General features: G+C 45.1%; 108 protein-coding genes and 3 tRNA genes (1 of these 111 running past the window's edge). 51 read left to right on the forward strand and 60 right to left on the reverse strand.

What is annotated here, in order from left to right:
- Positions 1-374: 374 nt before the first annotated feature.
- The 4 genes from LDX50_RS00945 to LDX50_RS00960 all read right to left on the reverse strand — a co-directional run bounded on the left by LDX50_RS00945 (position 375) and on the right by LDX50_RS00960 (position 7,823).
- Positions 375-4,694: a T9SS type A sorting domain-containing protein gene (locus LDX50_RS00945; protein WP_225696529.1), complete on the reverse strand. Its 4,320-nt coding sequence runs from the start codon at positions 4,692-4,694 to the stop codon at positions 375-377.
- A 399-nt stretch (positions 4,695-5,093) separates the two neighbouring features.
- Positions 5,094-5,705 carry a sugar transferase gene (locus LDX50_RS00950; RefSeq protein ID WP_255647309.1) on the reverse strand — a complete coding sequence of 204 codons (612 nt, stop codon included), beginning with the start codon at positions 5,703-5,705 and terminating at the stop codon, positions 5,094-5,096.
- Positions 5,702-6,859 carry a glycosyltransferase family 4 protein gene (locus tag LDX50_RS00955; protein WP_225696530.1) on the reverse strand — a complete coding sequence of 386 codons (1,158 nt, stop codon included), beginning with the start codon at positions 6,857-6,859 and terminating at the stop codon, positions 5,702-5,704. Before LDX50_RS00955 ends, LDX50_RS00950 begins: the two co-directional genes overlap by 4 nt.
- A complete protein-coding gene (locus LDX50_RS00960; RefSeq protein WP_225696531.1) occupies positions 6,846-7,823 on the reverse strand; it encodes a polysaccharide deacetylase family protein in 978 nt (325 codons plus the stop codon). Before LDX50_RS00960 ends, LDX50_RS00955 begins: the two co-directional genes overlap by 14 nt.
- A gap of 86 nt (positions 7,824-7,909) precedes the next feature.
- Between LDX50_RS00960 and LDX50_RS00965 the strand changes: the two genes are divergently transcribed.
- The gene (locus LDX50_RS00965; RefSeq protein ID WP_225696532.1) at positions 7,910-8,977 is read left to right on the forward strand and encodes a right-handed parallel beta-helix repeat-containing protein; all 1,068 of its coding nucleotides are present in this window, start codon (positions 7,910-7,912) and stop codon (positions 8,975-8,977) included.
- A 1-nt stretch (position 8,978) separates the two neighbouring features.
- Here LDX50_RS00965 and LDX50_RS00970 read toward each other — a convergent pair whose 3' ends face one another.
- The 23 genes from LDX50_RS00970 to LDX50_RS01080 all read right to left on the reverse strand — a co-directional run bounded on the left by LDX50_RS00970 (position 8,979) and on the right by LDX50_RS01080 (position 33,186).
- A complete protein-coding gene (locus LDX50_RS00970) occupies positions 8,979-10,061 on the reverse strand; it encodes a hypothetical protein (protein ID WP_225696533.1) in 1,083 nt (360 codons plus the stop codon).
- A gap of 118 nt (positions 10,062-10,179) precedes the next feature.
- Entirely contained in the window at positions 10,180-11,172 is a 993-nt protein-coding gene (locus tag LDX50_RS00975; protein ID WP_225696534.1) for a GNAT family N-acetyltransferase, read from the reverse strand.
- Between the two features lie 38 nt (positions 11,173-11,210).
- Positions 11,211-12,326 (reverse strand): glycosyltransferase, encoded by a 1,116-nt coding sequence (locus LDX50_RS00980; RefSeq protein WP_225696535.1) that lies wholly within the window; start codon positions 12,324-12,326, stop codon positions 11,211-11,213.
- Positions 12,316-13,353, reverse strand: coding sequence for a hypothetical protein (locus tag LDX50_RS00985; protein ID WP_225696536.1), 1,038 nt, complete (start codon positions 13,351-13,353; stop codon positions 12,316-12,318). The genes LDX50_RS00980 and LDX50_RS00985 overlap by 11 nt, the downstream gene beginning before the upstream one ends.
- Before the next feature lie 52 nt (positions 13,354-13,405).
- A complete protein-coding gene (locus LDX50_RS00990; protein WP_225696537.1) occupies positions 13,406-14,842 on the reverse strand; it encodes an MBOAT family O-acyltransferase in 1,437 nt (478 codons plus the stop codon).
- A gap of 22 nt (positions 14,843-14,864) precedes the next feature.
- Positions 14,865-15,953 (reverse strand): glycosyltransferase family 4 protein, encoded by a 1,089-nt coding sequence (locus tag LDX50_RS00995; RefSeq protein WP_225696538.1) that lies wholly within the window; start codon positions 15,951-15,953, stop codon positions 14,865-14,867.
- Between the two features lie 3 nt (positions 15,954-15,956).
- Positions 15,957-16,607, reverse strand: a complete 651-nt coding sequence (locus LDX50_RS01000) for a class I SAM-dependent methyltransferase (protein WP_225696539.1) — start codon at positions 16,605-16,607, stop codon at positions 15,957-15,959.
- Between the two features lie 66 nt (positions 16,608-16,673).
- Entirely contained in the window at positions 16,674-17,912 is a 1,239-nt protein-coding gene (locus tag LDX50_RS01005; RefSeq protein ID WP_225696540.1) for a glycosyltransferase, read from the reverse strand.
- Positions 17,909-18,655, reverse strand: coding sequence for a glycosyltransferase family 29 protein (locus LDX50_RS01010; protein ID WP_225696541.1), 747 nt, complete (start codon positions 18,653-18,655; stop codon positions 17,909-17,911). Before LDX50_RS01010 ends, LDX50_RS01005 begins: the two co-directional genes overlap by 4 nt.
- Positions 18,652-19,272: an HAD family hydrolase gene (locus tag LDX50_RS01015; RefSeq protein WP_225696542.1), complete on the reverse strand. Its 621-nt coding sequence runs from the start codon at positions 19,270-19,272 to the stop codon at positions 18,652-18,654. Before LDX50_RS01015 ends, LDX50_RS01010 begins: the two co-directional genes overlap by 4 nt.
- Positions 19,253-19,945: an acylneuraminate cytidylyltransferase family protein gene (locus tag LDX50_RS01020; RefSeq protein ID WP_225696543.1), complete on the reverse strand. Its 693-nt coding sequence runs from the start codon at positions 19,943-19,945 to the stop codon at positions 19,253-19,255. Before LDX50_RS01020 ends, LDX50_RS01015 begins: the two co-directional genes overlap by 20 nt.
- The gene (locus LDX50_RS01025) at positions 19,942-21,474 is read right to left on the reverse strand and encodes an aldolase catalytic domain-containing protein (protein ID WP_225696544.1); all 1,533 of its coding nucleotides are present in this window, start codon (positions 21,472-21,474) and stop codon (positions 19,942-19,944) included. Before LDX50_RS01025 ends, LDX50_RS01020 begins: the two co-directional genes overlap by 4 nt.
- Positions 21,471-22,403: a glycosyltransferase family 2 protein gene (locus tag LDX50_RS01030; protein ID WP_255647310.1), complete on the reverse strand. Its 933-nt coding sequence runs from the start codon at positions 22,401-22,403 to the stop codon at positions 21,471-21,473. Before LDX50_RS01030 ends, LDX50_RS01025 begins: the two co-directional genes overlap by 4 nt.
- 33 nt (positions 22,404-22,436) lie before the next feature.
- Entirely contained in the window at positions 22,437-23,411 is a 975-nt protein-coding gene (locus LDX50_RS01035; protein ID WP_225696546.1) for a sulfotransferase, read from the reverse strand.
- Positions 23,401-24,381: an aspartate aminotransferase family protein gene (locus LDX50_RS01040; protein ID WP_225696547.1), complete on the reverse strand. Its 981-nt coding sequence runs from the start codon at positions 24,379-24,381 to the stop codon at positions 23,401-23,403. The genes LDX50_RS01035 and LDX50_RS01040 overlap by 11 nt, the downstream gene beginning before the upstream one ends.
- Positions 24,378-25,085: a WbqC family protein gene (locus tag LDX50_RS01045; protein ID WP_225696548.1), complete on the reverse strand. Its 708-nt coding sequence runs from the start codon at positions 25,083-25,085 to the stop codon at positions 24,378-24,380. Before LDX50_RS01045 ends, LDX50_RS01040 begins: the two co-directional genes overlap by 4 nt.
- A gap of 1 nt (position 25,086) precedes the next feature.
- Entirely contained in the window at positions 25,087-26,166 is a 1,080-nt protein-coding gene (locus LDX50_RS01050; RefSeq protein ID WP_225696549.1) for a DegT/DnrJ/EryC1/StrS family aminotransferase, read from the reverse strand.
- The gene (locus tag LDX50_RS01055) at positions 26,132-27,166 is read right to left on the reverse strand and encodes a sulfotransferase family protein (protein ID WP_225696550.1); all 1,035 of its coding nucleotides are present in this window, start codon (positions 27,164-27,166) and stop codon (positions 26,132-26,134) included. The genes LDX50_RS01050 and LDX50_RS01055 overlap by 35 nt, the downstream gene beginning before the upstream one ends.
- On the reverse strand, positions 27,153-28,586 hold the full coding sequence (locus LDX50_RS01060; protein ID WP_225696551.1) for a lipopolysaccharide biosynthesis protein: 1,434 nt from the start codon (positions 28,584-28,586) through the stop codon (positions 27,153-27,155). The genes LDX50_RS01055 and LDX50_RS01060 overlap by 14 nt, the downstream gene beginning before the upstream one ends.
- A gap of 10 nt (positions 28,587-28,596) precedes the next feature.
- Entirely contained in the window at positions 28,597-30,975 is a 2,379-nt protein-coding gene (locus LDX50_RS01065; protein ID WP_225696552.1) for a GumC family protein, read from the reverse strand.
- A 1-nt stretch (position 30,976) separates the two neighbouring features.
- Positions 30,977-31,789, reverse strand: a complete 813-nt coding sequence (locus LDX50_RS01070) for a polysaccharide biosynthesis/export family protein (protein WP_225696553.1) — start codon at positions 31,787-31,789, stop codon at positions 30,977-30,979.
- 12 nt (positions 31,790-31,801) lie between these two features.
- On the reverse strand, positions 31,802-32,635 hold the full coding sequence (gene kdsA / locus LDX50_RS01075; RefSeq protein ID WP_225696554.1) for a 3-deoxy-8-phosphooctulonate synthase: 834 nt from the start codon (positions 32,633-32,635) through the stop codon (positions 31,802-31,804).
- On the reverse strand, positions 32,632-33,186 hold the full coding sequence (locus LDX50_RS01080) for a KdsC family phosphatase (protein ID WP_225696555.1): 555 nt from the start codon (positions 33,184-33,186) through the stop codon (positions 32,632-32,634). The genes kdsA and LDX50_RS01080 overlap by 4 nt, the downstream gene beginning before the upstream one ends.
- A gap of 207 nt (positions 33,187-33,393) precedes the next feature.
- On the opposite strand from LDX50_RS01080, the gene LDX50_RS01085 reads away from it, so the two are divergent.
- From LDX50_RS01085 to LDX50_RS01095, 3 genes are all read left to right on the forward strand, one after another.
- On the forward strand, positions 33,394-35,844 hold the full coding sequence (locus tag LDX50_RS01085; protein ID WP_225696556.1) for a penicillin acylase family protein: 2,451 nt from the start codon (positions 33,394-33,396) through the stop codon (positions 35,842-35,844).
- Complete coding sequence (locus LDX50_RS01090; protein ID WP_225696557.1) at positions 35,844-36,185, forward strand: hypothetical protein; 342 nt, start codon at positions 35,844-35,846, stop codon at positions 36,183-36,185. Before LDX50_RS01085 ends, LDX50_RS01090 begins: the two co-directional genes overlap by 1 nt.
- Before the next feature lie 378 nt (positions 36,186-36,563).
- A complete protein-coding gene (locus tag LDX50_RS01095) occupies positions 36,564-37,076 on the forward strand; it encodes a DUF4920 domain-containing protein (protein WP_225696558.1) in 513 nt (170 codons plus the stop codon).
- A 2-nt stretch (positions 37,077-37,078) separates the two neighbouring features.
- Here LDX50_RS01095 and LDX50_RS01100 read toward each other — a convergent pair whose 3' ends face one another.
- Positions 37,079-37,327, reverse strand: a complete 249-nt coding sequence (locus LDX50_RS01100; protein ID WP_225696559.1) for a LysM peptidoglycan-binding domain-containing protein — start codon at positions 37,325-37,327, stop codon at positions 37,079-37,081.
- Positions 37,328-37,484: 157 nt separating this feature from the next.
- Here LDX50_RS01100 and LDX50_RS01105 point away from each other — a divergent pair, with 157 nt between their 5' ends.
- Entirely contained in the window at positions 37,485-39,317 is a 1,833-nt protein-coding gene (locus LDX50_RS01105) for a pyruvate kinase (RefSeq protein ID WP_338029997.1), read from the forward strand.
- A gap of 284 nt (positions 39,318-39,601) precedes the next feature.
- Here the strand turns inward: LDX50_RS01105 and LDX50_RS01110 are convergent, their stop codons facing one another.
- Entirely contained in the window at positions 39,602-39,991 is a 390-nt protein-coding gene (locus LDX50_RS01110) for a DUF4923 family protein (RefSeq protein WP_225696561.1), read from the reverse strand.
- A 205-nt stretch (positions 39,992-40,196) separates the two neighbouring features.
- Here LDX50_RS01110 and LDX50_RS01115 point away from each other — a divergent pair, with 205 nt between their 5' ends.
- From LDX50_RS01115 to LDX50_RS01145, 7 genes are read left to right on the forward strand one after another with little or no spacing between them, the layout of a single operon-like run.
- Positions 40,197-40,442 carry a PqqD family protein gene (locus LDX50_RS01115; RefSeq protein WP_225696562.1) on the forward strand — a complete coding sequence of 82 codons (246 nt, stop codon included), beginning with the start codon at positions 40,197-40,199 and terminating at the stop codon, positions 40,440-40,442.
- A complete protein-coding gene (locus LDX50_RS01120) occupies positions 40,435-41,481 on the forward strand; it encodes an ATP-grasp domain-containing protein (protein WP_225696563.1) in 1,047 nt (348 codons plus the stop codon). The genes LDX50_RS01115 and LDX50_RS01120 overlap by 8 nt, the downstream gene beginning before the upstream one ends.
- Positions 41,468-42,847: an alanine racemase gene (locus LDX50_RS01125; RefSeq protein WP_225696564.1), complete on the forward strand. Its 1,380-nt coding sequence runs from the start codon at positions 41,468-41,470 to the stop codon at positions 42,845-42,847. Before LDX50_RS01120 ends, LDX50_RS01125 begins: the two co-directional genes overlap by 14 nt.
- A gap of 3 nt (positions 42,848-42,850) precedes the next feature.
- Positions 42,851-44,998, forward strand: a complete 2,148-nt coding sequence (locus tag LDX50_RS01130; RefSeq protein WP_225696565.1) for an urea transporter — start codon at positions 42,851-42,853, stop codon at positions 44,996-44,998.
- Positions 44,995-46,200, forward strand: a complete 1,206-nt coding sequence (locus LDX50_RS01135; RefSeq protein ID WP_225696566.1) for a hypothetical protein — start codon at positions 44,995-44,997, stop codon at positions 46,198-46,200. Before LDX50_RS01130 ends, LDX50_RS01135 begins: the two co-directional genes overlap by 4 nt.
- Positions 46,197-46,811 (forward strand): tetratricopeptide repeat protein, encoded by a 615-nt coding sequence (locus LDX50_RS01140; protein WP_225696567.1) that lies wholly within the window; start codon positions 46,197-46,199, stop codon positions 46,809-46,811. Before LDX50_RS01135 ends, LDX50_RS01140 begins: the two co-directional genes overlap by 4 nt.
- A gap of 50 nt (positions 46,812-46,861) precedes the next feature.
- Complete coding sequence (locus tag LDX50_RS01145; protein ID WP_225696568.1) at positions 46,862-47,464, forward strand: short chain dehydrogenase; 603 nt, start codon at positions 46,862-46,864, stop codon at positions 47,462-47,464.
- Here the strand turns inward: LDX50_RS01145 and LDX50_RS01150 are convergent, their stop codons facing one another.
- Positions 47,465-47,953: a gluconokinase gene (locus tag LDX50_RS01150; protein ID WP_225696569.1), complete on the reverse strand. Its 489-nt coding sequence runs from the start codon at positions 47,951-47,953 to the stop codon at positions 47,465-47,467. It abuts the gene before it with no gap.
- Between the two features lie 32 nt (positions 47,954-47,985).
- On the opposite strand from LDX50_RS01150, the gene LDX50_RS01155 reads away from it, so the two are divergent.
- Positions 47,986-48,528, forward strand: coding sequence for a DsrE family protein (locus LDX50_RS01155; protein ID WP_225696570.1), 543 nt, complete (start codon positions 47,986-47,988; stop codon positions 48,526-48,528).
- On the opposite strand, the gene LDX50_RS01160 is transcribed toward LDX50_RS01155, so the two are convergent.
- The gene (locus LDX50_RS01160; RefSeq protein WP_225696571.1) at positions 48,519-50,012 is read right to left on the reverse strand and encodes a M28 family peptidase; all 1,494 of its coding nucleotides are present in this window, start codon (positions 50,010-50,012) and stop codon (positions 48,519-48,521) included. The two genes, LDX50_RS01155 and LDX50_RS01160, sit on opposite strands and share 10 nt — an antisense overlap.
- An 80-nt stretch (positions 50,013-50,092) precedes the next feature.
- Here LDX50_RS01160 and LDX50_RS01165 point away from each other — a divergent pair, with 80 nt between their 5' ends.
- A complete protein-coding gene (locus LDX50_RS01165) occupies positions 50,093-50,335 on the forward strand; it encodes a DUF202 domain-containing protein (RefSeq protein ID WP_225696572.1) in 243 nt (80 codons plus the stop codon).
- A gap of 5 nt (positions 50,336-50,340) precedes the next feature.
- Here LDX50_RS01165 and LDX50_RS01170 read toward each other — a convergent pair whose 3' ends face one another.
- Entirely contained in the window at positions 50,341-51,852 is a 1,512-nt protein-coding gene (locus LDX50_RS01170) for a glycosyltransferase family 39 protein (RefSeq protein ID WP_225696573.1), read from the reverse strand.
- 132 nt (positions 51,853-51,984) lie between these two features.
- Here LDX50_RS01170 and LDX50_RS01175 point away from each other — a divergent pair, with 132 nt between their 5' ends.
- The 3 genes from LDX50_RS01175 to LDX50_RS01185 all read left to right on the forward strand — a co-directional run bounded on the left by LDX50_RS01175 (position 51,985) and on the right by LDX50_RS01185 (position 54,232).
- Positions 51,985-52,827, forward strand: a complete 843-nt coding sequence (locus tag LDX50_RS01175; protein WP_225696574.1) for a histidinol-phosphatase — start codon at positions 51,985-51,987, stop codon at positions 52,825-52,827.
- Positions 52,828-52,919: 92 nt separating this feature from the next.
- The gene (locus LDX50_RS01180; RefSeq protein ID WP_225696575.1) at positions 52,920-53,591 is read left to right on the forward strand and encodes a hypothetical protein; all 672 of its coding nucleotides are present in this window, start codon (positions 52,920-52,922) and stop codon (positions 53,589-53,591) included.
- A gap of 71 nt (positions 53,592-53,662) precedes the next feature.
- On the forward strand, positions 53,663-54,232 hold the full coding sequence (locus LDX50_RS01185) for a DUF502 domain-containing protein (protein ID WP_225696576.1): 570 nt from the start codon (positions 53,663-53,665) through the stop codon (positions 54,230-54,232).
- A gap of 65 nt (positions 54,233-54,297) precedes the next feature.
- On the opposite strand, the gene LDX50_RS01195 is transcribed toward LDX50_RS01185, so the two are convergent.
- Positions 54,298-55,377, reverse strand: a complete 1,080-nt coding sequence (locus tag LDX50_RS01195; RefSeq protein ID WP_275951752.1) for a bifunctional transcriptional activator/DNA repair enzyme AdaA — start codon at positions 55,375-55,377, stop codon at positions 54,298-54,300.
- A gap of 239 nt (positions 55,378-55,616) precedes the next feature.
- Here LDX50_RS01195 and LDX50_RS01200 point away from each other — a divergent pair, with 239 nt between their 5' ends.
- Both LDX50_RS01200 and LDX50_RS01205 read left to right on the forward strand, forming a co-directional pair.
- Positions 55,617-56,630 (forward strand): fasciclin domain-containing protein, encoded by a 1,014-nt coding sequence (locus LDX50_RS01200; protein WP_225696577.1) that lies wholly within the window; start codon positions 55,617-55,619, stop codon positions 56,628-56,630.
- Positions 56,631-56,807: 177 nt separating this feature from the next.
- On the forward strand, positions 56,808-57,506 hold the full coding sequence (locus LDX50_RS01205; protein ID WP_225696578.1) for a hypothetical protein: 699 nt from the start codon (positions 56,808-56,810) through the stop codon (positions 57,504-57,506).
- Here LDX50_RS01205 and LDX50_RS01210 read toward each other — a convergent pair.
- From LDX50_RS01210 to LDX50_RS01225, 4 genes are read right to left on the reverse strand one after another with little or no spacing between them, the layout of a single operon-like run.
- On the reverse strand, positions 57,503-58,099 hold the full coding sequence (locus tag LDX50_RS01210) for an HD domain-containing protein (protein ID WP_225696579.1): 597 nt from the start codon (positions 58,097-58,099) through the stop codon (positions 57,503-57,505). The two genes, LDX50_RS01205 and LDX50_RS01210, sit on opposite strands and share 4 nt — an antisense overlap.
- A gap of 20 nt (positions 58,100-58,119) precedes the next feature.
- Positions 58,120-58,671 carry a Pycsar system effector family protein gene (locus tag LDX50_RS01215; RefSeq protein ID WP_225696580.1) on the reverse strand — a complete coding sequence of 184 codons (552 nt, stop codon included), beginning with the start codon at positions 58,669-58,671 and terminating at the stop codon, positions 58,120-58,122.
- A gap of 32 nt (positions 58,672-58,703) precedes the next feature.
- Positions 58,704-60,698, reverse strand: a complete 1,995-nt coding sequence (locus LDX50_RS01220) for an adenylate/guanylate cyclase domain-containing protein (RefSeq protein ID WP_225696581.1) — start codon at positions 60,696-60,698, stop codon at positions 58,704-58,706.
- Positions 60,699-60,703: 5 nt separating this feature from the next.
- Positions 60,704-65,095 carry a S8 family serine peptidase gene (locus LDX50_RS01225; protein ID WP_225696582.1) on the reverse strand — a complete coding sequence of 1,464 codons (4,392 nt, stop codon included), beginning with the start codon at positions 65,093-65,095 and terminating at the stop codon, positions 60,704-60,706.
- A 407-nt stretch (positions 65,096-65,502) separates the two neighbouring features.
- Here LDX50_RS01225 and LDX50_RS01230 point away from each other — a divergent pair, with 407 nt between their 5' ends.
- Complete coding sequence (locus LDX50_RS01230; RefSeq protein ID WP_225696583.1) at positions 65,503-66,750, forward strand: DcaP family trimeric outer membrane transporter; 1,248 nt, start codon at positions 65,503-65,505, stop codon at positions 66,748-66,750.
- Here the strand turns inward: LDX50_RS01230 and LDX50_RS01235 are convergent.
- Positions 66,722-68,026, reverse strand: coding sequence for a threonine/serine exporter family protein (locus tag LDX50_RS01235; RefSeq protein WP_225696584.1), 1,305 nt, complete (start codon positions 68,024-68,026; stop codon positions 66,722-66,724). The two genes, LDX50_RS01230 and LDX50_RS01235, sit on opposite strands and share 29 nt — an antisense overlap.
- Positions 68,027-68,209: 183 nt before the next feature.
- Between LDX50_RS01235 and LDX50_RS01240 the strand changes: the two genes are divergently transcribed.
- Genes LDX50_RS01240 through cls form a run of 3 tightly spaced genes read left to right on the forward strand, consistent with a single transcriptional unit; the run spans position 68,210 to position 71,576 of the window.
- Entirely contained in the window at positions 68,210-68,971 is a 762-nt protein-coding gene (locus LDX50_RS01240; protein WP_225696585.1) for a hypothetical protein, read from the forward strand.
- Positions 68,972-68,987: 16 nt separating this feature from the next.
- Complete coding sequence (locus LDX50_RS01245) at positions 68,988-70,064, forward strand: PCMD domain-containing protein (protein WP_225696586.1); 1,077 nt, start codon at positions 68,988-68,990, stop codon at positions 70,062-70,064.
- 48 nt (positions 70,065-70,112) lie between these two features.
- The gene (cls, locus tag LDX50_RS01250) at positions 70,113-71,576 is read left to right on the forward strand and encodes a cardiolipin synthase (RefSeq protein ID WP_225696587.1); all 1,464 of its coding nucleotides are present in this window, start codon (positions 70,113-70,115) and stop codon (positions 71,574-71,576) included.
- A gap of 281 nt (positions 71,577-71,857) precedes the next feature.
- Here cls and LDX50_RS01255 read toward each other — a convergent pair whose 3' ends face one another.
- Complete coding sequence (locus LDX50_RS01255) at positions 71,858-73,426, reverse strand: arylsulfatase (protein ID WP_225696588.1); 1,569 nt, start codon at positions 73,424-73,426, stop codon at positions 71,858-71,860.
- A gap of 249 nt (positions 73,427-73,675) precedes the next feature.
- On the opposite strand from LDX50_RS01255, the gene LDX50_RS01260 reads away from it, so the two are divergent.
- Positions 73,676-74,344 carry a GAP family protein gene (locus LDX50_RS01260; protein WP_225696589.1) on the forward strand — a complete coding sequence of 223 codons (669 nt, stop codon included), beginning with the start codon at positions 73,676-73,678 and terminating at the stop codon, positions 74,342-74,344.
- Positions 74,345-74,774: 430 nt separating this feature from the next.
- On the opposite strand, the gene LDX50_RS01265 is transcribed toward LDX50_RS01260, so the two are convergent.
- From LDX50_RS01265 to LDX50_RS01280, 4 genes are all read right to left on the reverse strand, one after another.
- Positions 74,775-74,849 (reverse strand) — tRNA-Pro (locus LDX50_RS01265).
- Positions 74,850-74,875: 26 nt separating this feature from the next.
- Positions 74,876-74,949, reverse strand: a tRNA-Arg gene (locus tag LDX50_RS01270).
- Entirely contained in the window at positions 74,927-75,178 is a 252-nt protein-coding gene (locus tag LDX50_RS01275; RefSeq protein WP_225696590.1) for a GIY-YIG nuclease family protein, read from the reverse strand. The genes LDX50_RS01270 and LDX50_RS01275 overlap by 23 nt, the downstream gene beginning before the upstream one ends.
- A 205-nt stretch (positions 75,179-75,383) precedes the next feature.
- Positions 75,384-75,472, reverse strand: a tRNA-Ser gene (locus LDX50_RS01280).
- A 107-nt stretch (positions 75,473-75,579) separates the two neighbouring features.
- Here LDX50_RS01280 and LDX50_RS01285 point away from each other — a divergent pair.
- The 5 genes from LDX50_RS01285 (at position 75,580) to LDX50_RS01310 (ending at position 80,887) form a co-directional block, all read left to right on the forward strand.
- Entirely contained in the window at positions 75,580-76,206 is a 627-nt protein-coding gene (locus tag LDX50_RS01285; RefSeq protein ID WP_225696591.1) for a copper homeostasis protein CutC, read from the forward strand.
- Positions 76,207-76,258: 52 nt separating this feature from the next.
- Complete coding sequence (locus tag LDX50_RS30970) at positions 76,259-77,338, forward strand: glycosyltransferase (RefSeq protein WP_338029987.1); 1,080 nt, start codon at positions 76,259-76,261, stop codon at positions 77,336-77,338.
- Between the two features lie 138 nt (positions 77,339-77,476).
- Entirely contained in the window at positions 77,477-79,837 is a 2,361-nt protein-coding gene (locus tag LDX50_RS01300) for an MG2 domain-containing protein (protein ID WP_225696592.1), read from the forward strand.
- Between the two features lie 65 nt (positions 79,838-79,902).
- Positions 79,903-80,412 (forward strand): hypothetical protein, encoded by a 510-nt coding sequence (locus LDX50_RS01305; protein ID WP_225696593.1) that lies wholly within the window; start codon positions 79,903-79,905, stop codon positions 80,410-80,412.
- Positions 80,413-80,500: 88 nt separating this feature from the next.
- Positions 80,501-80,887: a four helix bundle protein gene (locus LDX50_RS01310; RefSeq protein ID WP_225696594.1), complete on the forward strand. Its 387-nt coding sequence runs from the start codon at positions 80,501-80,503 to the stop codon at positions 80,885-80,887.
- 57 nt (positions 80,888-80,944) lie between these two features.
- Here LDX50_RS01310 and LDX50_RS01315 read toward each other — a convergent pair whose 3' ends face one another.
- Positions 80,945-82,606: a DUF6909 family protein gene (locus tag LDX50_RS01315; protein WP_225696595.1), complete on the reverse strand. Its 1,662-nt coding sequence runs from the start codon at positions 82,604-82,606 to the stop codon at positions 80,945-80,947.
- Between the two features lie 143 nt (positions 82,607-82,749).
- On the opposite strand from LDX50_RS01315, the gene LDX50_RS01320 reads away from it, so the two are divergent.
- Genes LDX50_RS01320 through creD form a run of 3 tightly spaced genes read left to right on the forward strand, consistent with a single transcriptional unit; the run spans position 82,750 to position 85,059 of the window.
- Entirely contained in the window at positions 82,750-83,367 is a 618-nt protein-coding gene (locus LDX50_RS01320) for a hypothetical protein (RefSeq protein WP_225696596.1), read from the forward strand.
- Positions 83,364-83,654 (forward strand): winged helix-turn-helix domain-containing protein, encoded by a 291-nt coding sequence (locus tag LDX50_RS01325; RefSeq protein ID WP_225696597.1) that lies wholly within the window; start codon positions 83,364-83,366, stop codon positions 83,652-83,654. The genes LDX50_RS01320 and LDX50_RS01325 overlap by 4 nt, the downstream gene beginning before the upstream one ends.
- Before the next feature lie 52 nt (positions 83,655-83,706).
- Positions 83,707-85,059, forward strand: a complete 1,353-nt coding sequence (gene creD / locus LDX50_RS01330) for a cell envelope integrity protein CreD (RefSeq protein ID WP_225696598.1) — start codon at positions 83,707-83,709, stop codon at positions 85,057-85,059.
- A gap of 153 nt (positions 85,060-85,212) precedes the next feature.
- On the opposite strand, the gene LDX50_RS01335 is transcribed toward creD, so the two are convergent.
- Genes LDX50_RS01335 through LDX50_RS01350 form a run of 4 tightly spaced genes read right to left on the reverse strand, consistent with a single transcriptional unit; the run spans position 85,213 to position 87,496 of the window.
- The gene (locus LDX50_RS01335) at positions 85,213-85,629 is read right to left on the reverse strand and encodes a molybdenum cofactor biosynthesis protein MoaE (protein WP_225696599.1); all 417 of its coding nucleotides are present in this window, start codon (positions 85,627-85,629) and stop codon (positions 85,213-85,215) included.
- Between the two features lie 3 nt (positions 85,630-85,632).
- On the reverse strand, positions 85,633-85,875 hold the full coding sequence (locus LDX50_RS01340) for a MoaD/ThiS family protein (RefSeq protein ID WP_225696600.1): 243 nt from the start codon (positions 85,873-85,875) through the stop codon (positions 85,633-85,635).
- Entirely contained in the window at positions 85,872-86,294 is a 423-nt protein-coding gene (locus tag LDX50_RS01345; protein WP_225696601.1) for an iron-sulfur cluster assembly scaffold protein, read from the reverse strand. Before LDX50_RS01345 ends, LDX50_RS01340 begins: the two co-directional genes overlap by 4 nt.
- Positions 86,291-87,496: an aminotransferase class V-fold PLP-dependent enzyme gene (locus tag LDX50_RS01350; RefSeq protein WP_225696602.1), complete on the reverse strand. Its 1,206-nt coding sequence runs from the start codon at positions 87,494-87,496 to the stop codon at positions 86,291-86,293. The genes LDX50_RS01345 and LDX50_RS01350 overlap by 4 nt, the downstream gene beginning before the upstream one ends.
- A gap of 88 nt (positions 87,497-87,584) precedes the next feature.
- On the opposite strand from LDX50_RS01350, the gene moaA reads away from it, so the two are divergent.
- Entirely contained in the window at positions 87,585-88,568 is a 984-nt protein-coding gene (gene moaA, locus LDX50_RS01355; RefSeq protein WP_225696603.1) for a GTP 3',8-cyclase MoaA, read from the forward strand.
- A 92-nt stretch (positions 88,569-88,660) separates the two neighbouring features.
- The gene (locus tag LDX50_RS01360; protein WP_225696604.1) at positions 88,661-89,044 is read left to right on the forward strand and encodes a four helix bundle protein; all 384 of its coding nucleotides are present in this window, start codon (positions 88,661-88,663) and stop codon (positions 89,042-89,044) included.
- 56 nt (positions 89,045-89,100) lie between these two features.
- Here the strand turns inward: LDX50_RS01360 and LDX50_RS01365 are convergent, their stop codons facing one another.
- The 3 genes from LDX50_RS01365 to moaC are packed head-to-tail and all read right to left on the reverse strand — an operon-like array spanning position 89,101 to position 91,268.
- Positions 89,101-89,685, reverse strand: a complete 585-nt coding sequence (locus LDX50_RS01365) for a nucleotidyltransferase family protein (RefSeq protein WP_225696605.1) — start codon at positions 89,683-89,685, stop codon at positions 89,101-89,103.
- Positions 89,678-90,808, reverse strand: coding sequence for an NTP transferase domain-containing protein (locus LDX50_RS01370; protein WP_225696606.1), 1,131 nt, complete (start codon positions 90,806-90,808; stop codon positions 89,678-89,680). The genes LDX50_RS01365 and LDX50_RS01370 overlap by 8 nt, the downstream gene beginning before the upstream one ends.
- Entirely contained in the window at positions 90,789-91,268 is a 480-nt protein-coding gene (moaC, locus tag LDX50_RS01375) for a cyclic pyranopterin monophosphate synthase MoaC (protein WP_225696607.1), read from the reverse strand. The genes LDX50_RS01370 and moaC overlap by 20 nt, the downstream gene beginning before the upstream one ends.
- A gap of 91 nt (positions 91,269-91,359) precedes the next feature.
- On the opposite strand from moaC, the gene moeB reads away from it, so the two are divergent.
- Positions 91,360-92,496, forward strand: a complete 1,137-nt coding sequence (gene moeB / locus LDX50_RS01380) for a molybdopterin-synthase adenylyltransferase MoeB (protein WP_225696608.1) — start codon at positions 91,360-91,362, stop codon at positions 92,494-92,496.
- Between the two features lies 1 nt (position 92,497).
- On the opposite strand, the gene LDX50_RS01385 is transcribed toward moeB, so the two are convergent.
- Positions 92,498-93,214 carry a DUF2490 domain-containing protein gene (locus LDX50_RS01385; RefSeq protein WP_225696609.1) on the reverse strand — a complete coding sequence of 239 codons (717 nt, stop codon included), beginning with the start codon at positions 93,212-93,214 and terminating at the stop codon, positions 92,498-92,500.
- A 73-nt stretch (positions 93,215-93,287) separates the two neighbouring features.
- Here LDX50_RS01385 and modA point away from each other — a divergent pair, with 73 nt between their 5' ends.
- From modA to LDX50_RS01405, 4 genes are read left to right on the forward strand one after another with little or no spacing between them, the layout of a single operon-like run.
- Positions 93,288-94,046 (forward strand): molybdate ABC transporter substrate-binding protein, encoded by a 759-nt coding sequence (gene modA, locus LDX50_RS01390; protein ID WP_225696610.1) that lies wholly within the window; start codon positions 93,288-93,290, stop codon positions 94,044-94,046.
- On the forward strand, positions 94,043-94,441 hold the full coding sequence (locus LDX50_RS01395; RefSeq protein ID WP_225696611.1) for a TOBE domain-containing protein: 399 nt from the start codon (positions 94,043-94,045) through the stop codon (positions 94,439-94,441). Before modA ends, LDX50_RS01395 begins: the two co-directional genes overlap by 4 nt.
- Complete coding sequence (modB, locus tag LDX50_RS01400; protein WP_225696612.1) at positions 94,438-95,112, forward strand: molybdate ABC transporter permease subunit; 675 nt, start codon at positions 94,438-94,440, stop codon at positions 95,110-95,112. Before LDX50_RS01395 ends, modB begins: the two co-directional genes overlap by 4 nt.
- Positions 95,109-95,984 carry an ATP-binding cassette domain-containing protein gene (locus tag LDX50_RS01405; RefSeq protein WP_225696613.1) on the forward strand — a complete coding sequence of 292 codons (876 nt, stop codon included), beginning with the start codon at positions 95,109-95,111 and terminating at the stop codon, positions 95,982-95,984. Before modB ends, LDX50_RS01405 begins: the two co-directional genes overlap by 4 nt.
- Here LDX50_RS01405 and LDX50_RS01410 read toward each other — a convergent pair.
- The 4 genes from LDX50_RS01410 to LDX50_RS01425 form a co-directional block, all read right to left on the reverse strand.
- On the reverse strand, positions 95,981-97,303 hold the full coding sequence (locus tag LDX50_RS01410; RefSeq protein WP_225696614.1) for a sugar porter family MFS transporter: 1,323 nt from the start codon (positions 97,301-97,303) through the stop codon (positions 95,981-95,983). The two genes, LDX50_RS01405 and LDX50_RS01410, sit on opposite strands and share 4 nt — an antisense overlap.
- A 119-nt stretch (positions 97,304-97,422) precedes the next feature.
- Positions 97,423-98,574 carry a lycopene cyclase family protein gene (locus tag LDX50_RS01415; RefSeq protein WP_225696615.1) on the reverse strand — a complete coding sequence of 384 codons (1,152 nt, stop codon included), beginning with the start codon at positions 98,572-98,574 and terminating at the stop codon, positions 97,423-97,425.
- Positions 98,575-98,653: 79 nt separating this feature from the next.
- Entirely contained in the window at positions 98,654-99,061 is a 408-nt protein-coding gene (locus LDX50_RS01420; RefSeq protein ID WP_225696616.1) for a hypothetical protein, read from the reverse strand.
- Positions 99,062-99,064: 3 nt separating this feature from the next.
- Positions 99,065-100,249 (reverse strand): pyridoxal phosphate-dependent aminotransferase, encoded by a 1,185-nt coding sequence (locus LDX50_RS01425; RefSeq protein WP_225696617.1) that lies wholly within the window; start codon positions 100,247-100,249, stop codon positions 99,065-99,067.
- Positions 100,250-100,293: 44 nt separating this feature from the next.
- Between LDX50_RS01425 and LDX50_RS01430 the strand changes: the two genes are divergently transcribed.
- Together LDX50_RS01430 and LDX50_RS01435 are read left to right on the forward strand one after the other, a co-directional pair.
- Positions 100,294-100,806, forward strand: coding sequence for a GNAT family N-acetyltransferase (locus tag LDX50_RS01430; protein ID WP_225696618.1), 513 nt, complete (start codon positions 100,294-100,296; stop codon positions 100,804-100,806).
- 7 nt (positions 100,807-100,813) lie between these two features.
- Positions 100,814-101,191: a rhodanese-like domain-containing protein gene (locus LDX50_RS01435; protein WP_225696619.1), complete on the forward strand. Its 378-nt coding sequence runs from the start codon at positions 100,814-100,816 to the stop codon at positions 101,189-101,191.
- A gap of 45 nt (positions 101,192-101,236) precedes the next feature.
- On the opposite strand, the gene LDX50_RS01440 is transcribed toward LDX50_RS01435, so the two are convergent.
- The 4 genes from LDX50_RS01440 to LDX50_RS01455 all read right to left on the reverse strand — a co-directional run bounded on the left by LDX50_RS01440 (position 101,237) and on the right by LDX50_RS01455 (position 106,723).
- On the reverse strand, positions 101,237-101,770 hold the full coding sequence (locus LDX50_RS01440; protein ID WP_225696620.1) for a hypothetical protein: 534 nt from the start codon (positions 101,768-101,770) through the stop codon (positions 101,237-101,239).
- A gap of 175 nt (positions 101,771-101,945) precedes the next feature.
- Positions 101,946-103,898, reverse strand: a complete 1,953-nt coding sequence (locus LDX50_RS01445; RefSeq protein ID WP_225696621.1) for a c-type cytochrome — start codon at positions 103,896-103,898, stop codon at positions 101,946-101,948.
- A gap of 5 nt (positions 103,899-103,903) precedes the next feature.
- Positions 103,904-105,667, reverse strand: coding sequence for a 3-keto-alpha-glucoside-1,2-lyase-like domain-containing protein (locus LDX50_RS01450; protein ID WP_225696622.1), 1,764 nt, complete (start codon positions 105,665-105,667; stop codon positions 103,904-103,906).
- A 3-nt stretch (positions 105,668-105,670) separates the two neighbouring features.
- The gene (locus LDX50_RS01455; RefSeq protein ID WP_225696623.1) at positions 105,671-106,723 is read right to left on the reverse strand and encodes a sugar phosphate isomerase/epimerase family protein; all 1,053 of its coding nucleotides are present in this window, start codon (positions 106,721-106,723) and stop codon (positions 105,671-105,673) included.
- 88 nt (positions 106,724-106,811) lie between these two features.
- On the opposite strand from LDX50_RS01455, the gene LDX50_RS01460 reads away from it, so the two are divergent.
- The 10 genes from LDX50_RS01460 to LDX50_RS01505 all read left to right on the forward strand — a co-directional run.
- A complete protein-coding gene (locus tag LDX50_RS01460) occupies positions 106,812-107,516 on the forward strand; it encodes an SDR family oxidoreductase (RefSeq protein WP_225696624.1) in 705 nt (234 codons plus the stop codon).
- Between the two features lie 49 nt (positions 107,517-107,565).
- Positions 107,566-108,534: a vWA domain-containing protein gene (locus LDX50_RS01465; protein ID WP_225696625.1), complete on the forward strand. Its 969-nt coding sequence runs from the start codon at positions 107,566-107,568 to the stop codon at positions 108,532-108,534.
- On the forward strand, positions 108,531-109,430 hold the full coding sequence (locus LDX50_RS01470) for a tetratricopeptide repeat protein (protein ID WP_225696626.1): 900 nt from the start codon (positions 108,531-108,533) through the stop codon (positions 109,428-109,430). The genes LDX50_RS01465 and LDX50_RS01470 overlap by 4 nt, the downstream gene beginning before the upstream one ends.
- 63 nt (positions 109,431-109,493) lie before the next feature.
- Positions 109,494-110,672, forward strand: a complete 1,179-nt coding sequence (locus tag LDX50_RS01475; RefSeq protein ID WP_225696627.1) for an acetyl-CoA C-acyltransferase — start codon at positions 109,494-109,496, stop codon at positions 110,670-110,672.
- Positions 110,673-110,734: 62 nt separating this feature from the next.
- Positions 110,735-112,051 (forward strand): toxin-antitoxin system YwqK family antitoxin, encoded by a 1,317-nt coding sequence (locus LDX50_RS01480; RefSeq protein ID WP_225696628.1) that lies wholly within the window; start codon positions 110,735-110,737, stop codon positions 112,049-112,051.
- Between the two features lie 29 nt (positions 112,052-112,080).
- Positions 112,081-113,031, forward strand: a complete 951-nt coding sequence (locus LDX50_RS01485; protein ID WP_225696629.1) for a phosphoribosylaminoimidazolesuccinocarboxamide synthase — start codon at positions 112,081-112,083, stop codon at positions 113,029-113,031.
- A 14-nt stretch (positions 113,032-113,045) separates the two neighbouring features.
- On the forward strand, positions 113,046-113,435 hold the full coding sequence (locus LDX50_RS01490; protein WP_225696630.1) for an STAS domain-containing protein: 390 nt from the start codon (positions 113,046-113,048) through the stop codon (positions 113,433-113,435).
- Complete coding sequence (locus LDX50_RS01495; RefSeq protein WP_225696631.1) at positions 113,432-114,349, forward strand: ribonuclease Z; 918 nt, start codon at positions 113,432-113,434, stop codon at positions 114,347-114,349. The genes LDX50_RS01490 and LDX50_RS01495 overlap by 4 nt, the downstream gene beginning before the upstream one ends.
- Positions 114,349-115,152 carry a queuosine precursor transporter gene (locus LDX50_RS01500; protein WP_225696632.1) on the forward strand — a complete coding sequence of 268 codons (804 nt, stop codon included), beginning with the start codon at positions 114,349-114,351 and terminating at the stop codon, positions 115,150-115,152. Before LDX50_RS01495 ends, LDX50_RS01500 begins: the two co-directional genes overlap by 1 nt.
- 72 nt (positions 115,153-115,224) lie before the next feature.
- Positions 115,225-115,343 carry the start of a CocE/NonD family hydrolase gene (locus tag LDX50_RS01505; protein WP_225696633.1) on the forward strand. The gene runs 1,786 nt beyond the window's last position, so only the first 119 of its 1,905 coding nucleotides appear in the window; the start codon lies at positions 115,225-115,227; its stop codon lies beyond the right edge, outside the window.

Here is a 115,343-nt window from a genome sequence, read left to right on the forward strand (position 1 = left end):
ACACCCTATTCCCTATTCCCTATTTCCTATTGCCTATTCCTTATTATCAATTATCTGCCAACAACAGATCCCGGCCCGACTCCCTGATTGTCCCTATTGGGACCTCAGGGAGTACCGCCGGAATGACGATCTGGAAGGAGCAGCCTACACCCTATTCCCTATTTCCTATTCTCTTTTCCCTGCTTATTATGATCTATTCATACGCAACACGGCATCGGTAAATAACACCGTTTGCTACCAATACGCCGTCCCGATGGGACGGAACATCCTATTCCCTATTTCCAGTACCTGTCAACTACCACTACTGACTACCTGCCTGCCCTCCGGGAGGCGGGCTGACCACTGACTACTGACTACTGACCACTGACTACTGACTACTGACTAACAAGAACCCGTTTCACTCCGGTTCTTTCACGGGTAACGATGCGCAGAATGTATACGCCTACCTGAACGTTGGACAGATCAATTACAGGATCTGACAGGGAGATTTGTCCGGACTTAACCAGGCTTCCGGTAAGGGTGATAAATTCATACTGAACATCAGATCCTGCTTCATCCGGGAGATAGACTTTTATATGGTCTGTTGCCGGATTTGGCGCGATAGCGATCGCATTAGAGAATTCCTCATCCACACTTGCCACGATGTTAAAATCAAGAGTCGTGGATGCCTGGCAACCGTTCTGGGTTACTGTAAGGGTATAGATTCCTTCCTCAGTAGGAGTAATCCTGTCTGCAGTGGATATAACAGTACCGCCAAATGACCATTCATTACCAACCGGGTAGTTTGAAATCAGTTCATTATTGGACTGTACAATCTGTGGTGTAACAACTGTTCGCGTAATGGTAATTGTTTCCAGTAAATCAATTTCAGCACCGCAGGCAGGTGCCGTTGCCGAAATTTTAAATGTATTGGTCGCCTGCAGATCCGCAGAAGGAATATCAATGATATTGGTTTGCCCAGTTCCGGTAAACGTACTTCCATATGGCTGACCGTTCAGATATGCCTGATAGGTGATGCCCGGCTGTGTGGTGTTCATAATAACGGTTGCATCTGTATCCGGACAAACAAAATCATTGGACTGAAGATCGATTGCTGTATTTACCAGCACCGCCAGATCAATACTAAAAATGAGTTGAAAACGATCGGTAAAGGTTGCTGCATTCAATTCATCCACGGTGAAATCGTATGAATTCTGTGAACGAACATCAATATCTGTACTTAGAAAATTATCCCGCAGCGTGATATCATAGGGATATGTGAAGCTTGTAAGCTCGGAAAAGCTAATTGTGTAGGTTCCATTCACCATGTCATTCAGCTGAATGTCAATTTGCGCCTGGCATCCAAACGGTTCAATATAATTCAGTGCCAACGGAGTACCATCATCGGCCTTTGTTGAAAGATCAAATCCCTGGTTATCCAGTTTAACTGCGTCCAGACCGGCATCAAAACCATTTGTAGCATCCGGCCAGACAGCCACGACGGTTTCATCAAATTCAGCTCCGTTTTCGAGTGTGATGATCAACTGATCAGATGGATCTGCAAAAACGGGAGGTGAAGCAGGATCTATTTTAGCGGATTCTTCAATAATCAGATTTCCCGACTGGGATGCCTGAACCCAAAAAGTATGTCCGGCAGGTATGACCCCATTTGTGATCACTGTACGGCTCGAATTACCGGCTCCCGTTCCATTCCAATACAGAAAACGGCCATCCATTTCAAGCACAATCATATTATTCACACTGGCTTTGTCCCATCCGCCGAGCTGATCCCATCCAATGGGTGCCGGATAGGGATTCGCTACCAGGTTCCAGCCATCTGCACCTGGCATGCCAGTGTCGGTTAATGATACAGGTATGGCAATCTGTCCCTGATTAAGGGTACCTGTTACATCTATTACCATATCTCCATTGCCTTTCACCAAAGCCTTGTAACCGGTTCCAACATTCAATAATTCTGCATTTGATGTTGTCGGATAGGCTGTAAAACCGGTGAACTGGTCACCTGATTGGGTTTCATCATAAAAAAAGAGAGACGGTGTTGACGGACCTGGAGACGCGCCGGTGAACGTTCCATACACATCAAAATCATCCTGGAGCTGGGCAATATCGGCATCTGAAACAGCCGAACCCAGGTATACATCAATTCCCGTGGGTGTTGTTCCGCCCTGGAATCGTTCAACTGTAACAGATCCATTTATCGATGATCCGGGAGGAATGATCTGTATACTTCCGCCATTGAGCGCATCGGTACCTGCCTTTACAATCAGATTGTCATTGGTGTTGATCACCGCAGCAAAAATGAAGGACATTTTACCGGTTAGGTTCAGTACGGAAGTAATATTCACCTCGCCACCTGTTTTATTCAGAAGAATGTCTTTGATCGAAGCGCCCTGAACATTTAAATTCTGTATCGCAGTTCCGGAAAGCTGGAGTGCGTTGTTGAATTGAACTGCAGCTGCAGCATTAATGTCAAGATCACCCGACAAACGGATATTATCAAACGTCACATCCGATCCCGCGGTAAGGAGTACGTTGTTAAATGTCGCCGCATCAGTCGCAGTTACGGCAGTAACAGATTCAAATGTCACCTGTCCGTTATCATTCGAAAAGGTTCCCAGATCCTGATCCCAGGATGCGCCTCTCATGATGAAATTCACCCCTGGAGCGAAAATACCACCCGAAACGAGTGAAACATCACCATTGATAATCAGGTCATTCGCAATAGTCACCGGTCCGCCCTCGATGGTCAGATCACCGAGCTCATCGATTCCTGCACCCGGCAATTCAGGTCCGGCCGTAATAGATCCGCCCCTGTAAGTGAGGTTATAATTACCTGAAAATAATCGCGGATGTACGCCCGTTAAGAGGGCATTGGAGTGACGGATAACATCGCTTTGATTCAGTAACAATATACGATCCGAAGCATTATCGAAGGTTCCATTCCGAAGTTCCAGTAACTCAAAAATCACAAGGTCAGCCCCCGGAGCGTAGGTCGCCCCACTTCGGGCCAGCGTAAATGACTTTAACTGATTCGTGGCATCTGCAAAAGGGATGCCGCCAAATGCACCGCTTCCGGTAATGATAATATCTGAAAGTAAATTAGTTCTGATGTCCCCGGAACCGGAAATAATATCTCCTTCAATTTCAAGTGCATAACCGCTTATATCAAGAGTACCATCGCCGAGCGTAAGATTACCCTTAACCGTGAGATCCGTTACAAGATCTACCCCGCCAGGGCCCGTGCGGTCTAGTTCAAAATTATTGATGGTCTGGGGAGTAGGCGGAAATGGAAAATTTCCCATATCTCCATTTCCGGTGAGGTAAATGGATGCGTTGGCGGTTGGATAAATATAAAATCCGCCAGCAGCAGAAAGCGTGCCCGACAGACTGAGGGAGTTGGAATTAAGGTAGAGTGCACCCCCGGATAATGAAAGTGCGTTATCCAGCGTTACATCGGATACCAGTTCTACGCCTTGCGGATTTTCAATGATCATGGGCACTGCGGCAGGATGCCCGTCACCGACATACTGACGAACCGACCCTGCATAAATTATTTGAGTACCATTTCCATACGTTCTGCTTGCTCCGGGAACCTGGATATTTCCGCCGCTGCCCAGCTGCAGGGCTCCATTGGCATCAAGACTACCAAGATAAAGATCAACATTGGTTCCTGTCGTAAAAGACCCAATGCCGGAGAGTATGCTTTCATTGAGATAAAGAGCTGTACCGTCGGCAACCTGATAGTTGATCTCGCCACTGGTTGTTGTAATATCCGCTACCTGATCCGTTCCCTCAAACTCCAGGATTGATGAGGTGGCACTGGTAAGAACTCCGGTAGAGGTGATATCTCCGCTCACATGCAGCGATGCATTACCTGTGGGTCCGCTAATGTTCAGCGTACCTTCGTTTAACAGCATTCCTGATAACGTCACATCGAATGATGCATTCGAACTGATGATCACCGAAGTACCTGGTTTGGTGATGAAATCATTTCCGATACCCAGGGTTAGAGCGGTGCCGCCGCCGTATAATTCCAGGATCTGACCGTTTGTATTTTCGATGATCAGATCATGTGAAATAACTGAAATGTTTTCGGTAAGGGTGATGTCTGAAGCCTGTGAAGCATTATCCCAGATAAAATTATAAAAGGGGCCGGTTACATTGGCAGGAGCATTATTCTGAATTCCGGTGAATTTCAGTGTGGATCCGGATGACCAGCCGATTTCGGGGACTGAGCCCCCATCCTGTGCATGTTCATATTCGCCCTGAACTGAAAAATTAAGGCTTGAACTAATAACGGATCCCTGGTTAACCATCTTCGCACCTGGTTCTATGCTAAAAAATCCGTCGAAAATCGTTGTTCCATTCCCGATGGTAACTTCGAGGTCAGTTCCTGCCCCATCTGCAAGTGTGACGGTAATTCCGGCTGCAACAATGAGCGATGCATCTTCTCCAACGAGCAGTTCATCGAGGGTAATATCTGCATTGATCGTTACTGTGGTGAATGACTCAATGAGAATATTGCCTGCAGCGACGTCCGGCACATTGGCAGTATTCTGCCAGGAAGTACCATTGAACTCTTCCCAGGTATTGCTGTCTTCCCAGTCGCCGTCCTGCCGGCTTCGGAAGTTATTTTGCGCTACTGCTGAAAATGAAATTAAGCCTGCTGCGACTATAAGTAAAAAATGCTTCATATCGATAAAAATTAGCCGATATGCCGTTTTTTCAAATCAAAATAGGCATACCTCTCCCCTATAATATTCTAAGGTAAACCATTAAACAGTTAATTGTGAGGTGATTTGGGGGCAGATATTACATGGATAAGATTGGATTGCAGTCAGCGCCGAAGGGGTCCGCCTCTGGCGGATAGTCAGTAGTCAGTAGTCAGTAGTCAGTAGTTGTATTCATCTTAAATACATGATCCCCTCCAAGATTTACAGCCAAGACGAATCCTGCGATGGTAATTGCCTACTATAGAATTAAGTATCGCATTCAATCATAAGCAAAAAAATAGCTTTATTGTATTCCATATTCTTGAGGATCCCGAAATAAATTCGGGATGACGGGACTAACTACTGACTACTGACTACTGACTATAATTCGCTGCCTTTAAACTTTTCCATCGTAGCACTCGTCCCGCTGCTGATACCTTCCCGCTTAAGTACGTTAGCCACGGTCATAAAGAGAATTCTCATATCCAGCCAAAACGACTGATGGTCAACATAATACACGTCGTATTTGAATTTCTGTTCCCAGCTGATGGCATTCCGCCCATTTACCTGCGCCCAGCCGGTAATGCCACCCTTGACCTCATGGCGGCGCGCCTGTTCTTCATTGTAAAGTGGCAGGTATTCCACAAGCAACGGGCGTGGGCCTACCAGCGACATGTTGCCCATCAGGATGTTGAATAGCTGGGGTAGCTCATCTATGGATGATTTTCGCACAAACGTGCCGACTTTTGTAAGCCTGTCCTCATCGGGCAGCAACTCCCCATTCGCGTCCCGCTCGTCGGTCATGGTCTTGAATTTAACCAGCCGGAATATCCGGCCGTTCTTCCCGGGACGCGGTTGCACAAAAAATGCACTGCCCCGATTGGCAATGGTGAGCGCAATAGCGGTAAGTATCCAGACGGGAGAAGTGATGGCCAGTCCGAACAGCGCGGCAAATAAATCGCCAAGGGGCTTTATGAAGTTACGGTAGATCATTGAACAAGCTCCCGGTATTCTTTGAGGAGCGCCTGCCAGATGGCGCTCTGACTGTAATTATCAACCACACTGGCTCGTGCTGCCAGTCCGAACAGCCCACGCAGATCCGCATTTGAGGCATAGCGATTCATGGCTTCCAGCAACGCTTGCGAATCCTTTGCCGGTACGATGATCCCATTTTCACCATCCGCTATAATCTCATTGCAGCCATTGATATCCGTTACAATTACCGGCAGCTGAAAGCTTGCGGCCTGCAGGACCACATTTGGAAATCCTTCGCGGTAAGACGGGAATACAAATACATCCGTCATAGAAAGATAAGGACGGATGTCGGACTGAAACCCTACGCTGTGGATCCGCGGATGCTCCGTTATGGCTTTTCTTGTATCTGCAGACACAGGATCAAGATGATCCTCAAAGGGACCGACCAAAACAAGATGGGAGTCATTTCGGATTTCTGAAAGTTTTAAAAAAGCGGTTATAAGCTCATTGATGCCTTTGTCTTTTACAATTCGACCGACGAAGGTAAACACAAGCTCTTTCTCACCGATACCCAGTGAATTCCGAAGGTTACTGCCTTGAGCGGACAAAGCCGGGGTGTTCTGAAAAAAATCGGTATCGATACCGTTGGAGCTGCCCTTGCCGATTACTTTCAGCTTCTGTTTATCCACCGGAATGGATGACTCGATGAATGACTTCAGATTCATGGAATTTGGATAAACCGCTGTGGCACATGAGTATGTAACTCGTTCTGCAGCTTCCAGAATTTTTCTTTTTGTACCGGTTGCCTCCATCAGGGGCATTCCTGCTACTGTATGGAGTCTGTGAGGAACGCCCGCCCATAATGCAGCCATCATTCCAATCAGTCCGGCCTTAGGGGTGTGCGTATGAACGATGTCGGGTTTTATTTCCTTCAGCCAGTTGCGCAATTCAACAACGGCTTTCATGTCTATGAAGGGCGTAATCTTTCTGGTCAACGGGAAAATTTTATGAGGGACTCCCTCCCTTTCAGAAAACCTCGTGATCTCCGGACCGTCTGCGCTTGCTGTGAACACCTCGATATTCTGTTCGCGCATAAATTTCAGCTGTCCGCGTAACAACAGGTCCAGCGAAATGGGTACGGTAGTAATTCTGACCAGCTTAATTGGCTTCATGCAACAATTTTTCTGTAAATCCGGCCATGGATATGCTTTGAAAATTATGGCGTTCTGAAAGCTTTTGGTAATGCTGAAGGATCAGTTCCAGGTCAGCAAGGTTCTTCTCCGGGTGATTACCGAAGTTATGCGGATGCCACCAGAGGTGATAGTGTTCGCCTGATTTTGCTGCCTCTTCCATCTCACTGAAAATACGTTTCAGTTTTAGCCGTCCAAGACGTGCTTCTTTTTCGGTCCAGGGCCGGAGTAGCCGGCTGGCAGGGATCAGGAGCGGATCTGTGGGTTTCGGATCCGGGAAGCTTGATTTTTTCCCGATGGGCAGGAAGGCATCTGCGCCACGCACCAGGCGTTTGTAGCGTGATTCATCCTGGGTACTGTCGATATGCCAGAACCAGTCCTTCGGGTTGGAACGGACCGAGGTAATTCCCTCCTCCCTGCACACCATGAGATACTGTTCATTAAACTGGTTGCGTGGGAAGACAAGCGATTTCAAAGTAACACCAAACTTATCCCGGGCGATCTTTTGTGCGGCCTGAAGGTCGGCACGAAACTGTTCCGGGGTTTGGCCTTCTTCATTGCAATAGTAATGGCTGTAGCTATGGGTGGCCAGCTCCTGGTAGGGCGTATCAAGGATCTTCCGGATCAATGAAGGCGCGTAATGAAAGGGATCTTCCTCCTCATCGGCACCTATGCCATCATTTTGGATGTAGTCATAGGCGGCAATGGGCAATTTATACGTAGGCCGATCAGGCCGGTATTGTTCAAGTTCCTGCCGGGATTCATGGAAGAGAAGCCCGACCGTAGCCCAGGTGACATGCGTCTGATATTTCTTAAACAGGGTCAGCAGATCGGGGATCATTTTACGCGTGCGCATGAAGTAGGGTTTCATGGGCTCCAGCGGCCATTTTTCACTGCCTCCCCAGTGCAGTTCGAAATCGAGCGATATGATAAAATGGCCGGGCATGGGGCAAATTTAGTATTTAGAAATTTAAAGTGGCATCTAAATTGATTCTAACATCACTAATGGCTTAATTTTAAAAAAATTTAACTATGCGTTCAATATTAATCTACATACTGCTTCTGAGTTCTTTTGCCTTGCATGCCCAGGATCGGAAGACCATTGTTTATGATGGATCGGATCTAAAGACTTTTTTTAATGAGTTGAAAGATAATTCTATTGTCATTTTTAAAAATGAAGAGATCATTTACGAGGAAACTCTCATCGTTGAAGGCAAGACTAATATCGAATTTCAATTTAACGGATTCACAATTAAATCGGTTACCAATGGGGAAAATGCGACACCTTCAGATCCTGTATATAAAAACAGGTGGCCCAGAAACAGGGCACATTTTGTAATTAAGAATTCTGATTCCATCATCGTCCGTGATCTGCGGATAGTAGGACCAAATATCAACGGTGGCGTCAAAGAAGAGGCTTATGTTAAAGAGTTGGAGGCACAGCACGCTCTGGAGCTAAGAAACACATCATATATACAAATAACAGACTGTGCATTCAGTCAGATTTATGGAGATGGAATTTACATAACAGGCACGAGTGAAAATATCGATATAACAAAATCGATCATTGAAAAGAATGGCAGACAGGGTATTGCGATAACAAACGGTTCTAATATTTCAATCAGGGAAAACCAAATTTCTATGATCAGAAGGTCTCATATTGATCTGGAACCGAACAATGACGGTGAAATTGTTTCGAATGTTTTAATTGAAAATAATGAATTTGGAAGGCAGCGCCTAAATTGGGTTGCAGCTGCCAGCAGCAAGGGAGTAGTGAGAAATGTGACCGTAAAAAATAACATGGTTAATTCGGCCGGAAACATTTGGATTGGGAATAAATCAAATAAACACATGCAGGGGCCGTATATATTTGATACTAATACATCGACAAAAATATATGGCACAAATAATGGCGGAATCTGGAGACTGATACGCGTAGATGGATTCAAAGCTGTAGCAAATAATATCATGGCGCAGGCAAACCGTAGAATGTTTTTAATATATGCGACCGATAGTGAAAATATTGAATTAGGCGAAAATGAAGTACCTAACGGCCGAAATCAATATAAAACCTATTTCGGAAAAGGAGCCAACAAATGAATCACGATTGATTTACCACTTTAGAAGTCTTCTTGGCTCGTCTCCTGAACTCAAGGTATCGGACCATTTTTTGCTGATCGAGGAATGCAATCACGAAGAAAAGAAAAAGAAACATTACCTGAGATTTCTGTCTTATTGCAATTCCCAAATTCCCACTAATCTGTGCCAGGGCAATTGAAACAAAAATGAAGCTGAAGAAAGCTGCCTTAACCAGATAGTTCCCCTTTACAATAAAACTAAACCCTTTTATGTTCAAAATAATAAGGAGCATGCCCAGATAAAAGACATTCTCAAAACTTACTATCAATCCGAGCAGTCCAGGTGCATCAATGAACAACGGCCTGAAAAGGAAAGTAAACACCTGCATGGGCAAACTGTAACTGGTAATATCCACACCTGAGGTTGCCTTTGTTAACTCCTCCGCCCTGTGGGTTAAATCCAGCCCCTGGGCAAATTCTTCGCCCTGTTCAATTCCTACAAGGGTGAGAACATCTTCATAAATAAAATAGAAACTAATAATTGAAACCAGTATCAACGCCACCCGAAGAGAGGTATTTAATCCCTTTGATGAAAAAGTAAAAGCAAGGATTGAGGAAATAATCATTACCAACATGATATGCGGCCGCACATGATAAATAATGAATGAACCTATCAGCAATGGCACGAATCTTTCTTTTGGAGAGGATAAGGAAAAGAAAAAGAGTCCCATTCCCAGTAAGATAATCGAACCTTTCCCAAAGGATGCACTCCAGAAATGCAGGTTAGGAAGCAGGAATATTATCGGCAGAAGTTCAATGCCAAAGACTTTATGCCTGAATTTAACATGTTCCTTAAAAAAAATATAAAAGTAAATGAATCCAAGAAAACCCATAAATGAGAAAAGTACCATCATTGCTTCATAGGAAAATCCAAAATACCGAATGAAAGGATAGCCTACCCATTCAATAAATGTTGTGCTGGTTCCATAAAAATCGATCCAGGACGGACCGCGGTAATCCAGCATGACTTTTTCATAGTAAAAGTGAGAATCTGACGGGTTGAATGCGGCATAAAGAAAATACACCACCGACATAAACAGATGCATAAAATAAATATTTTGCATCAGTGATACGTTGAGGAAAGGGAATCTGGTGCCATATTTTGCAATTATTCTGAAAGATGCAATCCCCGTGATAATAAGAACAATAATTCCAACTATCATATCAGAATAATTCTAAATCCCCCAATGTCGCATCCCACGGGTCGATCTCCTTTAAGTCGACCGGCAGATTATCCTGCAGATAACGGACAGTTAGGACAGGCCCTATACGCCTGGCTTTTCCAAATCCGGCCTCTTTTATAGCCTGGGTAAGTATCCCGTCACCAGCATTTGCGACTGACCAGTAGGCTGGCTTGAAGGTCTGACCGATGATTCTCATAGCCCTCTTTAGCTTATGTAGTGCCAACGGACTGTTGCTCTGAACCTCACAAATCCGTAGTTCAACGCCGTATTTCTGGACCTTTGGGTAAAAGATCATCAGCATCTGTTCCTGGTCATACCCATCAAGGTACCCGTAATAATGCTGAATCGGGCAATCCACATACCGCCATTTGAGATATTTTTTATTCTTAATGGTATTGATCCCGGTGGGTCGTGGATAACGCGCCATACTGTCATCAAAATTCTTCAGGGCAGTCGGTAAATGATAGATTGGTAAAACGGGATCCACATCGGGAGAATTAACCTTTCCGGTGATATAAGCCCTCACCATTTTTATTAAGCTGGCGATACGTATCCTTACTGGTAATTTACCCACTTCTACCCAACCCATTTTCAGATAGCCCGGACGGCTTTGGGTGTTGGGCGTATTGAAGATGAAATGATCACCTTCTTGAGCACATTTTTCAAGCAGCTGCATTGTGAGCTTCTTGAATATCCCCTTCCCCTGGTAATCGGGATCGGTTGCTGTATCCACAGCCCTTAGTGCATTATATTTCTTTCCCGACCAGCGCCAGGACCAGCGCATAAAGGCTCTTACGCCAATAATTTTACCATTGTCCTCTGCGATGAGTACAGGTGACGGGCCAAAAGGGTTATCGACATGTTTCCAGTTCCAGTATGAAAGCGTCTTGGGAGATGATGTTTCACCAAGACTGCGCTTCAGGCAAGCAATTATACCTTCGAGATCTGCAGGATTGGCGGGTCGGAATTCCATATAGGATACTTATTGAACTACGAATATAAACATTCTGTTCAAGCCTTCGATGCATATTCCTGATAGATTCCCTCGAGGTTCCTGACCATCTGCTCCATGCTGAAAGCGTCAACAATCCGTTGCCGTCCTGCAGATCCCATGATTCTGCGTTTATCGGAATCCTCTATCAGGTCAGTAATATAATTAGCAAGGGTTTTCCATTGATCTACCGATGCCATCAGTCCATGTTGATTATGAGTAATAATCTCGCCGATCCCACCTGCATCGGTTGTAACAACAGCACACTCCATACTCAATGCTTCGAGTAGAGCAATAGGAAGACCTTCGAATGACGACGACATCAGGTAAATATCCATGGCCGACAGGTATGGCCTTACTTCTGTTTGTAAACCAGCCATATGCACAACCTCCTCCAGTTCCAGTCGTTTACGTTCTGCGAGGATCTCCTCCTTCAAGGGACCATCTCCCACAATGATGCCCCGCACTTCGGGATGTCGTTGATGCACCGCTTTAAAAATCTGCAGCCATTCAACAATTCTTTTTTGAAAACGAAATACAGCGATGGTTCCAATAACGACGGTACCTTCATCATAACCCAGCTCATTTCTCAGGCTTATCCCGGACAGCCGGTCGCGCTGAAAATTAACTGTATTTACACCATTGAGAATGGTTCTTACCGGTATTGAGGGGTTTATGTTTTTAATGATGGAATCACGTACATCTTCTGATACAGCAATCGCAGCTGTCTGGCTGTTAAAGGTCCACCTGTTAATGTTAAAAGTTACGCGATGATAACGCTCCTGTTTATTATGTTCGGTATAAACCATCGGGATCCCCGTCTTACGATGAACAAGGCGCCCGAGGAATCCAGCCCAGGGTAAATGACAGTGAATGAGTTGAATATTGTTATTACGACAATAATCCACAACTTCATTCCTTTTTCGCATAATGGCTATATTATTGTTTGCCTCCATGCATGTTACCTTCCCTCCGTTTTCTTCAATAGAGCTGACCATCTGGTCTTTCCAGGGGAGGAAGTAGACATAGTGAAATTCAAATTTGTTCTGGTTGTGAAGTTTAAGTGATTCCGGCAATAATGTTTCAGCGCCGCCCCGCCCAAGAGATTTGATGATATGAAGGATTTTAATTGCCATGAATCCGGTTTTTCAATATTTGAGCAATAAGTCTGTTTCCGTGGCTGTTCCAATGTTCATCACATGGTAGAAATATATCCATGGAATCAGTGTCCTGCAATGAATCCCTGATTGAAATGAAGTTGATATTCTCAACACCAGGGTATTCTTTAATTTGATTAAAATATTCTTCAAATATCCACCCTTCCTTGTCTAAAACCTCGCGGTTAGGCAAAAGGAGACAGTAAACCTTTTTATTCTTACCCGCCAAGCTATCAATTTGTATAAGATTATAGGCAATTCGGTCAATTAGCGCTTTATCAAATTTTTCACCATAGTTTCTTATATGAACCGGGTCACTTGCCATTTTAACTCCCTTCAGATTTAAAAGAGCGTGATAAATAAATGAATACTCATTCAAAATAACTTTCATACTTTGCGAAGTATTTTTCGATCTTGAGTAAACAGAATTATCGAGAGCTACGGTGCCGTATTCAATTTCAAAATCAGGAAAATCACCAACAAGATAGGGCCGGTATCGTCGACGGTTACGCCATTTATCGATATCTTCATCCGATATGTCTGTTGGCAGGTTCAGGCCGATTATTACCTCATCATGCGGGAGCATTTTGTAAAGTTTTTCATAAATGAGTCGATATTGTGTAGGTCCGAAATGTCCGGAAATAGCGAGATTATAGGTTTCCCGGTTAGTCATAAGTCCGTACAGGTCGGAAACCCTGCTCTTTGTATTGATTCCATATCCTTCAATATATGAATCCCCGAGAAAAACCGTACCGTTCTCGGATGTGGACAGATCCCATTCGATATCACGGGCACCGAATGAATTGGAACTGTATTGGATATCAAAGCAATTGCCTGTTATTCGTGTATCCATATTCGGCTGCCGCCAAATCCCCACGACGCTGTCGATATCTGCCAGGATATTGTCTTTTGTAATTAGTGTCTGATCATATGTGGGAGCAGAAAAAGGCCAGAATCCAGCTTTATTCAAAAGCAATGCACCACCTTCAACAAGAACCAGAAGCAAGACAATGCAAATTAAAATTTGAGCAAGTCGCCTCCCGAAGTAGCGTATACGTTTAAAACTGGAAATATATGAATGTTTGTTCATCATTCAGGTAAAGGGCCACAAGGATAAAAATAACGGTAACTGAATAAGCCAGGGACCTGCCCCATTGATTAGGCATGGAATAGAAAACAGGATATCTCTGGCGTCTGGAAATAAATTCCGTCAGTATAAAAAGAATAATAATACCAGAAATATAACCGGGAATACCGGATATACTGTTCGTTTTCCAATTTATCGGAATATTACTAAGATAGGTCCATGCTTCAGAAATACTTGATGCACGGAAAAATATCCATGCAATGCATACTATAGCAAATGTGATTATAACCGAAGAAGTTTTTAGGAACCAGTGTTCGCTCGTTGGTGCCCTGAAAATACTGGATTTAAACATTCTAACCCGCAGCAATAACCCCGGCATAAAGAGCAATGCATGAATTAATCCCCAAAATACAAAGGTCCAGTTTGCTCCGTGCCAAAGCCCGCTTACCAAAAACACGATAAAGACATTACGAACCCTGTTCACAAAAGTGCCACGGCTTCCCCCCAATGGAATATATAGGTAATCCCTGAACCAGGTAGATAGTGAAATATGCCATCTTCTCCAGAATTCAGGAATTGATCGGCTGAAATATGGATAGTTAAAATTGTCCATAAGCTTAAAACCAAGCAGTCGTGAAGTACCGATTGCGATATCACTGTAACCGCTAAAATCTCCATAAATCTGAAATGCAAAGAGTATGGATCCGGCGATAAGCATTCCGGAGGAATAAGAATCAGGCGATTGAAATATTTGATTAACAATGGGAGCGCAGGAATCTGCAATGACAATTTTTTTAAAAAATCCCCACAACATCTGTTTCAGGCCAATTCTGATCTCCCATCTTTTTACCCTTGCAGGAAGAGCAAATTGTGGCAGTAAATGGGAGGCCCGTTCAATCGGGCCGGCAACAAGCTGGGGGAAAAAGCAGACATAGGCTGCGAATTGAAAAATATCCTCACAGGGAGGAATTTTCTTTCTATAAACATCAATCGTATAGCTTAGGGTCTGAAAGGTATAAAAGGAAATCCCTACAGGCAGTGCCACGTTCAGAAATAGCGGGTCCCAGCTTATGCCAAAGGAGCTGAATAATTCCTCCCACGAGGCAACGAAGAAGTTATAGTATTTGAAAAACCCAAGTATACCAAGGTTTGAAAAAAGACTTAGAAGAAGCCATGACTTTCTTGTTCGGGGGTTTTCAGTTTTGGCCAGTTGTGTCCCAATCGAGTAGTCTATCAGCGTACTGATTATAATCAACGAAAGAAAACGGTAATCCCACCATCCATAAAAGATATAACTGGCAGCGATTATAAATAAAGCACGTGGCCTGATCTTAACTGCAAAAAACTTCCAGTACAGAAAAAAGACAATCGGATAGAAAACAAGAAATTCAATGGAATTGAATAACATTATTGAAAGCGTCCGAAGACTGTTATTTTACTAGTGAGCTATACGTTCTCAAAAATTCTTCGGCAATATTGGGCAATAGAAATCTCTCATCCACCAATTCCCTTGCATTTTTTACAATCAGCTGCCTGAAATTAATATCGTCGAGAATTTTATGAATTGCTTTCTCAAAGGACTCCGATTTCCAGTCTTCGATCAGGATACCTGTTTTCCGGTCCAGAACTACCTCGCCTATTCCTCCTACATCTGTAGCAATTACCGGGATCCCACAACTCATCGCTTCTAGTATGACGCCTGGGAGTCCTTCAATCAGCGAAGGCATGATCATAACATCAGATGCCTTTAGAAGTGAAATGGCATCCTTTCTGTTACCCCATAATTTAACGTATTGTTCAAGGGACAATGCCGCAATGTGTTCCTCAATTGCCTTTCTTTGTTTACCATCTCCAACAAGCCACAACCTGGCGTTCGGATAATCAGATCGGATTGCATTGAACACGTCGATGAGATACAAGTGATTTTTTTCAGGAACCAACCCTCCGATATTTATAAAAATTGTATTCTCATCATTTCTTTGCAAGGCATCAATATGTTCAAAGTGGTAAGTGCCAATTGTTATCGTTTTTGACTTTTCCCTTGCCTTTTCATACAGACCGATCAGATCAATCCGACAATTTTCACTTACCGAGATGTAGTAATCGCATTGGGAAAGAAACCATCGGTTCAATCTGTAATGAAACTGACCTCTGATAAAGGCACTCATTTTATTTGCATTCCTGAAAATCAACGGAGTTTTCCACTTATGGATTTTTTTTGAAAGAACCGCATATTTCAGGGTATCACCGGCATTGGCCTGAACTACATCATATCTTCCTTTCCGGATGATATCTGCAAGCTGTCGGTACTTAACAAAATCCCAAAAACGCCGATTCTCATGCGCATTCAGACCAATGAAATTCAGGTCGAATTTTAACTGATTTTCAGGGGCATCGAATAAATAGAGAACGTCAACCTCATGCCCAAGCTGAATAAGTTCCATTGAAAGCTGACAAGCAAAAATTTCTGCTCCCCTTCGCTGCGGCCGTTGAATAATCTGAAGAATTCTCAATTTCAATTGCTAGTTCGTCCCATTCTTCAATCGGGCATAAACATAAATCGTATTCCATTTATTGTCTTCCGAAAGGATTGATCGAATCACTTTAGACATCACCTTACGCGGCACTGAATAGGTTTCATGCTTTAAATATCCCATTTCAACGATTTCCAATCCGTTGCGATCAAACAGCGTTTTGAGTGTTGTCTTGCAGAACCAGCAGGTATGCTCATCATTAACCTTCAGACCTCCAGTCATTGAATAAATAAAATTACCCACGCGCAATGCATTCGGTGTTGTTACCAGCATACGACTGTCGGCGTTCATATGCTTTTTCGCAGAAGTAAGAAATCCATTGAAATTATCAAGATGTTCTATCAATTCACCAGCATGAACCAATTCAAAGGTTTTACCAAGATCAAAATTCTGTGCATCTCCGAATTGTACATTATAACCCGCTTCCCTGATTTTATCAATCTTGCCACGGTCAATGTCAATTCCCTGAACACTTCGGGCAACTTTCTGAATATTGCCATGCATCCAGTCAGGTTTATTGAACCCTACAACGCAACCAATATCCAATACGTCCTTTCCTTCAAAGAAGTGTCTTACCTGATCAAACCTTGTTGACTTAGTGCTTTTTACCCAACTTGGCTGAAGAATTGATTTTCCCATAATTATAAATTCTGAACTTGAACGGTGTCATAAAAGAAGTAATTATCACGATAATATTAACACCTTTTAGGAATTTTTCAACCCAAGGAATGACATTGATCTTGATAACTCATTTTTCCAGGTTCCGTTTTCCTGGATATATTCCCTGCCATAAGCTCCAAGTTCCTGCTTGTATTTTTTATCTTCAATAAGTTCCAACATCCCGCCGATCAATGATTGATCATTCGAGAGGTCGAACAAATGAACTGATTTTCTGTCCTGAAAATATACAGGTATTTCACCAACTGAAGGTGCAAGGGTCGCTACGCCGGCGGCCAGGTACTCCCGTAACTTCAACGGCGAATAATGGAAGTTTGTGTTTTTATCGGCACTAACGATGGCTGCGTCGAACACAGAGACAAACCTGGGTATATCAGCAAATGACTGTCGGCCTGCAAATTTTACTTTACTCTCAATTCCCAGCTGCCTCACCAGTTCCTCGATATGCGCCCGTTCCTTTCCGTCACCCACCAGCAATAACATCGTATCTCTGTAAACCGACGCGACTGCAGAAAATGCATGGATCAGATCAGGCAAGCCATGAAACCCGCGAAAACTGCCTGTCCAGCCGAAAACAAATGAATCTCCCATACCCAGCGTGGACCGCAACGAACTTTTCTCTTCTTCTGAAATTTCAAATCGCTCCGGAGCAACACTCATTGGGGAAACCATCACTTTTGCTTCATCAAGTCCCATTCCAATTAATTTGCGCTTAACCTCTTCCGAAACGCAGGCAATCAGGTCTGATTTTCTCAAATTCTCTGCCTCCTTCTTTTCCAGAAAATTACCAGTAAGGGTACGCCTCACTCCCCATTTGCGTGCCTCCCAGACGGTGGGTGCATGAACATACGTAATCAGGGGTACTCTATGATGGTCTGCCAATTTTCTTCCAAAACCTGTGAACAGGTCATGTTGCTCCCATACAAATTCAACATCGAAGTTTACATCCGGAATAGCCTGTTTTTGAAAAGATCTTGACGTCCTGTAAAGTCTTATGTCCTTCATAGTGGTCACCATCGATTCAGGAAAATAACGACTGATGCCACGTGTGCCCGACCCGGTACTATCAGTTTTTCCCCTGGGAAAGTCCCAAACTTCCGCCGGCATCCAGATTCCATCAGTTGTTAACACCCGTGCATTTCCCAAAATCTGCTCTGCGGCACTCGCCCATCCGGCAGCAGTAATCCATAGTGCTTCAGAGCCGCGCCAGGCAGTGCTGGAGCGGGGCATGATGAAAATACCTCCCTTCTTCATATCTGACTTCATTCCGCTATTTTTTGTGACACCAATTCTCTGAGCGCTTCATCGAGTACAACATTTTTATTCCTGTTTTCTACATATATGCGCACGAACTCAGTGAATTCAATATCAGGATTATGAATCTGCATCTTGTTAATATACTGCTGTGTAGCTTCTTTAGATTTCATTTCATCCCTGTATCCATCACCGTAAGCGGTTTGGAAAAATGTAAATCCCCCGATATATAGCTCCTTAAAGTCAGATTCCAATAAATATTTCAAAGCGCAAAATCCAGTTGTCGGCCGAAATTTACCAAATTGTTTTACCTCCCTCAGGTAGGGCGGCAACGGAAGGGTGTAAACCGGATATGAGCGAAGATATTTTTTATAGAAGTTAAAGGAAACCCGGTGCCCGAAGTAAGTCGGAATAGGATTTACAAGATACTTTATTCCAAGACGTTCATACAACTCAAGATCCAGCGGGCCTCCTCCGCTGTATTCATTTTCAAAGAAGGAATGAAACAGGATATCCGTTTTGGTTCCAATATCCTCCGGACTTCTTTTGTCACGCATCAGCAATGCTGCCTTATTGATCCTTACTACAAGGTCGAACCCATCGATATAATCTCCCTTGCCCGTTCCATAAGCACTTGAGGCAGGACCCACAATGGCGATTCTTTTGTTTGTAAGTACTGATGCAGGAAACATTTTCACATTTGCCAATGTGAGAAACAATCCCTTTACAGCATTTACGTATATTTTAAAACTCACAATATTGCAGCGAAACTATTAATGTATCCGGAACCTACACCGGCTAAGTCAGTATTGTTATAACCAAAAAAGTCCACGCCGTTGCTTTTTGCAGCATCAAAATCATTCATACTATCCCCTATCAGGGCGAACCTCTCACTTCTCCGCTCCACCAATGCAGAAACCAGTTCGGTCTTAGGCGTTGGCGATCCGTTAATGGAACTGAAAAACTCTGACAGCCCAAGCTCCTTGCAAAGGTAACGCAGTTCTTCCTGATCTGAACCGGAAACGACGTGCATTTCAACAGAAGAAGAATATTTGCGGATAAAACTAACAGAATCGTGAATTAGATTGTCAGGGTTTATGAGCATTTTCCGCATGACATCCGAGAACGACCCGGCCAGATACTTTATCTGATCTTCAGATACTGCCTCGTTTCGAATCTCTTCGAAGAAGTATCTGAACTTTACATACCTGGAAAGACCGCCATTGCGGCGATGATAATTCAGAAGTTCATTAAGTTGTTCAGGGGGATATTCTGAGAGGACCTTTTCAAAACCCAGGTCTCTGATATGCATGGAATCGAGGATAACACCGTCGAAATCCCACAACAGTACGTCATAATCCGTTAATGGCATTATAAATTCTTTCAGCTAAAACAAAATCCTCCTCCCAGTCAATATCGAAGGACTGCAAAGAATCAATCTCCTTCATGCTGACTTTTGCACCGATCCGATCTGAAAACTTTCTGTAGTTTGAAATTGAACTAAGAAAATAACCACTATTGGCTTCGAAATACGGATCAATCGTCTGAGTCCTTGGCCATTTTTCCTTGTCACGATTGAAATTTACAGCGTTACCGGATTCATCAAACAAGAATTTCTGAACCCTTGTGACGCTCATCAAACTGTCAAAGCCATCCTCCAAACTTTTTTCATAGGACTCAATCGCATTATCATAATCTTTCGCACTAATAAAGGGAGAAGTAACATGTGTCCACAGGACATGACCTTCAGGGATGATCTCCGGGACATAGTTGATCAACTCGTCAGTAGAGGTTGAACTCAAACATAATTCTTCCCTCCGCCTGTCGAGGATTATTCTATCCGATCCGAGATTCCCGGCATATTGTAGTATCTCCTCATCGTTTGTTGAAAGAACAATTTGCTTGATTCGTCTGATATCGAGCAACTGACGGAGTTTAATTTCCAGCAAACCATGCTCATAAATGGAAAAGCGCCTAATGTTCTTATTCTTAACGCGTTCACTTCCCTTTCGGCAGGGCAGAAATACTATCAAAGGATCATTCATGAAAGCAGTGCGTATAATGACCTGACGGGCAGATTTGAATAGGCAGTCGGTGCGAGAGCGCTGACCGATTTGCCCATAGTGCGGCAGAAATCCAGAATATACTGGTTCTCTTTTGCCAATGCAAACTGGACCGGATTGGTGCCCGAACCATATCCGTCGAAGCCGATCAGGAATATTTCACTTGCACCCAGGTCATCTGCCAGCTGAAGTGAAACAGCCAGGGGAGAATCAAAATATTTGTCAGTGATGCCAATTCTCCGCAATTCATAGGAACGATCTTTTACCTCTTCCGGGATAATCGTTCCCATTTCGCGCGGATAAGGAGGGAATATAAAAGTACCCTCATAATTTTTCAGATCTGCAGAGCGATCCAGGAGTTTATTCCCCTCGTTACCAATCAAACAGAGGTAGGACCTTTTTGAATGGTCAGACAAAAGTGAAAAATTCCGGCTGCTACTGAAAATTACGGCGATGTCGTCATTCTCCGAAATAAGTTGGATCAGTCCTTCATGGTTGTTCTGCACCGACGTACCACCGCCAACAATCAAAACCTTGCTGGTCCCGCCGGTGACATCCAGCTCCGGGAGTTTAACATTGTCGGATATATTATTCTTCTGGTTGTGAAGCGCATTTACTATCGTGTCCAGACCGTATCTGTTTTTACCCATCCATGACATGACATCTTTCTGAGGAAGAGAATTTGCGCCGGACACCATATATGGTAGGTTGGTGCCCCATTCGTAGTCCTTTTGCATTTTCGCAAACGGCTCGACGGCTTTGCTTAATGAATTGTAATTTACGGATACTTTCTCCTGTGCCGACAGCGCGGTCAGTAATAATTCCGTTTTCAGGTTTCCGGCACCTCTTCCCATTCCGGTGATGGTAGCATCCACAATTTCTACACCATGTTCCAGGGCTGTGAGTGTGTTGATCAAGCCTAATTCAAGATTATTATGTCCATGAAACCCAAGTGGCACATGAGTCTTGGATCTTACCAGGGCAATGGTCTCCGCCACATCTTTGGGGTATACACCACCATAGGAGTCAACCATGTAAAAATAGGTTGCCAGTCCATCCATGTTTACCAGTTCTTCGATGAATTCCGGTGTGTCCTTCCAGGAAGACATGTACATTACATTGAAGGCAACGGGGAAACCGGCCGACTTGATTGCTTCAGCCAGCTGAATAGCTCTGCCAATATTTTTTGGATCAACAGCAATTCTGATCAGATCAATCAGGCCGTCAAGCGGACCAAGTAAACCAGGGACATCTTCAGCCCTGACATCCTTTTCATTCAGAATGATGGTGAGTTTTTTTGTCGATTTCTCACGAATTCGTCGTAACAGATATAACGGACAATAAAAATATTCACCCAGGTAGTTTTTCATGGGCTTACTTCTGTAACCCACTTCTATATAATCTACCGGCAGATCATTCATAGCCAGGATATACTGGTCTACAAGTTCCTGGTCAAAGTCCCAGTTGGTGTAATATCCTCCATCCCTAAGTGTGCAATCCAGCAGCTTCATAAGTCTTTTATTATTTCAGAAATAAACCGTCTCTTGAAATGAAACAGAATGAACCATTTAAGATGTTTTCTACCAGAAAGCGATAACATCAAAGCCTTTACGTAAGCGCGTAGAAAATCACTAATTTTTCCTGATTTAACCGATTCAATGGTCAAATCTAGGTAAAAATTCATCAAAATAAATCTGTACTCAGGCATATTCACTGAATTAATGTGTGGTTCCATCAACTCATAAGAGCGTATCCGGTTTTGAAGTTTTTTAATTCCAGCATCTTTACTCCAAACACCTCCTGGATGAATCCGGTATCGGCTGGGTTCAATTTCCTGAAGAAACTTGGCCATTCCGTAATTTGCCAGGATTGAATATAAAAAGACGTCTCCCAGCCTTGCTTTCAGAAAGTTTTCAGGAAAACGAAATCCGTCCAGGAAAATATTTCTGAACATAACGGTGGCAGGATGCATATTACCCCATAAAATTTCACCTGCTTCGCGATCACGATCATAGAATTTCTGAGCCAAAGGATCCTTGATGGGACTTCCCTTGATGTCAATTTTTGCAATCCGGTGAAAACACATTACGTAATCCGGATGATCTTCAAGGAACTCAAATTCACGCTGAAGCTTGTAAGGATCACCAAAATAGTCATCCCCATCAAGCAAGCAAATATATCTCCCTCTTGCGTTGTAGAGATTTTGAATAAAATTAAAACGACCGGTTGGTGTCTTGTCAATATAAATCACATCTTTCCTTTCACGAAGAAAGAGCCGTATCAATTCCGGATATCTTTCAGCATATTCAATGCAAATTTCCCGAGTCCCATCTTTGGATGCGTCCTCTCCGAGTAAAATCTCAAATTCAAAGGATGTCTCTTGTTCAAGAACACTATCTAAACTACGTTTTAAAAAATCAGCATGTTGGTAGGTTTGCAAACATACTGATACTAAGGGAGATGGTTGATCCATTTATCTTTCCTTTAAATACTTCTGAATGGACGTCATGTAGCCAGACTCCGATTTTGAGGCGAAAAATTTATCAGGTAAATGGCTGAGTTGCTCATTTGAATACTGTACTCCAAAATGATTAAACATCTCGCCAAGTATCTGTTGAGGCCGCGCTATGAATTCGTCATACCTTATGATACTGTATCTTGCGCTGTCTAATTTTTTAAGTTGCTCAGCAATAATTTCATTGTTAGCAATTACCTGTTCTACTACCTGCTCATGTGGAGCTAATTTACATATATCATCAAATGTTGGAGGCTTAAAGGAGTACCACTCATTGATGTCGCCAAAATATTTGATTCTGGCATTTAACAATGACGTTGCATTGTCAGCAATATTTCTTTCAAGAAAAATAAACCGGAATTTCTCCGAAGCATTCGCCAGAAAATCAATATGCCAATTAAGATTCATGGCTTTAAGTACCAATGGCTTATTGAAAACATTTTGCAACCCCGCCAATTCTTTATTCAGCAGCGAAATATCAACCTTTTCCAACTCCGCATTCAGCAGCTTCTGAACGCCAGAAAATTCAAAAAATCTGTTCCAAAAATACCAAAATTCATGAGGCTGCAGCGCACCCCTAGTCTTTCCAAGCTCTGAATTAAACTGAATACTCAAATCTTTACCCAGAATTTCATTTCTCATATCAAAGTCCGTCAAGAGCTGTTGAACTCTTGCGCCAATGTAGGGTGCGTAATAAAATCTTGAAATAAGATTTGAAGGATACCCGCAAATTCCGCTGGCAGCCATGTACTGATATAGTAATGTAGAACCACTTCGTGCACAACCCACGATCAAAAGAACTGGGTGTTTTGGTTCAGTAAGTTCTTCGATTGCTTTCATCTCGGAAGGGCCCAGTAACCTGATCATTTCCGGAAAAATATTCTCTAACTCTTTTATTTTTTTATGATCAAGACTTCTCTTTTTATCTTCCATGAATTGATCTGATTATCTCTGCCAATAAAGATATCTCGATTTTCCCAATACGATGATCAATTGGTACAGGTATTATCCTTTCTGCAAGTGATAATGTATTTGGAAATGAATCTGAAAATTTCCTCCTTAAAATCTCAGGCCATAATATGGGGGCGTAAACCTGCTTGGCCCATAATTCCTGATGGCTGATGTCACTCTTTGGTAGAAGAGGATAATAAATAGGTACTGAATACTCCATTTCAGGTATTTTAAGTTTATTCAAAATCCCAATTTCATCATGCAAGTGCATAAAATTACTCCTTCGCAAATCATTCAGTTTGTCCACCGAGATATTTTGATAAATTCTATTTGTGAGCTCACTTGCCCGACGAAGACTTACCCTCTGCTTTTGTTCGTTAATTTTATAAAACTCATAGCCTTCCTGAACCTTGCCTTCATTTCTTAATTGGAGATGGTCAATCAGATAATCCGTAGAATTTGCCAGGGCCGCAATTCTTTCTAAAATGCCATGCTTTTGGGATGGAATATGAATTTCAGCACCATCAGGGACGCCGAAATATTTCCTTAAGCTGTTGAACTGAAAAACATCTAAAGAGGCATCAAAATTAAAGGATTGGGTAGCGTCCAGGATTAACTTTCCATTGAGTAATTCATTCAAATACCTTGAATAGTTCTCTTTAATTCCGAAATAGTTAACATATAATAACATTTCGGTTTCACGCAGTGAGGGAATTTCTTTTAACTCAAATTGCTCATTTATCTCATAAAACGAAATAGGAACCCGGGCTTCATGGAAGCTGTCTATTACCGAGTCACAAATGTAGAATGGAATATATACTTTGGTTGGTTTGACTATTTTTAAAATCAAAAACAGAGCAGATCTGCCGTTTACCATTAAAAAATGGTCTTTAATAACATTAGATTCTCTTACATCATTTTCAAACCCAAAATAGCCGCCATAGCTTATCATGTGATAGAATAATTTTCTATTTGCTCTGTTAGTTGATCCATGTCACAATTCATCAGGACATCTATAACGGATAATCCGGGAAGGAACGAAGATTTTCCATTCTGTTCATACTCGCTCAAATTAGGACTGATAAAATGGAGATCAATTCCCTCTTTCCTGAAATCCTCCAGGTTATATAATGACCTTCCGCCTGGAACATTAATATACTCTGTCGCCTTCAATCTTTTGCATATGTCAAGAACCCGTTCCTGTCCCGACAAATGTTCATTGTTGAACCCCGAAGAAGTCAAAAGAATATGCCTGCATATCCCCAGATAGTCAAGAACAGCAATGATGCTTCCTTTCGCGAGTTCACCCACTGAAGAATGTTGTTGATTAAAAACACCCGCAATTAAATCAAATACAGGGGTGAAATTCGGTGCCTTCGCATAAGATAGTGAGAGCGTTTTTAAAAATTTCTTTTTCCATTTTTGATATTCAACCGGATGAATTTCAGTTTCAGCTATTTTTTCAAACGAGCTGATTTTTTTAACCGGCACTGAGAACATTAACTCATTTCCGTTATGCAAAATTCGGTTTCGGTTAACCCAACCTTGTTTGATAAAATTTACATCATCATAAAATACGAACGTGTCACATGAATGAATCAACTGAAAATATCCCAGGTACGGAAAAACATATGGCTGCATTATTGCCAACCTCATCTTAATAATTTTGCGTTCTTAAAAGAATTCGAATGATCATATCCTGCTCTTCTTTTGAAAGGGTATGATATAATGGTAAACACAGTATTCTTGAAGCAATAGAATCGCTGATTGGTGTTGTCTGATGCTCTACATAATCTAATGAAGACAGACTTGGGTAGAAATATCTTCTGGGGAAGACTCTTCTATCTTCAAGGCCATCTTTCATTTTTATACAAATTTCCTCCGACTCAAAAATTATGGGGTAGTAGGCAAAGTTGAACTCTGCGCTATCACCTATGATTGGTTTGGCAATCTTTAGTTTACCTAATTTGGAATCGTAGTAGTCACATTGCTGCCTCCTTCTTAATAGAATTTCTTCTATATCATCGAGATTTGCGAGGCCCATCGCTGCATGAAACTCCGAATTTTTACCATTGACACCTACACCATTAAACTTCTCCGGACCATCATGGCCAAAATTCCTTAAATACGCCATACGCTTCAAAAGATCAGGTGCTTTAGTAATCACAGCACCGCCCTCAACTGTATGAAATAGCTTAGTAGCGTGAAAGCTCGTTGTTGATATATCTCCAAACTCAAAAACACTTCTTCCTTTATACTTTGTTCCAAAACAATGAGCAGCATCATAAATTACCTTCAGGTCATGCTTACTGGCAATTTTTTGAATAGCATCTATGTCGCAAGGATTACCAAAGCAATGTGTTGCGAGTATTGCACAGGTATCATCCTGGATGGATGCTTCAATTTTGGAAGGATCAATATTACAGGTTGATTCATCAATGTCAACAAATATCGGTTTCAGTCCTTCCCAAACAATGGATGATGTGGTCGCAACATAACTGAATGGCGTGGTGATAATAGTCCCTTTGAGATCCAACGCCTTGATTGCCATTTGGATAGCTATTGTTCCATTAGATGTATAAAGTAGATGTTTTAAACCAAGGTATTCCTTGAGTTTAAGTTCCAATTCATTAACTAAAGGACCATTGTTGGTTAACCAGTTTCTTTCAAAGATCTGGTCGATATAACGAATATACTTTGACTTATCGGGTAAATATGGCTTTGTTACGAGAATCATCGTCAAACTTATCAAATAAAGAATTTAGATAGGAATGTTTGTCAAATAGAATTTTCATTTCCTTTTCTAGAAAATCTTTATTTTTCCGTCTAGATAGCCTTGATTTAATCTTTTCATTAAGTCTAAAGAGATAGTAATTTGGCTTCTTCCAATCGGCATTCGACACAAGTGAATAATTCAATTGATTCATTTCCCATTTTGCAATGGTTTCAATCAAGTTCACGTCCCCTTCCGTCAAGACATCCCGATATTTTCCATAATTTTTTGACTTAATTGGTTTATTTATATTCTTCCAGAATGGATGTTTCGATGCCTCTTTGTTCTTCGGATCAGTGTTGAAGCAATTTTCATCAATTGGCAAATTAAGAAATTTTAAAATTGATGTCATGGTAGCCCTTGAATCATCAACTAAGTCTTCATATTTCACTAATTTCATATCCACCCCATAAAAAGAAGATAACCGTATGATATCATTTTGTTCTTGTTTCCATTTCAAAACCGCAGCATGAGGAGTGTGAAGATAAATTGGGGTTCTCATCCATGATGCTATCTGGTCTCTTGGATCCCTGACAAGGTATATGAATTTTACATTAGTCAAGTTTTGCAAATAACCTAGAGCATATCTATGATTATGATTGTCTTTAGAAAAATAATGGTCTTTATTTTCTTGTCCCGCTTTAATTCTATGAACCAAATCCTGAAATTGAATAAAATTATTGAGATGAGAACTAGAGATTAGAGCATCCAAATCAAATGTCCTTTCAATTTTCCAATCATTAAAAGGATGATTTAGGTATTCAATGAGATCTAAGAGCAATTCTCTTTTTGATTCATTTGAGAGCGGTAGATAATAATGGAAACGACCATAAAAAACATCGGATAAATGTCCAGCAATTGGGGCAGAAATATTTTTATGTCTACCTAACAGGCTCCGTAATAGGTTACTTCCTGAACGTTCAGATCCTAAAAGGAAGATTTTAGTACTTTCATTTGTTGACATCCCTATGAATTATTTGATTTAATAAAAACTCAAATCCTTTTATCCGCATTATTTTCACATACCCTAAAAAAACAATGAAATAGCCAAGTACCATAAATACTTTGGATACTAAATTGATATTATCAATAAAAGGAAATAACAGCAAACATAGCAACAAAGGAGGAATTGCCTCAAAAACTGCTACAAAATGCTCCTTCAAGTTGAGACCCAGGAACGAACTTATGAAGTATATGTTTATCAGCGTTAATACATAACTTATTATGACAATCGCCCATAGCAGTTCGTTTAGACCATATAATAATCCAAATATAAGCGGAATTAGCCTCCCTAATCTTCTCACAAGGCCAAGTTTAAAATTAGCCTTCACTTTACCCTTAGCAAGAAGTGCATTTACCATCATGCTGTTAAGTGGAAAACTGAAACTTTTGAACACAAGTATCTGAAAAATAAGAACAGAGGGTTTCCATTTAACACCAAAAAGCCCAATGATAATTTCATCTCCAAGAATAAAAAGAACCCCAGAGAGGAAAAACGAAAGAATACAAATCACACTTACAACCTTATAATAGATATCTTCAAATTTTCCTGGATCATCCTGAACTTTGCTAAGGACCGGAAAAAAGACCTGAGTTATACTTTTTGAAGAATATGTGGTAACCAAATTATTGGTGCTGTCTGCACGAGAATAATATCCTAAGGTTTCTGGCGAAAAGACTTTTCCAACAAAAAGAACATCCAACCTCTGGGAAATTGTCGCTAATAATCGATCTAGGAAAAAAAAAGATCCGAAACCCGCCAAACGCTTAATCTCATTAATGGAAAATTCAAATTTTGGATACCAATTTGAAATTTTCCATAGCACGATGGTATTAATTACTGAAGTCCCTAAATATTGAATAACCAATGAATAAACCCCCAAACCATAGAATGCAGCAACCACACCTAAAAGTCCACCAATTAATTGAGAAATAATCTGCCTTATTGATAGTTTCTTGAAATCTACCTCTCTTCTCAGTATTGTTTGCTGAACAAGGCTTAAACCAGAAAGTATGAAATTAAATGACAGCCACTTAATGATATCACCCGTCATTGGATTTTCATAAAAATCACCCAAAAAGGGAGCAAATAATTGAAAAAGAACAAAAAGAATTAAACCAAAAGCAAGGTTCAGAAAGAAAATTGAGGAATAGGTTTTTGAAGTATTCTCTTTACTTTGAATCAATGCGGAAGCGAAACCAAAATCAGCAAAAACCTGTGTAATACTGATGAAAACTAAGGACAAGCCAACGATACCGAAATCCTCAGGAGTTAGTAGTCTGGCCAAGATTATTGAAATCACAAAACCAATTCCTTGTGAGGAGAAAGTTCCCAGCAAACTCCAAATTACACCGGAAATGGACTTTTTCTTAAGAGAGGACATAGATAATCATCTACTTAGATGAATAATATCCATAACCCACTTCACCGCCTTTACCAAGCCCATACCCATATCCATACCCATATCCGTATCCATACCCATATCCCGGTCCGGTCTTTTTGATATCATTAAAAAGAAGAGATACATTTTGAATTTTTCGGGACAAATACATTTCCTCCGCCGTACTCAGCACTTTCCTGGGGGTATAGTTTTGTCGGACCAGGAAAATACTGTGATCTACATACTTCGACAGGACAAACGCATCCGTAACCAAAGCGACGGGCGGTGTATCCAGGATCACATAATCATAACGATCACGGAGTGATTTGAGCAGCTGATCCATCTTTTCGGACATCAGCAGTTCACTCGGATTGGGAGGAATAGGTCCTCCACTCAACAAATCCAGGTTCTCAACCCTCGTTTGCTGAACCGCTTCCTCAAATGTGGTGAGTCCCGCAAGCACCTGGCTTAACCCGCGATCATTCCTAAGTCCAAAATCGTCAAAGAGCTTTGGCTTTCGAAGATCTGCTCCAATAATGACGGTCTTCTTTCCTGATATAGCCAGTACAGATCCCAGGTTAATCGTGGTAAAGCTTTTTCCCTCACCGGCGATGGAGGAAGTTACCATGAACACCTTGTGGTCCTTACCTTCCGTGTAGTAATTCAGGTTTGAACGCAATGAACGGAATGCCTCTGAGACGGGCGACCGGGGCTTATCCTGCACGATCAGGTTGGTTTCCTGTCCGTTATGACCGATCCCCCCAATTAATGGAATGCTGGAATGCTGTTCGATATCCTCGCGCGACTGGATGCGATTGTTGGTAAGCTCCATCACAAGGAATATAAGGAAGGGAAACACCAGTCCGACACCCACCGCAATACCATAATTCTCGATCGGCTGTGCCGAGATCATCTCCCTGATGGATGGCGGGTTCACGAGCTCCACATCAGATGTTGTTGAGGCTTCGCTAATCCCGGCTTCCGCACGCTTTTGCAATAAGAAGTTAAAAAGGTTCTCTCGCAGTGTGTAGTTCCGCTGAATATCGACCAGTTCCTGCTCCACACCAGGTAATCGCATCAGGTCCGATTCAAGCGTGCTTATCTGGTTGTTAACGTAGCGTCGCGTGATCTTCTGTGCCTCCTGGTAATTGTTGATGGCCTCAATAATATCCTCCTTAAGACGGGGAACGATCTTTCGCTGCTCATTATATAACGGGTTCTCTCCCAACGCAGCATCGCCGCCGGCCGATATCAGTTTCGATTGAAGTTCAATCAACTGGTTCACCAATCCTACGATCACCGGGTCCTCCAAGCCCACACTTGCCGGGGTTATCAATTGACCATTCAGACCTTCCTCACGCAGGGATTCCTTCAAATATTTGAAATACTCATCCTGGAGATTCATTTCAACCTTTTGGAGCTCCAGCTCCTGGAGCTTTTCATACAACCGGTTTGTCTCCACCTGGATGTCACCGATCTTATTATTTTGACGGAATGCTAAAATCTTGTTTTCATAAAATTTCAGTGAATCCCCAATTTTATCCAGTTGATTATCAAGGAATGCAATCGACTTGCTGGCCACTTCCTTCTTCTTGTCACCATCGAGTTCCTGGTACTTATCGATAAAGGCGGAAAGGAAATCCATTTCCTTCTGCGGACTGTTACCCGCAACACTCAGGTTAACCACCGAGGATCCCGATTGCGCCCAATTAATGGTCATCCGGTTCACATAGGACCGGGCAATATTTTCAGGATTCGAAAGCGTGATCAGGTACTCCTTTCCCGCCTGACCTGCCCGAAATTCATGCTTGAGCTTCGTATAGATGGTATAGTCGTCAAACGTAATGGTATCACCCAGTTCATATACAACAGGCGAAGATTCGGTATCACCCTTTATATGAATGAGTTCAAAGGACGAATTGTTCTTGATCGTTGCCTTGAAGGTACCAGTAAGTGGGCCATCAACCCGGTAAAAGCAAAACGGATGCGGATATTCCTCCAGCGTAAGGATCTCCCCTTCTGTAAAAAAAGATACACCATAGTTCAGTGAATCTACCACACTGAGCATCAGCGGAACAGATTTCATGATATACTCTTCGTTGTAATAGTTCCTGTACTGATTCAGAAGGGCGTTATTGTAGAGCAACTTCGCACCCACGTTATCCTCCGTTTCACGAATATTGATGGATGCTCCAATACGGTAAACAGGCACCGTATATCTGTTCACCAGGTAGGCAACGGAAAGAGCGATCAGGATTGAGATTACAATGATATACCAGTACTTCAGTGCTCGCCCCAGTACACGCATGTAATTCAGGTTGAATCCGCCCTTCTTTTGAGCATTTCCTCCTTCAAAACTATCAAGCTCGCTATATAGGTCGTTCGATTGCACGTTAACGTGTAAAAAGGGATACGGCTAAAAGAACAGCCGTAACAGTTGCTGTCCAGATACCCAGGTTTGATGTAAAATATTTTCTGAATGTCCGCTGTTTGAGCGGCGGCACGACGATAATATCATTCTGATGCACATAGTAGAAATCAGATTCAATGAAATCCTCCTCCAACAGGTTTACATAATGCACTTCGGATTGATCACCTTTCTGCCGTATAATTTTCACGATGCTTCGATCCGCCAGCTCGCCAAAATCCCCGGCCATGGCTACTGCCTCCATCATCGTCACTCGTGTATTCTGTGAAGTCACAACCTGAGGCCGGTTCACCTCACCCACTACCGAAAAACGAAAGTTCAGTGGACGCACCCTGGCCACATTATCTGGTAAAAATGGCTGGGCCTTATCCTGAAGGACTTTCTGTGCCTCGAACATGGTCAATCCGGAGAGTTTTATCCTCCCTAGCACCGGGTATTCGATGTATCCTTCCGCATCCACTACGATACCATTATTGATCTGATTCTGTTGATTTCCACCACCAGCACCCTGCTGCGGATCAATTCTTTTGAAAAAATCGTATTCCTCCTGGGTGATCGTCTCAAACCGGATGAGAAGAATGTCAAGGGGCTGAATCTTATATTCCTGGATAACCATTGGATGTGTACGAACCACCTGATCGGTAACAATATCCTCGCGCTCCTTCAATTCTTCACCCTGTTGCAAATAGGTGATCTTTCTGTTCGGCACGCAGGCGGCCGCCATCAATAAAACGATCAAAAGACCAAAGATGTATTTGCTGTGGTTCCGGTTTCCCATAATCCTCTGCGATTATACGTATTTCTTTCCAACCTCCCATGCCTCTTTCAGCATTTTGAGGAATTCTTCCATCTCTTCAAGGGGAATCATATTCGGACCGTCACTCAGGGCTACCGATGGATTGGGGTGTGTTTCAATGAAAAAGCCGTCAACTCCTGCCGCTCCCGCAGCACGTGCCAGGAAAGGCGCAAACTGACGCTGTCCGCCGCTGCTGCCCCCCATTCCACCCGGCTGTTGAACGCTGTGGGTGATATCAAAAACGACTGGCGCGAACTGACGCATCGTCGGTAACGCCCGCATATCCACCACCAGGTTGTGATATCCGAAAGAAGCTCCCCGCTCAGTCAGAAAAACTTTTTCATTCCCGGTCTGGCGAATTTTATCCACCGCATACTGCATGTCCTCGGGGGCCATGAACTGTCCCCGCTTGATCTTTACCGGCTTGCCGGTTTCACCCGCTGCTATCAGAAGATCAGTCTGCCGGCACAGGAATGCGGGTATCTGCAGAACATCCACCACCTCGGCAACAGGTGCTGCCTGGTCGCTTTCATGGATATCTGTTACGACCGGCACGTTGAGTTCCTTTTTTACCGCAGCAAGTATTTCAAGCCCTTCTTCCATACCTTTCCCGCGATAGCTACCCTTTGAGGTACGGTTTGCCTTATCATAGGATGCCTTGAAGACGTAATCGATGTCCAGCTCACGGCAGAGTTTCTGCACATGACGTCCGACTGTCAGGCAAATCTCCACGGTTTCCGCGGCGCACGGACCAGCAAAAAGCACCATGCGGTTGGTGCCTATTGAAATGGAGTCGGTAATTTGTACGGGTTTATCGAATGTTTTCATTTTCTGGATGTAAAGCTCTCTAATACTTTTTGCATTTTCCCCTGTGCAGCCAGAACGAAGTCGGCTACCTCACGTAAAACTCCCTCGCCACCTTTGGCCTTCGTTATTAAATCTGCCACATCGGCCACATAGTTCGGAGTATCTGCCGGTACCGCGCCAAGGCCTACGGCTTCCAGCGAAGCCATATCAATCATGTCATCACCGATATAACAGATCTCGTCCAGCTCCAGTGAATGCCGTTCGGCGATTTCCCGGATTTTGCTGAATTTATTCTTCACCGCCTGGAAACAAAAATCAACTTTCAGCTCATTCATGCGATACTCCACGAGTTCGGAAGATCGACCCGTGATGGCACCCGTAATGAAACCTTCCTCTTTCAGGGGGCGAATGATCGCTCCGTCGCGCACATGGAATCGCTTGGCCTCGTCACCGCTATTAGAATAGATGATACCCCCATCGGTAAGAACACCATCGACATCAAACACGATGGCACGGATGCGGGCGGCCTTGCGGCGAAGATCTTCGGGATAATGCAGGAGAATGTTTTCCATAAAACCGAACAAAGATAGGGAATATATAAGTTGCAGGGAATAGAGATCGGGGAATAGGGAGTAGATAATAGGGAATAGGATGTCCCGTCCTGTAGGGACGGCGTATTGGTAGCAAACGGTGTTTTTTACAAACCCGTGCCGTAGGTACGGCGGATGGGTGGGCCGGGGGGTGAGGAACAAAACAAAAAAAATCCTAATTTCACCACCATGAAATGGATCAAACTCACACTCATCACAGTCATCACCGTGGCCTGGTGCTATCTGCTTTCCACACGCCTGATCATTGGCGGTTCAGGCGTCCCGCCAATGGGCAAATTTATGAGCCCGTATGAAGGGTTCTGGGCAAACGCCCAGTCGGAAGCGTTCCCCTACCCCGAGAACGTTTCCATTCCCGGACTGGAAGCGCCCGTGAAAGTGTATTACGATTCAATCGGGGTACCACATATCTTCGCCGAAAACCGGCATGACATGTTCATGGCACAGGGCTATATCGTTGCGCAGTACCGGTTATGGCAAATGGAATTTCAGACCCATGCGGCTGCCGGAAGGGTTTCAGAGATCATCGGCGGTGGCGCCATTAATTTCGACAAATTGCAGCGCCGTAAAGGAATGGTTCTGGGTGCCTCTAAAACACTCGATGTCATGTCTCAATCTCCGGAGACACTCGAAGCTATGACCGCCTACAAGGACGGTGTAAACAACTACATCGAATCCCTCTCCTATGCCGATCTCCCCATCGAATACAAACTTCTCGATTATCGTCCGGAGCCGTGGCATGAAATTAAAACGGCCCTGATCCTGCAGTATATGATCGATAATCTTACCGGCTACGATGAAGATCTCCAGAATACCAATGCCCTGGAAATGCTGGGGCCCGAAATGTTCAACTTCCTCTTTCCTGAGCGTATGGCCGGTATTTCACCTGTGATACCTACAGGTTCCGATAATGGCTGGGATTTTACTCCGGCCACCCCCGATACCACCCGATATATGAGCGCTATCACTGAAGTCACGGAACATATCCTGCCCATGCCGGATCCCGATAACGGAAGTAACAACTGGGCCATATCGGGCAGCCGCACAGCATCGGGTGTTCCGATCCTCGCCAACGATACGCACCTCGGCCTCAACCTCCCCTCGCTTTGGATCATGCTGCAACTGCATGCGCCCGATTATAACGTGTACGGATTTACGTTCACCGGCGCCCCGGGCATTACCATCGGATTCAATGAAAACAACGCATGGGGCTTTACCAACGGTCCGCGTGATCACAAGGACTGGTACAAAATCGAATTCAAAGATGATTCCCGCGAGGAATATATGTATGATGGCAAATGGACCCCGGTACAATCGAAGGTTGAGACCTTCCTGATTCGCGACGGCGAGCCCGTGCAGGATGTGATCCTGAGTACCCATCACGGACCGGTTGTTTACGACAAGAACTTCGGTGACAGCAATCCGCGAAAGAATTATGCGCTCCACTGGATCGGCCATGATGTATCGGCGGTACTGAAAGCGCTGATCGCACTGAATTCCAGCAAGAATTATGATGATTACCTGGCAGCGATTCAAAACTGGGATGCACCGCCGCAAAACGTTGTTTTCGCTTCAAAAAATGGAGATATCGCTTTGTGGAACCAGGGTCGCTTTCCAGCGAAATGGCCGGGACAGGGTAAATTTCTGATGGATGGAAGCGATCCGAATAATGACTGGAACGTTTATATTCCGAAAGCCCACAATCCCTTCCAGAAGAACCCCGAACGCGGATACGTGAGTTCGGCTAACCAGCATTCCGTCGACAGTCTTTACCCATACTGGACCTGGGATCCAACGTACGAGCATTACCGCAACCGCCTGATCAACCGGAGGCTGGATACTCTTGAAAATGTTACCGTCCGGGATTTTATGGCCATGCAAAACAGTAACCAGGGGCTGCTCCCCGCCGAGGCATTGCCCCGGTTGTTTGGTTCACTGGAAAAGGGCAAATTAAAGGCAGAGCACGCTAAATTCCTGGAGGTGATGATGGACTGGGATTATCAGTACGAAGTGGAAGAAACCGCACCGGTCATGTTTCACATGTGGTGGGATGCATTTTACGAACTGCTGTGGGATGAATTCTATACAGCCGGCAGACCCGTTCCGGTTCCTGATGAATATTTCACCACCTGGTTTATGGATCATCATCCGGATCATCCGTTTACCGATGTTAAGTCGACCGGCTACAGGGAAACCCTGGCCGATGTCTCACTGATGGCCCTGGATAGTGGCATGAAGGAATATAATGAATGGCAATCTGGACAATCAGGAGAAAACCCCTGGGGCAATTACAAAGACACGATGGTTAAGCACCTGGCAGACCAGGGTGGCAGCCTGGCGCCTTTCAGCCGATACCACATCATGGTGGGCGGAGAGTCTGGTGCCATTAATTCCACCAAACCCAATCACGGTCCGTCGCAGCGGCTTATTGTAGAGCTCACCGATCCGCCGCAGGCATGGGGCATTTACCCGGGCGGACAAAGCGGAAATCCCGGCAGTCCGATGTATGACAACATGATCGACATGTGGCGTGATGGTGAATACCTGAAATTTCTCTTCATGTTGAATGAGGAAGACGGCAAGGAACAAATCAAACTGGTACAAACCCTGGAAACGAACTAATGAGAAATATTCTAAAAGTATTGCTAATTGCCGCGCTGGCCTGGGGACTCAGCTTCATCCTTCCTTTCTGGGGTGCTGCCCTGGCGGGATTCATTGGGAGCATGGTGATCCGGACATCAAACGTTGCGTCTTTTTTCACAGGATTCATTGCCATATTCCTCCTTTGGGGGATCACCGCATTCCTGATCGACCTGGAAACCCAAAGCATCATGACAGACCGCATCAGCGGCATATTCTCCCTTTCTCCTCCTTTTCTGATTCTGATTACAGCGCTGATTGGTGGAATTACCGGCGGGTTGGGTAGTCTTGTCGGGTGTACGCTAAGATCAGTTAATAGATAATAGGGAGTGGATAATAGGGAGTAGATAATAGGGAGTAGATAATAGGGAGTAGATAATAGGGAGTAGATAATAGGGAGTAGGGAATAGGGAGTAGGGAGCCTATCACTTATGACCGTCATCCCGGTGCAATCTCCCGGCCTTGAGCCGGGAGTCGGACCGGGACCTATTTAAATGCAGCAATGCCATAGGTATGTGCAATGAATCAGATCCCGGCTCGACTCCACGACTGTCTTCGGCTATCGCCTCAGACCTCGTGGAGGTACCGCCGGGATGACGTGCAAGGAGAGCAGGTCGTAGCTCTTAAATTCTGGTCGTAGAAAGGATTCCACGACCAGTTTTTATTCAGAATTACTTATCTTTGCACAAACAACATTCAACATGAAAAAGCTATTTTTTATTGCATTGGCCGGAACAATGGCCTTTGCCTGTCAGCCAAAAAATCAGGAAACAGAAGCACAAACTGAAGAGGTCGCTGTAGCAGAAGCCAGCGCCGGTCTTTCCTTTTATGGCGAAGAAATCACCACCGATAATGCTGCCGAACTGGCAAGCTTAATGGACCAGGTAAATCCCGGAGATACAGTTGCCGTGAAGGTAAAAGGCACGATCAATGCCACCTGCGCCATGAAAGGCTGCTGGATGAACCTCGACGGGCCGGAAGGAGATGTGCGCGTAACGTTTAAAGATTATGGATTCTTTGTTCCTAAGGAAGGCATGGAAGGCAACGAAGCCATCATCGAAGGTATCGCCGTGAAATCAGTTACGGATGTCGAAACCCTTCGTCATTATGCAAAGGATGCCGGAAAATCTGAAGAAGAGATCGCGGCCATCACCGAACCTCAGGAAGGCATCGCCATTATTGCCAACGGCGTCGCCATCCGATCGGTAAAATAATACTACCAACCCAGGTGGGGTATGATGAACTTCTGCCCTACCTGGATTTTTTTCGGGTCCATGATACGGCTCAGGTTCGCCTCATAAATAAGACGCCATTTCTTGGCATCGCCATAATATTCGAGTGCTAGCTTCCGCAGACTATCTCCTGCACCAACCACATGCGTTCTGGCACGTGCTGCAAACTCCATCATCGAGTCGTAGCTGTAAAGTGGTGCATCTTTGTTGGATTTATTTTCTTCGTTTGTCATAGGAGTGGTTATTTGAGTGTGTCCATTAAAAATACGTATTTCACTACGGGATTGTTCATACCTCGCTGTTTAATTTTTGATCATTCTGAAAAAATCCCTGACTTGTTAATTTTTGTCCTGCGTTTAGTCATATTTTCTTTCCGAATATTTCCATAAGATTACGTCGATGAAAAAAGAACAGGTCATTCGTCTTCGCACCGAGATTGAAAAACTCAGAAAAAAGGTTATCAGGAAGCAGCAGGATGCATCCGGTTGGATTGAAAAAGTGCACCCTGAATATACCAAAGGAGCCATCAACCTGACACACTACATCGCCCTGCGATCCAACAACCTGGTCCCGATCCAAAAGAAACTCGGGTACCTCGGCATCACACGCTTTGCCAGGTCTCAGTCACATGTAATGGACAGCCTTCTCAGGTCGGAACAATTATTATCCGCCCTGGCCGAAGTGCCCTATGAAAGGGAAAAGGCGGTGGTAACAGCAAAGCAGGCCGACAAGCTCATCAAACGTCACAGCAATGCCCTGCTGGGAAAGAAACCTGCCACCAGGCGGGTTCGAATCATGGTCACACTCCCCACGGAAGCCGCATTGGATCCGATGATCGCCGATGAACTTGTGAAACGGGGTATGGATTGTGCACGTATCAATTGCGCGCATGACGGACCGGCGGCCTGGCTTTCGATGATAAAAAATGTGAAGTCGGCCGGGCGTAAATACGCCAGGGAAGTAAAGATTGCCATGGATTTGGGCGGACCCAAGATTCGTACCGGACCTATTCTGCCGGGCCCCGAAGTTCGCCATCTCACCCCGGAACGCGATGGCTTTGGCCGTGTGATCAGTCCCGCGCGAATCCTCTTTACCCCGAAACTCGATTCAAATTCACCGGCATATGCCATACCGGTAGATAAGTCATGGCTTCAGCAATTATTGCCGGGCGACCGGATACATCTTGTCGACACCCGCGAACGGGAAGCCATCATGGAAATAGCCGAAATAACCGACGAGGGCGTTTTGGCGCATTGTTATACGTCTGTTTATATCGGAACCGAAACAATCCTGAAGCCGGAACGGGAAGATCTCACGCCTTGTCGAATACTTTACCTGCCGCCAAAGGAGCAATCGCTGCTGCTTCATCCGGGAGACCGGCTGGTAATTCATCAATCCGCACTATTCGGAGAACCCGATCTTTTCGATGAATCAGGCCACCTGCTTCAGGAAGCACATATGTCATGTACATTTCCCGAAATCTTCCGGATTGTGGAAAAAGGGGAACGGATCTTTTTTGATGATGGTAAGATCGGTGGCGTAATTGAAAAGGTAGCCAACGGATATATCGAGGTAAAAATAGACCGTGCGAGTAAGTCCGGCACGAAACTCCGGGCCGATAAGGGGATTAATCTGCCCGATATCAAAAAACCCATCACTGGTTTAACAGAAAAGGATCGGGAGGATTTGAAATTCGTGGTAAAGCATGCCGACATCGTAAATGTTTCCTTTGTAAACAATGTTCATGATGTTGAAGAGTTTATTACCCTTCTGAAAAGTCTTAATGCAGGATCAACCCTGGGCGTTACGATGAAAATCGAGACGCAGGAAGCTTTCAATAATCTTCCGCATATTCTCATGGCTGTCATGCGGATTCATCCGGTTGGGATAATGATCGCACGGGGTGACCTCGCAATAGAAGTGGGCTGGGATGAGATCGGCCGGATCCAGCAGGAAATCCTTGGGATTTGCAGTTCTGCCCATATCCCGGTGATCTGGGCTACCCAGGTTTTGGAAAGCCTCGCCAAGAAAGGCCTTCCCTCCCGCTCAGAGATCACAGATGCGACTCACGGACTGAAAGCAGAGTGCGTCATGCTGAATAAAGGTCCTTACACCCATCGCGCGGTTTCACTGCTCGACAAGATATTCAGCAGTATGGAAGAATATCAGTCGGGCAATGAAGCGTTGTTCCCGCAGCTGAAAAAAGCCATCAATAGTCAGTAGTCAGTGGTCAGCCCGCCTGCCGGCAGGCAGGTAGTCAGTAGTGTTTGGCTTCGTTCGTGTATAGTCGGCAGTTTTTAGTGCATGGCTTGCGTCTGTTTTTATCAAAAGTCTATACTCATTGTAAGACTTTCATAAAATTATTCATTCAGGATAAGATAGATCATTTTCCTGCTGGGTAGAATGCTAATCATCAGGATTTTGCAGCCATATCACTCATCACTGATTAATAACCAAATCCAGCCACTACTGACTACTGACTACCTGCCTGCCGGCAGGCGGGCTGACTACTGACTATAAAGTACCACCTTAGATCCATCGCCTGCCACCAGTGTGATCTCATCCGGATCCATAGATTCGACCTTACAGGTCACTGAATATGCCTCGCCTTCAAAGTCGAGTACCAAGGTTTTGTTAGAATCATCATAACTCCAGGTACCGTTAAGCAATTCCTCAGATGTCTCAATGGAGAATATCCCGTTTGAAAAGAAACGTATGGTTTCATCATCACCACTACCAATCAATACCTCCTCATTAGTTTCGGCATATTCGCTCTCAATTTCCCACAATTTACTCGTAGTAGAAGCGATGACCTCCTCCGGTGGGATTTGCTGGTTATTCCCACAGGAGGATACCAGGAAAAAAATGAATATGAATACAGGAAAAAATATTCTCATGTCCAGTCACCGTCAGTTATGAAATATTAATGTTCACCAATCAATAAATATCCGCTATTCCAGAATGAATATACACAAAATAATCTGCTCACACGTACCCGGATAAATGACCGGATTACTCTGTTTAGAATCAAATCGTTATGTGACTGAAGTCACCAAAAATGTCCTCATAATGATGTAATATCATAGAGTAACAAAAACGATCATGAGACTCAGGAAAAATGTTGCGCTAAGTGAATCAGGTTTCATATTCAATGCCGCAACGGGCGATTCCTATTCTGCAAATCCGGTTGGACTGCGAATACTGGAACTCCTGAAAAGCGGAAAAACTTCCGAACAAATACTTCAAAAAATACCCGCTGAATTTGAGGTAGACGGAGACCGCTTTGAACAGGACCTGGAAGATTTCGTTTCGTTGCTCCATCAGCTTAATCTCACTGAAAATGAGTAAGCCTTTGTTCACCATTGGGGTTACCGGACTGAACGCGATCGACAGTCCGGGTTCCGGTGTCGGGGTGATACGGGCCATTCGTGATTCACAAGACTTTGAAGTACGGATTATCGGACTGGTGTATGAATCACTCGAACCCGGCATATACATGGAGGGCATCGCAGACAAATCCTATATGATCCCCTATCCGTCTGCCGGAAGGGAATCTTTGTTGAAGCGCCTGGCCTACATCCATGAAAAGGAGCAGTTGGATCTGCTGATTCCTAATTTCGATGCTGAACTCTATAACTTTATCAGCCTTGGTCCCGAATTCAGGAAAATGAATATCCGGACCTTTATGCCATCACTTTCAAAGCTCGAATCGATAGACAAGCTCCACCTTCATGAGTTTGGAGAAAAATACGGGTATAAAATCCCCAAAACTCATTTCCTTTCGGGCCCCTCCCAAATTGAAGACATTGAAACGGATTTTGATTATCCGGTGGTCGTAAAGGGTAAGTTCTACGAAGCCTACATCGCACACAACGCGGAACAGGTTACCGGCTTCTTTCATAAGCTCAATGCCAAATGGGGGCTGCCGGTCATTATCCAGGAATTCATTAAGGGCACCGAGATCGATATAGCCGCACTGGGTGACGGGAATGGAAAAACCATCGGTGCCATTCCAATGCGTAAGCTTTACATTACCGACAAAGGAAAGGCCTGGTCGGGAATCGTGATTGACGACCCGTCATTGTTGAAGCTGACCCGCAAATTCACCAGGGATTCACGCTGGAAGGGTGGTTTTGAACTGGAGATCATGCGCACCGAAAAGGAGGAACTTTACATCATGGAGATCAATCCACGGTTCCCCGCCTGGATATACACAACCGCCGCTGCCGGTCAGAATTTACCCGCATCCCTCGTAAATCTGGCAATGGGATTACCCGTGTCTTCCTTCCGTAAGTATGAGGTTGGAACCATGTTCGTCCGCTATGCCTGGGATAACATAACGCACATCAGGGAATTTGAAAAAATATCGAATTATGGAGAGCGCTGAAAAAACAATGAAAATCAAGTATGAACGACCGGTCATACAGAAACTAAATACCGGACTTATGAACAAGTTCGGAACGAGTACTGAAATTCGCCCGGTCATAGACATTGAGGGCATCCCGGTAAGCAAGCTGATTCAAACCTACGGATCTCCCCTCTTTGTAATTTCCGAATCAACCATCCGAAAAACATACCGGAAGGCCCTGAAGTCATTCACTGCCCGATATCCGAAAGTTCAGTTTGCATGGTCGTACAAGACCAATTATCTGAATGCTGTTTGCCGGATATTCCACCAGGAAGGCTCCTGGGGTGAAGTTGTTTCCGGGTTCGAATATGACAAGGCACTGGCCAATGGCGTGCCGGGTGAGAAGATCATCTTCAACGGTCCGAATAAAACCCCCGATGAGCTGCGAAAGGCCATCAGCAACAATTCACTCATCCATATTGATCATCTTGATGAGCTGTACACACTCATCGAAATCACCCGGAAGGAAAAAAGCAAGGCACGCGTGGCTATCCGCATTAATATGGATACCGGAATCTACCCAATGTGGGACCGGTTCGGACTGAACTATGAGAACGGACGGGCATGGGATGCCATCAATAAAATAATGGCGGTCGAAACGCTCGAACTGACCGGTCTGCATACGCATATTGGAACGTACATGCTTTCCGCGAATGCCTACAAGGTAGCGGCAGAAAAGATGGCTTCCCTCGCCGTGAGCATTCACAGGAAATATGGTAAATGGATTGAATACATCGATATGGGCGGTGGATTTCCTTCGGGAAACAACCTGAAAGGCGCGTACCTCCCGGGCGTGGATATTGTCCCGCCCACGGACGATTTTGCGGAAGCCATTACCTCTGCATTGCTTAACAGTGAGATGGATTTCAATCACCTTCCCACACTGATCCTGGAAACAGGCCGGGCACTGGTTGATTCTGCGGGATACCTGCTGGGTACTGTGATCGCGAATAAACGTCTTTCAGATGGCAGAAGGGCAACCATTATCGATGTCGGCGTGAATATCCTTTTTACATCCTTCTGGTATAATCATAAGATCAGTCCGGCCCAGGAATTTTCACCTTTCAAGGAGAACATGGAACTGTTCGGACCGCTTTGTATGAATATCGATGTGATTCGCGACAGCGTTATGCTCCCTCCCCTGAACAAGGGCGATCACGTTGTGATCCATAATGTAGGTGCCTACAATATGACCCAATGGATGCAATTCATCACACTGAGACCACGGGTCGCACTCATTGACACAAAAGGTAAAAGCCATGTGATCCGCGAACTTGAATCACTTGACTACATCAACCAGCTTGAGCAGGTACCGGCACATTTGATCGATGAAAATTCGGAATGATCCATGAAAACCGCCGAACTACGATTTTGGACAGACAGCACTTTGCGAAGTTACAGTCAGGTATTCTTCTCACTAAACTACTGGCTGGGCGGTATTCTCATTTTCATGACATTTCTTGTTCCTACGGTGGGCATCAGTGGATTATTCGTTGTCCTGGTTTCCAACGCCCTGGCACGCTGGCTTGGTTTCGACATGAATCTGATCAGACACGGGGATTACAGCTTTAACAGTTTACTGGTTGGATTGGGACTGGGCACCTTTTACGAGCTTAATTTTCCATTCTTTATACTACTGATCAACGCCGCCTTCATTACACTTATGCTCACAATCGTTATCAGCGGAATACTGTACAAATACCGGCTTCCTTATCTCAGTATTCCATTCCTTCTGTCCTTCTGGCTCATTTTACTGGCTTCCCGTCAATTTGAAGCTCTTGGAATAAGTGAAAGAGGCGTCTTCTTACTCAACGAACTTTATGTAATAGGAAATACCTGGCTGGTGAATGTCTACCACAATGTACAGGAATGGCCGATCCATGAAAGTATTTTGATATACCTCAAATCCCTTGGGGCGATCTTTTTTCAGTTCAATATTATCTCAGGCATCCTTTGCGCGATCGGTCTGCTCATTTTTTCCAGGATCGCTTTTTCAGCCTCCCTGCTGAGTTTTTACAGCGCCTACCTTTTTTATCATTTCATCGGCGCTCAAATTACCGACCTGAGTTACAGTTACATTGGTTTTAATTTCATTTTGAGCGGCATTGCCGTTGGAGCATTTTTTCTGATACCCTCCTACGCCTCCTATTTATGGTCTGTGCTGCTCATCCCCGCGATGGTCATTATTACCTCCTCACTGGGAAATCTGTTTGCATCCTTTCAACTGGGCATCTATTCACTCCCTTTCAACATGGTAGTATTGTCCTTTATCTATCTCATGAATGTGCGCAAACGAACCGGTCTCCCGGCAACCGTCCCCTATCAGTGGTACTCACCGGAATCCAACCTCTATGAAAACAGGAGCAGCAAGAAACGCTATGCGAATCTTGGGCGGACGGAGATTGATCTTCCCTTCTTTGGGGAATGGTTCGTGTCCCAGGGACATAACGGCGAATACACGCATAAAGAATACTGGAAGCATGCATGGGATTTTGTGATGGTTGATGAAAATAGCAAGTCTTACAGCGGATCCGGCAAATCGCCTGCGGATTACTTCTGCTTTGGTAAACCTGTACTGGCCGCGGCTGACGGAGAAGTCATATCAGTGGAAGACGCGGTTGCGGATAATGACATCGGAAACTCCAATACTCTTCAGAACTGGGGTAATACGATCGTGATCAAGCATACTGAATATCTCTATTCACAGGTAAGTCATTTGCAGTTCAATTCCATCATGGTAAAAACAGGGGACCGCGTACATCGGGGGCAACGGCTGGCGAGCTGCGGGAATTCAGGAAGATCACCGTACCCGCACCTCCATTTTCAACTTCAGGATTCACCCGGTATCGGAGCTCAAACCATACCATATCCCATCGGTCATTATCTCGTGGCTGGCAAACCCTCTGTTTATAAAACATTTGAAACTCCACAATTTGAGGAACGGATTTCACCCCTCCTGCCGGATGAAAAGTTACTAAGTGCATTTGACTTCTCCCCCGGGAAACAGATAACGGTGATGTGCGACCATACAAAACACCTGTGGGAAGTGGGCGTCTCCGCATGGAATCAGTCCTTTATTTCAGATGGTATATCGAAGGCGTATTTTACCAACAATGGAATCATATTCCAGTTCATTTCTTTCGAGGGAAAGCAGAACAGTCTGCTATTCGAATTTTTCAAGGGACTATATCATGTTCCTCTTATTGCCGGCAGAAATGTTACCGTAAACGACAAGCTTCCGCTCCATCTGCTGGATCATTCTTTTGCCAGATACCTGAGTGATTTTATTGCTCCTTTCTATGAGTCCCGGAAGGTTCTTTATGAACTTAAATTTGATCAGGATCGGAAACAAACCGGGAAAATCAGTCTTAGTTCATCCGTTACACTTGCGGGCTGGACCATCCGCACGCAACAATATTCCACGGTTATAGAAAATGGCAGTATCGTGGAGATGAACAAGGAAACCGGGGGAACACTTCATCTGAAATTTACATGAAACGGCTCCTTTTCATATTGTTGCTTCTCTACCCTGTTCTGGCCCCGGCGCAGGAAAGTTACAGGTATTTTGACAGCCTTACTTATCAGCAATATGTGCAGCACCAGTACAGGGAATTATTATCCACAGGAAGGAAAGCACTGAAGGCCGGATACGACTATTATTATCTTCGGATGCGCATGGGAATTGCTGCCTACGAACTTGATAATTATGATCTCGCCTACATTCATTTCAACGCAGCTGCCAGTCAGAATATGGATAATACCCTGGCCGAATACATGTATTACTCAATGCTGTTTTCGGGGCGTGAAGATCATGCGCGAATTTTCTTTTGCAGCTATCAGGAATACCTGCCGGATATTAAAGAGACATGTAAAAAGGGCATTTCATCGTTTTACCTGGAAGGAGGTCACAAATTCAGCAGCGGTGATATTCGCGAAATCGGTGATATTTCCTTTTTACATGCCGGTATGGCACATCTTATCAGTCCGCGTGTCAGGATCTATCAGGGATACTCAAGGATCAAACAGGAATTTACCCAATACCAGTGGGCCACTCACGGAGGTAACGGACCGGGTCCCGGCGGCCCGGGCGATTCCGTTGAAATAGCCAGGGATGTCAGTCTGGTTCAGAATGAATATTACCTGAACCCGCAAATCAAGATTGGAAATGGCAGTTTAATTCTTTCTCCGGCTTTTCATTATCAGGCGGTTCAGGGATCCAACGACAATTATGCGTTGTCAATGCTCATTTCACAGCGAATACGCCTGATCCAATGGCGGCTTGGCATCGCAATCTCAGAAATCAATGTGACACGACAGCAACTTTACACCGCGGGCATAACCTTGTATCCCGTGGGTTCAGATAAAATATACCTTGATGCAGAAATCAACGGGCATGTACAAAACAGTGACATGAATATGATTTACCAAACCAGGGCAGCAATACGACTACTCCCGAGAAACTGGTTGGAAGTGAGCTACGGCTGGGGGGAATTGTATAATTACAGTGATATGAACGCCTTCTACATTTATAATATCCCGGACACGATCACATCCCGCTTCGGAATTTCGATTTTAAGTCGGATCATGCAAAAACATACCCTGAGTGCAGGCTATCTGTTTGAAAAAAAACGTCAGTCAGATAGCAATATAAACTACGAACACCGCGGATTTTATCTTGGCCTAACGATCCTATTATGAAAACATTACTATTATCCCTACTATTCATGACGCTGGCTGGTGGTCTTTACGCCCAGGACATTGGCGTGCTTCAGGAAACATTCAAACAGAGTTATGCGGCGGAGGCCGACAGCAATTATAGCGGCTCGGTCAAAATATTGATGACCAGGTATGATCCATCGTCCTACCTGATGAACGCGCGGCTTGGATGGCTTCATTACCTGAACGGTCAGTACTTCGAGTCTGTTCAGTATTATGAGAAAGCTATTTCACTCATGCCGTATGCAATCGAGGCTAAGTTGGGTAAAGCAAATCCATTGTCGATGATGGGCAACTGGGAGGACGTCATAAAAACCTATGAGGAAATTTTAATGATTGATCCGCAGCACTCCCTTACCAATTACAGGCTGGGTCTGATCTATTACAACCGCCAGGAGTATGACAAGGCGATGCCCCATGTTGAGCGCGTGGCGAACATGTATCCATTTGATTATTATGCAGTAGTACTGCTCGGCTGGATCAATTTAAAAATGGGCAGAAACCGGGAGGCGAGGGTTCTCTTTGAGAAAGCCCTTCAGATTCTTCCGGAGGACCCTTCAGCATTAGAAGGTTTGCGCACAATTACAAAATAAATCTCAACGATCAGTTCCTTTATGCGTTAATATGTTATCAAGATAACGCTATGAAAATACTGATAATTGGCGCTTCCGGAATACTGGGAAGCTACCTTACTGAAGAACTAAGCAAACGTCATGAAGTAATTACAGCGGGCCGAAATTCCGGTGACGTGCGATTTGATATGTCAGACACCAAAGCCCTTACCGATGTGCTGGAAAACAAGGGTCCGTTTGATGCCATTACTGTTGCCGCGGGACATGCCTACTTCGGAGCCCTGGATGGCATGACGGAAGAGAATCTTATTGAAAGCCTGAACAGCAAATTACTGGGCCAGGTGAAGCTCGTATTATACGGTCAGCATACTCTTTCCAGGGGCAGCAGCATCACACTGATTTCAGGCATACTGGCGGACGATCCGGTTGATAAGAGTTCGGCACTCGCCATGGTAAATGGTGGCATCAACGCATTTGTGAAAGCCGCTTCGCGCGAGCTAGCTCCCCGGGGAATCAGGCTTAACGTAGTCAGTCCCGGATTGGTAGAGCCGTCGGCTGCAAACCTGGGACCACTGTTTCCGGGCCATGTCCCGGTTTCCATGAAACGGGTAGTGGCCGGGTACCTGAAAAGTATTGAAGGAAATATTAACGGTGAAGTGATCCGGGTACAGTAATTATTCCCGTTCGGCTGACTCTGAAAGGATCATCTGGACCACTTCATCGGGTTCTTTTGAAACATCAGCTACGATGGCATTTTTCGGGACCTCCAGTGCCTCGAACTGGGAATCAAGCAGCGATGGAGGCATAAAATGGCCTGAACGTTCCTTAAGACGCTCCCTGATTAGTTCTTTCGTTGCTTCCAGGTATACCCATATTACGGGTCGGGGACCTGAGGCCAGGATTTCCCTGTAGGATGCTTTCAGGGCCGAACAGGCGAGTACACATCCGCCATCAGCATTCGATATCTCCTCCGCCAGGCGAAAGAGCCAGGGCCTGCGGTCCTCATCGTTAAGGGGCTGGCCCGACTTCATTTTTTCAATGTTGGCAGGTGGATGAAAATCATCGGCATCCAGGAATGGAACACCGGCCTTTTCTGCCAGGAGATTGCCGATAGTAGTCTTTCCGGACCCTGAGACACCCATAACAACGTAACAATTGTTCATTTCATTTTAAGAATTTCACGTAACTTCAGGTTATGAAGAAAATACTTATCCCGCTTTTTACTGTTCTGGCGCTCATTGTTGTATTCCCATTATCAGCGCAAGATCGCGAATATCCGGTGATCAAAGACTTTGGCGGCATCTATGATATCAAAGACGCCGACGTGAAGCCAGATCCTGAACTAATGTATAACATTGTCATTGATCTTGGCAGCACATCGAATGAAAAGAAATATGCCGATTACTATCTGGAGCGCGTGGCCCGAATGATGAACCTGCATGTGATCGGTGGTGTGAACCCATCAAATCTCAATGTTGTCGTGGTTCTTCATGCCAATGCCGTTAATACTCTCTTAAATCACCAATCGTATAATCAGAAATTCGGTTCCAACAATCCAAATATAGAACTGCTGGAACGTCTTCATGAAGCCGGGGCCGAAATCGTCGTGTGCGGCCAGTCACTTATCGGGCGCAACATCCGGGAATCCGAGATATACCCGGAAGTTAAGATTGCCACATCCATGCTCACCGCGGTAACAACCCTGCAGCTGAAAGGCTACGCACTGCTTCAGTTCTGAGGATTGTACAAGGCTTTTCCGGCGTCATAATACTTGTCCCCTTCTACCCAGAAAGGTTTTCCTGTATCGTCGGCTATCAGCCTGCACGCCATCACATAGGCACGGAAGAACTTCTCCAGGTAATCGTAATCCAGGTTATCCGGGTTATCGCGGGTCTGATGATAATATTTAAATATTTCCTCATCAAACGCCTGGAATCCCATGCTGAATGTGGGTGCGGGTATCCCTTCCCGGGCAAAATTCACGTTATCAGACCGGTCAAACAGTCCCTGTTCCTTGGCAGGATCGTCAATAGCCGTTAGTCCGAACATTTCACATGCCTTACGGATATGTTCGGCTTCAGTGGTTCGATCCAATCCTATGATGGTCGCAACCGATGTGTCGTTATACCCACCATTGTCGGAGTTAAAGCAATACACCATCTGATTCAGGGGCAGCAAGGGATTCTCAACATAGTAGCTGCTTCCCAACAGGCCCATTTCCTCTCCGGTAAAAAGAATAAACAACGCAGATCGTTTCGTGGGTTTTTTGGCAATACTTTCAGCCGCACTCATGACCGTTACAACCCCCACAGCGTTATCGCGTGCTCCATTATATATGGAATCACCCTCATCATTGGCCTTTCCGATGCCCACATGGTCATAGTGTGCAGAATAGATTATAAATTCATTTTTCAGAACGGGATCTGTTCCTTCCACCATACCCACAACATTTTTGGAATACATGTCCTTGCGATTTCGGGCACCAAGTGATACCATCATTTTCTGCTTCTTCGCCTTGTTGATGACATCCATATAAGCGCCTTCATAATCTTTTACCCATAACTGGAAGAATGACTGATCAGCCGATGGCTTGGGGGCTACCCGGTAACGTTCCGATTCCACGTATTGGCGAATACCAGCCCAGTTAAACGCTTCTGTACCCCAAAGCTCTATAATACCTGCGGCACCCCGTTCAAGAGCCCTGTCTGCCTTTTCTGTACCAGCAGTAAATACAGATCCGGTCGCACCTTCAGGCAATCCGCCATCCACTATGACGATCTTCCCTGTCAGGTCTTTTTTATACTTCCTGAAATCTTCTTCTGTGCCCAGCTTCAGATAGACCATTTCAGCCTCGCTGGTAACAGATTCACCACGAAGAACCAACATATCTTCCGGCTCCATATTTTCGCCGTTCAAACCGGCAGAAACATGAGCCGGCTTACTTACCGACTGCAGATGAACATACTGAAAGTAACCTTCATCTGCACCGGGCACAGGTTTCACGCCATATCGTGTGAAGGAAGATGAAATGTACTGCGCTGCGATATCAATTTCAGGTGATCCCGTTGCCCGGCCTCTGAGTTCATCGGAAGCCAGAAAGTAAATATGTCCCTGGATATTACTTTTCGTGACAATTTCTTCAACATGGGCCTTATCACCCTGGGCCCAGACCTGCAGGCCGGTAAGCAGTATAGCTAGGGCAAGTATTATTCTTTTTTTCATGGCATTTTTTGTTTCAAACGGGAATATAAAAACTCCCTCCCGATTCTCGGGAGAATTCATTAATTTTCTTCAAAAACAACATGGATAATCGTAATTATCTGGCAAGACTTCGTACCCAGATGGCTAATGAGCGAACGTTGATGTCATATTACCGTGGCGCGCTCGCACTTGTGGGACTCGGGGCTTTCATATTTAAGTTTTACGACTCAATATTTTTTATAGTTCTGTCAGGGATCAGTGTCCTTACGGGCGTAATTCTTTCAATCTACGGTACGGTTCGATACAGGAAATATAAACAGAAGTTACTCAAACGGACCGTTTAAACTGTTCAGTACGCTTTGGAAGCATCCAGCTGGAAATCTTTAAAATGTTCGTAGATCACAACAACGAATGATTCCTGTTCGGTTGAATTGTATGGAATTCCCACCTGCATTTCATCAAGTGGAACTCCAAAAATTTCATATTCAAAGGGATCCTCCAGTTTATTCCGGCCTACAAATACCGTAGTCATATCTTCGTGCTCAATTCCGTACTCATCCCGCCACAAATCAAACTGATTCATCCTTTTTCCAGGGGACATGGAATACACAATGGGGTTATCTGATAAATAGAAGGACAGCATTGAAGCTGTCTGATAGGAATCGGCGACGACCTGATAAGGCTCATCAATTGCATCCAACTTACCCTGTAATTCTGATGCCATGCTCTCCCATCCAATAACACGTTTCATAGGATTGTATTTTGCAGGAAGATTTGTAACCTCCGCTATGATGGGAATTAAAAAAAACAGAATCATTAATGTGCATACCAGCGCCATTCTGGGATAATACGGAAACTGTTTCCCTGAAATATTGCCGGCTATATAGATAGCTATCGGAGGCAATACAAAAAAAGTCCAGTTCACTTCTATACGTGTTGCGAGTGAAAGGATGAGAAAAAAGGATGCGACAGGCAATATGAAAAAAATGATGTAAAAATTATCTCCCTTCAGCCTGCCTTCGAAAAACTCACGGAATCCCCGCAAAATGATGATTGGAAATATGATTATCCACAAACCAAATTGTCCACCCAGAAACTCCAGGACTTGTTTGAAGCTGCGGATAAAACTTAGGTCTCCCGATCCCGACCCTCCACCGGCCAGCGCCCATACATGCTTGAAGGTTACCCAGTCATGAACATAATTCCAGTAGACAACGGGAAGGAGAAAAATCAGGGAAAGGAGGATCGACAAATACAGGAACGGATTGGTGAAGTGAGTTCTTGCCCTGAAAAAAATATAAACAAGGGCGAGTGGCCAAAAGAAAATCATGACATACTTGGAGAGCATTCCGAGTCCGACCGCCAGGCCGGTCCCGATCCAGTGCAACGGCTTACCGGAAATGGCTTTGTGAAATGCATACAGGGCCCACACCCAAAAAAGTGTAACAAGGCTGTCGGTCGTAAAGAAGAATGAAATGATCCAGAAATATGGAAAGGCAATCAAAAGCACCGAACTCCAAAAGGCCTTACGCGGATTTCCAAACATGGAAAATGAAAGTCTGTAAATCACAATTCCGATGAAGAAGCCGCAAAGAATGGCACAGATTCGAATTGAAAATTCCGTGTCTCCCAAAACGCCTGTCACCAGATAGTTCACCCAGGCAATCAATGGTGGCTTGGAATAATATGAAAGATCCGGGTATTTCGACCACACCCAGTACTGAGCCTCTTCAAAAAAGAGTGAGGTTCCGCCATAAAAGACGAAGAAAATTTTGAGCAGCGCAAAAGCAACATGTACCATTACCGCTCGCTGATAGAACGACAGTGAAAATGTAGATGAATTTGAACTGGCTTTGATCAATGAATCTATTTATTCATGCATAGAACTGCAGTATTGTACGACAACTAAGTCAATTTGTTAGGTAATACTACATTGTTTTGATTTATTCAACATGTGTAAAGGTAATATTCCTCCGAATGAATATCTTGTACCATGATTTTACCCACATATCATGCCCATACTTTTTATTGCGATGGCAAGGGAAGTCCCGAAGATTATATCCGAAATGCCATAGAACAGGGGCTATTTGCTTATGGGTTTTCATCGCATGCGCCGGTTCCTTTCCCGAATGACTGGAGCATGAAAAAAGACCTGGTTGAGGAATACATGGAGGAAATTGAGATTTTACGGGGCAGCTATTCGCAACTCATTGAAATCTATACCGGACTGGAGGCGGATTTCATTCCGGGTAAAACTGATCCCTTAACGGTAAAAAATGAATATAAGCTGGACTATGTAATCGGTTCAATTCATTATGTGAAGCAATTCAATTCCGGCGTCCCCTGGCAGATTGACGGGAATCCGGAAGATTTCGAACGGGGATACAATGAAATTTTTAACCGCAATGCCCAGGCTCTGATTACAGAATATTACGAGCTAACCCGCCGAATGATCCGGGAAGGATGTCCCGACATTATTGGCCACATGGATAAGATTAAAATGCATAATAAGTCGTTCCGACTTTTCAGTGAAGATGACAACTGGTACCAGCAGGAAGTACTTGCCACGCTGGAAGAAATCAGGAAGGCTTCAGCAATCATTGAGGTAAATACAAGGGGCATGTACAAGAAGGGTCTTAGCGAACCATATCCCGGAAGTTGGGCATTAACAAAAATCCGTGAAATGGGTATCCCGGTTATGCTCAGTTCAGACGCTCACCATCCCTCTGAAATTACGGCCAGCTACGATGCAGCGCTGGAGATTATAAAGGCTGCCGGAATCAGGGAAGTGATGGTGTTGAAAAAGAACCAGTTTGAACTGACCGGAATCGATTAATCCCCGAATAATCGTAAGGTATTCCTGGTGAATTTATTATTTCACTATTCCGACAGTACTTCCCAATCAGTATAATTACCTATTTTAGCGCGATGAAAAACTTCGCCTACCTACTTCTGCTCATTTTATTTGGAACAAGCTGTGCTTCGTCCTTAAAAATTGACGCCTCGATGAAAATGAATGACGAACCTGCTGACCGCTATTCAAAGCTTGCTGTACTGGTCATGTCTCCAAGGGAGTCTGTTCGGGCCAACCTGGAGGAAGCCATTGCTACGGAATTCAGAACACGTGGCATCAAGGCGGTAAGTACGTTCACTATGTTTCCACTGGCTAACCGGATGAATGAAATTGAACTCGATATCACGCCGGAAGAACGTGCTGCCGCAATTCGCGAGAAGATCCAAAGCCGTGAAATTGATGGTCTGATGATTATTGCCCTGCTCAATTCAGAACAGGAAACAAGATATGTTCAGGGACCTTCCCTATCGGTAGGCGCACCAACAGTTATCTATGATTCGCCCATCTATAATCAGCCTTATTCCGGGTACTACACCTATGCCCTGGCTACCGTTTATGGTAAGGGATATTACGAAACGAGCTCAACCTATTTCATCGAAGCCAATATGTACAACGCTTCGACCGAAAACCTGTTCTACACAGCTCAGGTAACACTAAAAGATCCGGGAAGAATGGGAGAAGAATCTGAAAAGTTTGCTGCCATGATCGTGGATGACGTGTTGAGAAAACAAGCTGTGGCGAAGTAATCTGAACCGAAAAGTTAGTAGGAATTGTCACGTACAGTTGATTAATTTTAGAAAAATCAACCGGCTAAACGATGACTGTCTTCAAATCCACAACGCGACGCATACTTTCAGGGGGTATATTGTTCCTGATCCCGCTGACCATCCTTGTACTTATCTTTGGTAAATTTTATGCCATGATCCAGCCTCTGGCTGAAAAACTGGGTGGTTTTTTCGGGGAGCATGTTTTTCTGGGAATAACTACAGTATCCGTTACCGGTTTTATTATCATTCTGCTTCTGGCCTACCTCTCGGGATGGCTGGTGCAGCTCGGACTTCTTAATTTTTGGGGACCGCGGATGGAAGAAACTCTCTTCAGGGTTTTTCCAAGTATGCAGATGTTTAAATACCGCCTGCTTCCGGATGAGGAGATAGAAAAATTACTTTGGAGGGCCATCCTGCTGCCGGAGGATAAACATTACAGAATTGCTTTTATCACCGATGATTCACAACCTGACCACCTGTCCATTTTCGTTCCTGATGCACCCAGAATGGATGCCGGAGAGGTTCGACTGATGAAAAAGTCAGAATTCAAAGGAATTGAGATATCCATGAAGGATGCAATGAATGCCCTATTCCATTTTGGAAGAGGAATGAAACTTTAGTCAGTAGTCAGTAGTCAGCCTGCCTGCCGGCAGGCAGGTAGTCAGTAGCGGGCTTGTTTTCAGAACTACTGACTAAAAATACTCATCTGATCCCTGTTTTCAAGCTCCAGCAGATGTTTCTTTCTAGGCAATCCTCCAGCATAACCGGTGAGGTCGCCATTGCTGCCGATCACCCGGTGGCATGGCACAATGATGGCGATCCTGTTCTGTCCGTTGGCGCTGGCCACAGCCCTGACCGCAGACGGTTTGCCAAGAAGATTTGCCTGCTCCTTATAACTGCGGGTCCTTCCATATGGAATTGTCAGCAACTGATTCCATACCTGTTGTTGAAACGGTGTACCCGGCATATCCAGGGGTATGGTAAATTCCTTGCGGGTACCCTTAAAATATTCCCCGATCTGCTGTTCCGTTTGCTCATGTATCTCGTTATGCCCTGCAATGATCTTTGCTTGTAAACGTTTCGACAATTCCTCAAACTCGGTTTCCAGCGCACGCCGGTCAGTGAATTCCAGCAGGCAAAGACCTTTATCAGACGTACCCGCATACATCGGCCCTAGGGGCGTGGTGAATCGGTGAAGCATGATTATGTTCATGTTGGAAATAGCGGTCGGACTTGCTTCAAATATAGACTTAAATGAATAACCCATCCCGCTGAGTGATTCAAAACCGGAATCAAAGGCCGCGGTACTTACGCGATCCCCGGATTTCAACTTTTCATAAGCCATGTTTAGACGGATCATACGCTGATACGCCTGGAAAGTCATATCCAGATGCCGCTTGAACCACCTGCGGATCTTTTCAGGCTGATAGCCGAGTGACCTGATCTTCTGATCATTGATTTTATTTTCCGGCTTTTCCAGGACAAGGCCCATCAGATGTTGAACATCTGCAGGTGGGGCATCGATATTTTCGGTAGGCCGGCAAATTTTACACGGACGGAAACCATGCTGTAAGGCTTCTTTTGGAGTCCTGAAAAAACTAACATTTTCGGGCTTGGGTTTGCGCGCCCGGCAGGTTGAAATGCAGAATATCCCGGTGGTCGTGACACCAGCGAAGAAAATTCCCGCATACCTGGTATCCCGTTTCGTAAGTGCCTTGTAGAATTCCTCCCTGATTTCAGGATCGTTGATCATTGGTGCTTCCATTTAGAATTATAAAGAAACCAAAACGGAAATTCGTTTTCAACCGAAAACTCGACAAGTATTTTTTTATACGAACCAATTAAATATTCTTATTCCCGAATACTATTCAATTGACCCTCAAAATTACTGTCCATTCCTGTTTTTATACCATTCAGTCAGAAAATCGTGCAGTTCACTCCAATCTGCTCAACCTATGATTTTAATGACGGTTAATGTAGTGTTAAACCACAAATTACACTGCTATGAAAACTTTGAACTACATCAAAATCATGTTTGCAAGCTTGCTAATGATCATTTTCGCAGGCTGTCAGGAGGAAAATAATCCTGCTCCTATTCAGGATACCAACCTCACAGACATTATGTCGACCCTGGAGAACTTCGACGAAGAGCTGACTTATAACATCTATGAGTCCAGGGAGAATTCAAATTCAAGAAACTGGCGCAGAGGCCTAACAATTGCTGCACAGGTGATCAAGCGTCCAACTTTCTTCACATTGTCGGTTGCCCTGAAAGATGCCGGTCTTTTTCAGACTGTTGTTAAAAATAAATTAACTGTTCTGGCCCCTACCGATGACGCATTCTTCGCACTGGGAATAACACCCGAGAATGTTGGAAGCATTCCCAATTTACGTGAAATCCTGCTGTATCATGTGTTGGAAGGAAAGGTAAGAGCCCGCGACCTGGAAGAGGGATATGTAACCTCTTTAAACGGCGCATCCATACGAGTATCTCTCGAAAATGGTGTGTTCTTTAATGAGTCTGAAGTTATTCGTGCTGACAAGCGTGCCCTTAATGGTATCGTGCACGTAATTGATCAGGTTCTTCTGCCCACTTCTTTACTGGATTTGGTTAATGGAAATGAAAATTTCTCCATTCTGAAAACAGCGATTGAGACTGCCGGACTGGAATCGGCACTATCAAATCCAGCGGCCGGACTAACCGTTTTTGCACCTACCAACGACGCATTCGTTAGCCTGCTGGAAGAATTGAATTTAACAGCAGCCCAATTGTTGGCTAACCCGGACCTGACTACTATTCTTCTGTATCATGTATTCAACGGTGAGGTTTTCTCAACTGATCTGTCAAATGGACTCAATGTTGATATGCTGGCAGGCGGAAGCATCACCTTTGATCTCACAGGAGCACCTTCAATTATCGATGGAGCCGGCAGAACCATTCCACTGAATACGGGACTGCTTGATATACGTGCAACGAATGGTGTTGTACATGTAATCGACCGTGTATTGCTTCCATAAAAGTAATTTAAACCAATATAATGCCCTGCAATAATTAATTGCAGGGCATTTTTTTTATCCAAACATATTCAGCCAACGCAGGATTCCATTTAAACCTACACGAGACCACTGATTGAAAGCCATTTCGGCATCTCACAAATTTTTAATACTTTCTGTGCAGGTCAATCAATTATCGTCATGTCAAAAACTCACTTGTCAATCCTGTTGTGCATGTGCATTGCATATGCGGTAAACGGCCAAATCTCGACGTACAACCCCTTCTTTTTTAGTAATGATTCCAATGTCACTAAAACAACGCCCTACGAGCTTCTGGCACTAGGGAAAATGCACTATGATCCCACCTGGAATGCAGGCAACATCTATCTCACTAACGGGGACTCGCTGATAGCCTACTATCTGCGTTATGATATTATAAAAAATAGCCTGGAGGTGATCATCAACCGAAAGTTTTACACCATACACAATTCTCAGATCTCATCATTTGAGTGGTTTAGCGGAAACCGGCTGAGTATTGAGAAATTCATCCGCAGGGATGTCTTTGAATTTGAAAACGCGGAGAATTACATCGGTTTTGCTGAGGTGCTGGAGGACGGCGAGGTAAGACTTCTGAAAATCAAAGAGATCATTTACCGCGAACACGCATCCTCCACCCTGGTGCCGGAAAATGCCGAGGGTTCCGATATACTCATTCTTGAGAAATATTTCCTGGTAAAGGACAATCATATCCATGAACTGGCAACCGGGAAAAAACGTAATCTGGAGTTTCTGAATTCTGAAGAGCTGGAAACCCATGTAAAAGAGGCAAGGCTCAGTTTTAGTGTGGAAGGAGATCTGAAGTCGATTGTTCGGTACTATAATTCACATTGTATTGACTAGCGCGATTCGTGCTCCTCAACCATTTTTTTCAACTCGGCAATCCGCTTTTCCTTTACGGGCTGCCTGAATTCACGGGCGAATGGCGTGTGATAGGTATGGGCTTCGAGGAATCTGATCTGCATTTTGTTCCATTCATTGGTATCATGAACAATATCAAATGCCTGCAATTCCCTGAAAAGCTCCCCGCTGATATTGTAAAAGTTGTTCCTTCCGAGGTAGTCCAGGTCTGAATCACAAATAATTTTTTCCAACTCCGTTTTTGGATTTTGAGGTATCTTGGTCGCACGGATCAGCCCATGAATTACATCGATATCTTCCTGAGGCATGCCATATTCAGAAAGTAATTTTTGTGAAATCTCAACTCCGCGTTCCTCATGGTCCACATTGGAAACGGTAAAACCAATATCATGAAGCAGGGCACCCAGACGCAGAAGTTTGGCGGTATGATCATCAAGTTTTCTTCGTTCTATATACTCGTTGCATACTTTCAGAACATCCAGTGTATGATCTATACTGTGATAGTACAGATGATCCGGAAGTTCCTTATCCAAAATATCGAGTACACTTTGTCTAATCTTGATGTAGCCTTTCATCCGTTAATATTAAGCTCAAATCAAAGCCGCACCGCCCAGAAAATAATAATCAGGATCACGGCAATAAAACTCAGCGCGAAGAACTTCAGCGACTTTTGAACGCTGCTGAATTTCTGATCGATGATCTTACTTTCAATATGAATCTGCTGACTCAGCTGATAGTAAAGCTCATGCTCGCTACTGCATACTTTCATTAATTTCTTACTGTATTCCTTAACATCTCCAAAGGCATATGCGGCATCTCTGAAGAAAAATACATTTTTATCATACTTTAATTCCAACCGGGGTGTGAAACACCGGAAACAGTAATAAATAGACATGAATACGAACAATATCCAAATAACTGTCAAAATAACAAAAACAATATTCTGTTTAAATATGGATTGGAAATATTCAAGACGGTCTACAAACAGGCCAATAACCAAACTGTGGAATGAAAAAATCACCCCGGCTTTTAATTCAGAAGCCCGAATTAACTTCTCAAGACGTTCCAGTTGCTCCCAGTAATTATTGGGATCATGAATCACATCTTCATAGTTTTCCTCAACAGGTTTTTCCCCGGTATCTTTCAATCTATTTCAATTATTTCCTAAATATAGCTGAATTAATTTTTAGATTCCTCTGAGCCCTGATGCACTGAATTGTGATTCAGTTCTTTCTCACCATCCACAAAATACATATTCATCATGCCCTTGTTTTTCACAAAGATCTCACCCCGAAAACTGCATGTATAGTAATCTTTAATCAGCTCATACGTATTTTCTGAAATATTAATTTTGCCCGGTTCTGAAGTTGACTCCATCCGGGCTGCCACATTCACCGTATCACCCCAGATGTCATAGGCAAACTTCTTGGTGCCAACTACTCCGGCTACGACCGGCCCCGTATTTATTCCGATCCGGATATCAAAGGCAATGAATTCCGGATCATCCCTGTGCTTGGCCTCATCGATAATCTGAAGTATTTCAAACGCTGCCTTGATCATTTTTCTTGGGTGACTGTCATCAGGAAACGGCAATCCGCCTGCACACATATATGCATCCCCAATCGTTTTGATCTTTTCCAGTCCATATTTAGTCATCACCGCATCGAACCGCGAGAAATAATAGTCAACTGTTTCTACCAGCTGTTCTGGCGAAAGCTGGTGTGAATGGGCCGTAAATCCCTTAAAATCGGTGAACATCACCGTAACTACGTCAAATTTCTTGGCAGCGACCTTGCCCTTTTGCTTAAGTTCACGGGCAGTTTCTTCGGGCAGAATATTTAACAGGAGGTTTTCTGACCGGGCAGTTTCCTGATTGATAATCTTATTGGTACGCTTAATAAAACGGTACCGGTTAAATACTCCAACCGCCAGCAGCAGCACTAAACCTGCCGAAAAGAAGGACGCATAGGAGATATAGGTTTGCCGTTTTTCACGCTCCTGCAATACTTCCGCCTCCTTCTCCAGCAATCCTATCTGGTCCTGCTTCTTCTCCAGTTCATAGTCGAACTGCAGCCTCCTGATCTTGTCATCGGTCTCAATATTAAAAACGGAATCCTTTTGGGCAAGGAATAATCGCTGGAAATCATAGGCGTTTTTATAGTCGCCATTTGATGCATATACTTGAGACATTTCTCCATAGATATCACGTAACTCGGTATTGGTTCCCAATGCGTCCGCCAGTGTTCTGGCTTGAGAAAACAATACGAGAGCAGTGTCCGGATTTTGTGTTGTGTAAATCTTTCCCAGCTCAATCAAAGCCTGAACCTCATCAAGCCGGTAATTATTCACCCTGGCGATCCTGTAAGCCTCATTCAAATAGCTTACAGCTTTATCATTATTACCCAATTCATGCTCAATCTGTCCGAGTAGATTCAGGTTGTGCGGATGATCCTGAGTGTTCAGCGTATAATTGAGCGCCTCCACAAAAATTTCGCGTGCATTCTCATTTTCCTTTTCCTTAAAATAAATCTCGCCTATACCCATGAGGTATCCGGCATTGATCTGCGGATCATTCAAATCCTTCAGGTAAGGTTCAATCTGCTTAAAATAATCAAGTGCCTTATCGTAGTCCTTAAGCTGGCCGTAAAGTCCGCCTATATTGCCCAGAACAGACGTGATCCGGAGCGGGTCACCCAGTTTTTGCGAAACACTTAAGGATTGCAGGTAATTGTCCAGCGCCTTTTGGTAGATACCCTGACTGTAAAAGACGGCTCCCAGGTTACTGGTCATATTGGCGATTCCGAGTGAATCGGGGATCTGTTCAAACACCTCCTTGGAGCTGGTCCAGCTATCCAGGGCATTCATGAAATCACCCTGGTAATAATAGGCCAACCCCATATTTTTCAGCGCCAGTGCCTGGCCGGGCAAACTTTCAATTTCAACAGCGAGGTTATTCGCCTCCGTGGCATAATCCAGTGCACCCGGGATGTCTTCATTATACAGGGTGGCAATTGCCAGGTTATTCAAAATCGATATTCGCGAAGAATCAGGAGGATTTGCCGTCAGCAAATTCCTCAGACTATCCTGCTCAGGTGTCGTTTGGGAGAACAAATCACCCGTAAGCGTTACCAAACAGCACAGTATTACGTATTTCAACGCAGTTTTGGGTATCATCAAATTTATTCTTTCTTAACAGTATACATCTGCACACCATCCTTGGTAATGCATCGAACCACATAAATTCCGAGTGGAACAGCAGACATATTCACCTGCAGCGATTCACCTTGATTTCCATTAAGATAACCATTAAATATTAACAGTCCGAAATTATCAAACACCTGAACCTGGGTATCATCCTCCACATTCTTCTGAATGGTAAGAGAACTCACCACGGGATTCGGATAAACCGAATAGGACCCGATGCTCTCCACGCTATAGGAGTCGCATCGGTTGGAATTGGCACTGGCAGAGGATGTAGTACTCGACTTATTGGTACTTTCAAGCGATGTCAGGTTCCACTTCAGGATTTTTCCATCACTGCCGTCAAAGCGAATCTGGAAAGTACCCGATCCGGGCAGGAAAACTTCCGGCAGGTCCCCTACAAATGGCGCTGTTCCGTCCAGGTAGTTATCAGGACCTTCAAGAATATAAACCGGCACATCATTCGGGTTTTCATACCTGAAATTCGCAACGAGCGTGTATCCGTCAGGATCTGAAACCTCCTCAACGCAATCCAGGTATGCCCGAATCTTGCGATTAATGTCATTATAGGAATTAATGTAAACCTTGGCTTCAGTGACATAATTAACCGTATAATTTCCCGGCTCCACAATTCTTATATTAAATACACCATAATCGCCTTCCGTATAGGCATTGCCATTCGCATCAGTGAGTATATATTCTATGCCTTCCGGAAAGACAATGCTTTCATCCTGATCAAAAACAAAGCCCGAAAAATGACTGACGATAGATGCAGGATCAAACACTTCACCCAGTTCCACAAAATAATCCTGAATCTCCACAGACAACGCTGCCGGTGTAATCGTAATATTACCACTGGTGTAACTCAAATTGAGATTGGCACCTACCGCCGAGAGGAACGCTCCCGGATAGGTCTTGTGCAAGCCGGTCTCTGTAGTTGTCACATCCAGTCCTGTAATTAAGTTCAGCGAATAGAGTGTTGAGATCCTTCGATCTTCGGCATCTGTCGGCGCATCCTCCTCATCGATTATGGCGAAAATATTCGCATAATCATTCTGGTCGGTTTCATCCCCCAGGCCGGTATCATTCACAATTGGCCTGAATTTATTTTCAACCGACAATTCAACATTATTACTGAGCAGATCAGTACCGTTAACAATCGCCTTGAATTTGTTTACAATGGCTTTGAACTTATTGGTGGTTCCGTCATTGCTGGAATTATTATAGTCAAGGAAATTCTCAATCTCCAGATCAATAATATTCATTCCATTTACTATCGGCTTGAAACGGTTTTCAAGTATATATTCACTGGACATCCAGCTTCCATTCGACAACAGTTCCAAAATATCCAGGTCATTCACGATCGGCCTGAACTTATTCACGAGAATCAGTGAATTTTCCGGATAGAAAGTGGAGCCATATGAATTGCTCAAGGTTTGTTCGAAGTCTTCGGCATCCGCGATACCTTCATTACTGTAGCTAAATGTCGGCGTAAGCACAACCGGTTCACCATATACAAAGGTGGCATCCTCCAGTCCCACCTGGACATCCAGACGGTTCACCCTCAGAAGTCCGCCGGCAAAATTGATTTGTGCGATGGATGGGTGATCAGCCGGGAGCATCTCAGCAAGTCCGGGTGTAACCAGGTACGTATTCACATCCGGATAGGGAAATGTAGCTGACGAAGTAAATGTGATCCCTGGTAAGCTGAGGGATTCGAGGGTAACACCTTCAGGGAGCCCTGTAACCGAGGCTGTAAACGTTACAGACTGACCATAACCGGCCTCAATATCATCGGCCTTGATGGTTATAGCATATCTGCCGTCCTCAAAGAAATAAAGCGGGTTGGAAGTACTTTTGTCATTTCCCGTGGGCGTTATACCATCGGTGTTTACGGTAAGGGCAGGGTTTCCAACAAATGGATTAACGCGTGCCTGAATTTCATTTTCAGTGACGGATAGGATTTCCAGTTCCTCGCCATTGAACATGACTGTCGGACTTGCAGGAAAATATTTTCCGAGGATCGTTACAACAAACGGCTCCGCACTGGGCGTTTTACCATCCTCAACGATCAATGTGGTAATCTGTGCTTTCTGGGCGGCAATGCTTCGAAAAGCCGCGAGTGTGTTGGTTAATCCAGCGCCAGACTGCAGTACATTCCCTGCTGGCGTGGCTGTCTGCTGGAACAATTGCAAAACACCATCCAACTGCGCATTTGTAGTTGTGCCTTCAGTAAGTGCGGCGGCTACCGGTAAACCGTCAGGATACCAGGTAGGAAGTGCCGAAAGCATCAGCGCAAAGGCGCCGGCTGCATGGGGTGCAGCTGCAGATGTTCCAAAGAAGTTATTAAACCCATTTCCATCCGAATCACTTCCAAAAGCTTCCAGGTTCACATCCACACCATCCGGTGCAGATAAATCAACGGCAACACTGCTCATATCAGGCAGCATGCCGCCAAAAGATGAAAAAGGCTGAGGAACCGGATTTTCCGCAGTCTCATAGAAATTCGCACCGACGGTAATCACTTCACCTACGCCCGCATGCCCGGTAATGGTTGGTCCGCCGGCATATTCCGTAAACTCAAGTCCGGCCGACTGGAACGCTACATATCTGAACGACAGACCCGGAGGAACCGTTCCGTCGGCAGAAGTAATCATTAAATTAGCCGATCCGTTGCCTATGGCTTCAAAGACCATTACCTCGGTAGGGTCCTGTTCGCTGCTGAAAAGATTGTTACTTACCAGCAGACGGCCGAGGTTATCGACCACATAAATATCAAGATCTGTTTGTGCACCCTCGGCAACCAGTTCACTGGCCAGTGGTTCACTCCATTGCAATACGATCATGTAGGTCCTTCCAGCAGTAACCGTGAAATTCTGAAGATAATCTTCTGATCCATCCGGATTGGTCCCGAATACGTGTGCAACCGCCGGTCCGCCAGCAGGAAGAAAATTAGTAGTAAGCGGAGTGGTTGATGGATTGAAAACGCTTTGATAGGCATTATCGGCAAAATTTCCAGCAGAACTGAAATAGCCTTTCCCGTCGATCTGAACAAAATCCTGTATCACCTGACCAATACGGCTGATGCCAAAGAATTTCTCAGTGACGAACGTCACATCATCCACGATCAGATCACAATCAGCGGCTGCCAGTGCCTGCACACCCAGCTCAAAACTGCGGGGTGAAATGGTACCGGTATGGAATGACAATTCCGCACCAGGGGCAACATCATGAATAATTTGCATCATGGCCCTGCCCTCATCGGATTGCACGCCAAACGGATAGTCAAGTAAAACTTCTACCGGTTGTTCGTAATTGTTCGGGTTGCCCACGCCGGGAAGATCTCCATTCAGCACATCAACGGTCAGCTTGGACTGACCGGTGAATGGCTGCGTATTCACGCTATTTGATATCACACCGATCTTGACACCCCTGCCATCGATGGGAACAACCTGGTCATCGATTACCGTATTAAATGATTCCCGAACAATATCCGAAGTTTGCACAGAATCACCCTGGGAGGTGACAACGCCCTGTCCAACGAAGGACGGATACATCGTGCGGACGAAATTGATGATATCAAAATATTGGTTCAGGTCAAGGAGCCGCGGTATGGGGAAGAAGACATCAATTGTGGGTAGCTCATTGTCGATGATGACCTGCGGATCAATTACGAAATCCGTTTGGGTCAGGTCGGCGTTGAATGCCAGTCCGAATTCATTTTCCAGCAGGTTAATCACGTCCTCAAGATGGTTTTCCTTGTATATGATCTCCACAAACACCTTGTTTTGTGCATTGATCTGGTAAACAAGATCTGAAGGCACGTCTCCTGCATTGCCCTCGGCAAGCGCATTCAGAGCCAGGTCAATTACCTGGTCGATCTTGCCGGTACCCTGTACATACACAGGAAATATGATCCCGTCGTTCGGGTCTGTATTTTCACAATGCGATGAATTCGCGCTGGCAATGACCGTATGAATTTTACCATTCGGATTGACGACGTTCCACTGTACGGATTCTCCTTTGCTGAACTGACGGTAAAAAGCCTTATCAACATTTCCGGGTTTAAAGGTGTTGATGGCACGGGATTTCTTTTTGCCATTATTCGTAAGCACATAGCTGTCGTCCTCAAGTACTATAAGATCTTTGTTATTAGGATTTTCATAGCTGAAGGATGCACTGTACATTCCGTTTCCGATGTACTCCTGACATGCCCTTACGATGATGTCCTTGGTGCCATTGCCTCCTCCTTTCTGTGCAAATAACGATTGTGAGAAAAACAGTGGAATGATGAGACAAAGTGATGTCTTAATCCAGGCAGTACAGAAGCCATTCTGACGATACCTGCGGCGCGTATTAATTTTTTTCATTTCTATAGACCAGGTCGGGTTCAAAGCCTGAATAATTATTCTTCACCTCGTAGGGTAAAGGTTAATAGGCAGACTCTTTAGTTCGTTTATAGTGGTTTTTTATCGGAATATACCGATTGTGGGAAAGCCTTCATGATTTGGTTATGAACACACTTTCCATCTTGCTCAAGATATGAAAAATTTAGGTCATCATGTACTATACATGTACTTTTTTACTGGATATATTAAAACTTAATCTATTAATAGTTAAAAAGTGCCTGCCAAATTATACCAAATCCTCAATTATCCTGTGAATCACAATTTTTCAATTCTGAAAATAGAATGGTATAGGGAAAATAAGTTAGATTGAGCATTGATGCGGCCAGAAAAAGCATTACCACATGAAAGTCAACTTTAAATAAATCGGATTGATAAGACCCATCATATTGTCTGTTTTACTTTCACTTATGATTTCTGTGAGCAATGATTGCAACGGACAAAGCCAGCCTGATAATCAAAAACGAATAATCGGGACCAATACGGCTGATACGCTGCGATCTGATTCCACGAAATATGTCGAGTTTGCTCCCCTGGATATCGCACAAGACCGCGGATTGTACATTGTTACACCGGATGGCAAGATGCAGCTGCGAATTCTTGGCTCTGTCCGGTATCTTGTTGGCTTCGATAACATCAGACTTTCAGATAAAAATTCGCTTAACACGTATGAAATTCCAACAGGTGAGCGCAATGTGCCCATCCCAAATTATTCAAACGGACTGGAACAGACCAGGCTTGGATTTGAGGTCACAAGGAAAACAGAAAGAGGAGACATTTTTATTCGTCTTGAAACAGATTTTGCCGGTGCGGATGGATTCATGATACGTCATGCGTATGGACAGTACCGAAAATTTTTATTTGGTCAAACCTGGAGTTTATTTTCCCACCTCAATGCTTCGCCGGCGACAGTAGATTTTTCGGGCCCGACGAGTTCGACGGTTACACGTACACCGCAGCTGAGATATTCAACTCAGGACTTCTTCAAGGGAATCAACCTGGCCATCGGTTTGGAATACATTGTCCCTGATTTTGCACTTCCCGATTCAATAACCTTTGAATCCTTTCAGGTAATTCCTGATTTCACCATCCGCCTGGATAAGTCGTTTGATTGGGGATCCGTTCAGCTTTCCGGAATCATGCCCGTACTTTCCGGCCGCAATGACAGCGGTGACCTGGTCCTGCAGCCTGGGTGGGGAATATCCGGATCTACGGTATTAAATTCCTGGAAGAAGGGTACCTGGTATTTCCAGGGTGTAGCGGGTCAGGCAATTACGAGATATTTTAATGATTTGAACGGCAATGGACTTGACCTGATTTTGTCCCCGGCCGGGCAGGTTCGTGCACCTGTTATAGTCGGGTTCTATGGCACCTATGAACATCACTGGAATTCAGAAGTTTATTCAAATTTCACCTATGGAATACTTCATGTGAAGAAATATGATTTCACCCCCGACGAATCCTATCTGAAAGGCAGATCATTCCGTGCCAACACATTTTGGGATATAGCTGACGGAGCTAAAATAGGAGGTGAAATTGTTTATGGGCAGAGAATCGACGTTTCACATTCGAAAGGGGATGCGTTCAGGGTCAGCCTTCTTTTTTACTATGATTTCTGATCATTTCCAGATATTTTCTGGTTAGTGTATGCCTGGGGTTAACTAACGTTCCACCAATTACGACGCCTCCTATGATCGAAGCAACAAGTACCAAAACGTTGTAAAATTCCTCAAAGCCTTGCATTATGCCTACCTCGCCTCCAATATACAATGCCTGAAGAGCCGATAAACCGGGTACCAGCAGCATTACACAGGGAAGAAGAATGACGATATTTGGCAGTTTAAACCGCATATAGACCCAATGCGCAAATAACATCATCGCTGCGGCACCCATAAATGTACCCTGCCAAAAGCCCATCAGGTTACCAATCTGCATAGCCCCCCAAACTGCCATACCACCAAGAATTACAGCCCACATGGAGCGATGCGCTACATTCATCGTAATTCCTAATCCATAAACTAAAAATACTACGGCAAACCAAAGCCAGACCGGAGGAATGGATGCCTGCGGAGATTGCATGATTACATCGAATCCAAGACTTGCCCCGAAATATGAACCCATTGCATAGCCACCGACCAGTTGGAATGCACTTAGTATCGCCTTCGTCAACCAGATCAAGCCGCTGATTGAATTTTTATTAACGATCTCGCTGGAAGCCATCGTTAAGCTGAAGCCAGGTATCAGCGTTACCAGTGCACCAAAAATTACTACATTCATGTTGAACCCAGGAATCATATTGGCCAGAATAATCGTAACAAGTGTGACTGAAAGGGCTGATAACAGTTCATTAAGAAGTGTAAAAAAATGGTTTTTTACGGCGATCCTGGTTATAACGTATGGAAAAAGAGAAACGAATCCAGCCAGAAACATATCTCTTATACTGCCGCCGATAATCAGACTGAAGCCTGCCCCACATAAAACAAAGGCAAGAGCCACCAGTAAATCCGAATAGCCCGCTCTGGTATCAATCTTACTAATTCTGTGGCGACCTTCGGTAACAGAAATCTTACCTGTGATAACCTCGTCCACTATCTTGTCAACTTCTGCCACAATGGACAAATTGTAATTACCGCTTGGTGAAATAGACATGTAGGTTTGCTGTAAGTCTTTGTTCGCACCCCATACAACCGCCTGAACATAGTCGGGCGTTATAAAAAACTGTCCGTGAAGACCCAATCCGTGGGCAATGCCTTCAAGGGTTATTCTCATCTGTCCGGTAGAAACACTATAATTTTGAAGTATATCGATAACGTCCTCCAGAAAGCGCATCGACTGTACTAAGTCGCTGTTAGGGTTGGCAGTTTGCGGTTCTTGCTTCAAAGAATCTGATGCCATATTCATGTTGCAGTTAAATATATGGCAACCTATCCTCAAATACTTTTATTTCCAAATCGTGTCTCATTTTCAGATGAAGGTCTACAAAAAACAAAATCAATCAGTATATTCAGATCACAAATGATTCATGCCCAAGCAGAATGATTTTATTGTGAATTCACCTTCGACCTGGATAAATAGAATATGAAAGTAACGTATTACCTGGTATTTTTTCTTTTCATTACAAACGGTCTCATTGCTCAGAGAAAAGATAGCAGTGGCACAAAATACACTCCATATGAATTGATGTCGAGTTTCTACAATGACAACTTCAGGCCATTTAAAAAGGGAAATGTGTATTTAGGAGCTGCATTTTCACTTCAGAACAGAAAGCTGACGAATTCGTCAAACATTCTGGTGAATGTCGTCGACGGGGAACGTCTGAATTATGATTTACTTCTTGGGACTGGCTATTTTATCGGAGAATACGGAATGGTGGGATTGGATATTAAATACTACCAAAGTAAATTTCAGGGAGATGTAATACAGCAGCCGGATACGGTGCAGTCCAATACAATCACAAGGGGATTTTCGTTAACCCCGAACTTTCGTACCGCCATCCCCCTTACCCGAAATGAACGGCTTAGTTTTTTTGTGGTGATGGGTGCCACTGTTGGATCAAGTAACTCACTCACCAGGAATATCACAAACCCGGATGTGGTTGATAAAGTATATTCCGAAGACATCAATTTTCGGCTCGGTGTGAGCCCGGGTGTTACCTTTTTTGCCATTGAAAGTTTTGCCTTCGAGATTCAACTTGACTTACTTGGATACGAACTTTCGGTAAGCGACAAACGAACCAACGAAGGCCCGGAGTCACGTGTAATCAATCAAAGTGTAGATTTCAAAATCAATTTGCTTTCACTCCAACTCGGACTTGCCTACTATTTCAATACCAAAAAATAAGACTTCGGGAATAATCATGAAAAAATACATATCCATATTCTTCATTATAGTAGTAGCTTTTGCCTGTGTAGAAGAAGATTTTTTTGGCTTGTCCAGCGCAGCAAATATCACATCCCTGGTAGTGAGCAACCAGGCATCAAATGCTGTAATCAAAAAGAATGATCGGTCTGTCGAACTTGAAATTCCGGCTGGAGTGGATCTTAGCGGTATTACGATACAGGAAATCCAGCTTTCTTCATTTGCTTCATCCGACAAAAGTATTGGTGACATTCTTGATCTGAACGATCCAAACACAATTTCAGTTAGCGCCGAAGACGGGAGCATCGCAGTATGGACGATTACGGCATTTGTTGCATCGGCTACTCCACAGCTCGACAACGGAGATCTTAACCTATGGTATAAAACCGGATCGAATTATTTCGAGCCGGGCAAGGATGCAGCAACTACCATTTGGGGAACCGGAAACCCCGGAACACAAATACTGAATAAACTGGCTACCATACCGGAGGACCTTGGCAACGATAACCTTGCAGCCAAAATGATCACACTCGACAATGGCTCTTTGGCAGGAGCATTCGGAACCCCCATCTCTGCCGGATCCATTTTTACGGGAAAATTCAATTCAGACAAGATCGACCCGTCAAACCCCCAGGCTGCCATTGAATTTGGAACACCTTTCTCCGGCCGGCCAGCTAAGCTGCGTTTCAAATTTCAATACGAAGCGGGTCCGGTGAACAAAGATAAAAACGGCAACGAGCTTAGCTACCCGGATATGTTCGACATCTATGCATTGCTGGAGGTTAGATTTGGGGGCAAAACAGAAAGACTTGCCACAGCATGGTACCGGAATGGTGACCTTCAGCCGGATCTGACAACCATTGAAATCGATTTTACCTATGGAGAACTGGACAGCTCCTTCCCGGATTATATGAGACCCGTTGATCATGGATTTGTAAGTGCAGACTCCGCAGCATTCATACTTCCGACTCACATTACGTTCGTTGCATCCTCCAGCTATGACGGTGCCAACTTTGCCGGGGCGGTTGGGAGCACTTTGATAATTGACGATGTCGAAATGGTTTATGAAGAGTAATGAATTTGCCAACTGAACTGACCCCTTAAGATACCTAATGCCGATGCCATGGAAATCCTGCTAATATCAATTTACGTACTGGTTCTTATCTATACTATCGGCAAAATTCTTCTGGACACACAATCCACATCCAAAACGCTGGCATACATACTTCTGATCATAATAATTCCTTTCCTTGGGATTTTCTTCTACTATGCTTTTGGCATCAACTACCGGCATCAGAGAGCAATCAGTCAGGGAGCCGCAGCAGAAGAGTCATTTGAAAAGGCCTATTCCAGGGAAGTCAGAGATGATACCCAGGCGTTAATCAGGAATCATCATAACGAAATTGCCCATTTCGAACCGCTCGTCCATTTTTTAGAGGGTCTGGGCAAGGAACATCTGAGCAAAAATAAATTTGAACTTCTTGTGAATGGAGAAATCAAATTTCCCGAGGTTCTGGCTTCACTTAAGAAAGCCCGACATTCCATTCATTTGGAATATTATGACTGGGAAAATGATACCCGGGGAAACCAGATCAAGGAAATCCTCCTTCAGAAGGTGAAAGAAGGAGTTGAGGTTCGCGCGTTGTATGATGATTATGCAAGTCGCGGAATCCGCAAGAATATTATCAGGGAACTGAAAAATGGTGGGGTTTCCATCCACCCGAAAATCCGCGTGAAGCTGAATCGCTTCGCGAACCGTATGAATCACCGGGATCACCGTAAAATTATTATCATAGATGGCAAAGTGGGATTTGTAGGTGGAATCAATATCTCCGACCGATATGATAATTCAATTGATACGGGACTATACTGGAGAGACACGCATGTGAAGGTTACGGGTCCACTGGCCGGAAGTCTTCAGCGTCACTTCATTGTAAGTTATAATTCCAGTATTGCAGATAATAAGGATCAGACCGAAATTCTTGATTTTAGAAAAGAATTTTTTCCGGAAGTCGATATTGATTCATCGGAAGGAATTGCTGCTCTCGGACAAATCGTAGCAGGCGGACCAATCTATCCGAAATCAAATATCATGCTATCCTACATGCATATTTTTACCCTGGCAAGGGAGAAACTATATGTTACCAATCCCTACTTTATTCCAAGTGAAAGTATCATGAATTCGTTGATTCAGGCTGCTGTCGCTGGCCTGGATGTTCGCCTGATGGTACCTGAAAAATCAGATTCTGCGACGGTGGGTGCGGCGGCAAGTTTTTACTTTACAGAGCTGCTTAAAGCAGGCGTTCGTATTTTTCTATACAAAAAGGGGTTTGTTCATGCCAAGACTGTCGTTGCCGATTCGAGGCTAAGTGTAATCGGTACGGCCAATATGGATATCAGAAGCTTTGATCTGAATTTCGAGATTATGTCGGTCATTTACGGAAAAGAGTTCGCTAAAAATTTTGAGGAAGTCTTTCACCAGGACCTCACGGAGTGCAGGGAAATAACACTGGATGAATGGCAAAATATCAGCATTTTCAGGCAGCTCAAATATGCCATCGCCCGGTTGGTTTCCTCGTTTTTATAAATCCAGTATGGCTATTCCTTATCGACAGCCCATCCGCCGTACCTACCCCGAAGGGATGGCGTTGGCACGGCACGGGATCGGTAAATAATCCCGGTTGCTAACAATATGCCGTCCCGATGGGACGGGATGACCTATTCATTATTCCCTGGTCCCTATTCCCTATTCCCTATTCCCTATTCCCTATTCCCTATTCCCTATTCCCTATTCCCTACTCCCTACCTGCCTGCCGGCAGGCGGGCTGACTAAAAAAAAGCCGCTCTTTCGGAGCGGCTTTTTTTTAATTAGTGGCTTTGCGTCACCATTTCTTCGATTTGTTTCTGGACTTTACCCAAACTCCAGTCTCCTGCGGTCTGACTCGGTGGATAGTCCTTGAAGGTGGACAGGAAGTTCAAGGCGTAGCCCTGCATCGCAATCAGGATATACGCCCGGTCGATATACCAGTCATAGTAGGTATTTGATCCTACCAGCGCCTTTTCAAACGGATCCCTTCGCAGGTTGAACAGGTAGGGAGCCCTGAGCATAATGAAAGGCTCAAGCCATATCTGAAGTTGGTCTGCACGGTTCACAAGGAACATAGCTTTCCAGTCTTCATACCTTAGGGCCGCGATTTCACCGGCATCCGTTACATAAATGAATCCCTTTCTTGGCGATTCATCGGTCTTGCCCATCAGGTAATCCAGCTGATTTACCCCATCAATCTTATTCTTGTAAGTACGGCCATTGAGCGTTACTCCCTTGGCAAGCTGATCCGCAATATTGGGATTACCCCCTATAGCAGCGAACGTAGGCAGCCAGTCTTCATGGGAAACAATTCCGTTGAGGGTCTCTCCTGCCGGGAATTTACCAGTCCATTTAACGAAGGCGGGAACACGGAAAGCACCTTCCCAGCTGCTGTTCTTTTCTCCATGGAACGGTGTCGTTCCGGCATCAGGCCAGGTGTTGTAGTGCGGTCCATTATCGGTAGAGTACATCACCACGGTATTGTCGGCAATTCCCAGTTCGTCTAGCAAATCCAGCAGCTGACCAACATGCATATCATGTTCTATCATACCATCGGTATACTCATCATTGCCATCATTACGACGGCCTTCCTGTACGTGGGTACGGAAGTGCATGCGTGTGGCATTCCACCAGGTAAAGAACGGCTTTCCATCTGCAACCTGCTTTTTGATGAATTCTTTCGCAGCCGCCAATGTCTCGTCATCGATAGTTTCCATACGCTTCTTTGTAAGAGCTCCTGTATCCTCAATACGCTGACCGCCTTTGCCATCTGCCCAGCTGTGGATTACACCACGCGGACCGTATACTTCTTCAAATTTTTTACCATTGGCCAATACCAATCCGGTAGGATAGTCGAAATTCTCCGGCTCCTCTTCAGCATTCAGGTGATAGAGATTTCCAAAGAACTCGTCGAATCCGTGCATGGTAGGTAAATGCTCATCACGGTCACCCTGGTGGTTCTTTCCGAACTGACCAGTTGTGTAACCAAGACTTTTGAGAACCGTAGCCATGGTAACATCCGTCTTCTGCCAGCCTTCCTTAGCTCCCGGCATACCTACTTTGGTCATACCGGTTCTTACAGGCACGTTGCCGCCAATAAATGCGGCGCGACCGGCAGTACAGCTTTGCTGCGCATAGTAATCAGTGAATCCTACACCTTCACGCGCAATACGGTCGATGTTTGGAGTTTTATATCCCATCATACCACGGTTATTATGGCTGATGTTCCAGGTTCCGATGTCATCGCCCCAGATGACCAGAATATTTGGTTTCTTCTGAGCATGCAGGGAAATTGAAAATAATGTAATGAACAGAACTACCAGTCCGGTTCTAAACTTAGCACTTGTCATAGGGGTGTTTGGGTTTGTTAATTTTTTAATTTTGAAACAGTTAAGTTATCCTTCGGAAATAATTTTTTCAAGAAAGAGTCAATGTATTGTAAATAATAACTGAAAAATATTTCCCGAAGATTCCTAAAATTAACCTAAAAAATAATGAATTCTTGTTCTGTAGTTTTTTTGTTGTCCGGAAAGCGTATCATTTGATAATTCTGAACAAGCCAAGGTATTGAAACACTTACCCATGATAATATTTAAAAAATGAGTGAAGCATTGCAGGCCTCCCTGCCTATTGCCATAGCCCTTGCCCTAAGCCCGGCACCTATTATCGCCATCTTTATACTGCTGATGACACCAAAGGCTGCGATCAACGGCCCCTCGTTTTTGGCAGGATGGTTTGGGGGTATTTACACTGTGGGTGTGATTATGTTTATTCTACCGGGAATGGAAGAGGATCACAGCGATCCTACCCGGCTATCAGGTTACATCAGGGTCGCGCTCGGACTATTCCTGCTCATCGGTGCACTTCGCTACTGGCTCAAACGTCCGAAGCCCGGTGAAACAGTACCAACCCCAAAAATATTTCTGCACATCGACCGCTTCGGGTTCTGGAAATCTTTTTTTACCGGTATCTTATTTTCAGTTGTCAACGTAAAGAATTTTGCATTGAGTGCCGCGGGCGCATCAACGATTGATGAAGTCGCTCAAAATGATCAGGGGATTTATCTGGATCTTGCAGTATTCGCCCTGATTGGCAGCCTGATGATCATCTTGCCAATAGTTGTTTACACCATTGCCGGAAAGAAGATTGAAGGTCGATTCCAGTACTGGAAGCACTGGATGATTCAGAACAACCATCTCCTGCTTATCATTCTTCTTATAGTTTTAGGCGGCGTTCTCATTAAAGGGGGGTTGGAGATTTTGGGGTAGTCTGAAAAGCACAATCCAGATTTATCAGGTTGCTTTTCGCATCCCCATCCGTCATCCCCGCCTTCGCTTATACCCTTCACCAAGGCTTCGGGTATAGAAGAAAGCTATGGCGGACAGGCTGAGCTCGTCTCAGCCTGCCTGCCGGTAGGCAGGGATCCCCTCCTACCTGGATGGATTGCCTTGAAGTCTGCTACCGCAGTACTTCAATCAGTAACACTGTATCCTCTTCACTCGAACAGGCTTACAGGCTTAGTCCGCCGAATCCTCAGTGAAGATGGGCAAAGCCTGTAAGCCTCTGGGGTTTGTTACAATCAAAAGCCTTTCGCTCATTGCATTCGCTCCAGCTTTTTCCATCCCCGTCTGCTGAAGCAAGCTTCACAGCCGGGCATAAAAAAAGCCCTTCTGGCCACGCCAGAAAGGCTTTTGATTGTCGGGGTGGTAGGATTCGAACCTACGACCCCCTGCTCCCAAAGCAGGTACGCTAACCGGACTGCGCTACACCCCGAATAAACCGGTTACTCTAAATATCTGTGATCCCGCCAGGGCTCGAACCTGGAACCTACTGCTTAGAAGGCAGTTGCTCTATCCAGTTGAGCTACGGGACCAATATCTTTTAATCAACTCTTTACCGCATCCCGATTTTAAGTATTTCTCACGATTGCGAGCTTCAATCCTGGTAGGATATTGCTCAACACGAATTAATACCCACGGACGATATGGCTTCGTTGATCTGGTTCTTCCTGAATTATGCTCATTGACTCTTTTGTCAATGTCTTTCGTGATCCCAACATAGTGCCTTCTGTCTTTCAAACTTTGTAGAACATAAACATACATTTACTTAATCTACATCCTTCTACGGACAGTTGAGCCTGCCTGCCGGCAGGCAGGCTACGGGACCAATATCAATGATCAATTTCTTTATAATTATGAGACCCTTTAGCACAAACACCTCTAAAGGCGTCACATCCCATAATCATCCCCAGACCGTTGTCTGGAAATCCTTGCGGACTGCGTCCGCTGAAGCCCAAAAGGGGCGATGCGGAGAGGGGGGGATTCGAACCCCCGGTACGCTTTAACACGCACGACAGTTTAGCAAACTGCTGGTTTCAGCCACTCACCCACCTCTCCGTGAATACGACTGCAATAACACCAGTCCCTGAAAACAGAGTGCAAATATAGTTTAAGTATTTTAACTTCACCAAGCACATCTCCGGTATTTTTTCTAAATTCATTTTATGCTTAAACCATATGTAATCGAAGCCTGTGTGGAAAGCGCAAATCAGGCCGTAGAAGCAGAGAAAAATGGTGCCGATCGGCTCGAACTTTGTTCAGACCTGGCAAATGATGGCCTAACCCCCTCATTCGACCTGGTCCGTGAAGTCCTTTCACTTGTATCAATACCCGTTTTCGTAATGATCCGACCCCGTCCCGGTAACTTCACCTTCACCAAACAAGAAATGCAGCTCATGCATAAAAGCATATTTTTATTTCAAAGCCTTGGTGTACACGGATTCGTAACAGGAATTCTCGATTATCGCATGATGCCGGATATAAATGCTATAAATACCCTCGTCCGAAGCGCCGCACCCCTGCCAGTGACATTCCACAAAGCGATCGACCAGACACCTGATATACTGCAGGCAGCATCACTGCTGCGCCAGCATACAGGCATTTCGGCCATACTTACATCGGGCGGACAGCCAACGGCATGGGAAGGCAGGGAAATGATCCGGCAACTGGTTCGTCGCATGGGCAAGAAAATTCAGATCATCGCTGCAGGTAAAGTCACATCCTCAAATCTTTCTGAAATTCACCGGGTAATCCAGGCTCCCGCCTATCATGGTCGCCGTATTGTTTCCTGAAAATTTCATTTTGTAGTATCTTGGTCGCTTATTAAACATCCTGCTGGCGTTCATGCATACTTTGTCCGTTGTTATTCCCTGCTATAATGAGGCGAAAACCCTTGAATCATGTGTCAAGCGCGTACTCGAACTGAAAAAGGATCTTGAACTCCAAATCATAATTGTTGATGATGCATCCCAGGATAACAGCATTGAAGTTGCCCACGGCATCATAAACAAATACCCCGAATGCGAGCTGTACACACATCCAAAAAACCTTGGCAAAGGCGCTGCACTCCGTACTGGATTTTCACACGCAAAAGGAGATTTCACCGCTATTCAGGACGCCGACCTGGAATATAATCCCATTGAGCTGCGAATGTTGCTCGAACCGCTCATTGATGGCAGGGCTGACGTCGTCTATGGCTCAAGATTCATGTCGGGCCGGCCGCATCGTGTCCTTTATTACTGGCACTCCCTCGGAAATAAGTTCCTCACCATGCTTTCGAACATGTTCACCGATCTGAATCTGACCGATATGGAGACGTGCTACAAGGTGTTCCGCACGGATATAATCAGGAATATTCCCATCGAAGAAAATCGCTTCGGCTTCGAACCGGAGATTACGGCGAAAATTGCTCAGCAGCATTGCCGTATTTACGAACTCGGGATTTCCTACGAGGGAAGAACCTATGAGGAAGGAAAAAAAATTGGCTGGAAAGATGGCTTCCGAACCCTTTATTGTATTTTCAAATACAATGCCCCCAAAGCCCCGCTGCCCGTTCAACTTCTCATCTATCTGGTAATCGGAGGAATTTCAGCTATCGTAAACCTGCTGATATTCATGGCCCTTTATTCTAACGAGGTTTCCATCAACATCGCTGCGCCGGTTGCCTTCATCTCAGCCGCATATATCAATTATCTTATCGCTACGCGCTTTCTGTTTCGCTCCCACGTAAGATGGGGTAAATTCTCACAACTTGCCCTTTACCTGCTGGTAGTGATCCTGGTCGGAACCGCAGATCTATATCTTACCCGATACTTTATTCATGGAGGATTCGCACCGGTATGGTCAAAACTTTTTGCTACAGCCTCGGCTTTTCTGCTCAATTTTCTGAGCAGAAAATATATTATTTTCCCGGAGCGTCACTGATCATTCCAACATCATTTCGTACGATTAATACTGCCGTTTATTGAATAATTATATTAATAGATCAATATTCTTCGGTCCTTTCAAACTTATTCAAATTGTTCACGTTATTCCTCGTAACCCAAGCTATTCATTCGCGCTATGCTCAAACGACTTTTCTGCCTGCTTCCACTGTTAATGTGGATGTCTGCCTCATCGCAGGACCTGAACACCATCCTTGATGCCTTCAATAAAAAGCAGCTTGAACATCCATACTTCAAGATATATGTTTCCCATGATAAGCCGGCCTACGTGGCAGGCGAAACAATTTGGTTTACCGCAATTCTTGTGGATGGCTCATTCCATAAGCTCAATGCACTCACACAAACAATCTATGCCGAATTATTGAATGCCGATGGTAATCCCGTTGAACAGCTGATGCTCAATGCCCCCCTTGGAGCTGCAAGTGGCAGTCTTCAGATTCCTGATTCGGTACCAGAAGGAAATTATACGCTGAGAGCCTACACGAACTACATGCGAAACGGAGCTGAAGAATTCTTTTTCCACAAATCCATTCCGGTATTGAATCCTGATATTCCTGCGTCTCCCCTCTCAACTCTTCAGGAAATCGACCTTCAGTTCTTCCCGGAAGGTGGAACGTTTTTGATCGGGGTAAACAATAAGGTTGCCTTCAAGGCCATCGGCGGCAATGGCAAATCGATCGAGGTGTCCGGAGAAATCATCGATGAAAAAGGAACCGTAGTCACTCCATTTAAATCGGAATACCTTGGCATGGGCCTGATCGAACTGATTCCTGCTCCCGGTAAATCATATAAGGCGATCATCCAGACCCCGCAGCAAATGGAGGTTGATCTTCCCTCTGTCGAGTTTTCCGGGTATTCCCTGCAGGTTACCGATGAGACCGATCATTTCAGCGCGCTGATCTATAGAAATACAACCTCAGAAGCTGGAAAAATCAATATCGTCGCCCAATCCAGGGGCGTGATCTGCTACGCTGCCCAGGGTTCGATAACCAATTCATCAAGGGTGCGAATCCCGAAGCAGAATCTCCCGAACGGAATCACGCAAATCACAGTCTTTGATGAAAATGGTATACCGAAATGTGAACGTCTGATTTTTGTCAACCATGGAAACAGCATGTCCATCAATATTACCACGGATCAATCGTCCTATGGTGAACGTCAAAAAGTTTCAATGGAAATAAAAGCCACTGATCCACTCGCCGATTCTGTTGATGCCATCTTCTCTGTTTCAGTTTATGATAAGCTCAAGGTTCCCAATACAAGTGAATACCCTGTGTCCATAGTTAATTATTTATTGCTCAATTCAGATCTTCACGGGCATATTGAAAACCCCGGATATTACTTTTCGTCGACCGAAGAAACCGTTTCCGCCCATGCCGACCTTCTGATGCGCACACAGGGTTGGCGCCGGTTTACCTGGAAAGAAATGCTGGAAGGTGAACCCTCCGATCAATTTTCACATGAACGGGGAATTCCTATCCGCGGTACTGTTACCCGGGCGTTGAGTAAGAAAGGCGTAGAGGACAGTCAGATTAAAATTCTGAATGTAAATACCGGCGGACTGGCACTTACCGAAGCAGGTGAAAATGGAAGGTTCTTCAATGATGACCTCATTTTCTACGACTCCGCCGAATTAGTGATACAGACAGAAAGCAAGAAAGGCAACAGGTCTGAATATGACCTGACAGTCGACCCGATTTTCCCGAATATTGCCACATCATTTGATCCCGGATCATTCAGTTACTCATCGGATAATCTGATTATTCAGGCTTTGAACCGGCTGAAAATGGAAAGCGGATACACCACAGCAGAAGATGTGATTCTGCTGGATGAAGTTTCGGTAAAAGCCACCAAGATCAGGAATGAAATCTCCCGTATCTATGGCACACCCGACAGAACCATTACGACAGAAAATTTTCCTAAATCCGCAGTTAATATCCTCGATTTAATCCGAGGAAGATTTGCAGGAGTTCTGATTTCCGGAAGCCCGCTTGATCCTACCATCAGTATTCGTGGTGGCGGGGAACCCCTATTCATTTTAGACGGTATACAGGTTCCAAAATCAGCCTTGCTACTCCTTCCTCCCGACCAGGTAGCCTCCATCGACCTGATAAAAGGAAATGAAGCCGCTATTTATGGAAGTAATGGCGCAAACGGTGTGCTGGCATTTTATACAAAACTTGGATACCAGGGTGCCAATACACAGACGCTTGGGATGAATACCAAATGGTACCAGGGCTATCACCTTGCACGCGAGTTCTACAGTCCGCAGTATGATGTCCAGGATGACCGACACAACCTGCCGGATGAACGGACTACCCTATACTGGAACCCGATTGTACGGCCCGACAGCAACGGTAACCTGAACCTTGAATTCTTCACTGCCGATGAATCCTCAACCTATGAAATAATCGTGGAAGGAATAACCTTAGAAGGCAATCCGGGAACCGGATCAACTTCTTTTAATGTTAGTAACTAAGGTGACAAATAAATTGCCCGTTATTCTCTAACTTTCGAAACAATATCTTCTAAGTAGTTGCAACCATGAAAAAGCTTATTTTCCTTCTTCTGCCACTTTTTATTTTTTCCTGCGGAAATAGTTCTGATGAAGAGAACATCTATACAGGCGAAAGTGTCACGTATTCACTGTTCAGTGGTTCCGATGTTGGATCGGCTGGACAGGTGGAATTCAGGGAGCGAACCGATGGGGCAGTCGATGTGATCATAACACTGGACTATTTTACCGGGGGTGGAAAATATCCCGTTCACCTGCATTACGGTGATCTCTCAAATCCAGATGCTCCGCAGGCAACCCTGCTTTCAGATTTCGACGGAAATACCGGTAAAAGTGTAACTACCATTCGGGTTCTCGCCGATGAAACACCGTTCACATATGAAGGCGTTAAAGATTTCAATGGTTCCGTGAAGATCCACCTGGCTAATACAGGTGCAGATTATGATGTGATCATTTCGGCGGGAAATATCGGCTCTAACGAATCCAAGGGCTTTAACCTGGAAAGCATCGCCAACTGCGGACAGGAAGTGGAATTGTAGGCAGTAGTCAGTAGGTAGTAGTCAGTAGTCAGTAGTCAGTAGTTGCTGCACGGAAATGTGTTGACCGTTCTGTTAGGGATATTCGTGCATGATTGAAGATAAAAGCCTGGTAGGCATCAAAGCAAAAGAATTTGCTATTGCGGCGGTGAGAGTTTACAAGAATGAACTTCTGACAAAGAAGGAATTCATTATGTCAAAGCAATTCCTTCGCAGTTCAACGTCTATTGGAGCCAATATTTCAGAAGCAACTGGTTCATATTCACGCAAAGATTTTAGCAATAAAATTTCAATTGCTTACAAAGAAGCACGTGAGTCGTTGTATTGGCTGGATCTCTTACATGAAACTGGTTATATAACCCAAACTGATTTTAAAGCGCTTCAGGAAACTTTGGTGCAAATTAATAAAATGCTATTCGCCATTTTGCGCAGTACCCATTTCGGCAAAGCAGAAAATAAATCCACTACTGACTACTGACTACTGACTACTGACTACTGACTACTGACTACCCCAAAGGGACCCCTTCGGCGCTAATTACATCAAAATCCGCTCGAGGATCTTCTGAGTAATCAAATATGTCGGCTTCACCCCTTCTATGCCCAGGCTACCGGAGGCCAGCGTTTTCCCGGTCTTCAGCGGGTTATCCGACGCATAGTAGGCATACAATACCTCCACTTTCTCGGAAATGCTGCGCCGAATTCGGGCGGCCGACTGAATAGCCTTCTGATAATGTGCGCCCTCCATCTCAAGGCCGACAGCGTTCCAGGTGGATGTCCGGAAATGATTAAGCACATTTCTGTTCTGAAGGGAAGTACCTAGCACGGTAATCATTGTACCCTCAAAAACCTGGAGCCCGTTACCTTCAAAATCACTTTTCTTCAAGACATTATTAAACGGATAATTATCGCCGGTCCCTTCAAAGACATGCGCTGTTGGTATCATAAGATCCCCTTTATCACCTTCCAGGATACCTGCCTTTCCCATAACAGAGACACTTTTTACATCCAGATATGTGAGCGAACCGTCCTTTTCGTAGGGTTTCAGAAGTTCATCCATACATTCATATGCCTGCTCACCGAACGCATAATCCATTACAATGAGTACCGGGGCATTCTTGTCACACCGAAATCCCAGCGGATGTTTATCGAAATCACCCTTGCAAAGATCAAAGATCTGAACCGTCAGATTGGTCCCGCTGTCATCCCTCAGTTCAGTCATACCATGAGCCAATGCATACTTATGAATCCGCTCGCGAAGTGAGGCGTTCCCGGCGTCGTTGGAATCCATCGCCAGTGACTGCAGATCTGTATATTTCTTTTTGGCTGCAGTAAACCCATAGAGCGTATTCATAAAACTGTGAAGATTGGCGCTGATAATATGGATCGGCTTACCGATCAGACCGTCTGCCGCCAGCTGCATCTTAATATTCTGGGCCCAGCGTTCGCCATAGTTATGTTGCCCGACCATTTCCCGAAGCTTCGCGGAAAACGATATTTCACGGTCCTCTCCCTTCTCCTGCTCCAGAATGGCCCGCTTACCAAGCCAGTATGTGATGTGATAGAGGCTGTTGGCGATCTGACTGCCATTAAACTTCTCGATGGCATCCTGAACTTCCCTCACCGTTCGTCCAAGTACATTGCTGAGGTAAACAATGGCGTTTTTATCCTCGATCTCCTCTCCTGCCAATTCAAGCTTTACAACCTCCTCAAGTCGCTTCCAGTCATCGGTAAATGCCCCCTTGGGATCTATGCTTTGGTTTTTAATCTTTTCCGATTCATTGTATAAAAAGGTCAGGTGAGTGAGAATGTCGTAGATATCACTCCGACCCCGTGTGGTTTCAATATACATACGATCTGAATCAATGCGATAACAGTTTCGCCTCCGCTTTGTGGGTATGATCACTTCGTGGCCCGCCTCGGATATGCCCTCCTGTGCCGTGAGTTTTATAAAGCGGCATTCCTCGATTCCGTGCGGTAATCGTTCAAGCACATAGAGCATTCCTTCCAGCTCTACTTTTTCCGGATGATCAATATCGCCATAAATCTCAGGCTTCAGTGTTAAAAGTGACTCTCGTAATGATTTTCCGGATATCCCTGCCGGTTTATAACTCCCGCGGATGAATAAATGCCGCATGTTGATATAAATCCGCTCTATGGCAATCCGGGAGGTATGGGTATCTGATTTGCTTTGTGTCATGAAGTGATCGTTGATGATCAAAGGTAATCAATTATCAGAAAGATTATTACCGGACAAGGCAAGTTCAGATGTTGTTAACATAAGGAATGAACTGTTGATTATTTGATAATTTTTATTTTACTTTGTATTTCAAAGTACTTTCTATGGAAAATTCAAAATATGCAGAAGACCTCCGGGAGATCCGCGAAATGATGTCGCGATCCAGCCGGTTCATTTCACTGAGCGGCCTGTCAGGGATAATTGCCGGCCTGCTGGCGCTGGGGGGTGCATGGCTCGCATACCTCATAATCTACGAACCTATCTCCACCAGCGACTACAGCCGGATCGTACTTACACGCCAAACAGCCCTGGAATTATTGGCGATAGCTGCTACGGTTCTTGTACTCTCGCTGCTTGCCGGCATCTACTTCACCCAACGTGCTGCACGTGCACGCAACGAAAAGATCTGGAATGTAAATTCCCGACGTTTGCTTGTAAACCTGGCGATTCCCCTTATCACAGGAGGAGTCGTGTGCCTGATTTTCCTTTTTAAAGGTATGCTTGTGGTTATAGCTCCGCTCACGCTGGTGTTTTACGGACTCGCCCTGGTGAATGGAAGCAAATACACCCTCGATGAAGTTCGCAGCCTGGGCATTGCAGAAATAATCCTCGGCATCATAGCACTTGCCTTTCCCGGTTATGGCTTGCTCTTCTGGGCCGTCGGTTTTGGAATCCTCCATATTCTGTACGGACTCATTATGAAAAAACGATACGGAGCGTGAAAAATATCCTGAAAGATCTGAATAAGGCCTTTGAGAATAAGGTCCGCCTGGGGATTATGTCGGCACTCACCGTAAATGATCAGCTCGATTTTACGGCGCTCAGGGAACTGCTGGACGTAACAGATGGAAACCTGGCAAGTCACCTTAAATACCTTGAACGTGAAAATTTTGTGGAATACAGGAAAGAATTTCTCGACCGTAAACCGAATACGCGATATTCCATTACACCCTCTGGCAAAGAAGCTTTCGTCAAACATATCGAGGCCATCGAAAAACTATTGAAATAAAAAAATTTACCAATCTACTTTGAAATACAAAGTACTCTTAAACTAAATAATTATGAAAACTGAAGAACAACAACCCAGCATATTCGAAAAGATCAGTACCGGAATTCGGAATTCCATCTCACTGAAGCTCATCCTGATCACTATACTTACCCTGTTGCTGCTCATTCCCATGAGCATGATCAGAGGAATTATTGCTGAAAGAGCAATCAACCGTACTGAAACTGAACTCGAAGTGAGTGATAAGTGGGCAAGACAGCAAACGGTAACCGGACCGATCCTCTCGATCCCTGTCCTCTACCAGCGCGTCGTGAGTGAAGATGAGATTGTTTCCTACACAAAAAACCTCAACATTCTGCCAAACCAGCTGATGATCGATGGAACTGTCTTACCCGAAACACTGAACCGTGGAATTTATGACATCACCGTATATTCCGGAGAGCTAAACATTTCGGGTGATTTTACTCTTGCACGATACAGGATTGATGATGAGAATTTCGCAGAAATTCAATGGGACAATGCCTTCCTCACAATTGGTTTATCCGATCTTCGGGGAATTCGAAAAAGCATCCCCTTTCAATGGAATGGATCACCGGTGGCTATTGAACCAGGATCGAAAATTCAGAATATGATTTCCTCCGGAGTAACGATACCCGTAAGTCTCAACCCCGAACAACTGCGTTATTCATTTACTGGCAGCCTTGATATCCAGGGAAGCGAAAACCTGTCGTTCGTCCCGTTGGGCAATGAGACCCGCGTATCACTGGAATCAAACTGGCCAGACCCCAGCTTCATGGGCAGCTTTCTCCCCGATGAGCGCGAGATCAGTCAGAATGGCTTCACAGCCAATTGGAGCGTGCTGCAGCTCAACCGTAACTATCCGCAAAAATGGTTTGATGATGCTTACGCTTCTGAAATGCATCAATCGTCCTTTGGCGTCAAGCTCTTCAATACCCTCGATGACTACCAGAAATCGACCCGCTCTGCCAAATATGCCGTAATGACACTGGCCCTAACCTTCCTGATATTCTTTCTGACGGAAGTGCTGAATCACAGGAGGATCCATCCGTTTCAGTATACACTGGTCGGTCTTGCCCTCTCTGTATTCTACGTCCTGCTCGTATCCATTTCAGAGCACCTAAACTTCAATATCGCCTACATGATCAGTTCACTGGCCATCATTGCCATGATCACTTTTTATGCATCCTATGTATTCAGGTCCAGAAAAATTACCCTGCTCCTGGCCATGCTGCTGACAGCAATCTATGCTTTTGTATTCGTTACACTCCAGCTGGCAGATTACGCGCTGCTGATCGGAAGCATCGGACTGGCTGCTATCCTGAGCGCGACCATGTTCTATACCCGGAATATCAACTGGTATAAGTTGTCGCTGGGAAGCCAGGGGTAGATTGATGATTATGAATATACCATTTAATACCAGGCAGGTGTAAAAATGGTTATTGGACCCGTGAAGATTATGCGACCCCCGCTAAAGCAGGGGTCGTTCTTTATTATGCAACTGGGCTCACATGTTTGACCCCCGTTGAAGCAGGGGTTTAGCTCAGGGATGAGCTGCTACCCACACGGCCCCGTCTGCAAAAATCTCCTTCTTCCAGATGGGAACTGTTTCTTTCAACGTATCAATCGCATATGCGCAGGCTTCGAATGCGGCTTTCCTGTGTGCGGCGCCAACTGCAATCAAAACCGGGATTTCACCGATCTCAAGTACCCCTACCCGGTGATGTATCGCGATATGAAGGATGTCCCATTTATCCATGGCAGCCCGGGCAATTTTCTCCATTTCCTTAAGTGCCATCGGGGCATAAGACTCAAATTCAAGCCGGATAACTTCCTTGCCCTTCGTATGATTACGCACGGTTCCGGTGAATAACACTAACCCGCCTGCACTGTCATCCTTCACCAGGTCCTGGCAGGCCTGTTCCGAAAGTGGTTCTTCTTTTAGTTGTATATCGATCATTGCTTAGCCGCCGCTTACGGGTGGAATTATTACCACCTCATCCGTTTCTTTTAATTCGAAATCATCATCCTGATATTCTTCATTTACCGCAAAACGGAGACTCCGAAGCTCACTGAATGCCGGATATTCCTTCATCAGCACATCTTTCAAGTCGGAAATCTTCGAAGAAGACCCCAGTGCAATCTCCTGCGTCGTACCCTGAAGTATATCGCGTGCAATTCCGAACGCCACTACCTGTATTTTCATTTTTCCAATTCTTCTAATAATGATTTCCACGACAACCGGATACAGTCCATCCTGCCCCCGTGGTTCTTCAATTCAACCAACATCTTAATTTCCGGATCCTCCCATTCCAAATCACTTTCTCCTGATGTGGCCGAAAGAAAATCCCTGCAGAGATTACGCACTGTTTCGATGTCCTGATTCTCAATATTCTGCATCAGAATTGAAGTCGAAGCCTTGGAAAGTGCACAACCGATTCCATAAAACCCGGCATAGTTCACTTTATGCCCAATCGAATCAATGTATAAATTAAATTTATCTCCACACAGGGGATTCGAAGCCAGCATCGGATCCAAATCTGCCCTCTCCTCAAAATGATGGGGTGATTTCTGATGACACATGACCACCTCATTGTAAAGTTTCTTCAGCTCTTCAGAATTCATGCCCAAAAGTTATGCAATTTTTTTACGGCCTCCACCAGCTTTTCCCCTTCTTCCACAGTATTATAAATCGTGAAGGACGCACGTACCGTACCCGCCAGTCCGAGGGAATCAAGCAGCGGCTGGGTACAATGCATTCCAGCCCGCACCGCGATCCCCTCTGCATTCAGAAATGTCGCCGCATCATGCGGATGCACGCCTTCAAGGTCAAAAGAAATAATGGATGAAATATTGCTCGCCTGCCCGATCAAATGCAGGCCGGGAATTCCACTTAGCCCCTTACGTACTTCGACAGCAATCGCATCTGCCTTTTCCCGCAGCATGTTACGGTCAAGTCCCTGCAGGTACACTACAGCCGCTTCCATTCCAATGACACCTGCAATATTGGCTGTTCCTGCCTCAAGGTTTCCCGGAAACGACTGAAAAACAGTCGCGTTCCGGCCGACGTCCCGGATCATACCTCCTCCTACCGAATACGGACCAACCTGATCGCGGTACTTATCAGAGACATACAAAATTCCTGTTCCAAACGGCCCAAAGATCTTGTGCCCGGAAAACGCGAGAAAATCAATATGACGCTTCTCCACATCCAGCGGGTATAGGGCGGCACTTTGCGCGGCATCAATGAACACAGGGGCATTTACCGCATGCGCTAATGCAATGATCTCATCAATCGGGTGGATGGTTCCCAGAGTATTTGAAATATGCGCTACGGCGATCATACGCGTCCGCTCATCAATGAGGTTAGCAAATTCCGTCATATTCAACGCACCAGTTTCATCAATGGATGCAACACGCAATTCGGCTCCGGTCTCCAGGCATACCTGCTGCCAGGGAATAAAATTGGCATGATGTTCGGCAATATTTACTACGACATTATCCCCCTCTGATAATCGTCCAGCCAGAAATGATCTGGCAATTATGTTAACCGATTCAGTGGTGCCGCTGGTAAAACCGATGTTTTCCCCTGACCGGGCGCCGATAAAACCGGCAATGGTATGCCTTGCTCTTTCATAATGGTCGGTGGCGCGCGCCGAAAGGTCGTAGACACCCCGGTGGATGTTGGCATTACCCTTTCGATAGAATGTATCCATCGCCTTCAACACTATTTCCGGGCGCTGTGTTGTTGCAGCATTATCCAGGTAAACAAGTGCCGGATCTTGGCTGAAGATCGGAAAGTCTCCTCTGATATCGGTCTCTGTCATCCCTGTCAAATTGCTGCCTTTTCTACCATTAACAAAATTTTCACCTGAATTTAACAAATTGAAGGGCTTCTTGGTTAACTTCAATACTATGTTATACGATAACCACGGCCGTAAGATCAATTATGTTCGCCTTGCAGTTACAGATCGCTGCAACCTGAGGTGCTATTATTGCATGCCCGAAAACGGGATCGTATATATGAAACGAAAGGATCTGCTTTCGTTTGAAGAAATGGAACGCCTGATGCGGATATTCAGTGAACTGGGAATTTCCAAGCTTCGGATTACCGGTGGAGAACCGTTTGTGCGAAAAGGCATTATGGAGTTCCTTGAAAAGATGTCGGCAATCCCCAAAATTGAGCAAATTCACATCACCACCAATGGCTCGTTTACAAAGGACTATGTTCGTCAGCTAGAAAATCTGAACGTTCATTCGATCAACCTAAGCCTCGATAGCCTGGACAGGCAACGCTTTCTGGATATAACTCGCCGGGACATGTTTGATACAGTCATGGAGACATTTCATGAATTACTGAAGAGTTCCATCCGGGTAAAAATCAACATGGTGGTCATGGAGGGAAGGAATATTGATGATATCAGACCGATGCTCGAACTGACCAGGGATCACGACGTATCTGTTCGCTTTATCGAAGAAATGCCGTTTAACGGTTCCGGGGGAAACCCTACTTTCTGGCCGATGAAGAAGATCCTGGATTACGTCCGTCAGCAATATCCTGACATTGAGAAGTTGCCTGATCCGGAAGCCTCCACTTCCCAAAATTATCAGATTCCCGGATACACCGGTTCTTTCGGAATCATCGCAGCCTATACAAGAACCTTTTGCGGGACCTGCAACCGGATCCGCATTACACCCCAGGGCACACTCAAGACTTGCCTGTACGACAATGGCGGATTGAGTTTCCGCGATATTCTGCGTTCCGGTGCCAGCGATGAGGAAATCGCGCAAACTCTTATCAAAGCCATGGGACGCCGTTACAAAGATGGCTTCGAAGCCGAAAAAGACCGCGGCGCCTCCAGCCCGGTAAGTGAATCAATGGCGACTATTGGAGGATAGTACTATAGTCAGTAGTCAGTAGTCAGTAGTCAGTAGTTTGTTGGTTTTCTTAGACGGAAGAGGATTGACCGTTCCAACGATGACATTTGTGCATGATTCAAGATAAAAGTTTAGTAGGCATCAAAGCTAAGGAATTTGCTATTGCTGCGGTGAGAGTTTACAAGAATCAACTTCTTACAAAGAACGAGTTCATTATGTCAAAGCAGTTCCTTCGTAGTTCAACTTCTATCGGCGCAAATATTTCAGAAGCAACTGGTTCTTATTCACGCAAAGAGTTTAGTAATAAAATGTCTATTGCTTACAAAGAAGCACGAGAGTCATTGTATTGGCTGGATCTCTTGTACGAGACAGGTTATATAACTCAAAATGATTTTAATGAGCTGCAAGAAATTTTGGTGCAAATTAATAAAATGCTCTTCGCCATTTTACGCAGTACCCATTTCGGCAGAGCAGAAAAATCCACTACTGACTACTGACTACTGACTACTGACTACTGACCACTGACTACTGACTACTGACTACTGACTACTGACTACTGACTATAAATATAGTCTTCCCTCGTATCAATATCCCGCAACACATGATCCGTAGGCATCTCAACCTTCAACACATTTGCCTGGTTTGATTTTATGATACCGCTGCATCCTTCCATTTCCGTATGTTTCATAATTTCATCACGGTATGCAGCCGAAAAAATTACAGGATGTCCTTTCTGACCATGGAAAACAGGAACAGCAATCGCATTCGGATCGCTGGTCAATTTCTTTTTGAGTGAATCTGCCACCAGCTGGTACTCGGAGGAAGTGATGTAGGGAAGATCTCCCGGACAAATCATAAATGCTTCCGCATCGCCGGCCACAGAAATACCTGCCTGTATCGAGGTCGTCATACCTTCCATGAACCTGGCATTCTCAATAGTCTGGATTCCGAGCGAAGTGAGGTGATCAAGGGTAATATGATTTGCCACTCCAATGATTCTATCAAAACCCGCTTCCCGGAGCGTATTTACCACGTGGCCTGAGATAGTCGTCGACTGCCAGGGAAGTAAGAGTTTATTGGCACCTTCCATCCGGGATGACCGGCCTGCGGCAAGCAGGATAACCGCGATGTCAGACATGTTGCCGGTTCTTGATCCGCTCCAGTTCCTCGGGTGTATTCACGTTCGTCAGGACATCAGGATTAGGTACTTTAATCTCATTACTGTCACTGTTGATCAGCGCCTTTCTCGGGCAGCTATAGCCCTTCGCCAGAAAATGCAGCAACCTCGGGTAGGCCCTGGGCTCCCAGAGAGTGATAAGCGGTTCAGGGAAATTAGTCTCAGGATTATGAAAACAGGTGGCCACTTTACTTTCATCACGCTCATTCACCAATAACTGAATAGAAGCAAGATCGAGCAGGGGAACATCACAGGCCACGCAAAGCCAGGCTGCGTTCGGATCTTCCCTGAATGCAGATAAAATCCCGCCATACGGCCCAAGTCCGACAAAAGAATCCTTCAGCAGTGGATATGAACTCTCCACAGAATGCTCATCACGCGTTGAAATCCAGACAGAATCACAAACATTGCTCAGCATCTCCGCCACATGATCACGCTGTGGCTTTCCAAAATATTCAATGGCCCCTTTGTCGGTGCCCATCCGCAGGCTTTGTCCGCCCGCCAGCACAAGCCCCTTCACAACAGGCCGTCGAAACAAGATATATTCCTTAACGCTTCGACAGATCAATCCCACCTCATCCCGCCTTACGACTGGAATATCGTTAAAGTTTTGAACGGAATCCTTCAGGAATGACCATGGCTCCTCCACCCCTTCCGCCAGCACAAATAATATTACATTGGTCAGCCGGTCAAGCTTCCGACTAAGTGATTCTTTCTTGTCAGGATGAACCAAAACGATCTGGCTAGCCCCCGAAAAATGATTTCCGTTGATCAACACGGCATCGGTTGATTGAAAATATGCCGACATCGAAAACTCAAGGTGTTCATCCCTGAAAGCCGCAGAATGATAGTTTATCTTATCAGTGTACATTACCTCAAAGGGCAACTCCTGCGAATCGCCTGATCCATGGTCTGCATCGGCATAACCTAACCTGAAGTTACCCCTCAGATCGCGCTCAATGACACCTGCAAGTTCCTGAATGTAGCCGCAAGGAGCACCAATTAATGCCAGCTCATTCCTGTGAAACTGCCCTCCATCAGGCTTTACCAGTGCGGTGTGCTTTTTATGCTCTTTTGAAGTCACGTTTACCTCCTGTTTTCTTTAATAATTTTGTTTCCCGAATCTCAATCTCATGTGAAAATCCCTTGCACATATCGTATATGGTTAAGGCCGCCACAGAGGCTCCCGTAAGGGCTTCCATCTCTACACCGGTTCGTCCTGTAACACGTGCAGTACAGGTAATAACCACTTCCCTCCTTTCATTCACTACAATATTCACTTCACAATTATCCAGTCCGATCGGATGACACAGTGGAATCAGATCACTCGTGCGCTTGGCACCCATAATTCCCGCAAGAATCGCAGTCTGAAAAACAGGTCCTTTTTTGGTATGGATCTCATCATTCTCCAGTCGGTCCATAATGGCTTCATCCAGTACAACAATCGTCTGTGCAACAGCCGTTCTTGCAGTGACCGCTTTCTCCGAAACATCCACCATACGTGGATCCCCCTCAGCACTTAAATGTGAAAATTCCTGTTTCATAGTTGTTGGTGTTCTTCTACCAAGTTAATCAATGAATCCAACAAAAACCTCAAAGGATGGTTTAGAATGATACTATTCGGTAATTTTAATCATGGAATTTTCACGCGAAGAATGGATTCGGTACAGTCGACATTTCAAATTGCCCGGATTTGGAAGTGAGGGACAGCAGCGTCTTAAAAAATCCCGCGTCCTGGTCGTGGGAACCGGAGGGTTGGGCGCACCCCTGCTCCAGTATTTAACTGCCGCCGGAGTGGGAACAATTGGAATTGTAGATTTCGACCTGGTCGACAGCTCCAATCTTCACCGACAGGTTTTATTTACCACTGAAGACATTGGCAGACCCAAAACAATTGTCGCCCATGAACGACTTCGCAAACTCAATCCGGACATAAAATTCAATATTTACAATGAGCGGCTCACTTCCGAAAATGCCGCACGGATCATCCGGGAATACGATATTGTGGCCGATGGAACGGATAATTTCCCCACACGCTACCTGGTGAACGACGCGTGCGTCCTTCTCGATAAAACCAACGTTTACGCATCGATCTACCAGTTCGAAGGACAGGTGAGTGTATTCAATGCAGTTGGGGCTGACGGATCACGGGGTCCGAATTACCGTGACCTGTATCCCACCCCACCACCTCCGGGGATGGTTCCCAGCTGTGCAGAAGGCGGGGTTCTGGGAGTTCTGCCGGGGATCGTTGGATCGATACAGGCCTCAGAGGTCATCAAAATAGCCGCAGGAATTGGAGAAACTCTCTCGGGCCGTCTTTTTCTGCTGGATGCACTAAGCTTCACGACGCGTACACTAAAGATCAGAAAAGACTCGACAAATCCGCTGAATGGCGACCATCCAACCATCACAGCACTGATCGATTATGAGGAATTCTGTGGAATGAAAGAATCGGTCGTTGCCGGAATCTCGGTCGAGGAATTGGCCAGGTGGAAGAAGGAAGCAAAACATTTCCAGCTGATTGATGTCCGAGAACCTGATGAATACAAACTGGGCAACCTGGGAGGCCTCCTTATGCCGCTTTCAGAACTGGAGAAGCACCTGGATAATATATCTGCCGATCAGCCGGTAGTTGTCATGTGCCGAAGTGGCAAACGAAGCCAGACAGCGATTCTAAAATTGAGTTCACATGGTTATAAAAACCTCCTGAACCTCGACGGCGGAATCCTTGCATGGAAAAATGCGCTGGATCCGGATCTTTTAGTGATATGATTTATTCCGGTTTATAAAGATCCAGTGAATACCTGGTCGTCAGCCAGAATACATTGCTTTTTAAATAAGTCGACGGCAAATTGGCCGCACCAAACTGGAAGTTATAGGCCAGACCTGCCTGCCAACCGGAAGGAAATCTAATTGCAGGACCAACAACAAACCGGTTCTGATCGAAAACGTTGTATACGATTTCCTTGCCGGCATTGAGAAAAATCTCATCACCTATATTCAGGAACACAGCCGTTCCCTGTTGACCAATGGAAGATATATGGATATTGAATTGCACCTGGTATCTGAACCGCCAGTTATACTGATCCTCACCGGTGATTACATTGTTAAAAAAACGTTCCTCCAGGCGAAAACGATGGATAAAGGCCGACTGCCCCAGGGGAACCCGGTGATTGGCTTCCTGGTAAATCCGAAATTCACGAAGGGCCAATTCATTAGTATCATAGACCCCTAAAAATGCGATGCCTCCCCCTGTCTGTATACCCTTGGCCAATTTACTCAGTACTCCCAGGCGGGCGATGTATTGGGATTTCTGAGAAAGGTCATCCCGCCATCTGAATCCACCATCTACAGACAGCTGCCATTTCTTACTGATATTCAAGTGCTGATAATGCTGGATCCATTGCTGGTTTGAACGTATGACGGTTTTGTCCTGTGCTTCGGAAACTACTGAAATAAGTAAAAAGAATAAACAAGTGATTCGATTCAATTTCGCGGCGAATAATAAGTCACAAAAATAGTTTTAATTTAATGACCTCATACGTACTCGTGAAAATTACCAGATGCGTTATTTCTTTTTAATTGTTTTGGTCGCACTATTCAGCCGGTGCAGTTCTTCCTATGAGGAAAAGATCTATATAGCCACTGCCGCCAATGTACAGTTTGCGATGGAAGAACTTGCTGATCAGTTTTTCGAAGAAACAGGTATTAAGTGTGAGATAATCATTGGTTCATCGGGCAAGCTCATGGCACAGATAAGAGAGGGCGCACCTTTTCATGTTTTTGTTTCCGCAGATATGAAATATCCTCAAACCCTGTACGAGGACCAGCGCACAACCGGTCCTCCCGTAATTTATGCGCGAGGTGAACTGATCCTGTGGTCACTCGACACTGCCCAGGAATTGTCGGTTGCCGCATTAACTCAACCCCGCTTCAGAAAAATTGCGATGGCCAATCCGCGCACCGCACCTTACGGCATAGCGGCAGAACAGGTACTCAGACATTACCAATTGTTTGAGCAGGTATCGGATAAGCTCGTCTTTGGGGAAAGTATTTCACAGACCAATCAGTTTATTCTTTCCGGGACTTCGCAGGCAGGTTTCACTGCAAAATCTGTAGTTCTGTCCCCGGCAGTCAGGAATAAAGGACGTTGGATTGAAATTGATCCTGTTGCATATGCCCCCATTGAACAGGGAATTGTAGTCATCAAAACAGGTGATGCCAGTCAAAAAGCTGCCGAATCCTTCCTTGAGTTCATCCTGAGTGACAGATCACAGGCAATCTTGAAACGCTTTGGCTATATTACAGAAGAAATAAGATGAACAGAATTCAGGCAACCATTACCGAAGTGTCCAGCAGTGGGAATCTTTCCATTGTGAAGCTCGCTGTTGCCAAAATACCGTTATCAGCTGTTATCCTGGACACCATCGAAACTTCCCCGTTCGTACAAGTCGGTAATTTGGTGTCGGTACTTTTCAAGGAAACAGAAGTTACCATCGCTGACATTACTGTTGAACGAATTAGTTTGCGTAACCGATTTCCCGGTGAGATTGTGGAAATAGAAACGGGCAAATTACTCACAAGGCTTCAGTTAAAAACAGACGCCGGGATGATCAGGGCACTGATCACCACCGAATCAGCCAACGAATTACAACTTGCCCAGGGAAGTGAGGTAGTTGCAATGATAAAAACAAACGAATTGATGCTTTCAGAATGATTGAATGGGGCCCGATAATACTCACCTTTCAGCTGGCAACAGTTACAACACTGCTGCTTCTGTTAATCTCAGTTCCTTTTGCCTACTGGCTTTCAGAAACCAGGAGCAAACTTAAACCGGTCGTTGAAACACTGGTAAGCATGCCCCTGGTACTACCCCCTACAGTACTTGGCTTCTATCTGCTTGTTGCGTTCAGCCCGTCCAACGATTTTGGTGCATGGCTGGATAACACATTCGGGATCCAACTGGTCTTTTCCTTTGAAGGTCTTGTGGTCGCCTCCATTATCTACAGCCTGCCTTTTATGGTACAACCCATTCAATCCGGGCTTTCCAGCCTCCCTTCTTCACTCAGGGAAGGTTCCTATGTCATGGGCAAGTCCAGAGTCACCACACTATTCAGAATTTTGCTCCCGAATATCCGGCCGGCATTACTCACCGGAATAGTGCTTGCCTTTGCTCATACCATCGGAGAATTCGGAGTGGTTCTGATGATCGGTGGAAACATTCCTGATAAAACCCGTGTAGCATCTATTGCAATCTATGATGAAGTTGAAAGCCTGAATTACGCCGCCGCGAATACCTACTCTGTTTTTCTATTTGTGGTCTGTTTCCTGATCCTCCTGCTGGTTTACTCAATCAACAGGGGTCGGCTTAAAATCCTGAGGTCATGATAGAGATATCTGTACGCAAACCACTCTACTCCGCCGGAGATGAGTTGAAGCTTGACGTGACGATCAACCTGGAACCTGGCCAGATCATGGCCTTGTATGGACCTTCAGGAGTTGGTAAAACGTCGCTGCTTCGAATGATATCCGGACTTATGCGACCGGAAAGCGGACGAATATGCATTAACGGAAAGGTATGGTTCGACAGCAGCACCAAGCAAAATCTGAAGCCTCAGGAGCGAAATGCAGGTTTTGTATTTCAGGATTTCGCCCTTTTTCCCAACCTTACGGTCGAAGGAAATCTGATGTACGGCCTCCCGAAAAATTCCAGCCGGCAGATGGTGTATGATCTCCTGGAACGATTTGAATTACAGAAATTAAAAGACCGAAAACCGGAACTTCTATCCGGCGGCCAGAAACAACGTGTTGCCCTTGCCAGAACATTGGTTCAGCAACCGGAATTACTATTGCTGGATGAACCTTTATCGGCCCTCGATCCTTCCATGCGCCGCAGCCTTCAGGATTATATCCGTCAGATCAATAGCGAACAGCAATGCACCATCATTCTTGTAAGCCATGATATCTCAGAAATATTCAGGACCGCCCATAAGGTTCTCGTACTTGATAACGGTAAGGCAGACCGGTATGGTGCACCTCATGATGTTTTTGCCCGCAAACAGATAAGCGGCAAGTTCCGCTTCACGGGGGAGATCCTTGGTATCAGGAAGGAGGACGTTATCTATGTTGCCGAAGTCCTTATCGGTACAGACATCATCAAAGTCGTACTTGATCCTTCGGAAATCACAAACTTGTCGGTTGGCGATAAAGTGATGGTAGCCTCCAAAGCATTCAATCCCATTATCCAGAAACTCAGCTAGTCCATCAGGGTGCTTTCAAGTTCCTCAAGCGACTTACCCTTCGTTTCCGGCATGAAACGGATCACAAAAATTAACTGGAGTATCATCATGATGGTAAAAAACAGGAAGATCGGCCCGCCGCCAAATGCACTGGCCAGTCCGGGAAATATGTTGGCCACGATTGCCGCCATGATCCAGTGCGTGAAACTGCCCAGTGACTGACCCTGCGCACGCACCTCGTTTGGAAATATTTCGGAAATAAAAACCCAGATCACCGCTCCCTGCGACATAGCAAAGAATGCGATATAGGTGAAAAGGAAAAGCGGTACTCCTGTAAAAGATTCCAGGTAAAATGACCTGGCAACGAGTCCAAGCATCAATATCAGTCCAAGTGACCCAATCAGCATAAGCCTTTTCCGTCCGGTGCGGTCGATGAGCACGATGCCCAGCATGGTGAAAATCAGGTTTGTAATACCGATTCCCGTTGTTGACAATAAGGCAGATCCCGTTTCGAGTCCGGCCATTTCAAAAATTCGTGGTGCATAATAGATGATCGCATTGATCCCTGCCATTTGATTGAAGAATGCAAAAGCGATCGCCAGCATGATTGGTATCTTATAGCGGGAGGAAAAAAATACGGGCTTCGCTTTCGAAATATTTTCCTCATGGTTTCGAATGATCGCTCGCATCGATTCCGTAACATGCTCGGGGTCAAGCTTCTGAAGAATTTCCATCGCCTTCTCCCTGGCATTTTTCCTGATAATTAACCAGCGCGGACTTTTTGGAACGAAGGTTACCATGATACAGTAAATAAGTGCAGGAACCGCTTCTACTCCAAGCATCGATCGCCATGCCTGATCCCCGATGTCACTCAACAAATAATTCGATACATATGCAATCACGATACCTAGCACAATATTGAACTGGAACAACGCCACGAGGGTTCCGCGTGACTTTGCAGGGGATATTTCTGAAATATACATGGGAGCAGCAACCGATGATGCTCCCACTCCAACACCTCCAATGAACCTAAAAATCATGAAGGTAATTTCATCCGGTGCCAGTGCAGAACCAATGGCCGAAACCAGATAGAGAATGCCCACCCAGAAAAGAGTTTGCTTTCTGCCGATCGCATTGGCCGGAATACCACCAAAAAGGGCCCCCAGAACTGTCCCGTAAAGAGCAATCGCCACCGCCAGGCCGTGCTCGAGATCTGTCAATTGCCACAACCGTTGTATTTCCTGTTCGGCACCCGAGATCACTGCCGTATCGAAACCGAAAAGAAAACCGCCCAACGCGGCCACAATCGCACTCAGAAAAACATATCGATTAAAATTCATATCGGATCAGACTGATGGAACAACAGGACATCGCAGTTTAGCACATTTTTTTGAAATTCAATAACGAAGTTGAAATCACCTCTGGATACATGCCAGGTGAACTTCAGGAGTCACCGACATTAAAATAATCTTGACACGAGGCGGCCAAGCGCCGAGATAAAGGGTCCGGATCTGAAAGATGTAATGACTTTCAGGTCATCGGAAAGACTTGTTTCCTCATCCAGAAATCTGAAAATTCTTTCCGGTGGATTTTTGCTATACATATCATTGAAGATTTCCTCTCCAAGTTCATTTCTGTGATACAGGACTTCCAGAAATACTCCGTCATAAAACCTGAACTTATTCGATCCTATTCCTGCTGCCGGATTTCGCCCGTTTTTCAGGTTTGAAATAATATGCACAACATTTCTCCCCGAATTCTTGAATGAATAACCCGACGAAGGTTTTACCCAGCCTCCTCCTGTTCCGATGCGAATATGGCTGGGTGTATTCAGTCGGTGGAAGGGGTAATCCGACATAGGGATGATTCCCTGTTCCAGTTCAGTGATCTTGTAATTTGATAAATTCAGACATTCCGCAATATACTGTTTAAGCATTTGCTCATATTGATTTTCAGCAAGCAGGGCTGGTGAAAAGAGTGTAAATTCAACCAGCGCCCTGGTTTTTGAAAACGGCAAAATATAGGTAAAGCTGGTTGAGTCCGGCCATTTTACCCTGAAATCCATCATCGTGAAAGTCTCCGGATCGAATACTTCCTCCTCAGTCTCAATGACCCATCCGGTGAAATGCTGCAAAAGGCGGATATAGCTGTCAGACTCTTTGTAAAAATCGGGGTGAACCCGGCTATCGAAAACGATATGTGCCTGGTAGGTTTGCTCGCCCTCAATTTTCATCGGCTGTGCGCCGGAGATCATATGCACCTCATCCTGAACCCAGGTAAAGGCGGGATTGTCCTGAAGAACAGACTTCGTGTGGGCATAGAAGTCTGAAGCCCGCAACATTTTATAGGAATACGATGAAAGGTCCAGGTTCCGGCAACTGTCGTCGGTATTAAAAGCTGCCTTTTCCCAGGATCGGTGGATTATATCATCCCATCGCCCGCGTCCCTTTTCCCAGAAACACCAGGTCCGGTCATTCGCTACCTTCGGGTCCTTTTCAATGATCAGGATTTGTTTTTCAGAAAAAAACGGATCATCTGCTATTGCCATTGCCAGCTGAAGCCCGGCAGCTCCCGCTCCTACTATAGCAAAATCATACGTTTTTTCAGACATATACAGCAGGAAAAACTATTGGATGGTGTAAAGATGTAAACAAAATGCGAAAATGGCGTATTAATTTGTGATCCATCAACTAATCAACCTTTCTGTGGAGCACCAGTTTGAGATGCTGCATATCATAGGTGGGTAAACCATCAAGTATCAGCCAGTTTTCACTAAGTGACATTTGCCACGTACTCATGTACGGTTCAATACTCCTGTCGCCATGCATATCTGTGATTTCAGGCTGCCATAGTTTCATCACATTGGATTGAATATTCCATTTGCCCGTCATTGGACCACTCTCGGCATTGAGCAATGCACTGTAAGTGCCGTCGCCTTTAAAAACGATATGTGCCCCGTCTGAGATCTGTTGCTGCAGTCCACTGGAGTAGACTTCTTCAAGAATCCAGTATCCTTCAAGTTCCTTCTTTTCCTTTACCTGGGTAGCGCATCCTGTAATTAAACCTCCAATCAGTCCCAATAGAAAAAAAACCCTCATAGATTAACTCTCAACTTTTTTAACTGCATCTAAAAATATCTGCATTTCATCCTTCGTTCCAAGGCTCACCCGGCAATACGGACTACCAGCTATTTGCAACGTTCGAATCTGCACGCCTTCATTCTCCATGTTTTTCAGGAAAGCAGATCCTCCGCTGCGTATCGGGAATATCATAAAGCTTGTATACGATCGTACCGGATCATATCCAAGGGATTTAAGTCCGCTAAAAGTGAAATCCCTGATCTCATTATGTATGCTTCTGCATCGCTCCACATACTCCACATCCTTCAGGCTTGCACGGGCTGCCGCAATGGATGTATTTGAAATCCCCATACCTGTAAAGGAAAGACGGGCAATTATTTCAAGAGTTTCGGGCTGTCCAACAATATACCCGATCCGCAGTCCGGCCATGCCATGAATTTTAGAGAACGTTCGGGCTACGATCACATTGTTGCCCTTTTTTACCAGTGAAACAGTCGTCTTTCCGGTGCCCGGCTCGAGGAATTCCATATAGGCTTCATCTACGAATACCGGTACTTTTGAAGACGTACGCTCACAAAAGGCCAGCAGGTCGTCTGCATCTGTGAGAGTTCCCGTTGGGTTATTGGGATTGCAAACATAAACCATCTTTGTATTGGCATCTACCGCCTTCTCCATTGCACTCAGATCATGTGACCAGTCCCGTCGCAACGGAATGTTTTTCCATTCGGCTCCAACCGCCTCTGCAACCCGAATGAGGGTCATAAAAGTAGGGTCGGCCGATACGAGATTACCCCCATTCATGAAGAACGCCATGCCGCATTTCTCCAGAAAATCCGTGGAACCCGGACCGATCAGGATATGATCTGAAGAAACACCTTCATGTGCCGCAAGTTCCTCCTTCAGAGACTGAATCGCCTGCCATCCGTATAAATTCCCGTGTTCCATTTGAGAACTAAGCGCCTTTAATGCATTAGGTGAGGGCCCGAATTTATTCTCATTCGAATTCAGACGAGCCCGAACCTCAGCGACAGATCGGTTGGCGGGCAGTACAAATTCCTTGTAGAGTGGTGAATAGTCCAGACGACCCCGTTTGAGGGCACGTACGGGCGGAATTTCACTATGAGAAAAGAGTGGCATGAATGCGACACTGCCTGCTGTAAGAAGTCCGCTCCTAAGAAGCTGCCTGCGGTTGATTGATGTTTTCATAATTGAGAGGGTTGAGCACGGAAGTTACAGAAATTTTTTAATTTGTGCGAAAGACGATGATCAGCGCAAAAGATATTAAAATCAGGAACTACCTGAAGCCCGGCGATATTGGTTATGTGATCTATCTTCATGGTAAAATCTATGGAGAAGAGTACGGTTATGGCCTGGGGTTCGAAGGATATGTGGCCGAATCGATGGCGGAATTCTGCAAACAATTTGATCCGGAAAAGGGTGGCATCTGGGTTTGTGAACACGGTAATCGCATCATCGGCTTTTTATCCCTTGTTAACCGCGAAGAAAAAGCCCAGCTTCGTTACTTTCTCCTGGAAAAGGAATACCGTGGACTCGGACTTGGCAACAAACTCATGGATGCATTCATGGAGTTGATGAAGGAAAAAAATTATCAGCAGGCATACCTGCTAACCTCAGATGACTTGCCCGCAGCTGCTTCATTATATATGAAGCGGGGATTTACTCTTACTGAAGAAGAACCCAGCGAACTATTCGGTAAAAAGATTATGTTACAGCGATATGAACTGGATTTACGTACTAAATAATGGCATCATGATCGGTAAAAATGGCTTTTTTTTACTCCTCCTGCTCCTTGTCTCCTGCAATACCGCAACTGTTCAGGAGATACAAACAATCAGTACAACAGAAATGGTTAAACTGATGGAAAATGAAAAGGATCTTGTGATCTTAGATGTGCGAACCCCCGCCGAAACAGCTCAGGGCATTATTCCGGGAGCGATTCAGATCGACTGGCAGGACCCTGGGTTCAATGATAAAATAAAATCGCTTGATACAGATAAACCCGTAATTGTCTACTGTGCAAGCGGAATGCGAAGCGCACAGGCTGCCCGCGCGCTTCATTCCGCGAAGTTCAGTAAGGTATATGACTATTCAGACGGATATTATGGGTGGATTCAGGCCAGGCAATAAGCATGGCTCACCACGAACTCGGAATTACCGACTGATCAGATGTAGTTATTCTTTCTTGTTTTTTCCAAGCTGAAATAACAGACCGATTCCCAGGGTATTGAAGCTGGTATTTGAAGATCCTTCTCCACCGCCATCTGCTGAAATTGAATGATAGAACAGGTTTACTTCAACCGCGTTTCCAAAATCAATTCCACCAACCAGACGCCAGTAGAAACCACCGTCAATGCCGTTGCTAACCCCAAACCCATATCCAAAGTCAGGACCGAAGGTAATGAACTTCAATATGGTTATTCGTACCGCACCTGCAATCGGGATAAAGCTGGCATTGTCAATATCCACATCCTGTCCAAGAATGTCCACTGTTGATCCGAAGTAATTGATGTAACCGGTCGCCACACCAAATTTTAAAAACCCGTCAGGATTATGACCGAACATATAGTATAAATCCGCGCCAAGGGTGAAGGAATAAAATTCCGACAAATCACCTACAGGTACGCCGAAGTGACCACCAAATTTTATCTGGGCATTTGCTGTGGCCGACATCGCACATATAATGGCAATAATTAGAAGCTTTTTCATTGTTTTGCTCTTTTAACTCTGTTTACAGTAAGTTACGAAAGAAATCTTAATTAAAATCACGTCTGGTGATTAGTTAAATCATCTTTTGAATAAGCGCAAAACAAAAAAACCCCGTCAGATACGGGGTTTTGAAATTGCCATAAATAGCTTTCGCTCAAAGCCGCTGATCATAGATTTAATTAAGCGAATTGATCCACTCGGCAATCTTCAGCACATCGGCCTCGGGAACATGCGGCATTGGTGCCATAGGTGTTGCATAATCCGGCCAGTTCTGAGGTTGCGGATTATACACGAGTTCCTTGATCTTTTCATTTGTATAATTGCGCTTCGCGATATCCTTCCATGCGGGACCAACCTGCTTGCTATCTTTTCTGTGACAGGCTGAACAGGTCCATTTATCCAATAACACCTTGATCTCAGCGTCTGTCGGAGCCTTCGCAACTGCCACAGTAGCCGACGGCTTCACCGCCCGATCCGGTGAAGAAGTCCTGGCAGCGGGTAAAGCGGCCTTCTTCTCTTCAGCCTTTACTTCTACTGAATTATATGTACTCAATTCAGCAGACGGTAATTTCGGACCAGTCGGAATATTATTCAGGGTATAGTAGACTTCCTTGTGCAGGAGCGGAACACCATTCTTAGACCTGAGTCCGTCCAACATAATTCGATGCACATAATACTGCTTCGGATTCTCAAGCACCAATCGGAGAGACATGCCGTCATCGGCAACCTTAACTCCGGCAAGCGCCATATTGGTCATATCAATGGGCGGACTTCCATAAACAGGGTGATATTTAAATACAAAGCTCTGAACATAGAATGACGCAAGATCCCTTGCGGTTTCAGGGTCCACCGGTTCGGTAAATGTAATTTCAAAACCATCGGGCTTTGCATGCACCTCCCTCATTTCGAATGGTTCCTTGCCTGTGTAAACCAATCGCTGGAGACCCTCGGTCGCTTCTCCTGCAGAACCCCATCCCCGGTTGGTTTCACCCACAAACAGGGATCCATCATTTGCCCAGGCCATCCGAAGAACACCAGACTGAAAGCCACTGCGGAAATCCCATGCAGCACCCTGATACTCGCCATTCACTTTTTCAAGGAATACACGCATGATTTTCGATTGCCCCTGGTCGCCAATAAGAACCTGTCCGGAAAAAGCCCCGAATGATCCCTCAGGTATTACCTGTATATCGGAATTTGAAATTCCAAGAACCCCATGTGGAAGCCAGACAGAAGGCAACTGTAATTCAGGGAATTTTTCCTTCACCTCAAAAAGAGTGATATAATCTTCCTTCATGATGTTTTCCGGTTTGATATACCGGCCGCTTTCATCTCTTTTCTGGCGCGGATCAACCTCCGCGTAAAGTTCCTCGGTCGTAATATGTACCGGCGAGTTGCTGGCACCTGTCCACCGCAGTCCGGCCGGATGACCTGTAAAAGCGCCTTTCTTCACGTGCCACAGCGCTCCCGATCCGATCCAGTCGCCCTGGTTATCCGTGTAGAAAAACTCCCCGTCGATCATACCCAGGCCCGCCGGGGATCTCATTCCTGTTGCCCATGGTTCCATCTTCCCGTCAGGAGAAATTTTCATGGTCCATCCCCGCCACGGAACACGGCTCTCACCGCGCCACCACTCTTCATCACCAAACGCTACATTGCCCGTGACGAACATGGATCCGTCCGGCGCGAATTTCGGCCCGAAGCTGTACTCATGATAATGTCCGGAGAGTGGCCAGGCATAAACCGTTTCAAATATATCAGCCTTACCATCAAAATTGGTGTCCTCCAATCGGGTCAGTTCACTACGTTGCGCGCAGTAAAGGGAACCGTCACGGTATGCCAATCCAAGTACTTCATGGAGGCCCGATGCAAACAAACGGAAATATGGCTGGGCACTGGTTGGATTTTCAACGACGAAAACATCCCCCCGCCGTGTGGCCACTGCAAGATTGCCATTGGGCATCATCGCAAGACCTCCAACTTCCAGAAGGGTTCCTTCGGGAGCAGCTACCCGCACAATTTTATAATAGTCATCTTCCGGATTATCCTGTGCGTTCAGATTGCCCGTGAATACGACGGCCAACAGAGAGAAAAGCAGGATTCCAATATTCTTTATTTGATTATTCATACCCATTAAAATATTATCTGATAACTGAAATTTGACTGTGCCGGCACCTGCAGCACCATGGAACCATCCGGCATTGATCGAACGGTACTGGAAGTGCCTTCCGAAGTTTTAATGAAATAGTCGCCATCAACCCGATACAATCCCTTTCCTATATCACTGATATTCTTACCATGTGCCAGTCGTATTTGGTATCCGCTTCCAAGACCTTCCATTCGAATGGTGCGATTTAGTCCGCCCCCATCTGCTGCTGCTACAATCTGATCGGTTACTTTGCCACCGAAAATATCGTATATAAACAAGGGCGTTGTCTCACCCTCAAGCCGGTAACCGCGTGTCCTGAAAGAGGTTCCCGTAGTATCGGAACTCCAGGTGCCATTGCCCACGATCAAATTATTTCCGTCGAGCATGGTAACCGCTCCAAGCGGCCGGGCTGAACCATCACCCCGATCATTCCACATAGGTGTGGCATTCATAAAATTCCCATGCCAACCCTGAACAATGGCTCCGTGATCCATATCATAGGTATAATGAATGCCTTGCTCGGTACCTACAGAAACAGCACGGATCAGGCGGGTCCCTCCCTCGATATCAACAAAACTCCTGTGCACCGCCGGGGCATGTACGAAGATCGGGCTCGTGGCTGTAACCATATTCACATTTTCATCATGAAAACTAACCCATCGAATCCCGGGGCCGCGTGTTGCAAAACGCAATCCCGTTGCTGCCCAATCGTATATTTTACCATAAAGCAATTCAAAATCATGTTCGCCGGCAGCCAGTGTGGCCTTTCCATCACCGCCCCATTCACGTACGGCAATCACCTCGTTTCCATCAATCATCAGACGTCCTGCACCTCCGTTGAACATGGCCCCAAAATCATATTCCCCGGGTGTATTGATGATCATCTTACCCGTATAACGCAGTAAAAACGGACCTTTTACACTGCTCACCGAAGGAGTAATGATTTCGGCACTTCCCGATGCAACCGGGGTTAATGTCGAAAAATCCGGAACATCCATGAACAGACCTTTGTAAACCTCATAGGTCATTCCTTCAATAACAGGAACCGGATTATTAAATGTTGTGATCTTCATATTTCGGAACGCAACCCTGCCATGATCACCCTGGATGCGGATAGGGCCTGTGGGTGATTCCTCCCCCCACGCACCGCGCGTTGGACCGGATAGCTCCACATCCGACTGGATCTCAACACCATTGAGCACAATGCTCAATATTCTTGCATTCTCGACCTTCTCCCCGGCGTCGTTAAACCTTGGTGCCTGAAATGAAATGCTCATTGTCTGCCAGAGCCCGGGCGCCCGGCTGGCATTCTGCCGCGGAGCATATCCTTCGTAGCCTGTCTGCTTATCTTCCATCCACCGCTCATAAATACCACCGTTGTCGCCTGATGTGGGGTTTTGCTTCTTCCAGCTGTCCAGCAGCTGAATCTCATACCGGCCCTGCATATATACCCCGGAGTTCGAACCGGGAAACATCATATATTCAAAAGAGAGATCGAAATCACTGAATTCCTCAGAGGTTCTGATGTCCTCCCCTTTATTTTTTTTCGAAGGCAGATTGACAAAAACACCGGATCCCTTTGCTGTTTCATAGGATCCGTCAATTGGATTGACCATGATGTCCCCTGCTTCTTCCCAACTTTTCGAAGGGTTTTCGAAATCCGACAGGTTCAATTGTTTTTCCTGCGCGAATAAACAGGTAACCGCCAGGAAACCGACAGCTACCGTACTGAAATATTGTTTTATCATAAATTAAGAAATTTTAGCCCCTGCTGTCTCAAGCAATGCTTTCGTTGCACGAATACCTTCAAATTCCGACAGTTCATTCCCTTCATATTCAACATCGATCCAGCCGGTGAAGCCCGAATCCTTCACAATCTGAAGCATGCGATAATAATCGATTTCTGTTTCGTTTCCTTCGGCATCAAAATTATGTGTCTTACCACTCACCCCTTTCGCATAGGGCATGAGTTCCTCGACGCCCTTGTACATATCATACGATTCAACACATCCCTCCGGTCCACGCTGAATACAGAAATTTCCTAAATCAGGCAGCGTCCCGCAATAGGGAGAATTCACCTTCTGCATCACACCGCTTAACCATGTTCCGTTGGAACTGTATCCCCCATGGTTTTCAACGATCACGTTGATGCCTTCTTTCGCGCCATATTCGGTGAGTCTACCCAGCCCGTCCACAGCTGCGTCTGCCACTTCTTCTGCAGTTCCGTTTCCGGCAGCATTCACACGAATCGAGTGACATCCGAGATATTTGGCGGCATTGATCCATTTATAATGATTTTCGACGGCCTTGATGCGCTCCTTTTCATCGAGGTTGCCCAGTTCACCCTCACCATCACACATGATGAGTAAATTCTGAACATCGTTGTCCTTGGCACGCTGATTAAGTCCGTTCAGATAATCCATATCCTCTGCCTTATCCTTAAAAAACTGGTTTACATATTCCACACCTCCAATGCCAAACTCCTGACGGGCAAGAACCGGAAAATCAATAGGCTTGATATCCCCCATTAAAACAGATGAAGGATCTTCCCGCATCATTTCACCAAATTTCTGCCAGCCCAGCTCAAAACTTTTGCCAAAATAGCTCTTGTGCAGTGACCATTGTGCAAGTGAAATCTTGAAAAATAATTCAGGATCTGCCACTACACTAGCGATTTCCTGTTCACCTTCTTCCTGATTTTCAGCGGCTTTGCCACATGCTGTTAATACTGCCGAGGCACCGGCGTATAATCCTAGCGACCCCAGTCCTAGCGTCCGGGCAAAATGTCTTCTTTTTATTGTCATGATGATATGATTGGTTGAAAGTCAAAAGTTAAGGAATTCCCGTCATTTTTTGAGTACATTCACAAAAATCGACGACTTTCAATTATCTATGGAGACACAGAAAACCGCGGTCATAACAGGCGCCAATCGCGGAATTGGTCTGGAGACCTGCCGCCAACTCGGAAAAAAAGGGTATCACATTTTTCTTACTGCGCGGTCAGAACAGGCTGGCATCAAAGCACGGAATAAACTGATCAACGAAGGATTACAAGTCTCCTTTCATACACTTGACGTGAGCAGCGAATCATCGGTCCGACAGTTTGCTGCCAGGCTTGAAGAAAATGAAAGAACAGTGGATGTACTCGTTAATAATGCCGCCATATATTATGACACAGAACATGAAGCTTCCAATCCGGATTTCCAAATTGTTAATGCAGCATTTCAAACCAATGTAATCGGTCCCTGGATGTTAACTACCGCCCTGCTGCCTTGCCTGATGCGTTCCCGTGCACCGCGAATCGTGAATGTTTCCAGCGAAGCCGGTGCCCTGAACGGAATGGGCGGCGGAACTCCTGCCTACAGCATATCCAAGGCCGCCCTGAATGTGCTTACCATCAAGCTGGCTGCTGAATTACGTGAACACCATATGAAGGTCAATGCTGTTTGCCCCGGATGGACACGAACTGATATGGGCGGGCCCGGTGCGCCAAGAAGTGTAGCTGAAGGAGCAGCCGGTATCGTGTGGGCGGCAACCCTGGATAATGACGGACCCACAGGAGGTTTTTTTCGGGACGGAAAACCAATTTCCTGGTAGAAGCGTAGGATGATTATAAAACTGTTGTGTATTTGATATATTTGCCGCTATGAGCTGGTTGTACGGACTGAGTCTGGTTGATAAAATTCTCATTGCACTTTTCCTGGTGTTATACGGATTGTATTTTTTCCGTCTGATTGTCATCAGCAGGAAGTTACCAACGCGTTTTAATGGCATAACCTTTAAATTTCTGCTTCGTTCGCTATACTTCACCCTACTGGTCATCGCGCTGATCGGTCCTTCCTTCGGGGAATCAAAGCGTGAAGTAAAGAGCGTAGGTAAGGACATATTTTTACTCGTTGACCTTTCAGAGTCAATGGAGGCCAACGATGTGCAGCCCACCCGGCTTGCGAAAGTAAAGTTTGAATTGAAGAATATTGTGGAAGCCTTCAGTTCAGACCGGCTGGGAATCATTATATTTTCTTCGGAAGCTTTTATGCAGGCACCGCTTACTTACGATCAGAATGCGCTGAACCTGTTCATAGAAACACTGAATACCGGGCTGGTGCCAAACGCGGGGACTGATTTCGGTCCGCCGCTGCGCATGGCACTTGAAAAGTTACAGGACGATGACTCGCCTGTTACGCAGCAAAAATCAAAGATCATCATACTCATTTCCGATGGCGAGGACTTCGGAGACGACACATCCGAGGAGGTTGATAAAATAGAAACCGCAGGAATACGTTTGTTTACACTGGGTGTGGGTACCGAGAAGGGAAGTAAGATCAGGAATCGTTCCGGTTTCAAAAAGGATCGCGAAGGACAGGATGTGGTTACCCGGCTGGAAAGCAGGTCACTTCGTAAACTTGCCAGTGACACAGAGGGAAAGTATTTTGAGATAAATGCAACCAGAAATGATGTTTCTCGGTTAATAAATACCGTGAACTCCATAGAAGGAGAAGTTCGGGATACCCGACAGATTGATGTATCAGCGAATCGTTTTTATTATTTCGTGATCATCGCGCTTGGGTTGATTTTGGTGGATATTTTCACCAGCTTTAAGACTGTTCGAATATGAAATACCTTATTGCACTTATATTACTTGTTATGCCGTTGAGTGATCTGGACAAGATCGCCACAGTGAACAAACACAAAAAAGAGGCTCGTGAGGCCTACAATAATGGTGATTATGCGACAGCACTTACCCACTACCGCTTTCTTATTGATTCCCTGCAGGTAGAGGAACCCGAAGTTATGCTGAATATGGCCAATACGCTTTATCAGCTGAACGATACCACCCGCGCAATCGAGCGATACGCCTCCCTGTACGACACACCCGACAAGACCGTACGTTCCGTGGCAAACCAGCAGCTTGGCGTTGTTTACAATAAGATGCTTCAGAAGCCTGAAATGGCATTGGAATACTTCAAGCAGGCGCTGAAAGACGATCCGACCAATGAAGACGCGCGATACAACTATGAGTTGCTGAAAAAGGCCCTGAAGGACAAGGAGAAGGAAGAACAAGACCAGGATCAGCAGGAGCAGGATAAAAAGGAACAGCAGGACAAGGACAAGCAGCAGGAAAACCAGGATCAGCAAGACAAGAATTCCGAACAGGAAGAGCAGAAGCAGGATCAGCCATCCGACGAGAAAAAGCAGGATCAGGAAGGAAAGGAAGGGGAAGAAAACCAGGAAGAGGAATCAAAAGATCAGGAACAGCAAAAGGATGATCCCAGCAAAGATCCAAAAGAGCAGAAAAAACAGGAGCCTAAAGACGGTGAACCTGATGAGAATGACGACCAGCAAAATGAGGATCAGCAGAATTCAGTCGCCGAGAAGCTCAAGGATATGAAGATCTCCGAAGAGAAGGCGCGTATGATACTGGAGGCCATGAAAAATAATGAGATCCAGTATTTCCAGCAAAACAAGCGCAAGCCAACAAAAAAGAGGGATACATCCAAGCCCGATTGGTAATATCTGTCCTCAATTCCTTACTTTTGCAGCGTTCAATCGTTTGCAATAAAATATTCCATTTATATGAAAAAAGTAGTCATCGTTTCAGCGGTAAGAACCCCTATTGGTAGTTTTGGCGGAAGTCTTTCTTCCTTAACAGCCATTGAACTGGGTACAGCGGCCATTAAAGGCGCCCTCAAATCAGCCGGCGTAAATGCTTCGGAGGTCAATGAAGTATTTATGGGTAATGTAGTTTCTGCTAACCTGGGCCAGGCACCCGCCCGTCAGGCCGCAGTCGCCGCGGGAATCGGCTATAATGTTCCCTGTACCACCATCAATAAAGTGTGTTCTTCCGGAATGAAGTCGGTTATGCTGGGCGCTCAGTCCATCATGTTGGGAATGAATGATGTGGTTGTTGCCGGTGGCATGGAAAGCATGTCGAATATCCCCTATTATATTCCCAAGGCCCGCTATGGCTACAAATATGGTAATGGCGAGCTGGTAGACGGTTTGGTGAAAGATGGATTATGGGAAGTTTATTATGGCTTTCCGATGGGCAATTGCGCAGATAACACAGCACGGGAAATGAACCTTACCCGTGAGATGCAGGATGAATATGCCATTAAAAGTTATAAACGTTCCGCCGAATCCTGGGAAAAGGGTAAATTCAAAGGAGAAGTGATTCCTGTGGAGGTACCGCAGCGTAAAGGAGATCCGGTGGTGGTATCGGAAGATGAAGAGTTCAAAAACGTTCATTTTGATAAAATCCCTGCCCTGCGACCCGCATTCAGCAAAGAAGGAACTGTAACTGCTGCCAATGCCTCCACCATCAATGACGGGGCATCTGCCCTGGTGCTCATGAGTGAAGAAAAAGCGGCTGAACTGGGCATTAAACCACTGGCTGTGATCAGGGGATTTGCCGACGCGGCACAGGATCCCATCTGGTTTACCACAGCACCGGCCCTGGCAATACCCAAAGCCATGAAAAATGCCGGGGTAACAAAGGATGAAGTAGATTTTTATGAAATCAATGAGGCCTTCTCTGCTGTTGCACTCGCGAACATCAAGGATCTGGACCTGGATCCCGAAACCGTTAATGTGCATGGAGGTGCAGTCGCCCTGGGTCACCCGCTCGGAGCAAGCGGAGCCAGAATCCTCACGACGCTATATCACGTTCTGGATCAGAATAAAGGAAAGATCGGTGTGGCGGGTATCTGTAACGGCGGAGGAGGTGCATCCGCGATCGTTATTGAAAAGATCTGATAAATTAGTAATTTCCCGATACGGTCTGTACGAAAAATAATTGCCGGTCGTTTTTTAATGCTATGAGACTATTTTTTATACTGGTACTCACCTTTAGCTATGCCGCATGCTGGTCACAGGTTGAACGACGTACCTATTATGATCCTGAACAGGAATTTCTCAAAGAGGTCTATTTCGTCGATAAAAATGATACCTCCCGAATCGTGGGTACCTATACCCGATATTATCCCAATCAGACCAAGGCCGCAGAAGGGGTTTATGTAGACGGACTGAGGGATGGTATGTTCAGTGAATATTACGAGGATGGGAAATTACAGCGGACGATTGTCTTCAGTAAAGGCATGCGGAACGGGCCGGTGATGATCTATGACGAGCGTGGCAATATTGTGCAGCGGGCCAGCTTTGCCGAAAACAAGCTTTCCGACAGCCTTTACCTGTACTACCCGAATGGTAATATCAGAAGCAGAGGCCGTTTTGTGAATGATAAGCCGGAGGGGACGATCCTTGAATACTATCCTGACGGGGTTCTGAAGGCTGAAATAAATTATGCAGAGGGTAAGCAGAACGGACTGTTTAAGATGTACTATGCAAGCGGTACTTTACAGAGTGAAGGGAGCTATCTGAATGGCATTTTAACCGGTAATTATAAAAATTATTATCAGAATGGTCAGCTCGACAATGAATCAGAGATGCTTGCCGGTGAGCGCAGCGGGGTTTTCCGGGATTTCGATGAAGAAGGCAACCTGTTGCTGGAAGGCCATTACCTGAACGGATCACTTCAGGGTGAAAACAAAGCATACTATTCCGATGGGACATTAAAACATCTTTTCAATTACAATCAGGGCATTAAAACAGGCCTGAACACCTCCTACTATCCCAATGGGCAAAAGGAAACGGTTGAAAATGTAGATGGTGAGCGACATGAAATTGAGCGGTATAATTCAGCAGGTAAAATTAAACTACGCGAAGTACGGGTCAATGATGAACTGGATGGGGTTCAGGAGGAATTTAATGATGCCGGTATCAAAGTGCGTGAAACCCATTTCATGAAAGGACAGCGACACGGGATATACCGTGAGTTTTATGCTGAATCAGGAAATGTAAAAAAAGAAATCACATATGGCTACGGGGCCATAACGGGAGAGGTAAAGACCTACCATTCCAACGGACAGCTCGCCAGTAAAACCCCCTACAGCGCCACAAAAATGCATGGTGATTACAAGGCATGGCACGAGAATGGCGTGGTGGCCACTGAAGGTGAATACGGTGGTGGAAAGAAGGTTGGAACCTGGAAATTCTTCAATCAGGAAGGAGAGCTTGAGCGCACAGAGACCTATCTTCGGGGACAACTTGTGGAAACCAGCACCGGGCCCTTCTGATTATCAACTTTTTCGTATCTTCACCCTGCATGAATGCATTAAAAGAAACCAACTTCAAATTTCACAATCAGGATCTGTTCTATCGCGGCAAGGTACGGGATGTCTATTACTTCGGTGAATATATGGCGATGGTCGCCACAGATCGTATTTCAGCCTTCGATGTAATTCTACCCGAGGCGATTCCGTTCAAGGGTCAGGTTTTGAATCAGATTGCCCGGCAAAACCTGCAGATGACCCGTGATATTTGTCCGAACTGGCTCCTTTCCAGTCCCGACCCAAATGTAGCCATCGGATTGAAATGTGAACCCTACAAAGTGGAAATGGTAATTCGCGGTTATCTGGCAGGCCATGCCTGGCGGGAATACCGGGATGGTAAAAGAGAGATTTGCGGCGTTCCTATGCCGGACGGACTGAAGGAAAATGATAAATTACCTGAACCCATCATTACTCCAACCACAAAGGCCATGGAAGGTCATGACGAAGATATTTCACGACGTGAAATCCTTGATCAGCATATTGTGCCTGCTTCTGAATATGAAGTGCTTGAAAATTATACGCGAAAGCTTTTTGCCCGCGGAACAGAGATCGCTGCCAAACAAGGCCTGATCCTGGTTGATACAAAATATGAATTCGGCAAATACGGTGAGGATATTTTTCTTATCGATGAAGTACATACGCCCGACTCATCGCGTTACTTCTACAGTGACGGCTTTGAAGAGCGGCAGCGAAACAGCGAACCACAGAAGCAACTCTCGAAAGAGTTTGTACGCCAATGGTTAATAAGTGAAGGATTCCAGGGAAAAGAGGGCCAGCGCATACCGGAAATGACACCGGAAGTGGTAAATTCAATTTCGGGTCGATACCTCGAGCTCTATGAAAAATTTACAGGTGAAGCGCTCGATAAACAGGATTATTCCAATGTACTGAAGCGAATAGAAGAGGCCATTGACTCATCCATAAATAAACTGACAACAACATAGCAAATAAGAAAGACATGAAGTTCACAGTAGACAAACAGGAAAAATATACAATTCTGAAGCTGCATGAGGAAAAGCTTGACTCCAGTGTGGCACCTCAATTGAAATCAGAACTGATCACACTCCATGCGGAAGGTGTAAAAAATATTATTCTGGACCTTTCTGAAGTAAAATACACGGATTCATCTGGCTTATCGGCACTGCTGGTCGGAAATCGGATCGTAAATGAATCTGATGGAATATTCATTATGTCAAGACTTTCAGACCATACCATGAAACTGGTGAAAATCTCACAGCTGGATGGCGTCTTCAATATTTTACCTACTGTGGAGGAAGCCGTTGATGCTGTTTTCATGTATGAAATTGAACAGGAACTTCAAAGCGACGAGGACGACGACGAGGATTGACCTTTCAGCTGAAAATATTGGGTTCAAATTCTGCCACACCCGCTTATGGCAGGCATCATACTTCGCAGTTTCTTACTATCGGAAATCATAATTTCCTCGTCGATTGCGGAGAATCATCTCAAATCCAGATGCAGAAGTTCAGGTGCCGTTCTACCAAGATCAACCATGTCTTCATTTCTCACCTGCATGGTGACCATTACCTTGGACTCATGGGTTTTATCTTTACCCTGCATCTTCTGGGACGGACGCGGGACCTGCATATTTTCGCCCAGCGCGGACTTGATGAGATCATCACACTTCAGCTTAAACATTCCGATACACGACTGAAATACAGGATCATATTTCACACGCTTAACCCTGAATCGCCGGAATTGATCTTTGAAGATCACCTCGTTACCGTTCATTCCTTTCCGCTTACGCATAGAATCCCCTGCTGCGGCTTCAGGTTTTCAGAGAAACCAAAGCCAAGGAGGATCAATAAGGATTTATTGCCTGAAAACATAGGTGTCATCGAAATCCAGGCACTTAAAGCAGGGGAAGATGTACTGAACCCGGATGGAACCATAAAATACAGCTTTACCCAACTTACACTTCCCCCAAGAAAGAGCCGTTCCTATGCTTACTGCAGCGATACCGCATATGACGAATCCATCATTCCCCATATCAGTGGGGCAGACCTCCTATACCACGAGGCAACTTTTCTGAATGGCCGGGAGGAATGGGCACATCAGACATTCCACAGCACGACATCACAGGCAGCAACCATCGCAAAAAAAGCAAATGTGGGACAGCTTCTTATTGGCCATTATTCGGCCAGGTACAGGGAATTGACAGAATTTCTAAATGAAGCGACAGACATTTTTCCGCGAACTCTGTTAGCAACAGAAGGAGAAACCATTGAACTACCCGACTGATGAGCTCATTTGATAAGAAAAAGCAGCGTCTCTTTATTGTCCTCACAGGAATATTCCTGACCAACGCGCTGCTGGCAGAAATGGTTGGAACCAAAATATTTTCCCTGGAAGCCACACTAAATCTTGCTCCGGCACAGATCAATGTCTTTTCAGATTGGGTGCTTGATTTTAACCTTACTGCAGGTGTCGTACTTTGGCCTGTCGTATTCATTACAACGGATATCATCAATGAGTATTTTGGCCGGGCAGGAGTAAAAAGGATCACATTTCTTACCGTAGGATTTATTATTTACTCCTTTCTGATCATTTCAATTGTCACCCGGCTTGATCCGGCGCCGTTCTGGCTCGATGTGAATTCGACCACTCCCGAAGGCGAACCTTTTAATATAAATTATGCCTTTAACAAGGTGTTTTTACAAGCGGCAGGAATCATAATCGGATCCCTCACAGCTTTTCTGATCGGTCAGTTCCTCGATGTATTTATCTTCCACAAACTCAGGTTTCTTACCGGAAGCAAAATGCTTTGGCTACGGGCGACCGGATCAACACTTGTTTCACAATTGATCGACAGCTTCGTAGTCCTTTTTATCGCCTTCTACTTTCTGGCGTCTGCCGAAAACCGGTGGTCCATAGATCAGGTGTATGCCGTAGGAACCATAAACTACATCTATAAATTCATCATTGCCATTGCACTTACGCCCCTCCTCTATCTGGCTCATGCCATCATCGACAAGTACCTTGGAAAGGAAAAAGCTGAGGAACTCATGGAAGAAGCGGCCAGCAATAGTCAGAAGCTTATCTGACCAATAAATTACTTCAGCGGTTATTGATAATTGGCGGCGTTTTGTAAATTCCGGTAACCAATCAATTTTACCATGAAAAGGCTTCAGATACCCTCAGTACTTATCTTCATCATCCTTTTGCTTACTGGTTCCGCAGGGGCCCAGGATATCCGGGAAAAACTGGAGGAAATTGCCATCATCGACCAAAAGGT

The sequence above is a fragment of the Fulvivirga sedimenti genome, from assembly GCF_020328055.1.

Coding starts and splice junctions, on each gene's coding strand:
- LDX50_RS00945 (WP_225696529.1), bottom strand. CDS start 4,694: ATGAAGCATTTTTTACTTATAGTCGCAGCAGGCTTAATTTCATTTTCA.
- LDX50_RS00950 (WP_255647309.1), bottom strand. CDS start 5,705: ATGATCTACCGTAACTTCATAAAGCCCCTTGGCGATTTATTTGCCGCG.
- LDX50_RS00955 (WP_225696530.1), bottom strand. CDS start 6,859: ATGAAGCCAATTAAGCTGGTCAGAATTACTACCGTACCCATTTCGCTG.
- LDX50_RS00960 (WP_225696531.1), bottom strand. CDS start 7,823: ATGCCCGGCCATTTTATCATATCGCTCGATTTCGAACTGCACTGGGGA.
- LDX50_RS00965 (WP_225696532.1), top strand. CDS start 7,910: ATGCGTTCAATATTAATCTACATACTGCTTCTGAGTTCTTTTGCCTTG.
- LDX50_RS00970 (WP_225696533.1), bottom strand. CDS start 10,061: ATGCATCTGTTTATGTCGGTGGTGTATTTTCTTTATGCCGCATTCAAC.
- LDX50_RS00975 (WP_225696534.1), bottom strand. CDS start 11,172: ATGGAATTCCGACCCGCCAATCCTGCAGATCTCGAAGGTATAATTGCT.
- LDX50_RS00980 (WP_225696535.1), bottom strand. CDS start 12,326: ATGGCAATTAAAATCCTTCATATCATCAAATCTCTTGGGCGGGGCGGC.
- LDX50_RS00990 (WP_225696537.1), bottom strand. CDS start 14,842: ATGTTATTCAATTCCATTGAATTTCTTGTTTTCTATCCGATTGTCTTT.
- LDX50_RS01000 (WP_225696539.1), bottom strand. CDS start 16,607: ATGGGAAAATCAATTCTTCAGCCAAGTTGGGTAAAAAGCACTAAGTCA.
- LDX50_RS01005 (WP_225696540.1), bottom strand. CDS start 17,912: ATGAAGTCAGATATGAAGAAGGGAGGTATTTTCATCATGCCCCGCTCC.
- LDX50_RS01015 (WP_225696542.1), bottom strand. CDS start 19,272: ATGCCATTAACGGATTATGACGTACTGTTGTGGGATTTCGACGGTGTT.
- LDX50_RS01020 (WP_225696543.1), bottom strand. CDS start 19,945: ATGAATGATCCTTTGATAGTATTTCTGCCCTGCCGAAAGGGAAGTGAA.
- LDX50_RS01025 (WP_225696544.1), bottom strand. CDS start 21,474: ATGAAGCTGCTGGATTGCACACTTAGGGATGGAGGATATTACACCAAC.
- LDX50_RS01035 (WP_225696546.1), bottom strand. CDS start 23,411: ATGGAAGATAAAAAGAGAAGTCTTGATCATAAAAAAATAAAAGAGTTA.
- LDX50_RS01040 (WP_225696547.1), bottom strand. CDS start 24,381: ATGATAAGCTATGGCGGCTATTTTGGGTTTGAAAATGATGTAAGAGAA.
- LDX50_RS01045 (WP_225696548.1), bottom strand. CDS start 25,085: ATGAGGTTGGCAATAATGCAGCCATATGTTTTTCCGTACCTGGGATAT.
- LDX50_RS01050 (WP_225696549.1), bottom strand. CDS start 26,166: ATGATTCTCGTAACAAAGCCATATTTACCCGATAAGTCAAAGTATATT.
- LDX50_RS01055 (WP_225696550.1), bottom strand. CDS start 27,166: ATGTCAACAAATGAAAGTACTAAAATCTTCCTTTTAGGATCTGAACGT.
- LDX50_RS01060 (WP_225696551.1), bottom strand. CDS start 28,586: ATGTCCTCTCTTAAGAAAAAGTCCATTTCCGGTGTAATTTGGAGTTTG.
- LDX50_RS01070 (WP_225696553.1), bottom strand. CDS start 31,789: ATGGGAAACCGGAACCACAGCAAATACATCTTTGGTCTTTTGATCGTT.
- kdsA (WP_225696554.1), bottom strand. CDS start 32,635: ATGAAAACATTCGATAAACCCGTACAAATTACCGACTCCATTTCAATA.
- LDX50_RS01080 (WP_225696555.1), bottom strand. CDS start 33,186: ATGGAAAACATTCTCCTGCATTATCCCGAAGATCTTCGCCGCAAGGCC.
- LDX50_RS01085 (WP_225696556.1), top strand. CDS start 33,394: ATGAAATGGATCAAACTCACACTCATCACAGTCATCACCGTGGCCTGG.
- LDX50_RS01090 (WP_225696557.1), top strand. CDS start 35,844: ATGAGAAATATTCTAAAAGTATTGCTAATTGCCGCGCTGGCCTGGGGA.
- LDX50_RS01095 (WP_225696558.1), top strand. CDS start 36,564: ATGAAAAAGCTATTTTTTATTGCATTGGCCGGAACAATGGCCTTTGCC.
- LDX50_RS01100 (WP_225696559.1), bottom strand. CDS start 37,327: ATGACAAACGAAGAAAATAAATCCAACAAAGATGCACCACTTTACAGC.
- LDX50_RS01110 (WP_225696561.1), bottom strand. CDS start 39,991: ATGAGAATATTTTTTCCTGTATTCATATTCATTTTTTTCCTGGTATCC.
- LDX50_RS01115 (WP_225696562.1), top strand. CDS start 40,197: ATGAGACTCAGGAAAAATGTTGCGCTAAGTGAATCAGGTTTCATATTC.
- LDX50_RS01120 (WP_225696563.1), top strand. CDS start 40,435: ATGAGTAAGCCTTTGTTCACCATTGGGGTTACCGGACTGAACGCGATC.
- LDX50_RS01125 (WP_225696564.1), top strand. CDS start 41,468: ATGGAGAGCGCTGAAAAAACAATGAAAATCAAGTATGAACGACCGGTC.
- LDX50_RS01130 (WP_225696565.1), top strand. CDS start 42,851: ATGAAAACCGCCGAACTACGATTTTGGACAGACAGCACTTTGCGAAGT.
- LDX50_RS01135 (WP_225696566.1), top strand. CDS start 44,995: ATGAAACGGCTCCTTTTCATATTGTTGCTTCTCTACCCTGTTCTGGCC.
- LDX50_RS01140 (WP_225696567.1), top strand. CDS start 46,197: ATGAAAACATTACTATTATCCCTACTATTCATGACGCTGGCTGGTGGT.
- LDX50_RS01145 (WP_225696568.1), top strand. CDS start 46,862: ATGAAAATACTGATAATTGGCGCTTCCGGAATACTGGGAAGCTACCTT.
- LDX50_RS01150 (WP_225696569.1), bottom strand. CDS start 47,953: ATGAACAATTGTTACGTTGTTATGGGTGTCTCAGGGTCCGGAAAGACT.
- LDX50_RS01155 (WP_225696570.1), top strand. CDS start 47,986: ATGAAGAAAATACTTATCCCGCTTTTTACTGTTCTGGCGCTCATTGTT.
- LDX50_RS01160 (WP_225696571.1), bottom strand. CDS start 50,012: ATGAAAAAAAGAATAATACTTGCCCTAGCTATACTGCTTACCGGCCTG.
- LDX50_RS01165 (WP_225696572.1), top strand. CDS start 50,093: ATGGATAATCGTAATTATCTGGCAAGACTTCGTACCCAGATGGCTAAT.
- LDX50_RS01175 (WP_225696574.1), top strand. CDS start 51,985: ATGATTTTACCCACATATCATGCCCATACTTTTTATTGCGATGGCAAG.
- LDX50_RS01180 (WP_225696575.1), top strand. CDS start 52,920: ATGAAAAACTTCGCCTACCTACTTCTGCTCATTTTATTTGGAACAAGC.
- LDX50_RS01185 (WP_225696576.1), top strand. CDS start 53,663: ATGACTGTCTTCAAATCCACAACGCGACGCATACTTTCAGGGGGTATA.
- LDX50_RS01195 (WP_275951752.1), bottom strand. CDS start 55,377: ATGGAAGCACCAATGATCAACGATCCTGAAATCAGGGAGGAATTCTAC.
- LDX50_RS01200 (WP_225696577.1), top strand. CDS start 55,617: ATGAAAACTTTGAACTACATCAAAATCATGTTTGCAAGCTTGCTAATG.
- LDX50_RS01205 (WP_225696578.1), top strand. CDS start 56,808: ATGTCAAAAACTCACTTGTCAATCCTGTTGTGCATGTGCATTGCATAT.
- LDX50_RS01210 (WP_225696579.1), bottom strand. CDS start 58,099: ATGAAAGGCTACATCAAGATTAGACAAAGTGTACTCGATATTTTGGAT.
- LDX50_RS01220 (WP_225696581.1), bottom strand. CDS start 60,698: ATGATACCCAAAACTGCGTTGAAATACGTAATACTGTGCTGTTTGGTA.
- LDX50_RS01225 (WP_225696582.1), bottom strand. CDS start 65,095: ATGAAAAAAATTAATACGCGCCGCAGGTATCGTCAGAATGGCTTCTGT.
- LDX50_RS01235 (WP_225696584.1), bottom strand. CDS start 68,026: ATGGCATCAGATTCTTTGAAGCAAGAACCGCAAACTGCCAACCCTAAC.
- LDX50_RS01240 (WP_225696585.1), top strand. CDS start 68,210: ATGAAAGTAACGTATTACCTGGTATTTTTTCTTTTCATTACAAACGGT.
- LDX50_RS01245 (WP_225696586.1), top strand. CDS start 68,988: ATGAAAAAATACATATCCATATTCTTCATTATAGTAGTAGCTTTTGCC.
- cls (WP_225696587.1), top strand. CDS start 70,113: ATGGAAATCCTGCTAATATCAATTTACGTACTGGTTCTTATCTATACT.
- LDX50_RS01255 (WP_225696588.1), bottom strand. CDS start 73,426: ATGACAAGTGCTAAGTTTAGAACCGGACTGGTAGTTCTGTTCATTACA.
- LDX50_RS01260 (WP_225696589.1), top strand. CDS start 73,676: ATGAGTGAAGCATTGCAGGCCTCCCTGCCTATTGCCATAGCCCTTGCC.
- LDX50_RS01275 (WP_225696590.1), bottom strand. CDS start 75,178: ATGTATGTTTATGTTCTACAAAGTTTGAAAGACAGAAGGCACTATGTT.
- LDX50_RS01285 (WP_225696591.1), top strand. CDS start 75,580: ATGCTTAAACCATATGTAATCGAAGCCTGTGTGGAAAGCGCAAATCAG.
- LDX50_RS30970 (WP_338029987.1), top strand. CDS start 76,259: ATGCATACTTTGTCCGTTGTTATTCCCTGCTATAATGAGGCGAAAACC.
- LDX50_RS01300 (WP_225696592.1), top strand. CDS start 77,477: ATGCTCAAACGACTTTTCTGCCTGCTTCCACTGTTAATGTGGATGTCT.
- LDX50_RS01305 (WP_225696593.1), top strand. CDS start 79,903: ATGAAAAAGCTTATTTTCCTTCTTCTGCCACTTTTTATTTTTTCCTGC.
- LDX50_RS01310 (WP_225696594.1), top strand. CDS start 80,501: ATGATTGAAGATAAAAGCCTGGTAGGCATCAAAGCAAAAGAATTTGCT.
- LDX50_RS01315 (WP_225696595.1), bottom strand. CDS start 82,606: ATGACACAAAGCAAATCAGATACCCATACCTCCCGGATTGCCATAGAG.
- LDX50_RS01320 (WP_225696596.1), top strand. CDS start 82,750: ATGGAAAATTCAAAATATGCAGAAGACCTCCGGGAGATCCGCGAAATG.
- creD (WP_225696598.1), top strand. CDS start 83,707: ATGAAAACTGAAGAACAACAACCCAGCATATTCGAAAAGATCAGTACC.
- LDX50_RS01335 (WP_225696599.1), bottom strand. CDS start 85,629: ATGATCGATATACAACTAAAAGAAGAACCACTTTCGGAACAGGCCTGC.
- LDX50_RS01340 (WP_225696600.1), bottom strand. CDS start 85,875: ATGAAAATACAGGTAGTGGCGTTCGGAATTGCACGCGATATACTTCAG.
- LDX50_RS01345 (WP_225696601.1), bottom strand. CDS start 86,294: ATGAATTCTGAAGAGCTGAAGAAACTTTACAATGAGGTGGTCATGTGT.
- LDX50_RS01350 (WP_225696602.1), bottom strand. CDS start 87,496: ATGACAGAGACCGATATCAGAGGAGACTTTCCGATCTTCAGCCAAGAT.
- moaA (WP_225696603.1), top strand. CDS start 87,585: ATGTTATACGATAACCACGGCCGTAAGATCAATTATGTTCGCCTTGCA.
- LDX50_RS01360 (WP_225696604.1), top strand. CDS start 88,661: ATGATTCAAGATAAAAGTTTAGTAGGCATCAAAGCTAAGGAATTTGCT.
- LDX50_RS01365 (WP_225696605.1), bottom strand. CDS start 89,685: ATGTCTGACATCGCGGTTATCCTGCTTGCCGCAGGCCGGTCATCCCGG.
- moaC (WP_225696607.1), bottom strand. CDS start 91,268: ATGAAACAGGAATTTTCACATTTAAGTGCTGAGGGGGATCCACGTATG.
- moeB (WP_225696608.1), top strand. CDS start 91,360: ATGGAATTTTCACGCGAAGAATGGATTCGGTACAGTCGACATTTCAAA.
- modA (WP_225696610.1), top strand. CDS start 93,288: ATGCGTTATTTCTTTTTAATTGTTTTGGTCGCACTATTCAGCCGGTGC.
- LDX50_RS01395 (WP_225696611.1), top strand. CDS start 94,043: ATGAACAGAATTCAGGCAACCATTACCGAAGTGTCCAGCAGTGGGAAT.
- modB (WP_225696612.1), top strand. CDS start 94,438: ATGATTGAATGGGGCCCGATAATACTCACCTTTCAGCTGGCAACAGTT.
- LDX50_RS01405 (WP_225696613.1), top strand. CDS start 95,109: ATGATAGAGATATCTGTACGCAAACCACTCTACTCCGCCGGAGATGAG.
- LDX50_RS01410 (WP_225696614.1), bottom strand. CDS start 97,303: ATGAATTTTAATCGATATGTTTTTCTGAGTGCGATTGTGGCCGCGTTG.
- LDX50_RS01415 (WP_225696615.1), bottom strand. CDS start 98,574: ATGTCTGAAAAAACGTATGATTTTGCTATAGTAGGAGCGGGAGCTGCC.
- LDX50_RS01420 (WP_225696616.1), bottom strand. CDS start 99,061: ATGAGGGTTTTTTTTCTATTGGGACTGATTGGAGGTTTAATTACAGGA.
- LDX50_RS01425 (WP_225696617.1), bottom strand. CDS start 100,249: ATGAAAACATCAATCAACCGCAGGCAGCTTCTTAGGAGCGGACTTCTT.
- LDX50_RS01435 (WP_225696619.1), top strand. CDS start 100,814: ATGATCGGTAAAAATGGCTTTTTTTTACTCCTCCTGCTCCTTGTCTCC.
- LDX50_RS01440 (WP_225696620.1), bottom strand. CDS start 101,770: ATGAAAAAGCTTCTAATTATTGCCATTATATGTGCGATGTCGGCCACA.
- LDX50_RS01445 (WP_225696621.1), bottom strand. CDS start 103,898: ATGAATAATCAAATAAAGAATATTGGAATCCTGCTTTTCTCTCTGTTG.
- LDX50_RS01450 (WP_225696622.1), bottom strand. CDS start 105,667: ATGATAAAACAATATTTCAGTACGGTAGCTGTCGGTTTCCTGGCGGTT.
- LDX50_RS01455 (WP_225696623.1), bottom strand. CDS start 106,723: ATGACAATAAAAAGAAGACATTTTGCCCGGACGCTAGGACTGGGGTCG.
- LDX50_RS01460 (WP_225696624.1), top strand. CDS start 106,812: ATGGAGACACAGAAAACCGCGGTCATAACAGGCGCCAATCGCGGAATT.
- LDX50_RS01465 (WP_225696625.1), top strand. CDS start 107,566: ATGAGCTGGTTGTACGGACTGAGTCTGGTTGATAAAATTCTCATTGCA.
- LDX50_RS01470 (WP_225696626.1), top strand. CDS start 108,531: ATGAAATACCTTATTGCACTTATATTACTTGTTATGCCGTTGAGTGAT.
- LDX50_RS01475 (WP_225696627.1), top strand. CDS start 109,494: ATGAAAAAAGTAGTCATCGTTTCAGCGGTAAGAACCCCTATTGGTAGT.
- LDX50_RS01480 (WP_225696628.1), top strand. CDS start 110,735: ATGAGACTATTTTTTATACTGGTACTCACCTTTAGCTATGCCGCATGC.
- LDX50_RS01485 (WP_225696629.1), top strand. CDS start 112,081: ATGAATGCATTAAAAGAAACCAACTTCAAATTTCACAATCAGGATCTG.
- LDX50_RS01490 (WP_225696630.1), top strand. CDS start 113,046: ATGAAGTTCACAGTAGACAAACAGGAAAAATATACAATTCTGAAGCTG.
- LDX50_RS01500 (WP_225696632.1), top strand. CDS start 114,349: ATGAGCTCATTTGATAAGAAAAAGCAGCGTCTCTTTATTGTCCTCACA.